Below are 115,343 nucleotides of genomic sequence, written 5' to 3' on the forward strand. Positions count from 1 at the left end.
CCGGATATGGCCGCGGCCGCCGCGCTGGGCCTCGGCCATATCCGGGATCAGAAGAGCGCCTGCTGCGAGAGCACCGAGAGACAACAGAAGCTTGTTCATCGTCATCCTCCCTTTCGCTGCCCGGCGCACAACACGGCGCTGGGCAGGCTGTCACGGGCTGGCTCATCGTGAACCTTTCGGAAGAACAGGCTTGATCGTTTGAGACAAGTGCTAGGCACTTTGTGACAGGACCACGGTGATCTCGAAACTTCCATTTTCGTCCCCGCCGGCTCCGATTATCGCGCCGCTCCCAGTCTTCCCGTGGACAGGCTTCTAGGCCGGTGTGAATGCCAGCTGGAGCTGGCGCGATAATGATGATTTCAACGGCTTCGTCGGTACGCTCAGGCCCGGTGGTGGAACGCTCGTCGATGTCTTCGCGCCGACAGGAGGCGATGACGATAGCGGCTTCTTTCGCGGGCTCTCGCCACGCATGAGCCTCCACCTTATCGGTCTTCGCGTGAGGCAATGACTCTGCTGTTTGACCAACAATGAACACAAATTGAGATTTACCGTAGATCATGAATCTCACGGGAGGAACGGCCCGGTTTCATTGACGTTCGCCGACTTGGGGCCTCTCGAAGTATCGGCGGTATGACGCTCCCAGAAGGCAAAAAGATCGGGCGATTTTGGTAAGACCTCCTCAGATCTCGTTGCCCCTTCCGGGCAAATCCTCGCTGTGTCGGGGGAAAAGTTGATGCCGCTGCGTAATCGCGTTCAAAACACCTCAATCACTCCTTTCATGGCTTGGGAGGGACGACGATGTCCGCCACAAGACGATTCATCCAGACACCCCCGGAGAAGGCAAACGAGCTCTTCGATAAGCTGCTCGCCACATCCGACAATGCCATCAAGACCCGTGAGCGCCTCCTCGCAGAGCTGAAGGAAGAGCTCACGCTGCTGGCCTCCTTGCAGGAAGAGCATCTGTTTCCGGTACTGCGCCGGCATGGAATGCAGGACCTCGTGCGCGAGGCCACCAACGACAACGATGCAACGGGTGCGCTCATGGTGGAGCTTGAACGCATGCCGAAGAACAGCAGCGTGTTCCTCGATCGCGTAAGAGAGCTGAGGCGCATATTCCAGCAACACATTCGCAACGACCGGAAGGAGCTGCTTCCTGCGGTACTCAAGGTGTTGAACGACGAGGAGGCCGAAGCGGTGGCCGAGAAAGTGGAGGAGGAGATGGCAACAATGGAAGAGAGCAAGAGGACCGAGGCCCGGCGCACACGCGAGCAGCCCGAGGTCAGTCAGCGGGTGGCAGAAGACGCGGCTGATACCCTGCGGGCCGGAATGGAGGGCTTCCAAGCCATGGCCCGCTCCATGCAGGAGGCGCTGGAGAACAGCTTCGGTGCCGCCTCCGAAATGACCCGCCGCTCGACCGGCCAGTTGACGCAGGGGTTCAGTGTCGCCGGAGGAGATACGCAAGGACTGACCGAACAGGCTTCGCAGAACCTTCGGGTTGCGGCCCAATCTGGGGCCTCTTTGGCCCGCGCTTTCCAGGACATCTCCCGCGAAGCGTTCGAGATGAGCCAAAGACGATGTCAGCGGAACCTTGAGGGCCTTAATGCTCTCGCCCGTTGCCGGTCGCTGCAAGATCTGGCCGGGGTCCAAAGCGGCCTGATCCGCGACAACCTGGAGCAGACAGTGGGGAACAGTCGGCGCCTCGCGGAACTCACCATCCAGATGGCCGACGAGGCCGCCCGGACCATCACGGTACAGGTCGAGAAGACCACCGTTCAGGCGGAGAAAACGGCCCAGCGGGTCAGCCGGGCGGCGTGACGGTTCCAGAAAATCGATTGTGTCCTGCCACGTCTCGCATCGATGAGCCCTTACTTTCCCGGCGAAGGCCCCGTCGATGGAGCTCGCTTGTGAATGCAAGGACCAAGGTATTGCCTGTGAAGGAGGAATCGATGGGCGTTGCAGGATGGGCGGTGGCCGCCGGGCTTGGGCAGGGGTTAGCTGCGGTCCCAGGCTCCATGGCGCAGGGACGGCTTGCGGTCTACCACGGAGCCTGGCTGGAGGTGAGGGTTCTCATGTCACCGCAGCCGGACGACTCCCTCCGGCGCTACTTCAACGAGCAGGACACAGGCACCGCGTACAAGCGGTGCCCGCGGTGACGCTGATGCCCAAAGGAACTGTGGAGGGCAATGATGACGGACTCAGCGGCCTCGTGGAAACGACAAGTCATCTCAATAGCGGCAGCGAACCTGCTGGGAATCACCCTGCCGGCGAATTCGGCTCTGGCCGAAACGCCCTCCCTTGGACAGGCGCAGGAGATCGGGTCCAAGTCTGCCGGCCCATCATACGAAGGGTCCGGGCCTGTCAAGGCGCCGGCCCGCAGGCCGATGCGGAAGCCCGATCCCTCGGGCAACTTCGTCTATGAGATCATCAATCAGATCCGGGCGAAGCAAAAAGGCGCGATGATCGTTCACCTCGACCGGATGGCTCTGGACGATCTGCGGCAGGACATCGTTGCCATCGCCGCCGCCATTCACGCGCAGCTTGGCCCATTGGATTTTGCGATTCCGATCCACGACATCGCCCGGGCGCTCGACATCAGCGATATCCACGTCGAAAAGGTAAATGGATTTGTCGGCGCGCTGATCACGCAGCCGGAGCGGAATTTCGGAACCATTCTGGTTCGTGCGCAGGACAGCCGGCGGCGTCAACGGTTCACCATCGCCCACGAGCTGGGTCACTTCCTGTTCTCCTGGCACCAACCGAGCGATCCGGGCGGGTTCACCTGCCGAAGCGAGGATCTGTGGCTCTCGGACGGGCGGGCCCACAATCGCCATCGTCGGCAGGAGGAGGAAGCCAACCTGTTTGCCATTGAGCTCTTGGCGCCGACCGAGCGGGTGAGACCATTCCTGCAAAGCCTTCCCGATCTTGAACACGTCGTTAGACTTTCCAACGATCTCGACATCAGCCGGCAGGCTGCCGTTCGACGCTATGTAAGCGCTACCCGAGACGGTTGGCATTTGTCGTCAGCCAGGATGGCGAATGCGATTACGTCGTGCGGGGTGGTGGGTTTCCGGCGCTCCGAGTTGCCAAAGGACGTACTCTGCCGCAGCTCCCCTCGCCTGCTCGCGCATCCGTATTGTCTGCCATCGAAAGCGCTGGTTTGGTCGACTGGATCACAAAGCCTGTCCCCGGCCAGCTAAACGTACAGTCTCTCTATCAACAGGACGGCTATGCCATCACTCTCCTGCACCTAGTGGGCGAAGAAGACGACAGCACGATCACAGAAGACGGCTAGGCTAAGAAGCGCATCAGGCCGGATCAATCACGGCCAGTTGAATCAGGTTCTGCCTCCCTGTAACGCGCTGCGTCGTCCCTGATAAGGTTCGACGAATTCCCTGTTCAGGGGAGCAGGGAATTCGCTGCTAAGTGGCTGCGATAACTCTGTGATTCTCAATGTCGCTCGCTCCAGGAAACTCGATCCGACTGAGAATTCGCTGAAATTCCCTGTAAACCGGCGATATCATTCGGAGGCAGGTTCGCGGAAGACTGCCTCCACCGCCACGACTTCCTCCGCCCCCGGCTACCGATCGTTGGACCCAGTCCGCGAATCCCCTTGCGCTTATCCGCGCCCTGTCAGCCGGTTCGCCGTCGAGCGAGCCAGGATGTTCGCGCCCAGCGGCCTTCGATCCGGTCCGCCATTTGGTCCATCCCGTGCAGGTGTGAACACGTAAAGCGAGCTGACCAGCATGGCTCGTCATGCCATGCCGTCCGTTCCCGCCCCGCAGATCAGGGCGCACACCTGTCCATAGGCGCCGGACACCACCTTTCCGCTTCTCAAGGCGGCAATCGAGGCTGCGCCGGAGAGATCGGCGGCGATCCCGAACTCGAACCAGAGCCACCGCGCCGCCTCCTGCATCTCCTCATCCGTGACGAGCACAATGTCGTCGATCGTATGCCTTACCGCTTCAAAGAGCGCCTCGTCAGTGCGGCGACAGGCCATGGTTGGGACACGTGTGTGGATGCGATCGAGAGTGACCACGTGACCCGCGTCGAGTGAGGCGCGCAACGTTGGTGATCCGACCGGTTCTATACCGATCACCTTCACGCTCGGGCGAACTGCCTTCACGGCGGCGGACAGGCCTGTGATGAGACCGCCGCCTCCAATCGCAACGAGAATTGCGTCCATGTCCGGCAGATCATCCAGGATTTCGAGTCCCAGCGTGCCCTGCCCCGAGACGACGACGGGATCGCTGAAGGGATGGACATAGGTCGCATCCGTGCGGGAGGCGAACGCGAGAGCGGCGTCGTTCGCTTCATCCCAGACCGATCCGACGATCTCGACGGTTGCATTCCAGCCCTTCAACTTTGCGACCTTGTCCGGCGCCACATTGGACGGCAGAAAGATCTGCGCCGGAATGCCCGCGACATGAGCGGATCGGGCAATCGCGAGACCGTGGTTCCCGCCGGATGCGGTGACGAGCCCGCGCGCCAGTTTCTCCGCCGGCAAGGTCTTGATTCGGTTCATGGCGCCACGCGCCTTGAACGATCCAGCGACCTGGAGGTGTTCCAGTTTGAGCGTCACGCGCCCGTCGATCCCACGCCCATCGCGCATCTGCCTTGCGGGAAGAATGGGGGTGCGGCGGACGAAGGGAGCAATGCGTGTGCGCGCTGCAAGGATATCGTCGAGGGTGATCATGCCAGAACTCCCCGGTAAGGCGCAGCTACGACGAGGCAGCAGTTTCCCGGTCGCACTCTCCCCGGCTGGCGTCGGCCATACAAGATGCCGTCCGCCGCGTAGTGAAGCAGGTCGGGTGGACGAGTGGGATCCCACGTGCAGTGAATCCGCCCGGCCGGCTGGCCTGCGCTGACCGTCGCGCCATTGGCGTGAAACGGTTCGAAAACCCCGTCGGCGGAGGCAAAGACATAGGCGGAGGTGCCCGGCAGTTCGAGAATCTGGCTGTCTCCGCGGAGGCTCGTCCCTTTGTGGTGCGCGAGTACACCCAAATGCGCGAGTACATTGCGAACGCCGCGCCGGCAGACGCCGAGCGCCTCAAGCGATACGGTGCCGCCGCCGCCCATCTCGCTCCCGACCGTCACCAGGCCGGACCGGCAGGCAGCGGCCGTGGCGGTGCGCGGCTCCCCGAAATTGCTGATCACCACGGTCATCGGGGCATCGAACGCTCGCACCGCCGCCACGTTTCTCCGATGAAGCTCTGGATCGTCGGTGGGCTCGATGATCGCGCTTGGGATGATGTCGAGCGATGAACCTCCCGAGTGAAGGTCGATGAACGCGTCCCCGATCGGGTAGATGTTGTCGCTGATATAGGCGGCGATCTGCTGCGTGATGGTCCCACGCGGATCGCCCGGAAAGGTGCGATTGAAATTCAGGCCGTCGACCGGCGATGTTCTCGTACCGGCGATGACCGCGTGGACGTTGTTGGCCGGCATGAGGATGAGACGACCCTGTACCTCCGCGGGATCGAGATCCCTGATCATGTCGCAGATCGTGATCGGCCCCTCATATTCGTCCCCATGATTGCCGCCCTCCAGTATCACCGTGGGTCCGTGGCCGTTCTTGATCACCGCGATGGGTACGCGCGTGACACCCCAGGCGTCGTCGTGAGGCGAATGCGGGATCATGACGAAGCCCACCTGCTTGCCGGCGCGGTCAGGGTCCACGGTAATAAAGGCGCTTGAGGGTCTCGGCGAGTGTGCGGCGCGCATGACGTTCCGGGGGTCGCGCAGACAGCGGGTATCCGTTGGGAGGCCCCGTCCGCTGGGATGAGGTGACCCGCCGAGCGGGAGAGAGCCCGGCGGTCGGATTATTAATTTCAGAGCGTCGGCAGCGGATCCATCGGCATGTCGAGATACTTGCGATGAAGCCGATCGAGCTCACCGTTCATTGAGTTGAACAGGATGAATCCGTCGAGCCAGCGTACGAGATTGTGCTGGTCCATCTGCACGCCCATGTGAGCCGGACTGCGCCGGATCGTGAACTTGCGCTCGAAGGCCTTGTTCGGATTTTGCTTTGCGAGAGCCTGGGCGACGATGCTGTTGGTGGCGATGAGATCGGCCTGGCCCGAAATATAAGCCGCGGCTGCCGTGGCATCGTCCTCCGTCCGCATGAGATTGGCCTTTGGATTGGCCGCACTGATGGCCATCTCCTGCGTCGTGCCCTTTGCGGCCGCAACCTTGAGCGAGCCAAGTTGCTCAGGGTTTGAAACCGGCGCGTCCTTTGCCCCGTAAACTGCCAAGAACGTGTTGGCGTAAGGAGCCGTAAACTGAATCTGCTTTGCCCGTTCGGGCGTCAGCCCCATCACCGAGATAACGATGTCGACTTTGTCAGTGAGAAGGAAGGGAATTCGATTGGCGCCCGTAATCTGCTGCAGCTCGAGCTTGACGCCAAGACCCTTGGCAACCATCTCGGCCATCTCGATGTCGAACCCGACAGGATTGCGATTGGCGTCCTGCGAGCCGAAGGGCGGTGCATCAAGCGGAACTCCGATACGGACCACGCCTTTCGAGATAATGTCCTGAAGCTTGTCCGCCTTGGCGTCGGCGGCGCCGAAAAATCCAATCGCGATAGCGGCGAGCGCCGCAAAGAACGAGCGCATAGGGTGTTCCTCCTGGTTACTCTCAGTGCAGGACTGCATTGAGGAAGGTTTCGAGCTCCGGTGTGCGTGGGCTTGCGAGCGTGGCCGCGGCCGCGCCTTCCTCCCAGATCCGGCCCTGGTGCATGAACACCACTCTGGAGCCGAAACGACGTGCGAAGCCGATCTCGTGCGTCACAAGGATCATGGTCATGCCCTTGTTCGCCATGGCTTCGAGTACCTTGATGACCTCGCCTGTGAGTTCCGGATCCAGCGCCGATGTCACCTCGTCAAAAAGCATCACCTGCGGATCCATCGCGAGCGACCGCGCGATGGCGACTCGCTGCTGCTGGCCTCCCGACAATTCATCGGGAAATGCGTCAATCTTGTCCTCCAACCCGACGCGCCGCAGCACGTCGAGTGCGACTTCGCGGGCCATTCCGGGATCTTTGCCCTTCACGACGCGTGGCGCGAGCGTGATGTTGCCGGCGACGGAGAGATGCGGAAACAGATTGAAGCTCTGAAATACGATTCCAACCTGCTGGCGCAGGTTGCGCAGGTTGGTCGCGGGATCGTTCACCCGCACCCCATCCACGGTGATGTCGCCGCCCTGGATCCGTTCGAGCCCGTTGATGCACCGCAGCATGGTGCTTTTGCCCGAACCTGATCGCCCGATTACGGCGATGATCTCGCCCTTTTGAACCGAGAGCGACACATCATCGAGCACGGTCAGGGCGCCGTAGCGTTTCGTCACATGGTTCAGTTCAACGAGCGCCATGCAGCTTCCGCTCGAGTGAGCGGCTCCATTGGGTAAGAGGAAAGCACATCAGGAAGTAGAGCGCGGCGACCGTGAGGTAGACCACGAAGGGGCGGAAGGTGGCGGCCGATGTCAGCTGACCCTCTCGCGTGAGTTCAACAAGGCCGATCGTCGCGGCGAGCGACGTGTTCTTGATGAGCTGAACGAGAAAACCGACCGTCGGCGGAATGGCGACGCGCACCGATTGCGGGACGATGACATACCGGAGCTGTTCAAAGAAGGAGAGCCCTAGCGACGCGCCGGCTTCCCATTGGGTCTTTGCGATCGACACCAGCGCCCCACGCCAGATCTCACCAAGAAACGCGCCGCCATAGGCCGAGAACGCGACAGCCGCCGCAAACCAGGGATTGACCGGAAAGCCGAGAATGGACAGCCCGAAATAAAGTCCGAACAACCACACCAGCAAGGGCGTTCCCTGCACCACCTGGATATAGCCAACGGCGAACCAGCGAAGCGGCCAGAACGGAACGACGCGGAACACCGCGATCGTTATGCCGACAAGGGACGCGCCCAGAAAAGCGACAACCGTCAGCATGATCGTCCAGCGTGCGGCCGCCAGAAGATAGAATATGTCGATCATGCCAAATGAGCGGATCATCGTCTTGCAAACGCTCGCTGATAAAGCAGGGCAAAAATCCCACGAAACAGGAAAGCCAAGGCGAGATACAGAACGCCGATGACGGTGTAGACCTCGAAATCCCGGAAGGTGCGCGACTGCACGATCGACGCCGCGTGAAAGAGATCGGGAACCGAAATCTGCGACACGATGCTGGTCGCCAGCATGAGCAGCACGAATTGGCTTGCCAGCGCCGGCACCATCGCCTTCAGTGCCGGGAACAGAACGACATAGCGGAAGACCTGGAAATTGGAGAGACCAAGGGAAGAACCCGCCTCAATCTGCACCCGGGGGACCGCTTCCAGCCCGGCGCGCACGATTTCCGTTGTATAAGCCCCGAGGTTGATGACGAGCGCGATGATCGCCGCCGTCATGCCATCCAGTCTGACACCAAGGCTTGGGAGCCCAAAGAAGATCAAGAACAGCTGTACGAGCAGAGGCGTGTTGCGGATGACGTCGACATAAATGACCACAATGCGCCGCAGGATGGGTGGTCCATAGACGCGCCCCGCAGCGAAACTGATGCCGATCAGCAGCCCGCCGAGCATGGCTGCGAAGGACAGTACCAGAGTAATAAGCACACCGTCGAGGAAAGCCTCCCAGGCCGCGAACACGTCACGGAACTGGAGGCCATATTTCACTGCACGGCCTCGGCGGGATGGCGGCCGAATTTCGGGAAAAAACTTATGCCGTCGTTCGGAAGTGCAAGCATCAAGCCACCTCGAGCGGAAGAAGAGGCTAGCGGGAGTTCTTATTTGATGTCAAGCTTCATATATGAAACGAAACCTCATGACTGATCGCGATGACGAATATGACGCCGCGAGCCGCGTGTCCTATTCCGCTCCGGCTCTCGAAAAGGGGCTCGATATTCTCGAACTTCTCGCTGAAGCCGGGGAACCGCTTTCGACGCGCGCCATCGCCGATCAACTCGGTCGGTCGAAGAGCGAGATATTTCGGATGGTTTTTGTGCTCCAGCAGCGTGGATATCTGGTGCGAGAACCGGAGACGGATCATCTGATGCTGTCCCGCCATCTTTTCGATCTCGGCATCCGGACCCCTCGCGGGCGGCAATTGACCTCAATCGTTGTTCCCCACATGGAACGGTTCAGCGACAGCACGGGACAAGGTGCCCACCTCGTGGTGATCAGCCGTGCCGAGACGGTGGTGGTTGCCACCACCGCCGGCCATCTCGATGCGAGCGTCACGATCAGACTCGGTTATGGCCGCCCCGCGCTCGAAGCCAATTCCGGAATGTTGATTCTCGCCTTTCAACCGGAGCACCGGCTGCGTGCGCTGATGCGGGAAGCGCCAGCGGACGTCCAGCGACTGCTCGACGCTCCACAGACCCGCCAGAGGCTGGTGGATTTGCGCGAGCGGGGCTACCAGATCGCCCAGAGCCGCGACATTGTCGGCGTCACCGACCTCGCGTTCCCCGTCGTGGGCCAGGCTGGGTATGCCTTGGCGTGCGTGCTCGCCCCCTGTCTGCAGCGTCACGATACGCAGATCGACGAAACGGCGGTCCTCTCAGCGCTTCGGAAGTGCTGCGAGGATGCAGGGGCGCAGATCTCCTCCGAATGAGGCGACCGCTCGCGCCGAAGCTGCGGCGGAATCGACAAGGCCCGTAACGCGGCAGACGATTCGCGGCTGGTTATCAGCGGTTCCCCCAATCGACGACGGTCAGATCGAGCGGCAACGCCTTTTCGAGCCGCAGCGGCGGCAAAGTCGGTGTCAAAGTCAGGGGCGTGCCGGTCTCCTCGGCGCGATCGAAATCTGCCGTACCTGCCTTGTCGACAGCGGTGATGGAGAACGCGTCGAACACGTAAGGCAGTCCGTTGGACAACAATCCGGATGGCCCATCCATTGCTTGAAGATGCAGATGCGGCGCCGAGCTGTTTCCCGTATTGCCGACTTCGCCGATCACGTCGCCGCGGCGAACGATGTCGCCGGAGCGCACTTTCAGGCTCCCCGGGCGCATGTGGGCGTAGAGGACAAAGCGGCCGTCGCCAACGTCGAGGACGGCGAAGTTGCCGTCTGCTTCCTCGATCGGAAGACCGGACGGCAAGGCGCCCGGCACCTGATCGTGAAGATCCGCCCGGGCGTCGACAATCGTACCGTCCGCAACGGCCAGAATGGGCTGGCCGTAGATGTGATAGCTGCGCACATCTTTCGCGTCGCCATCGAACAGGCGATGTTCACCGTCGATTTTCTCCCAGTCGATGGCGAAGCGCTGCGCGAGATGAAAGGTCCCGTTCAACGGCAAGAGCGCACGCACGTGACGAAACGAATCGCAGCATCCGTCCCCCGCCAGATAGCCATCCCCGCGCAACGGCGGTCCCAACACCAGGGGCGGTGAAGAAATCACCGGAGTTTCGGTGAATGACATCGACATATCCCCGTCGAAGCGCTGGAAAAAACCCGCTACCTCGTGCCGGAGAACCGTCGGGAGCGGCTGGTCCGGATCGAGCGTCACATGGAGAAAGGCGACTCCGAACTGAAAAGCACCAAGCTCCCTTGTCTCACTGCCGCGGCGCCCTCCGAGAGAGAGCCTTTCGCCGACGGCGTCGCTCTCCAGCACGGCCAGCGGCTTTGTCGAGCGATTGCCGAAGATCGAGATGCGTTTCACATCCGCCTTTTGATCGGTCACGTTGCTTAAATGGAGTTCGTACACAAGATGAGTTCGCCCGTCGGATCCCTTGACCGGCCGCGGCGCCGTCAGCACCTCGCCCACCAGAGGGGTCATTTTCGGCAGGGGCTCGGCACTCGCGGTCCCGACCGCCGACGAGATGATGCAAGCAGCGACGAAGACCGGCAATCCGGATGTCTTGAGAGTGCTCATCATGCATCCTCTTCCAATGGTTCGATCAATCACATCCAGCATTGAAGGCTCTCCATCATAGTGGCTTCTGGCTGACTTACGCCCACAAAAAAGGCGGCCAACTGGCCGCCCATTCGTCGGAATTGAAACCTCGTCTCAGAGGATGAAATAGGACTTGCTGATCGTGTGCAAGCTCTTCAGTTCGATCGAGAAATCGGAAACGCCATCTCCGTCCACGTCGCCGTATATGTAGGTTTTCCCGGCGACTTTCTCGTACCGGAGTTCGCCGGCCTTCTGGTGAAACTCGGATTGTTTGATGAACGAGAACGCCTGATTGCCTTTGCGAAGCAAGTTGGCGTCGATTGCCGACAGGTTGATCTTGTCGCCCTGCTTGCGTGAGAAATCCCCGATCGTGTCACGGTTCGCCGCATCGACAGTGCTGTGCCTGATCGAGGTGAAGCTGAACGTATCAGCCTCCGAGCCGCCCCTCAGATTGTCTGCCCCGGCACCGCCGGTGAGCTTGTCCCTGCCGGCATCGCCATAGAGGGTGTCGTTCCCGGCTCCGCCCAGCAACCCGTCGTCGCCGCCGCCGCCGCTCAGTTTGTCATTGCCGTTCTGACCGTGGAGCGTATCGTTACCAGCGCCCAGCCACCATGGAGCATCGTTGGCGCTGCCACCCGAAAGCGTATCGTTTCCATGGCCGCCATACAGTCTGTCATGGCCGTGGCCGCCATCAATCCAGTCGTTTTTTGCGGTGCCCATCAACCTGTCAGCGCCATCGGTTCCGAGCGCGCTCGACAACTGCTCCACCTTCACTGAATCGACGTCGAAGCGGTATTGCTTGTTCTGCCCCGCGCTGCCGACTGGAACAAGACTGGAGTCCCCGGTCGGCCAGTCGGACGGTGGCCCCCAGATGTTCAGGTGCATCGCCATCGCCTTGTCGGGAACAAGTTTCGTTTCGGTCCGAACCAGCTTTCCATCCACGAGCCACCGGACAGCATTTGGCAGCCACTCGATCCGGTAGGTGTGAAAATCTGTCAAAGAGCCGGTAACCGGGAAGGACTGGGGGTGCCCCTCCCACAATCCCTCGTCGTGATAGATATTCGTCTGTATCTTCGTGTTGGTATTGGACAAGGCCTCGAAGTCGATCTCATCGTGGTGTTCGGCCGGACCCGCAAAGGTGAAGAAACCGCCGATGATGCCACGCTGCTCCTCGACAAATCTCGCCTTTGCCTCAAAGGCGATTCCGCCATTGCTCAAACTGAACGTCTGTTTGGTGATCGCCTCCGACCCCAGAAAGGTCTTTCCCTTTGGGTCCGAGGGGTTGTAGGTGTCCAGCAGCAGGTGCAGCACTCCGTCCGACGCCGACGGGAGTACCTGGCGCTGCTGCGTGTTGCCGTAGAAGGATTTGTTGTTGTCCTGCGTCCAGTGATTGAAATCCCACTTGGTCGAATCGATCTTCCCGTTTGTCGAGAAATTGTCCGCGAAAAGCGTTTTCGTTGCTCCGGTCGGCGTCGACATCTCGTACTCCTGCCGTGTTACTGTTGAATTCAGCTCGAACGTTACGGCACGAGCATTGTCACCTTAGCAAATGCTAAAGGGAGAGGCGGATGTTATCTTTGGCCAAAATTGGCCGGATCTGGAAAAGCCTGGAACGGGTCGCAACTTGCGCGAGCTACCGGCGGTCACGTGCCAGCCCCTCCACCTCGGCTTCGTCCACGGACAGGTGATCGAACGCGAGGGTAACCTGGCCGAGCGCGTCGGCCCTGATTTCGATCAATCCCGATGGAGCAGGCTCTCGCAGGAAGGACAGCAATCGTTCAGCTGCGCGACGCCTGCGCTCATCGGCTTGATAGCCGAGATTTGCCAGCTCTCTATCGATCAGCATGGATGACGCATCCATGTATCCTTGGAGATGGCGTGGCTCGACCTCCGAGCGATGATCCCGCACAAAAGCGATCCGCCCCGCAACAATCCGCGCCTCGAAGTCGTACAAAGCGCCACCGCTCAACATGCCGCCGATGAGGTTCGCCGGGGGCGTCGGAGCCTGCAGCCCGAGAAAATAGAGCCTTCCGGTTGACGTGCAGATCATCGACGATTGCGCGAGTCGGCCGTCGCACAACATCTGACCGGTGCTCAGTATCGAGCGGCCGAAGAGGTTCTCCTGATAGCGAGTGAGGAGATTTCCGCTTTCATCATGTGTGATCCTTGCTCGGCCCAGAATGAGTCGATCCTGCTCGGCCCGCGACCAGGCCAGCGAAATGGCGAGATAGTTCCCGAGGAGCAAGCGATTGGTCTGCCAGGGGTTACTTTGCGAAGATGCCCCGCCGGGACCGACGGCAACCTGAAGTGAATTGGAACTTTGTTCGCGCAACTTGGCCAGGGCAGCCTCGGGAATCGAATGGAGCGCCCGAACAGCGGTGGCGAATTCATCGAATGTCGAGGCGGCAATGAAGGAGGCTGTCAGCCCGCCTCCCAGCACCGACGCCCAGTCGCTATAGACACTGGAGACGCGTGGTTCTGTCTTTCCACGCATCCATTTGTAACAGTTTTCAATGGTGAAGACGGTGCCAGGATTCACGTCTGCAAACCGACCGCATAACTCCTTGTGCGTTGCATTACCAAGTGCGAGCGACGTCAGCCGCAGTTTGTTGGCAAGGAGCGAGGAGGAAGATGGCTTCGCCATCCTCGTCACAGCGCGAGGTCCCGAAAGCTTTGGCCAGGAATTTTGTTCATTGCCACATTCTTCAGGTGTGCGATCGTACCTGTGGCAGGCGGTCGACCTGTTGACAAGTCAAACTGACCTTCACTCGCAAAATTCGGAGGAATTCATGCCTGAGCATGTGCTCAGACTTAGTATTGCAACTTTGTTCGAGTCGCCGCTTGCATTGAGAATGCGGCTCCGTCAGCCGTGGGCAGCGGCGATGCAAGCCTCAGGATCTTTTCAGGCATATTCGATGCGAGGATCGATGTAGGCGTAGAGCACATCCACAGTCATGTTTATGGCGACATAGATGACGAGGATAACGAGAATGCAGCCTTGGATGAGCGGATAGTCGCGTGTGCTGATCGCCGTAATCAGCAGCCGTCCAAGTCCCGGATAGGTGAAGACCGCCTCGGTGACCACCGTACCGCCGATGAAATTCGCCATCATGAGGCCGACGATCGTCACGAAAGGCAGGAGCGCGTTGCGCAGAACGTGCCGGCCGATGATGTCGCGCTCACGCAGGCCCTTCGATCGCGCGGTCCTCACATAATCGGCCTGCAATTCACCCACGAGCGAAGCCCTCAGGAAGCGCGCCAGGATCCCAGATACGTACACGCCCAGCGTTAGGGCAGGCAGCGCGATATTCCTCATCATTTGAATGGGGGATTCCCAAAACGGAACATAGCCCGATGCGGAGGGCAGCCATCGCAATTCCACCGCGAACAGCAGAATGAGCAGGATACCGAGCCAGAATGTCGGGACACCGAGGGCCAGAGCGCTCCATCCGCTGAGAGCCCGGTCAAGCCACGAATCGGGAAACAGCGCACTGGTGATCGCGATGGGTATGCCAAGGAGCAACGCGACCAGCGTCGACGCAATCGCGAGTTGGATCGTGGCAGGAAGACGCTGCGCGATGAGATCGAGCACAGGCTCGCGGCTGTGAATCGAGACACCGAGGTCTCCGACAAGAGCGTTCTTGAGCCAGGCTCCGTATTGCACCAGAACGGGACGGTCGAGGCCGAATTGCCTCGTGGCGGCGTCGATCTGTTCCTGCGTCGCATTCTCGCCGACGATCACGCCGATCGGGCCGCCGGGCACGGCATAGATCATCGCCCAGATGCCCAGCGAGGCGATCAGCAGGACCGGAAGAAGTTGCGTGATCCTGCGAAGAACATAGCCGATCATGGTTTCGCCCGTTCAACATTGAGCTCGACGAGCTCGTGGCGGTCTTCGAGCAGCCATGTCAACGACCGCCCCAGAGAGTCGAAGGACAGAATGGTGAGCGTGAGGACGAGACCGGGAAGCACTGCGTAATAGGGCGCCTCGTAAAGAAATGACTTCCCGGTTCGAAGCATCTCGCCCCAACTAGGCGTCGGCGGTGGAATGCCGACACCCAGGAACGCGAGTGCGGCTTCAAGGAGAATCGCCACAGACGCCAGCACCACGACCTGCACGAGAATCGGGCTCCAGGCATTCGGCAGAATGGTACGAAACATGTTGTAGGTGGAGGTTCCTCCAAACGCCTCGACGGCAGTGACGAAGTCCCGTTTTCGCAGCGCGAGCACCTGCGCGCGCGTTACGCGGGCAAAGCTCGGTATGCCGGTGACGCCGACCGCGATCAAGGCGGCGGTCTGGCTTCTGCCGAGCACCGCGATCATCGCCATGGCGAACAGAATTCCCGGAAGTGCCAGAAGCACATCGACAGCGCGCATGAGCACCGCGTCTCGCCAGCCCCCGAAGAAGCCTGCCACAAGCCCTATGGGTATCCCGACCATCGCGGCGATCCCAACTGCGCCGGCTGCCGTGAGCAGAGAGGTCCTTGCACCGTAGACGGCACGGGCCATGATATCGCGTCCGAGCTCGTCGGTGCCGAACCAATGCGCGGCGGATGGCTTTTCCAACGCGTTCACGAGGTCCTGCGAAAGAGGATCGAGCGAGAGCAGGTCCGCGAAGGCAGCAGCACCCGTGATTGCCGCAAGGAAGATCAAGCTGAACAGCGCACCCTTGCGCGTCAGGAGTCGACGCGTCATCGCGGATGCTCGCATCATTCTGTTCATGACGCCGCCTCCATCGGACGATATCCCGACGACCCACCTATCGTCGGGATATCGCCGCCTTCGGCGAGGGGGCCGGCGTGATGGCAAGCGGAACGCGTCGGCGAGCGAAGATATTGCTCGAAGGGCGGCATTTCCGTCGCGCAGCGTGCGCTCGCGCGAAAACACCGGGGGTGGAAATAGCAACCGGAAGGTGGCGAAGCCGGGTTGGGTATTTCCCCCTGCAGAACGATGCGCCGACGCTTGCGTTGAATTGCCGGATCTGGGACCGGTGCGGCCGACAAGAGGCTTTGCGTGTAGGGGTGCGTGGCCGCCTCGTAGAGACTGTCGCGCGTGCTCTCTTCGACGATCCGCCCGAGATACATCACGGCGACACGGTCCGAGATATGCCGTACGACCGACAGATTATGGGCGATGAAGAGGTAGGACAATCCAAGCTCGCGCTGGAGGTCCTGCAACAAATTGATGATCTGGGCCTGGATCGACACATCGAGTGCGGCGACCGGTTCGTCGAGGATGAGGAGCCGCGGCTGGAGCGCGAGCGCCCGCGCGATACCAATCCGTTGCTTCTGTCCGCCGGAGAACTCGCGCGGGTAGCGACCGAGCATCGTGCGGGACAACCCCACCATGTCGAACAGTTCGGCGATCCGCGAAGCGCCGCCCATCTCGTCGTAAATGCCATGGATTCGCAGCGGTTCGGCGACGATGTCGGCTACGGTCAAAACCGGATTCAACGACGAATAGGGATCTTGAAAGATGTACTGCATCTGGCGACGGGCCTTGCGTAATCCTGCCCGCCCGAGATCCCGGATCGATTGTCCGTTGAACAGGATGTTGCCACCCGTTGCCTTGATGAGGCCCATGACCGCTCGCCCGGTCGTCGTCTTGCCGCAGCCGGATTCGCCAACGAGACTCACCGTTTCGCCGGCATTGACCGTCAGACTGACCCCGTCGACCGCCCTCACCGACCCGACCGTCCGCCGCAACAACCCAGCCTTCACCGGAAAATGCACCTTGAGCTGATCGATGATCAGAAGCGGTTCCTTTGCGATCTCTGAGCGGCTGGATTCGCAGCGAGGTTGCGCCGCGATGCCGATCGCGTTCGTTTGCTCGGAAAAGTGGCAGGCGGAGAATTGCGTCTCGCCGACGCGATGCAACATCGGATCTTCCGTCCGGCACCGGGTGCGATCACGGCCGATGACACAGCGCGGATGAAACGCGCAGCCGCTGGGAAGCGCGCTGGGGTTAGGCGGCTGCCCGGGAATCGGATCAAGCCGCCGGTTGCCTGTATCGATTCGGGGAATACTCTGGAGCAGCGCCGCCGTGTAAGGGTGCCGCGGGCGCTTGAAGATCTCGCCCACGGGCCCCGTTTCGACGATCCGTCCGCCATACATCACGGCTACGCGGTGAGCGATCTCCGCAACGACACCGAGGTCATGCGTGATCAGGATCACGGCCGCCCCGGTCTCCGCCTGGCGCCTCGCCAGCACGGAGAGGACTTGTGCCTGCACCGTGACATCGAGCGCCGTCGTTGGTTCGTCTGCGAGAATGAGCTTGGGTCGCCCTGCCATCGCCATGGCGATGACCGCGCGCTGACGCATCCCGCCAGAGAATTGATGCGGATATTGCCCGGCCCGGCCGAGAGGGTCCGCGATGTCGACCTCGCGCAGCAATTCGACAGCACGCGCCGGCGCATCGGCTTTGCTGAGCCTGCCGTGAGCAACCTGACCTTCGGTGACCTGCCGCCCGACCGGCAAGACCGGGTTCAGGGTCGTCGTCGGATCCTGAAAGATGAATCCGACTTCCTGCCCTCGCATGTTGCGAAGGCTCTCCGCGTCGGCACCGATCACTTCGGTTCCGCCGAGAAGGATCGAACCCTCGACCTTTGCGGTCGCGGGCAGAAGGCCGGAGACCGCCAGAGCGGTGACGCTTTTGCCGGAACCGGATTCCCCAACGATGCAAAGCACCTCGTTGGGATAGACATCGAAATCGACGCCGCGCACGACCGGCACTCGGCGATCCTGGGACCCGAACGCGACCTCCAACCCGCGAACGGAGAGGACCGGCCCGATCATTGGCGGGCTCCATAGTGGCGGCGCTTGCGAGCCGCGCGCCTCAAGGCTTGAACCCGACCGTTCGCGCCACGAACAGGTTGTCGATATCGAGCGTGAAGCCACCGACGTTCTTTGCCGCCACGATGAGACCCACATCGTACGAATTCGTCGGGATGGCAAAAGCGGTTTCCACCAAAACACGGTTCAGGTTGTCGTATGCGCCTTTCACGTCTGCGCCCGGGCCGAATGTAGTGTTGACGCGTTCGATCGCGGCGACATACTCCGGATGAGGATGCGGCGTCCCGAGGATTGGATTGTTACTGGTCCGGTAAATACTGTTCGTCGCGACGCGGGTCGGGAATTTCTGCACGTTGCCTACGGCGCCGAATACCGCATCAAACCGACCTTTCAACAACGCGTCGATGAACTCGGCTCCCTGCTGAAGGTCGAGCTCAATCTTGACGCCGGCCTTTCCGAGCGAACCTTGCACGACTTGGCTGATCGCGACCGTCGATTCGTCGCTTCCATTCACCAGGAGCTTCCAATTGCTCATGTCGGCCGGGGATAGCCCGGATGCGGCGAGCAATTCCTTGCCCTTATCGATGTTGAACGCATATTTTTCATTATAGGCCGCGTCGAAAGCCGGGCTTGCCGGTGCCCACGGCAAAGCGACGACCTCGCCGAGACCCGCATACCCGACCTTCAGAATTCCTTTCCGATCCATCAGATAGTTGAAGGCCTGACGGAATTTCTCATTCCGGAAAGGACCGCGCGTTGAATTGATGCGGAAGACCTGAACCAGCGGTCCGGGCCCCTGGATGACCTGATAGCCCGAATCCTTCAGCCGCACCGCGCTGCGCGAGGTGCCCCCGTAGATGATGTCGGTGGCGCCCGATTCCAGGGCGGCCGTCGCGGCCGCGTCCTCGCTGAAGATCGTGAAGATGACCTCGTTGGCGATGGGCTCTTTCTCCCGCCAGTAATTCGGGTTGGCGACAAGCCGAATGCGCTGTCCGACGACGCGCTCGCCAAGCATATAGGCGCCCGTTCCGGCGGGCTTGGTTTCCACAGTGTCGATGCCCGCGGGGTCGATGACGCAAAGAAATTGCAGCAGGTCGGTGATCTGCCGTTCCGGAGCCGGCCCCGTGAAATTCAGCGTGATGGTCGAGTCGTCGACGACGTTCCAGTCTTTGATGAACGACATCGTCGCGTAGACGTTCTTGCCTTTCTGGGGATCGGCCGCTTTCTTCAGGGTCGCGGCGACCGCCTGCGCGTTGAACGGAGTCCCGCCGTGGAACTTCACATCCTTGCGAAGCGTCAGCGTCACGGATTTGTTGTCTGGCGCGATTTTCCACGCGGAGGCAAGGCTTGGGACAACCTTTCCGTCCGGGGCATATTCCACCAGGCTGTCGTACAGGTTCTTGATCAGCGGAAAATTCACCGTGGAGAATTGTTGCGGATCGAAGTTCGTCATGTCCGCCAAGATTGCGACTCTGAGCCGTCCTCCCTTGAGATCCGCAGCCTCGACGGTGCCGGCCATAGTACCGGCCGCAACAAAGGTCGCAGCTGCGAGAAGCAGCAGGCGCCTGGAGGGGCAAGGAAAACCGACTCTCATGTGACTTCACTCCTGCTCGCAAGGGTTAGGGCGTGTGGATCACGCTACATTTTGTCTCTCAGCTGGTGGGTTGGTTTTCGCATGGCGAATTGCTCGCCAATCGTCGATTGGATCAAGCGGATAGATCGGCCTTGGAATTCTTTTCCATGGCAGCGTGAAGATGTCCGACTGCCCAGGTCCGCGCGTGTCGACACGGATCACCTGCGAAGTTAGCGGCGCGAAATACTGGAAATTGGAGGCAGTCTTCAGAACCGCCATTTTATAGTCCGTCGGTTCCAACCCGAACGCCTGGTAAACCTGCGGAACGTTGCCCGCGATGCCGCGCAACTCACTGATCAGCATGGTCACGGGCCCGACTTCGAAAACCACGGCGCGACCCATATCGACATGATTCTGGTGATTGTATTCAAGCTCGACGACACCGCCGCCGATTTTTCGCACAAATCCCGTGACCTGAAGCGGGTCAAAAAACTCAGAGGCGGCGCTACCGCCGAGCGGCAACGTGACCTGGGCGCCCTCTCCGGCTTCGACCAGCATCGCGACGGCTTGCGGGGAAATCATGGGAATCAGAGCCTTGCCCTTAATTCCGAGACGCAGGATCGCCTCAAGGATCAGGTTGCTGTCGCCCGCAGCACCTCCAAAGACGGTGTCGCCGGTGTCGCTGAGAACCACGATTCCGGCTTCTGCTGCATCGGCCATCCGAACTGCCTCGTCGACCGGGACAGCATCCCTCACCTGGAAATCATCGCGGAGCGACCACGCCAGGTCGGCAAGTTCATCAGCCAGTTTCTCGGCGAGTTCCTGATCGTTGTCGGTGACGACAATGGTGGACCACCCGCCCTCCGCGACATCCAACCAAGGCTGCATGGGATAGTTTGACGCTTGCAGAACCCGTGGATCGCTTTCCATGCTGCGCGCCCGATCGAACCAGATCTTCATCGGTCCGCCCGACGTCAGGAACTGTTCCTGATGCGACAGAAGCGGAATCTTCCGCCAGGCTACCTTTGGCTTGGCGTTTCGAGTGAGGATCCGGATCAAGAGCTCGGTGCCGATCTTTCCCGTGTCGAAAGGATCGTGCGGCTGAGTGCGATGGCCGACGATAGCCGTGCTCATATCGATGATCTTTTGCGTGACATTGGCGTGATGATCGAGACCGAGCACAATGGGAATACGATCGCCGAGAATCGATCGGCAGAGTTCAACCTGAGCCCCCTCGACATCGTCGATGTCCTCCGCCGCGCAAGCGCCATGCAGCTGCAGCGCGAGACCGTCAATCGGACCCGCCGCCTTTAGACCCTGCCTGATCCGGTCTTCAAAAAATTCGTACGCCTCCTTGGTGATACGCCCCCCGGCGACCGCCAAACTGCGGATGATCGGAATCGTCTCGATGTCGAGGCCGGACTCCTCGACGGCCGCGAGATGCCCGCCAATCTGACCATATCCACGGAGCTTGGTGAGAATTTCCTCGCCTTCAAATATTCCGAACGCTTCGTAGTCTCTCAAGGTCGTGAGAACAGGATTGAAATCGTTCGTTTCCTGAGAGACATGGATGACGGCGATCCTCATGTCAGTTCTCCGACTTAGGCGTTGCGCAGAGTTCGTTGACGGAGTTCCGACGCATACGTGACCGTTTCATCCTTGCCCCCGAAGTAGAACCGATGAAATTACGCTGCAGGTCGAGACCAAGCTGTCTATGACCGACTTTAAGTCAGGCTAGTAACGGCAAAAATTCGTGTCAAGAATAGCCAGTTTCGCCTTGCGGAACAACGGGAACAATAGAGAGCGCTCATGAATGCGCCGGCTCGAGTGGCGCGAAGGCGCCACCCTCGAAGCGCGCGCCCAGTTGAATTGAAATTCTTCGAGCCGCGTTCTTCAGAGCTTCGACGGCATGCACGGTCACGTCGGGTTTCATGCGTCTCTCCGGCGCCGAAAGGCTCATGGCCGCGAGCGGGTACCCCGCGCTGTCAAAGAACGGGACGCCAATACACATCAGTCCGTCCTCGTTTTCTCCCATTTCAATCGCGTAGCCGCGCCGCCGTACATCATCCATCTGACGGCGGAATGCTTTCGCGCTGGTCAGCGTTTTGATGGTCATAGGCCTGAGCCAATCGCCCTGGAACAGATCCTCGCGACTGTCGGGGAGAAATGCCACGATGGCTTTCCCGAGGGACGTCGAATGAACCGGGTGCCGATCGCCGACGCGCGCATGGATCCGCATCGCACGGTTCGGCTCAACCATGTCGACGTAAACGATGTATCTGTCGGAAAGGACAGCCAGGTTCACCGTCTCGTTGAACGTCTCCATGAGTTCGACCATCTCAGGGTGTGCGAGATTGCGCAGCCGTTGGAGTTTTCTGTCGGCTTTTGCCAGCGCGCGAAAACCGACGCCGACCCCGTAGCGGTCGCGCTTCTGGTCGTGGTGGATAAAGGACGCCGCTGAAAGCGTCTGGAGATATCGAAACACGGTGGTCTTCGGTAACTTCAGCTCCGAAACAATCTCCGTCAGCGTAACCTCGTGACTTTGCCGAGCGACATGCTCGAGAACCTGCAGGGCTTTCATCACCGGCTGAACGATATAGTCGTCTCTGCGTTTGTTCATCGACGCTTCCCTCCCTATGATGTAGCCCGCAATTGCTCTTCCCCGTTCGCCTCAGAAAAACGTCTTCACCGCATCGACGACCCGGTAATCCTCATCGACGACCATGAGCAGGGACCATTTGTCGAACGTCGTGCACGGGTGTCCGATGCCGAAGCCCACCATATCGCCGACTTGAAGCAGGCTCTCACCGGGAGTGCCGAGATGGCAGTGCTGGTCGTTGAGCGCGACGACGACGTGGCCGCGCGGCATCGGTTCGGGACGGTCCATCATCCCACCCGGGCGATACCATCGTACCGGCACGGGAAGACCCGAATCGTAACTGACGTCGCGTTTGCCCATGGTGAGAATCGTGCGACCGCTCTCGGGCCGCGACTGGACATAGGCCCACACCTCCAAAGCAGGTTCGAGACCACCGGGCGGAAGCCGTAGCGTGGTATCGGCGACGATCCGGTGAAAGGCAGCCGCGTAACCCATCGCGTCGTGGGTCAGGTAGCAGCCGGAGCGAAGGACACGCAGCAGCGGTCGATCGAAGGAGACGGCCCCGAGCCGTTCGCCGACCCGGTCGAAAAACGCGGAGCCGCCGGCGCTCAGCACCATCGGGGCGCCCGGCGACAGCAGGCCTTCGTCGTTCGCGACGGCTGCAATGGCAGCGACTTCGTCGATCAGCCCGTCGGCTGAAGCGGCGTCCGGCAGCAAGCCTTCAAAACACTCAAACCCCGCGAGGACAAGACCGGGTGTGTCGGCAACGGAACGGGCGACAGCGAGGGCGTCCTTGCGGGTGCGCGCGCCGGTGCGGCCGCCTGTGAACCCGATCTCGACGAGCACGCGCACAGGGTTCTCCGCAGGCGGAGGATTGCGCCGCGCACCTTCGGCGAGAAGCGCTGTTCCCTGTTCCGTATCGGCGAGACAATAGAGCTCGCAGGCGCTGTCCTGCTGAAGCGCCCGAAAGCAAGCGTCCACCGATTGCGCGCCGATCGGCTGATTTGCCAGGATGATTCGTTGCACGCCGAAGCGCCGGCACACCTCGAGCTGCTGCACCGTTGCGACGGTGATGGCCCAGGCTCCGTCGGCGATCTGCCGCTGGAACAGTTGAGGTGCCATGGTCGTCTTGCCATGCGGCGCAACGACAAGCCCGTTCTCCGCCGCGAAAAGGCTCATCCACCGACTGTTGGCTTTCAGGACGTCGCGTTTGAGAATGGCGAGCGGAAGCGGCAGGTCGCCCGCCAGCATGTTCCAGCCCTGCGCGCCGATATCGCGAAGGCGGAGACCGGCGGTGCCGAACGGCAGTCCCTTGGTCGAAGGATCGACAACAGAATCCTCCAACTCCCTCAGGTTGAGGAGCGGCAGCAAAGGGTGCGCCTGTTCGATCAAAGCCATGGATTCGGATCCAGCGGCGCGAGAGGTCGACGCGCCTTCGTGTAAGAGATTTTGGTCGCGTCGGAGGGATATGGCCCGCCCGTATCGAGGTAGAATATGCTCGCGGCGATCGGCGCGAACGCCGCGTGAAAGTGATTCGAGGATTTCACCACGACGATCTTTTTTGTGCTCAGGTCGACATCCAGATCGGTGAACACCTGAGGGCTGAAAGTCTGGGCGCGGGTGGACGCGAGCACGACATCGAGATCGCCGATCGTCACTGCCGCTGCCGGTCCCAGCGATACCCAGCTCTGTTCGAAGGGCACGAGGAGATCCTGCGTCGTCGCACGAACACGCACATGGGCGTCGATCGGCCGACCCGAAGTCGCAGCCGCCTTGCCGCCGAACCGCAGCGAGATTTCCGCGCCGATACCCGCCGCACGGCAGAACGTGACCGCTACCGGGTCCCAGAGGGCGCCGATTGCGGCGGGGATTTCAGGGTGGCGAAGCAGCGCTTCCACCATCACGGTCGAGTCCCCCGCCACCCCACCGCCGGGATTGTCCCAGCGATCGGCGAGCACCACCGGCCCGCCGGCCACCGCGAGCGCTTCGGCGATTGCCTCATCGGGTTTGAAATGCCGGGGCACGGCTCCACCCAAGCCCCACCCGATGATCTCATGACCGAGTTGCGCCGCCAAAATTTCGGCCTTGGGAAGGTTGCCGTCAGCGATAACGAGGACCTTTGTCCCCACGTCGTAAACGTCTGCCGCCTGAAATCCATGCGCGATCGAAATGCTCAGGATACCTTCTCGGCCCTCCAGCGCCTTGATCCGATCGACGAAGCTTCGTCCAGGCTCGCGACTGGTCATGAAGCCGGAAATTGTCCGGCAATCGAAGACCGCGCTGATCGGCTTCACCTCGCCACGAGCGGCCCGGAGGCAAAGATCGACAAGATCCTCGGCCCGCTCCAGGAAGTCCGTATGCGGAAATTCCTTGAATGCGACAATCACATCGGCGGCTTCGACCATCTGGTCCGTGAGATGGCAGTGCATGTCGAGTTCGGCGCCGATGATCGCAGCGTTGCCTGCCAACGCGCGCGACCGCGCGAGCAGATCGCCTTCGCAATCGTCGTAGCTCCGGGCCACCATCGAGCCGTGGAGGCCGAAAAGCACCACGTCCACCGGCAGCGCCGCTTTGAGCTGATCGAGAATTTCGTCCCGGAGACTTTCGTAAGCCTCCCGCGAGACCAGCCCCGCGGGTTCAGCCCAGGTCGCCGTCCCTTCGATCAGCGTGAGTCCATCTGCCCGCGCGCGGCGACGCGCGGCGACGACGGGAGCCGAACAGAGCGTCGGCGTTTCCGGATGCGCGCCGGGCGGGCAATAAAAGGAGGATTCGAACGCGGATCGATCGACATAAAGAGGCGAAAAGGTGTTCGTCTCGGTCGCGAGGGAGGCCACGAAGATCCGCATTCACAACTCCCTCTTCCGGCATTTCCCGATGGGGGCCATCAAACTGACGTTCCATTATGTGGGACCGTCAGATGCCGGATGGGAAATGTAAGTTGACATGGGGGGCGGTTGTCAACTCTCGTTACTTTAGCGTTCTTGCTATTTGGGAGGAGCTACCCCTTGTGCGTCGACCCGCGAAGATGCTCTACTTGGTTTCACAGCGTGACCTATGTACATTCAACGATGTGGAACGAGGATCTGGTGCGGTCGGCCGGCAAGTCAGGTGCAATTGAATGTCGAAGGCTTCCCCCGCGGCGCTCACCCAGATGAAGAGCCGTTCGCCCGCTTCTCGCACGCGCAGCCAGGAGGCGGCTTCGGGCGCGATGATCACACCGCCCGCCGAGGCTCGCATCCAGTCCATCGGCCGCGCCAAGGCGCTCCTCGACGCGATGGCGAGCGGGGGCTGGGTTTCGTTGCGCGATCTCGCGCTCGAAACTGGCCTCGCCAAGACGACGGCCTTCAACCTGGTGAGTGCGCTGGTGGATGTGGGCTTGGCCGAGCGTGATGCAAAGGCGGGTGCCTATCGTCTGAGCCTGCAGCATCTCAGCTATGGCAAGGCGGTCGAGCGTCGGCTCGATATCGCGACGATTGCTCGCCCTCACCTCATCCGATTGTGCGCCCTGACGCGCGAGACGGTCAATCTTGCTCTTCCCGGCCCGATCGATTCCCTCATTGTTGAAAGCCTGGAGGGAAGCCAGACCCTGCGGGTGTCGTCGTATGCAGGCACGCGCGCATCCTATCATTCAACGGCCTGCGGGCGCGCGTTGCTCGCCTACCAGCCGGCTCGGTTTCGGCGCACGATCTACGATCTTGGACGTCTCTCGGCCTCGACCCATCGAACCATTACCGATCCGGAGATCCTCGAGTCGGTCCTTGAGGAGTGCCGCACGCTCGGTTGGACATCGGAATTCGAAGAGAACGAATTGGGGGGCGCCTGTGTGGCGGCTCCGATCTTCGGCCCGCGAGGCGAAGTCATCGCCGCGGTGAGCATTGCCGGCCCGGCTGCGCGCTTTACGAGGGAAACGATGGCCCGGCTCGGAAGCTTGCTTGTCAATCATCTGGCCGAAATCAGCGCCGAGATTTCCCAGACGCCGCCAACACACCTTCCACGCGCGATCGCATGATGTGACGTAGGCTGAACCCGTTGGCCGTCTTTAGCGAGACGCCTGATAGCAACTTTCGACAGGCGGCGCCATCAGGAATGGCTGGGTGTCAGATCAACTGGTCCTCGGGCACATTGAGGACGGCTGAAAGGCGCTCAAGCATGTCCTCCTCGATTTCCTTGTTGCCATCCTCGATCGCCTCGATCTCAGCCTTGGAAATGCCGCTCTTCCTAGCGAGGTCGTCGCGGGAGATGTTTCGCCAACGGCGATAAGCCATCAAGGCAGGCTCGCCGCCTTCGATCGCATAGGTGACCTCCATGGGCACTCGGAAGACGTCGGCCATCCTGGTCTCTCCAAAAACGACATTCTAGCACACGTTGCTGGGATCCTGCTTGCCACTGACCCATCGGGTCCTCCGTCTCCAGGGTCGTCTATGGTTTTCGTCGAAAGTGGCCCAGGTAGCCTGTCAACGAGGTCATGAAATTGCGCCTGACCGTAATGATCATCACACCGGCGAGGGCGATGATCGTTCCCAGCGCCATGCGCAAGTCGAATGGATCCTGGGTTATGAGGATTCCCAGCACCACGGTCAGCAGGGGACTGAGGATGATGAGCGGCGCGATGAGGTTGGCCGGATAGATCCGAATGAGGCCGTAATAGATCGTATGCGCCAGCATGGACACGATCAGCGCCGAGAACAGGACAGCCATCACGAACGGCCATCCCGCCGCCAGCGCGATCGGATACTGATTGGTTTCAAAGACCACCGTCAAAACCATCAAGGGGACCACCGATGCAGCGCCGACCCAGGCCTGGAATTGGAGCGGTCGCACGCCGTCGATTTGCTTCATCATGACGGCCGCCAGCGATCCGGCAAGTGCGGACGCCAAGACCAGAAGGAGCCCGCCCGACAGTGGGAACCCGTTTTGGGGATTCCACATGACGATAATCCCGCCAAGGAACGTCAACACCACGCCGGCGGCGCGTCTTGGGGAAACTGCCTCACCGAGAATCATGACCGATAAAAGAACGGTGAGCGGCAAGCTCAGTTGCCCAACGATTGCAGCGCTCGAGGGGGTGGCGGTTCTGATGCCAAGAAAAAACAACGCAAAGCCGCCGCCACCCATCAGAATTCCGACGCAGATGATGCGCCACAAGGGCCGAGGAGCGGGCAGCAACCATGGCAAGGCGACGAGCGCAACGAGACCGTACCGAACTGCAGCATAGAATAGCGGCGGCACCTCCATCCCCGAGACCACGATCTTGCTGACGATCGTGTGAGCGGCCCAGAGAAGGCACGTGAGGAGAAGCAGGCTAAAATCGCGCGGTGTCATACACTTGATTTAAGCTAAGCTGGAGGTGGCGAACAAACGCTATTGCTGCGTACCTGACCTGTGTGCGGGCGCCTAGGCCCCGCTGACCGGTTTTCAGACACTATCGCAGCAAACCCGGGTTGCGCCGGCAATCGCAAGCGCGTTGAATTGCTCTCGTGGCGACGGCCCCAACCGATCGCAGTGACTTTCTCGTTCGCAGCCCCATCAGGAAAGACCATCATGTCCAGCCGTTTGAGTGGTAAAATTTGTCTCGTCACCGCAGCCGGCCAAGGCATTGGCCGGGCCATCGCGGAGCAGTTTATCGCCGAGGGTGCGATCGTATGGGCGACGGACCTCGATTCGACCAAGCTATCGGACCTGGAAGGAGCCAAGACATGGCCGGTTGATGTCCGCTCGACTCCAGCGGTCAATGCGTTGGTCGAGGAGGTCGGAGGGATCGACGTCCTCGTCAATGCCGCTGGTTATGTGCATCACGGCACAGTTCTCGACTGCTCGGAAGACGATTGGGATTTCTCATTCGACGTGAACGTCAAATCCATGCATCGTCTCCTGCGCGCCTTCTTGCCGGGCATGCTGGAGCGCGGCGGCGGCTCAATCATCAACATCGCTTCCGGCGCATCCTCGGTGCGCGGGCTGCCGAACCGATATGCCTATGGTGCTAGCAAAGCCGCCGTGATCGGGTTGACCAAGGCTGTGGCAGCCGACTTCATCCGGCGCGGCATTCGCGCCAACGCGATCTGTCCAGGAACAATCGAATCTCCCTCGCTCGATGCAAGAATCGCCGCGCAGGCGCGGGCTTTGGGGAAATCGGAAGCGGAGGTTCGTCAAACCTTTATCGAACGTCAGCCCATCGGGCGGCTTGGCACCGCAGACGAAGTCGCGAAACTGGCGTTGTATCTTGCTTCCGATGAATCGGCTTACACGACGGGGGCTATCCATATCATCGATGGCGGGTTCTCTTTGTAAATCTGCCGCAAAGCGACCGTGCCTTCCGGGAGTGGTCCGCAAAACCCATCAGTTCCGAATAAGGAAAATGGCTTCGATTTCCACCGTCATGCGATTGGGCAACGAACCCATGCCGACGGCGGAGCGCGCGTGGCGACCCGCCTCGCCTAAGATCTCGACGAGGAGGTCGGAGCATCCATTGATGACCTTCGGATGATCGGAAAAATCCGGTTCCGCGTTGACCATGCCGAGCAGCTTCACGACCGCTTCGATCCGGCTGAGTTCGCCAAGGGCTGCCTTGGCGACAGCCAGAAGATTGAGGCCCGTCAGGCGCGCATCCGCATAACCTTCTTGCACTGTCGTGTCCCGCCCGAGGCGGCCCGGACGATAAGTCCCATCAGCCCGTTTCGGCCCCATGCCCGAAAGGTAGAGAAGATTGCCAGCCCACCGATAAGGCACGTAATTGGCGACGGGCGCCGCGGTATCCGGCAGCACGAGGCCGAGCGAGGCGAGTTTTTCTTCCGGCGTCATGCAATGCTCCTCAGATCTGGTGCCAGACGCGACCATCGATCACCACACCTCGCGCCGCGAGGCGTGTCTTTCCGGCAAGATGCTCGCCGGTAGAATCCACATAATCGAAGGTCCCGTCCTGAAGCTCCAGGATGGAGGCATCGCCGACGCTGCCGGGCTTGAATGTTCCAAGATCCGGGCGCTGCAGGGCTTTCGCCGCGTTGATGGTGGCCGATCTGATCACCTCGACGAGAGGCATCTCGAGGCAGAGGAATTTCGACAATGTGGTCAGCAGGTCGAACGCGGGCCCATCGATGCAGAGCGCATGTACGTCGCTGGAGATGCAATCGGGCATGAAACCATTCTCGAGCATGACCCGCGCAGTATTGAACGAGAAAGATCCCATGCCATGCCCGATATCGAACAGGACGCCTCGCTGACGCGCCTCGATCACGGCGGGGTGCACCTTGCCGTCCGCCGTCGCGGGCGTATTGGGAAACGGACGAAAGCAGTGCGTAAGAACATCTCCCGGACGAAGCCGTGCCAGCACCTCCGGCAGCGTCGGCGGGGGGTGGTCGATATGCACCATCATCGGCATGTCCACGCGCTCGGCGACCTGCCGGGCGATGTCGAGGGGAACGAGGCCGGAATTGCCCGATGCGTGGAAGCCGACGCGAACTTTGATGCCGGCCAACGTATCGCGGTTCGCTTCCGCCACTTCCACTGCGTCGATCGGCGCCATGAGACGAAGATCCCCGCTCTCGCCCACCATGACCCGTTTGGAGAAGCCATAGATTCCCGCAAATGAAACGTTCAGATACGCGACGATGCGTACAGGCGAGGGCTTGATCACGTGCTCGAAAAATCCCGGGTAATTGCCCGGACCAGCGCTGCCCGTGTCGACAAGGGTCGTGCATCCGCCCCTGGCGAGAACCAGCGGATCGACACCAAGCGAGGTCCCACCCCAATAGACGTGCGTGTGGAGATCGATCAGTCCGGGAGTGACGATCTTGCCTGCCACGTCGTGAACGGCTTGGGCGCCATTCGCGAGGCCATCGCCGGTTGCCACCACCTTCCCGTCGGAAAAGGCGACGTCCATCACCCGGTCGATCCCTTGAGACGGATCGATCACGCGCCCACCGGACAAGACGAGGTCAAAAGCCATAGTGAACAGATCCTTCCAATACAAGATTCAGCCGATTTGAAAACAAATTACATTTCCGGAGGCAGAGAACGTCATATCGAGGCTCACCCCGCCGTCACAAGGCGTAGAATGCCCGAAATATTGGGTCAAGTGATTGACAGTCGAATAGCGCGCTTAATAAACTTTCATCTCGGCCCACGTGAAGCACAAGGGAACGCACGTGTGGGCCTTGGCATGGATTGGGAGGATTGCATGAAGTTTCGCGTGAATCGGAGCGCCGTAACGCGGCGTGGACTAGGCTTGGCCGTAACGGGCATGGCGGCTGCGGCATTGTTCGCACCCGGATTCGCGTGGGCGCAAAATTCCACCAGCGCTAATCTGGCGATGGTCGGCGAGCCGCAATCGCTCGATCCGATGGCATCCACTGCTGATCTCGTCGGCCTCATCATGCAGCATGTTTACGAGCCGCTGTTCACCTTCGACGCCAAATGGGCGGTTCAGCCGATGCTCGCAGCGGAATTGCCGAAGATGTCCGCCGACGGCAAGACCTACACGATTGAAATCCGGAAGGGTGTGAAACTGCACAACGGCCGGGATCTCGACGCCGAGGACGTCGTCGCGTCGCTCAAGCGCTGGGTGGAAATGACGCCACGCGGTAAGGCGCTCGGCAAGAGCATCGCGTCGATCACCGCCAAGGGCCCGCTGACCGTCGAAATCGCGCTGTCGGACGTTCAGCCGGCGTTGCTCGCGCATCTCGCCCTGCCCTCTGGGTTCGCCGGCATCATGGCAAAGGAATCGGTCGCCAACCCGCTGGTCGATTTCATCGGGACCGGCCCCTATAAGTTCCGCGAGCGCAAGCCGGACCAGTATGTGGTGCTGATGAAGCACGATGCCTATAGCGCCCGCAGCGAAGCGCCGAGCGGTTATGCAGGAAAGCGCGAGGCCAAGATCGACGAGCTGCGTTTCATCCCCGTTCCCAACGCCAATACCCGTGTCGAGGGCGTCGTGGCCGGACAGTACCAGTTTGCAGACCAACTGCCTGTGGAAAGCAACAAGAAGGTTTCGACCGCGTCGGGCGTCGCGGCGGTTCTGACGATGCCTTACGGATTCCCGTATTTCCCCACCAACACCAAGCAGGGCCCAATGGCGGACGCCAAAATCCGCCAGGCGTTCCAGATGGCGTTGAACGATGAGGAGATCCTGCTCGCAGGATTCGGCGACCCGAAATTTTATTCGGTGGCTGGCGAACACTTCCCCAAGGGATCGCCGTTCTATTCGACCGCGGGCGTGGAGAAGTACAACAAGGGCGATGCCGCCGGTGCCAAGAAACTGCTGGCAGAGGCGAAATACGACGGTACGCCGATCCGCATCCTCAATTCCAAACAATATGACTTCCATAACCGCATGGCGCTCGTGATGGCCGAGCAGTTGAAGGCTGCGGGCTTCAAGGTGACGCTCGAGGTAGTCGACTGGGCGACTTTGATTCAGCGCCGTGGCGACCCGGCCTTGTGGGACGTCTACATCACCCATTCGGCCTTCCTGCCGGAGCCGATGCTGTCGCCGCCGCAACTCGGTGACGGCGCGCCCGGTTGGTGGAAGACACCTGCAAAGGATGCAGCACTCGCGGCCTTCAACAGCGAACCGGATCCTGCAAAACGCGGAGCCTTGTGGGGCAAGGTGCAGCAGGTCGTCTATGATGAGGTGCCCTACATCCGCGCCGGCAATTTTGCTTCGCTGAGCGGCGTGTCGGCAAAGATGAAGGGCTATACGCCGATGCCGTGGCCCGCCTTCTGGAACGTCGAGATATCGAAGTAAGCCGGGTTTTTCCCCACATGTCGCGTCAGGGACGGCTTGCCCGTCTCTGACGCTTTCACGGAACCGGAAGCAATGTGGCTTACACTCGGCCGACGAATCGGTGGCCTCCTGATCGTGATGTTCCTGGTTGCCGCCATGGTGTTCTTTTTGACGCGGCTGGCGCCAGGCGATCCGGCCGCGCTCATGCTGGGCGACCAGGCGACCGCCGAGGATATCGCGCACCTCCGCCAGGTCTACGGGCTCGACAAGCCAATCCTCGTGCAGTTCGTGCTTTGGCTCAAGGAAATCGCGACGGGCAATCTGGGCCAGTCGATTTTCCTGCAGCGCCCCGTCACCCAGGCCATCGCCGAACGCGCCGAGCCCACTTTCTTCCTCGCTCTCTTCTCCGTCTCCATCGCCGCGCTGGTCGGCATTCCGGCCGGAATCGTTTCGGCGGTGTGGCGGGGGCGTGTGGTGGATCAGATCGTCAGCGGACTTGCCATGCTGGCGGCCAATATTCCGAGTTTTTGGCTTGGGCTGATCTTCATCCAGTTCTTCGCCGTCCGGCTCGGTTGGTTTCCTGTCGCGGGTTATGGCGATCCGGGCGCCCCGTTCGTCGAAAGGATCGCCCATCTGGCACTGCCGGCGACCGTATTGGGAATCGTGAATTCGGCTTTGATCATCCGTTTCACCCGCGCCAGCATGCTCGACGTGCTCAGTGACGACTATATCCGCACCGCACGCTCGAAAGGCATATCGGAGATCCGTGTGGTCCTGCGCCATGCCTTCGGCAACGCACTCGTGCCGATCATCACGGTAGTGGGCCTCACGGCCGCCTTGCTGGTCGGTGGCGCCATCGTCACCGAGACGGTGTTCGGTCTGCCCGGCATCGGCAATCTGGTGGTATCTGCCGTACTTCGCCGGGATTACCCGGTCATCCAAGGTGCGCTGATCGTCGTTGCGGGAATCTATGTGCTGATCAATCTGCTCATCGACATCATCTATACCTTCGTCGATCCCCGCGTGCGGTACTGACGATGGAGCAATCTCCCATTCTGTTGTTCTTCCGCCGCATGTTCCGGCGCAAACTCGTGCTCGTCGCCTGCATCGTGCTTTTCGTGATCGTTCTCATGGCGCTGCTAGCCCCATGGGTCGCCCCTTACGAGCCCACGGCCATTCGCGTCATTCGCCGCCTGAAACCACCGAACGAACTCAACTGGCTCGGCACGGACGAGTTCGGTCGGGATATCCTCTCGCGGATCATCTACGGAGCCCGCGCCTCGCTCGGGATCGGGTTTGCGGTCGTGATGGTCTCCATGACGGTGGGCACGCTCTTCGGACTCCTGGCGGGATATTTTCGTCCACTCGACGGCGCCGTCATGCGCGTGGTCGACGCCCTGATGGCACTCCCGGACATCCTGCTGGCGATCTTTCTCGTGGCTGTACTCGGAGCATCCGCTTTCAACGTGGTGCTCGCGCTCTCCATCGTCTACACGCCGCGCGTCATACGCGTGGTTCGCGCATCGACCCTCGTCATCCGCGAACTCCCGTTCGTGGAGGCGGCTCGGGCGCTGGGTGTTTCAGCCCGCCGGATCCTCTCCGTACATATCCTTTTGAACGTCGCCTCGCCGGTTCTTGTGCAAGCGACCTTCATCTTCGCCTATGCGGTGTTGGCCGAAGCGGGCCTGTCGTTTCTCGGCGCAGGCGTTCCGCCTGAGCTGCCGACCTGGGGGACGATGATCGCCTCCGGCCAGCAATATGCCGACGACGCGTTCTGGGTCGTGCTCTTTCCCGGCCTCGCAATCGTTCTTGCGGCGCTCTCGCTGCAGATCGTCGGCGACGGTCTGCGCGACATGCTCGACCCGAAATTGCGGAAAGCACTGTGAGCATGATTTCGCCCCCCCTGCTCGCCATCGACGACCTTGAGGTTCGCTTTCGCACCGAAGAGGGCGAGAGCACACCCGTGCGCGGCGTCACTCTCTCGGTGGCTGCCGGAGAGACGGTCGCTCTGGTGGGGGAATCCGGCTCTGGAAAGTCGGTCACGAGCCTTGCCGTCATGGGCCTTCTGCCGCGCCCGGCCGGACGCGTGGCTCGGGGGCGAATCCTGTTCCGCCGACGCTCGGAACAGATTGTCGATCTCGCTGCCATGCCGTCATCCGAGATGCGAAAGCTGCGTGGTTCCGAGATCGCCATGATCTTCCAGGAGCCGATGACGAGCCTCAACCCGGTTCTGTCGATCGGGGAGCAGATCGCCGAATCTGTCAGGCAGCACATGGGTCTCGGCCGCGCGGGCGCGGTGAAGCGCGCCGTGGAGATGCTCGATCTCGTGGAAATTCCGGATGCGCGGCGACGGGTCGACGAGTACCCGCATCAGATGTCTGGCGGAATGCGGCAGCGGGTGATGATCGCCTTGGCGATGTCCTGCAATCCATCCCTGCTGATCGCCGATGAGCCCACCACGGCTCTCGATGTGACGATCCAAGCGCAAATCCTTGCCCTGATCGATCGGTTGCGCCGCGAGGTGGGCATGGGCGTTCTGTTCATCACGCACAATCTCGGCGTCGTCGCCGAAGTGGCCGACAGAGTGACCGTGATGTATGCCGGACAGGTGGTTGAAAGCAGCCCAGTCAAGGACCTTTTCCGGTCCCCCCGCCATCCTTACACGAGCGCGTTGTTGAATTGCCTGCCAGCCCGCGCAAAACGGGGAGCGGATGGTCGCCGGATGGTGCAATCCATTCCCGGCACCGTCGGAAATGTCGGTGAGGGATGCGCCTTCGCGCCCCGTTGCGCCCATTCAATCGAGATGTGCCGCACCAGCTCGGTCGCATTGGAGGCAGATGGGGAGCGCAGCGCTCGCTGTCTCAGGTGGCGGGAGATCCTCGCATGAGCGCAACTCCGCTTCTCTCCGTCGAGGGCCTCACAAAACATTTCGGCCGCGCACCGCATCTGCTCCGCGCGGTCGAGGATGTGAGTTTTCACGTTGCGCCTGGCGAAGTGCTGGGACTCGTGGGCGAATCAGGATCCGGCAAGAGCACGATCGGCCGCCTCGTCCTGCGGTTGATCGATCCCACCTCCGGCACGATCCGCTTTGACGGCGACGATATCTCCCGGGCGACCGAGCGACAGTTGAAGTCGCTGCGGCGCAAAGCACAAATGGTCTTTCAGGATCCTTACGCGAGCCTCAACCCCCGGCTACGCGTCCGCGACATCATTGGCGAGGCAATCGATGCCCATCGCCTCGCCAGCGGAGCGAGGCGGACCGAGCGGATTGGCGAATTGCTGGAAACCGTCGGTCTGCCCGCCGCCCACATGGTGCGCTTCCCGCACGAGTTCTCGGGTGGGCAGCGCCAGCGCATCGGCATCGCCCGCGCGCTCGCGGTGGAGCCAAAACTCATTGTCGCGGACGAGCCGGTTTCGGCGCTCGACGTTTCCGTGCAGGCGCAGGTGATCAATCTCCTGCAGGATCTGAGGCGACGTTTCGAACTCGCCATGCTGTTCATCTCGCACGACCTCGAGGTCGTGGAACTGATGTGCGATCGTATCGCCGTGCTTTATCTCGGCCGCATCGTTGAAATCGGTCGTGCGGAAGAGATCTCGACGCGTCCTCGCCATCCCTATACGCGGGCGTTGCTCGCCGCCTCGCCGAAGGCGGATCCGGATGCACCCAAGATCCGTCGGCTGCTTAAGGGCGACATTCCCTCGCCGCTGGCTCCCCCTTCCGGCTGTGTGTTCCGCACCCGGTGCCCCCATGCGACGGGCGAATGCGCCCAGGTCGTCCCAGCGCTGCGCGCGGCAGGCGACGACCATCGGTTTGCGTGCTTATACGATATCGCCGATGAGGGAAGGCCCGCCGCAGCATGAGCCAGATTGACCCGCCTCCCGCTTCATTGTCGGATTCGAACTCGGACATCCTGCGGGCGATCAGCGCTGGCCTGGGCATCATGTCATCGGGGCAGCGTCGGATTGCTGCGATGATCCTCAAGGATCCTCATTGGGCCATGCAATCCAACGTAAAGGAGCTCGCAGCCCGAGCCGGCGTCAGTGCACCCACCATCGTGCGCTTCGCAAGGACCGTCGGCTGCGAGGGATTGCGCGATCTGAAACTGAAGCTCGCTGCCGCCCTTGCGGTCGGCGCGCCCTATCTGCATCGCAGTGTGACCCCTGACGACACCCCGGCGGACGTGGCCCGCAACGTCGTTGGCAGCGTCACTGCCGTCCTGGCGGAATGGCAGCGCCAGCTTGCGCCGGCTGATATCGAACGCGCTGCGGAAGCGATGCACCACGCCCGCCGTGTGGATTGCTTCGGGACTGGTGCGACGTCGAATTTTCTCGCGCAAGACATGCAGGCGCGCCTGTTTCGGCTTGGCATCGTCACCAACGCATTCTCCGACGCGCATCTTCAACTCGTCGCGGCCGCCACACAGACAAGAGAGGATGTGCTTCTCGCCATCTCGTTTGTCGGCCGGATGCCGGCGCTCCTGGAGGCGGTTGCGGTCGCCAAGGAACGCGGCGCTACAATCATCGCATTGACCCGGACCCATACGCCTCTCGCAGCCCTTGCCGACATTGTTCTTGGCATCGACGTTCCCCGCGACGCGACCATGCGGGTGGGCACCGATGCCTACGTGGTCCAGCTCCTGATGATCGAAATCCTCATGGTGATCATCGGCCTCAAGCGCGGCCCGTCAACAATCAGCCGCCTCGGAGAGATCCATCAGATCCTGCAAACCCACGCCGTCGACAGTGATGACCCATCGCTGCTGCACTGGGGCTGGCGTCGGGTTCTCCGCGGCGAAGATGCCGACCCGGCATCAAAGGCCGATGGCTGAAGGCCGCTCGTCGGCAGCGGGATACCGAGGCACCGCCGCCGCTCCGGCACGGCGCCGACCATATGCAGAAAAGCTTCGGCCGGCCTTTTGCCTCCCTCCCTAGGCGCGGCCCCGCACACTACGACGGCGTTCTCGCGAGTGTTCAGACCGCCGCTTCCTGCAACACCGCGACCGACATAAATTGACAAGTCAGGACCCGGATGTGACAATAGATCGGTCTAAGCGCAGGAAAAGTTCCAGTACGCGTAAGAATGTACTCGGTTGGTTGCTGATAGATTGCTCGTGTGACAACAAGCAGTTCGGGAGCCACGGCCCATGGCAAGAGCGAAGTCGATCGTCGATACGGCAAGAGGCGCGGGCGAATCCGGCGGGCAGGTGACTGCGGCGCCGAACACGAGGCTCGCTGACCAAGCGACGCCAATTTCATTCCGGATTTCAAATGAGCTTACGGTCGACGGCTGCTTGAGAAGAGTCGCGAGGATTTGCTGCGGGTAGAGTGACAGAACTAACTTCATCACTGTTTCATACCGCAGAAGCTGAAGGCAAGGATGTGTCGGAATGGCCATAGCGCTTGCTCTCGTTTTGGTCGTGATAGGCTCCATCTTGTTCCACCTTTTCAGCCCGTGGTGGTGGACCCCGATCGCGTCCAATTGGCGCTACATCGACGACACGATCATCGTGACATTCTGGATCACCGGCGCGGTCTTTGCCGCCGTTGTTCTTTTCATGGCCTATTGTGTGTTTCGTTTCCGGCACCACCCGGGAAGGCGAGCCGCGTACGAGCCTGAAAACAAGAAACTCGAAACATGGCTCACCGTGATCACGACCATCGGTGTGGCAGCACTCCTGGCCCCGGGCCTTTTTGTATGGAACCAGTTCATCACCGTCCCCGAGGATGCGACGGACGTCGAGGTCGTTGGTCAACAATGGCAGTGGAGTTTCCGGCTCCCGGGAGCGGACCGACGTCTCGGCAAGTCGGATATTCGCGCGATCAGCGCCGACAATCCCCTAGGTCTCGTCACCGACGATCCAGCGGGGACGGACGACATCGTGATCCAAGGCGGCGAGTTGCATCTCCCGCTCGATAAACCGGTGAAGGTCCTGCTTCGCTCCACCGATGTCGTGCATGACTTTTTTGTACCCGAATTCCGGGCCAAAATGGATCTCGTGCCGGGTCAGATTTCGTATTTCTGGCTCGTTCCCACGAGGACCGGTACTTTCGAGATCCTCTGTGCAGAACTGTGTGGGATCGGGCACGCGCTCATGCGCGGCTCAGTCGTCGTCGAGAATGAGGCCGACCATCAAGCTTGGCTTCAAGAGCAGAGCCGGTTGAAGTTGGCGCGCCTACCGGCCGCGCAAGAGTGAGCGTGGCGCATAGAGTCTGGTGAACAGTCGGGGCCGGCTTGCGCCCCGGAAGGAGAATTGGCCGATGGTCGATGTTCCGCTCGATACCTTCGGAGGACTTCCCCCGCCCGAAGTTCCGGACGTGGATTTGTATCACCCGAAAAGCTGGGTGACCAAGTATGTGTTCAGCCAGGACGCAAAGGTCATCGCGATCCAATACTCCGCCACGGCGATGTCGATCGGGCTGCTTGCTCTGGTGCTGTCGTGGCTGATGCGGCTGCAGCTGGGGTTTCCGAGCATTTTCAGTTTCATCGATGCGACCGCTTATTACCAGTTCGTCACCATGCACGGCATGATGATGGTGGTCTACGTGTTGACGGCGCTGTTTCTCGGGGGGTTCGGCAACTACTTGATTCCGTTGATGGTGGGCGCGCGCGATATGGTGTTTCCCTACGCCAACATGCTGAGCTATTGGCTCTACCTTCTCGCAGTCGTGATCCTTCTCGCCAGTTTTTTCGTCCCGGGCGGCCCGACCGGCGCAGGCTGGACGTTGTATCCTCCGCAAGCCATCCTGTCGGGCACACCAGGACGAGATTGGGGGATCATGCTGATGCTGATCTCGCTGATCATCTTCATTATCGGCTTCACGATGGGTGGATTGAACTACGTGGTCACGGTTCTGCAGGCTCGTGCTCGCGGGATGACGTTGATGCGGATGCCCTTGACGGTGTGGGGAATTTTTACGGCAAGCTTCATGGCATTGCTGGCATTCCCGGCGCTTTTGGTCGGGGCCGTGATGATGTTGTTCGACAGGCTCCTCGGCACCAGCTTCTTCATGCCGTCGCTTGTCGAGATGGGCGAACATCTCAGTTATGGAGGCGGCAGCCCGATCCTGTTCCAGCATCTGTTCTGGTTCTTCGGCCACCCGGAGGTTTACATCGTCGCCCTCCCGGCCTTTGGGATCGTGTCCGACCTGATCAGCGTTCATGCTCGCAAGAACATCTTCGGCTACAGGATGATGGTGTGGGCGATCCTTGCGATCGGCGCGCTCAGTTTCGTGGTGTGGGCGCACCACATGTATGTCAGCGGCATGAATCCGTATTTCGGGTTTTTCTTCGCCACGAGCACGCTGATCATCGCCGTCCCGACCGCCATCAAGATCTACAACTGGGTGCTGACTCTCTGGCGCGGGAATATCCGGCTCACGCTTCCCATGCTGTTCGCGCTTGCCTTCATCGTCACCTTCATCAATGGCGGCCTGACCGGGCTATTCCTCGGAAACGTGGTCGTCGACGTTCCGCTATCGGACACCATGTTCGTGGTGGCTCATTTTCACATGGTGATGGGCGTTGCGCCCGTGCTGGCAATCTTCGGGGCGATCTACCATTGGTATCCCAAGGTGACCGGGCGGATGCTCGACGAGACGCTTGGCCGAATTCACTTCTGGATTACATTCCTCGGCGCGTACCTGATCTTTTTCCCGATGCATTATCTCGGTCTGATGGGTGTACCGCGGCGCTATCACGAGATGGGCGAAATGGCATTCGTTCCTCAAAGCGCGCAAACGCTCAACGCCTTCATCACCGTCATGGCGCTGATTGTCGGCACTGCCCAGATGGTGTTCTTCTTCAACGTCGTGTGGAGCTATTTCAAAGGGAAGCCCGCCGGACACAATCCCTGGGAGGCGGCGAGCCTCGAGTGGCAGACGCCCGAGACGCCGCCGCCGCACGGAAACTGGGGACGGGAGCTTCCCGTCGTCTACCGCTGGGCCTACGACTATAGCGTGCCGGGGGCCGCAAGTGATTTCGTGCCTCAGAACCAGCCCGTCGCTTCGCGCCCAGCCTCGGATGAGGACCGATGAGCAGCATCATCCTGTTCCTCGTCGTGATCGGCACGATCGGCGCCTGGTGGCTGTCGAAGCAGAGGCTGATGGCGAAACCCTGGTTGGAGGAAGGCATTCACGGCGGATTCCCCGGATTGGAGTCGTCTCCCGTCCCGGCATCGAAAATCGGATTAGGCATATTCCTCGCCGTTGTGGGCGCTTTGTTTGCCCTTCTCATCAGCGCCTACAGCATGCGCATGCAGATGTCGGACTGGCGGCCCGTGCCGAACCAGACAATGTTGTGGCCTGTCACCGGCCTGTTGGTCATGAGCGGCGCCGCGCTCGAATGGGCAAAGGTTGCAGCCCGAACACGCGACCTCGAAGCACTTAAGGCCGCTTTGGTTGCAGCTGGCCTTTTTGCTCTGGCGTTCCTAGCGGGTCAGCTTCTTGTGCTGCGTCGCCTGACAGAAGTCGGTCTCGTACTGACCAACAACCCCGCAAACTCCTTCTTCTTTCTGATCATTGGCCTCCACGGTCTTCATATCTTGGGCGGCCTCGTCGCGCTGGGAAGAACGATCTACAAGACCCACCGGACGCGAGATCCTGACCGTCTGCGCTTGAGCGTCTCGCTCTGCGCCACCTATTGGCACTTCCTGCTCGCAGTCTGGCTGGTGCTGTTTGCCCTGTTGACCGGTTGGGCCGAAGATTTCGTTGCCATTTGTCGCCAGCTACTCACTTAAAAGGTGCGGAGCATGTTGAACCGAACACGCGTGCAGTCAGGAGAACCGCCGAAGGCGCTCGTCGGTTGGCAAGGCGTTGCTGCCGATCTTTCGTCGGATCAACGCGCGTTCAAGAACGTCTCCTGGGGAAAGGCCATGATGTGGATCTTTCTCCTGAGCGACACGTTCATTTTCAGCTGTTTCCTCATTGCCTATATGACCGTTCGCATGTCCACGACGGTGCCGTGGCCCAATCCCAGCGAGGTGTTCGCGCTGACAATCGGAGGGGTGCATCTGCCGCTCATTCTGATTGCCATCATGACGTTCGTCCTGATCAGCAGCAGTGGGACGATGGCGATGGCGGTGAATTTTGGGTACCGGCGCGAACGCGTCAAAACCGCAGCGCTGTTGATGCTGACCGCAATCCTGGGCGCCGCATTCGTGGGGATGCAGGCATTCGAGTGGACAAAGTTGATTCATGAAGGGGTCCGGCCCTGGAGCAACCCCTGGGGCGCGCATCAATTTGGGTCTGCGTTCTTCATGATCACGGGGTTCCACGGGACGCACGTGACGTTCGGCGTGATCTTCCTTCTGATCACGGCGAGAAAAGTCTGGCGAGGAGAGTTCGATCGCGAGGCGCGTGGGTTTTTCACCACGCGGAAAGGCAACTATGAATCGGTCGAGATCATGGGTCTCTACTGGCATTTTGTCGACCTCGTGTGGGTCTTCATCTTTGCCTTCTTCTATCTCTGGTAGGGAGAGAAAAATGGCACAGACAGCGGCGCACGCCGACACACAACAACACCCGATCAAACTCTATCTCGTCGTGTGGGGATGGCTTTTCATCCTCAGCACCTGCTCCTACTTGGTCGACTATTTCAACCTAGAGGGGACCCTCCGATATAGTCTCATTCTTCTTTTCATGATGCTGAAAGCCGGGCTGATCGTCGCGGTCTTCATGCACTTGGCGTGGGAACGCCTCGCACTTTCCTACACAATTCTGGTGCCGGTCGGGGCGGTGTTGGTTTTCGTTGGCATCATGGCCTATGAGGCCGATTACACGTTCCTCACGCGCTTGGAATTTTTCGCCCCGGGACCGTAAGGCCCCCAGATGTCGCCTAAATGTCGGCATCTGGATGTAAATTGCGGTTACCATCTGAACTCCCGCACTCGACACTGGCTGAAGAACGCGGATATTTGATGCGTTGTGCAGGACTGATCTTGTCCGGCGCCAGCCGGCGTTAAGGTGGGGGCTTTGCAGTGTGGGAGAAGAGATCCGTGCGCCGGGCGCCTCTGGTTTGCCTGGTGGCGGCTGTCGTCGCGGTGTATTGTGCGTTCAGTTCGACGACAAACGCGCAGACAACGCCGTCTCCGCCTGACATTACCCGCATCCTGGAGCGCGGGAAACTGATCGTCGCCATGACGAACTTCGATGTGCCGCCGTTCTTCATGACCGACGCGAACGGTCGGTTCTACGGGTTGGATGTTAGTCTTTCGGAAGGAATCGCCCACGCCCTCGGTGTTCCGGTGGAATACAACCGAAAAGGGCAGAATTTCAATGAGGTGGTGGATATCGTGGCCCGTGGCGATGCGGACCTGGCGATTTCCAAGCTGAGTTTAACGATGGCGCGAGCGATGCGAGTAAGGTTCTCGGATCCCTATCTGGTCCTGCGGCACGGCCTCCTCATCAACCGTCTCGACCTCGCAAGACTGGCGAAGGGCAAAAAAGTCTCCGACGTCATCAGAGGTTTCGAAGGTTCTGTGGGTGTTCTCGCCAAGTCATCGTTCGCCGATTACGCTCCCGATGTTTTCCCGAATGCCAAAACGATATTGTTCAACGCCTGGGAGCCTGATCTGGTGAGCGCCGTCAGCGAAGGAGCCGTCTCGATTGCCTATCGCGACGAATTGGAAATCAAGAAGGTCATGCGCGGCAATCCGACTGCGGCCTTGAATCTCCAAACCGTGATCATCAACGACACGCGCGACGATATCGCAATCGCGGTGCCGTGGAACAGCGAGCAGTTGCGGACAATCATCAATCTCTATCTCGCACGGCTGAAGCCTCTGACCGTGGATGGGTTGCTCGACCGATACAACGAAATCTTCCCGGCAAAACAATGATGTCTGGGCCGAGTAAGGGGACGGAGAGGCGATGTCTCAAGTGATCACGGCTTCGTCTCCCGACAATCCAGGATCAGCCTGGCCCAGCAGACTCGGACGACTGCTGACCAGCTCATGGGTTATCTTCGCCAGCCTCCTGCTTGGCCTTTATCTCGGCATCTTCCACAAGGATCTTTCGCAGGCGATCGGTCCCTTCGGGCTGGTTTACCTGGCGCTGCTGAAGATGTGCCTCCTGCCGTTCCTGATCTCCGCCATTACCGTGAGCCTCAGCCGTTTGCTGCGGACTCATGCGGCGCGTTCGTCTCTCAAGCGGATTCTCATCGTTTTCATCACGGGCGTGCTGCTCTGCGGGTTTCTCGGCGTTGGGCTTGGCGCGTTGATCGGCCCTGGCCGCGATCTCGATGCGCAGGCGCGGGCGACCCTTGGCGCGATTGTGGACAAATCCCCCAATGCGGTCGATCTCGAGATTTCGCTGTCGCAGCCGCCGACGCCAATAGTGGACGAGCGTGGATTCGAAAAGATCGTGATGCAGGTTGTCCCGGACAACATCTTTCACGCGCTGGCAAACGGCAATAGCCTGAAGGTGCTGTTCTTCGCCATCATCTTCGGGGCCGCGGTCGGCTTCACCACACGGGACGTCAGCGACTCTTTCTCGACGACGATCGAGACGATCTATCATGCCTGCCAACGCGTGATTGCATGGGTGAACTACGTCCTTCCCTTTGCGCTCTGCGCCCTTGTCGCCAGCCAGATCGCCCTGGTGGGGATAGAGCCGATCGTCGCGATGATGCGGTTCATCGCAGCCTTCTCACTGGCGGCGTTGGTTGTACTATTGGGATCCAGCCTGGTGATCTGGTGGCGTGTCCGTCACCGCATGAGTTATCTGCAGAGCTTGATCGCCATGCGCGAGCCCGTGCTGATCGCCGCCGGAACCCGCAGCTCGATTGCCAGCATTCCCTCGGTCATCAAGTCGATGACGGAGAACCTGGGATTCGACCGGACAATGGTGGAGTTGGTAGCTCCGCTGAGTATCACCATTTGTCGTTATGGGCCGACACTCTATTTCGCCGTGGCGACCATCTTCGTGGCGGAGCTCTACGAGATCCACCTGGGTCTCGAGGCCTATCTCATCATTTTCATCGGCTCGCTGCTTGCGGGAATGGCTTCGGCAGGTACATCCGGCGTCCTCACAATCACCTTGCTGAGCATGGTTTTCGAGCCGCTCGGGCTTCCGCTGGAAGCCGCCCTCGTCCTATTCATCACCATCGACCCATTGGTGGACATCATCCGCACGGTTGCCATCGTGTATCCCAATTGCGCCGCAGTGGCGGTAGTCTGCTCTCCCGAGGAAGGATGGGGTGAGCGCGTCTCCGACGTTCCCATGGCCGCACCTAGATCCAGCCTTGAAGCTGCGCCTGCGGAATGACGTTCGGCCCAGTATCGACGAAGGCCGGCGCTGCGTTCGAATCGTCATTTCTACTCGCCGAGCTCCACGACGCCGCTCCAGTTCTGGCCGGGAGGATGTTGCACCAGATCGTGGCAGCGGGCCGCAAGTTTGGTCACGACCGGATCCGCGGGATATAGCTCGGCGGCGAGCGAGTAGGTCTTCAGCGCCTTTTCCCACTTGCGGTCCATGTAGAGGAAGAAGCCTTTTGCCGTCCGTGATGCGAGATCCCGTTGCTGTTCGGTGGGGGCAAGATCGGATGCATCGTCGCGCGATGCCATCAACTCATAGATGGTGATGCCTGTACGACGACCCTTTACCGCCACGTGATCGATTGGCCGCATGAGGAACCGATCGCCAGTTTCCCGAAACACTGCGTCGCTCACGCAAATCGCCGTTCCATAGACCTTGTTGATGCCTTCCAACCGTGACGCAATATTCACCCCGTCGCCGATCGCCGTATAGCTCATTCGCTCGGAGGAACCGATGTTGCCGACCACTACCGTGTCGGTGTGGATGCCGATACGAGCGTTCATGACCGGCAATCCCTCGGCCTCCGCAACGTCATTTGCCTCCGCCATCCGGGCCTGAATTTCGAGTGCAGAGCAGCAAGCGAAATAGGCGTGATCGGGTTGGGCCAAGGGCGCGCCCCAGAAAGCCATGGTGGCATCGCCGATGAACTTGTCGATGGTCCCGTTGTTGTCGATGACGATTCGGCTCACCAGGTCGAGATGCTGTGAGATCTGCAACATCAGGTCGCGCGCGGGCAGCCGTTCCGCCAACTGCGAGAAGCCGGCCAAATCGGTAAACATGATGCTTAGCCGCTGGGTTTGGCCGCCGAGTTCGAGAGAACGACCGCTCGCCAACAACTGCTGCACCAGTGTTCGTGGCACGAACCGGGAGAACGTCTGGACGGTTGCCTTCATCGCCTGCATGGCATCGACCAACTGGATGATCTCGGTGATGCGTGACGCGACACGAATGTCGCCCTCGAGCGCAAAGCGACGAATCTTCTTCGTTTCGTCGATTACCTGATGGATCGGCCTTGTGATGCGCAATGCCACCCAGTTGATCGCAAAGATCGACATGATGCTGACCAGCACGGAAATCAGAATGATATCTCGCGTGGTTTTCTTGAGCGAACCAACGAAATCGTTCACCGGAACGAGAATCGCGATGCTCCATTTCTTGTCGAATGTCTGAGGGAAGGACACGAATCTCGCGAGGTAATCCACGCCATCCCAATCATAGGTAAAATCCCTGCCCATGCCATTTCGCCTGTGGTTGAAGGCAGCGGTCACGAAGGGCAGGTTCAGGTCATTCACGGTTGGCAATGAGATGTCCGGCCCGTTGACTCGCACAGTCTCCGCATCGGGAAACGCGACGACCCGATCCTTTTCGTCGACGATGAAGGCGATGCCGGTCTTGCCGATCTGTTGGCCATGCAGGAAGGTCGACATGCTGTCGAGCGTGATATCAGCCGCCACCACACCGACGAGCTTGCCGTCCTTCCCATAGATCGGCTCGCTGATCGTGATGCCCGGCTCTCCGTTGCTGGCGAATGCATAGATGTCGGACAAATGCGGGCCGGCGCGCTCGGCCGCTCCACTATAAAAAGGCCGCTCGCGTGGGTCATAGGTGACGCTCGCAATACGATCGGCGGCTATGTCGGCCCCCCAACGTTCGATGAAGCGATAGTTATCGGTCGTTCCGTCCGGGGTTCGTTCGAGCACCCGCAGCGCAAATCGAGTCCCCGGGGGGATACGCCGCGTGTTGGGCCCGAGCGTCTTGGCGTCCGGTGCAACACGCACGACCTGAATGAAATTTCCGGTGGCTTCGAAGCCGATATATGCGCCGTAGGTCTGCGGGTACGATTCGAGCACTTTGAGCAAATGCCGCAGCATCGCGGGCTGGTCGAGCAGTTCAGGATGCATCTCGCCGATGATCGCCAGCTCGCCGACCGCTGCTCTCACGGGTTCGAGAAGGTAGGTCGTATTGGCAATCGTCGAGTTGCTGGCGGCATCGAGAAACGAATCTGCGAACTGCAACATCAGGCGCGCGTTGCGATTGTAAGTATACCAGGTCAGGACGCTGCAGATCAGCATCAGCAGAATAACGAAAGACGTCGCGATGCTGACGCGCAATGAGAGACCTTTGGCGCGCTTTGGCTCCTCGGCATGAGGGGTTTCTGTCGAAGAACTTCGTTCGTTTCTGAGCGATGAGCGCACGACGGTCCCCAAGTTGCCAAAAAGTTCGCGGGCGGTATTGCGCTCTATCACGAATTCCTTGATCCGCCCACTGGAGGCCGGGATCAGGACCTTGCCAGTTACAGGACAAGGTCAAAGGTGTATGCGGAACTCAGCCGTTTCCAGCATCCAGGATGTCTGCTACCAGCCGCTGACTAGCGAGCGCCTCGTCGCCAGACACCAGCGGTTGCCGGCCATCGCGGATGGCATCGAGGAAATCGACGAGCACCGCTCGGTGAGCATCGTGCGGGAAATCCATGATGCTCGCGCCACTTCCGGTCTTTCCTTCGGCTTCGACGACTTCCTCGCGGCCGCTCAGGAGCGACAGCCGCAATGTCCCACCGACCAGTGAGGCGAATCCCTTGGTGCCGATAATCTCGATCCGCTCCGGATAGCCCGGATAGGCTGCTGTCGTTGCCATCAGCGTACCTGTCGCACCATTGCCCAGTTCGAGAAGCGCGGTCACCAGATCCTCGGTTTCCATGCGATGCAAATCTGTCGTGCGGACATCCGCTTTGACGACCTTCGACACACCCACGAGGGATCTGAACAGATCGAGGGAGTGGATGGCCTGCGTCAGCAAGACCCCGCCGCCGTCGCGCATGATGGTGCCGCGTCCAGGCTCGTCATAATAGCTTTGCGGCCGCCACCACGGCACCGCAAGAAAGCCGGCCTGAACCTTGCCGAGCTCTCCCTCATCGAGCGCCTGTTTCAACCGCAAGCTGGCCGGCCGAAAGCGGTGTTGAAGCACGACGCCGAATCGCAATCCGGACGTGTTGGCGAGGTCCACCAGTCGTCCGGCGCGCTCAAGCGTCAGTTCGAGTGGTTTTTCAACCAACACATGTTTGCCGGCCGCTAGGCAGATTTGCGCGACTTCGAGATGACTGCTCGGCGGCGTCAGAACGATCACCGCATCGACTGCCGGATCGTGGATGGCCGCTTCCATGTCGGTCGTGGTCGGAAAAGCGAATTGCTCCGCATGGGCCATCACGCGTTCCGTCGAGCGGCTGACTGCCCAGCGCACGTCAACCCGGTCGGCGAGATCGACAAGGCTCCTGGAATGCGGCTGCGAGGCGGGACCGAGACCGACGACCGCCACACCAATCTTGCTCGTCATGGGTTCTCCGGCAGTTGGGGACGCTGGCCGCCCGACAAGATCACGGCCTGCGCCTGCGCCTTGAGGGCAAGCCGGCAAACGGTAAACACATGGTCTTGCGTCATGGCCGTTCCGGTCCGATCCCGGACGTCCGCCACGAATCTATGAAAGTAGACGAGGGGTTCGTCGCGCGCGTCGATGTGCCGGGTTCCGTTTCGGTCCACGACGAAGACATGGTCCGTCCCCGGCCGGCCCGCGAGATCAAGATATTTTCGAAGTTCGATGGTGCCTTCCGTACCGAGGATGACCAATCGTCCGTCACCCCAGGTCGACAGCCCGTCCGCCGTGAACCAATCGACGCGGATAAAGCCGCTCGCATGCGGGCTGCGCAGAAGGATGTCGCCGAAATCCTGAAAATCACGATGGTGGTCGTCACCAAAATGTCCAACGGACGAAGCGATAACCTCCGCGTCCCGCGAACCGGTGAAATGCAGGAACTGATCGATCTGGTGAGAGGCGATGTCGGTCAATATGCCGCCATACGCATCGTTGCTAAAGAACCAGGCCGGACGGAGGGCACGATTCAATCGGTGCGGCCCAAGACCAATAGTCTGGATGACGCGACCAATCGCGCCATCGGCAATGAGCTTCTCCGCCACGATCGTGGAAGGAACGACAAATCTTTCGGAAAAACAGATCGAGAAGATGCGGCCGGTGTCGCGAACAACCCGTTCGACGGCTTCAAGCTGGTCGAAGGAGATGACGCCTGGCTTGTCCACCATCACGTCCTTGCCATGTGTCATGGCGTCGATCGCAATGGCTGCCCGATCACGGGGGATCGCGGCGCAAAGGATAACATCGATGGTCGCATCCTCGACAAGCCGACGGCGATCAGCGATTTTGGGGATGCCCGGGAAGCGTTCCTCAAAGCCCGCAAGCACACGCTGGTCGCTGGTTGCAGGGTCGTAGCCGGCGCAGGTTGCGCCAGCCGCGATCAGACCTTCCGTCATATGGTAGATATGGCGGTGGTCGAGGCCTATGATGGCGAAGCGCAAGGGCTTACTTCACCGCGCTGCCGATTTCCTGATCCCAACGCCGAAACGCCGCGACCAGCTTTTCCGGCGTCAGCGGAACCACGGTCGGCAAAGTGGCGATGAGGTCGTCATAAACCGGGCGGCCATATTCCTTGATCACCGCCTGACTCTCCTCAGGTGCCATGGCGAGAGTCACGCCCTTTACGGCCGGGCCGGGATAGAAATAGCCTTTGTCATAGGTCGCCGCCTGTTGCTCCGGCTTCAGCATGTAGGACATGAGCGCCAGGATCGCGCCGATCTTCTCGTCCGATACGCCTTTCGGAATGCACATAAACTGCGTATCGGGAACCCAGTGCGTACCCTCCAGCGCGAACACGTTCGCTTCCTTCGGCACGATCCCGAGAGCGCGCGGGTTGATGTCCCAGCCGCACGTGGTGAGGATCATGTCGCGGGTACCCTCCCCGAGTTCCTTCATCGTCGCGCCCGTGCCGGCCGGATAGTAGTCGATCCCGGTTCCGAGCTCTTTCAGGTAACTCCAAGTCTTGTCCCAGCCGTTCACGGGATCCTTGGGGTCCTTATCGCCGAGAATATAGGGAATCCCCATCAGAAACGTCCAGCCAGGCCCGGAATTCACCGGACGCGCGTAGGTAAACCGTTTCGGATTGGCCTTTACCCATGCCAACAGATCCGCCGCGGTCTTGGGGACGCTCTTCACGCGGTCCGGTGCATATTCGAACAATGGTCCAGACGGCGAATAAACTACCGCGACGCCCTGGTCCTGACCGAAGTTCCTTTGCATCATGAGCGCCTGCTCATGATAGACGTCCTCGAGCTTCGGCAGACCAGCCGCATGCGCCTTCACGACGTCAATCCACAATCCCTGTTGGATTCCATCCGACAAGGCGCCGGGGCCGGTCAGCACGAGATCGATGTCGACCTTATCCGCCTGTTGCTGCGCCTTGAGTTTGGAAGGCAATTCCGGCGACGGGGCTCGCGAGAAGGTCACCCGCGATACGATCTTCGGATTCTCGCGAGCAAACCGCTCAATCGAGGTCTGAGTCAGTTGCAGGTTCCCTGCAACATCGATGATATTGAGAGCAACGGGATTGGCCGGAAGTTTGGCTTGCCCCAGAACACCCGTACTGTAGAGCGCAAGAGCTCCGGATGTCGTTCCCAAAAGTCCGCGTCGCGTAATATTGGTCGTCATGCATTCCTCCCATTGAAACATTCTTGCAGTGCGAGCCAGTAAAACCGGCATCACCAGCAGAGTTCTTTTCTGGTATGCTAGTCGGCTAGTGTGTGAGGTCAAAGCGTTTTGTTGGTTTCTTTCGGAGTCGAATCTGACGTTTTCTTCGGTCGTCGACCGACCACGTCGCGTCCGTTGTCGCTTCGGTGGCGAGGAAAGCATCGACTAATCGCGATCGCGTCGTGGACGGAGGACCCAAAAGCGCCATTCCCGGTTCGCTGGCGGCGCCGTCTACAGAGGCATCAGGACCGAAATCGTTTTAGGCTACCATCGAACCTGCCCGTCCGGCACTTCAAACGCCAAGCCTCGCCGACGGCTCGGCACGAGGAGGTTGGGATGGGATCAGCGGAGAGTTTGATCCTCTGCGGGCAGGTGTTAGCCATTGCACAGGCCAACGTCGCCTAGGCGCCTCCGCGGCTCCCGGAAGTGCTGCCATCCCGTTGACTGATCTTGCCGATGATCGCTTCCATATCCTGCACCAGCCCGTTGAGGTGCAGGAGCAGTTCGGCATCCGACATCTTGGGTCGGAATGTCATCACAGACGCAGGCTCAAGAGTCGTCTTGATGATTTTGATTTCATCAAGCGCTTTACGCCCAACTCCGGGCGTTCCCAACCAGTCATTGTCGCGGTAGGCCAACACCTCCGCGACGGTGGGAACGCGCCCCTCGAATTCCCGAAGCAATGCGTTGGCAACGCGCTTCGAACATCTGTCGATCGGAAAAGGCATGTCGGGAGAAACGAGATCCATCGCTGCACACTCACAAGGACTCTTTTCATGAGGCAGCGGACGGAAATTGTCGACGACGAGGAAGGCGTAATCCGCAAGGAGAGCGATCTCAAGATCGCTGGAATCACGGATCAAGAGCGAAGCGGCGCCTCGTCGGCCCGCTCCCGACTGCCTCAGGAAGTTTATCGCCAGCAGCGACTTCTGCGCGGTCGCTGCGCTGGAGCGGCCAGGCCGGTCGCGCGCTCCCGCGGCGCCGCCCTGGCAATCCGGTTCACGCCCGCGCCGCGATCGGCGCAGGCGTCGCAGAGGGGATTTCGACCTCGATTTCGAGTGTCGATACATCCCCGCCCCGATTCATCTTCACCTGGATATTATCGCGCTCGACGGTGACATGTCGCCGGACGAGCGCAACGATCTCCTCACGCAGGAGGGCGACGAGGTCGCTTTCGCCTCCCACCATTCCCCGTTCGTGCGCCAGGAGAATCTGCAGACGCTCGCGGGCGACAGGAGCCGAGCTCCGGCGGCTGAAGAAGCTGAGGAGATTCATGCGGCCCTCCGTCCGAAGATCTTGCCAAGCAAGCTCTTCCGGTCACTGGGAATGCTCATCTCGACCGTCTCACCTTTGAGCCGCCGTGCCGCATCGAAGTAGGCGCGGCCTGGCGCGCTATCCGGATTGTTCAGCGTCACGGGCGCGCCCACGTTGGAAGCCTTCAGAACCTCCTCGCTCTCGGGAATGATGCCCAGGAGCGGAATGGACAGGATCTCGAGAATGTCCTCGGTTTTCAACATCTCGCCGCGCTCGGCGCGGCCGGGGTCGTAGCGCGTGAGAAGAAGGTGTTTCTCCATCCGCTCCCCTCGCTCGGCTTTTTCGGTTTTGGAATCGAGAAGGCCGATGATGCGATCCGAGTCGCGAACCGATGACACCTCGGGGTTGGTGACGACGACGGCGAGGTCGGCGTGGCGCATCGCAAGCGTAGCACCCCGTTCAATCCCCGCAGGGCTGTCGCAAATCACCCAGTCGAACTTCTCGCGAAGGTCGGCGAGAACACGGGCAACGCCCTCATCCGTCAGTGCGTCTTTGTCGCGGGTTTGCGACGCTGGCAGGATGGAAAGATTCTCGAGACGCTTGTCGCGGATCAGCGCCTGCGCGAGCTTGGCATCTCCCTGCACCACGTTGATGAGATCGAACACCACCCTTCGTTCGGCGCCCATGACGAGATCGAGGTTGCGCAAGCCGACGTCGAAATCGACGACGACGACCTTGTCGCCGCTCCGCGCCAACGCTGCGCCGAGAGCGGCGGTCGAGGTCGTTTTGCCGACCCCGCCTTTGCCAGATGTCACGACCAAGACTTTGGCCATTGTGTCCTCTTTCTGTTTTATCAATCGAAAGTTTTCAGGATAATCGAGTCGCCATCCAGGTTGACCTGGACGGCAAGGCCCCGAAAAGCGGGACCAAGATCGTCGGCCGTTTTGTAGAGTCCATCGATGCTGATGAGTTCAGCTTCGAACTTACTGCAGAAGATCCGCGCGCGCGCGTCGCCGGTGCAGCCGGCAATCGCCCGTCCGCGCAACGTGCCATAGATGTGGATCGATCCCCCTGCGACGACCTCCGCTCCGGAAGCAACCGATCCGACGATCGTCACGTCGCCGTCAGCGTGAAGGATCGACTGACCGGAGCGCACGGACGTCTCGACGAGCAAAGTCTTTGCTGGCGCGGGTGGCGGCACCGGCGCGGTGGTGGCATTGGGTGCCTCAATGGCGCCGGCCGGACGTCCGCCATTCACACTCGGCGGCATCCCGAGATCGAGCATGGCGGGATCCGCGCCTTCGATGCCCATGACGCGGATGTCCCTCTCGTGGAGGGATCCCACCAATTTCTTCAGCTCCGCCTTTGAGAGCCTGATCGCCGACAGGTCCACGATGATGGCCCGTCCGCCAAAGAAGCCCGGTGAGCGCCGTGCAACTTCATCGAGGTCCGAGAACCACGCGTCGAGAGGATCCGTGGGCGCCAAAACGAGCGCCATGAAAGATCTTCCACGGAAGCGAAGGGAGGGGCGTGGGCGGACAGCGATGGTCACGAGCGATCAGATTCCTGTTGTGCTCTGATCTCGTCGCTTTATGGTTAACCGACAGTTAATATGAGCTGCATTCGGCAACGCTTTTTTGTGGGATACCGGCGCTCGAGCAGGAGCGATCTAGGATCATTCGGTTCACCGCTCGCTGCCGCCATTGGTGCGGAGAGCCCAACTTCCTTGATCGCGGGAAGCGCCCGGCCGGGGGTGCCTGATTCACTTGCAGAGTCTGGAGACATAGCGATGACATGGTCCATCGTGGCGCGAGACGAATTGAGCGGCCTTCTTGCCATCGCGGTTTCCACTTGCGCGTTCGCCGTTGGCGCCCGCGTGCCGTTCATCGAGACCGGCGTCGGCGCCATAGCCACGCAGGCCTTCGTCAACCCATTCTACGGCTACCGCGCCCTGGAATTCCTGAAAGCAGGAATCGCCCCCGAGGAGATCATCCGCAGGATCACAGAGGCGGACGATGGACGATCGCAGCGGCAGGTGCATCTGACGGACCGCACAGGTCGCTTTGCGGCCTATACCGGAGCCGAATGCGTGCCCTGGTGCGGACATCTGATCGGAGACACCTTCTCGGTCGCGGGCAACATGCTCGCGGGTGAGCAGGTGATCCAGGACACGGCGCAGGCCTTCGTCGCAACGGAGGGGCAGCCCATGGCGCGCCGCCTTCTCGCCGCCCTTCAAGCCGGCGAGGCGGCGGGAGGGGACAAGCGCGGCAGGCAGTCTGCGGCGCTCCTCATTCACGATACAGAAGACTACCCGCTGCTCGATATCCGCGTGGACGATCATACCGACCCGTTGACGGAACTGACGCGGCTCGAAGAGGTGAGCCGGGATCGGTTCCTCCACTACCGTAAATTCATGCCATCTCGGACAAACCCTTCGGGCGTCACCGATCGCGCCGAGATCGAGCGGCGGATTGCGGAATCCGTCGCCGCGGGAGACCCTTGAGAGTCCTGCGCAACCGCTGAACGCAACTCGTCTCGTTCACGTATTCCGGTCTGCGCGTCCCAGGATTGCAACTGGAATGATGCCAGCGGCAACGATCATCAGCGCGGCGATCGCGGCTTCCTCATACGTGCCGCGAGCCGCCTCACCATAGAGATGCGTCGCGAGGGTTTCGAAGTTCAGTGGTCGCAGGAGCAATGTGACCGGCAGTTCCTTCATGATATCGACAAACACCAGCAACGCTGCAGCCGCCACGGCCGGCCGGATCAGCGGGAGGTGAACGCGGGACAGGGTGGAGCCGGCGGATTTCCCGAGGGTCCGCGATGCATCATCCAGCGAGGCCGGAACACGCGTGAACCCCGCCTCGATTCCACCAACCGAGATTGCGAGGAAGCGTGCGGTGTAGGCGATGACGAGGCCGGTGCCTGATCCTAGAATCCAGAGGCGTGACGGCACGTCGAGAAACGTCTGGAAGACATCGTCGATGATGGCATCGACCCCGGTGATCAAGGGCAGAATGCCGATGGCCAGAACTGTACCGGGGATTGCGTAGCCAAGCGAAGCGAGGCGCACTGATGCTGTCGAGAGAAATTCGCCCCGCCCTAATCGCGCCGCGTAGGCGACAACAAGGCCCAACGCAATGACCGCGACTGTTGCGGCGAGAGATACCGTGACGGTGTTGACGACTTCCTGCACGATGGCGGGCGACACGCCGCTGAAGCGGACGCGCTTGACGCTCTCGACGACGAGATATGCGGCGGGCGCGACAAAACCGACGAGGATGGGGACAATGCAGACGACGAACGCGCCTGCGGCCGCCCCCCCTCTGAGCGGCACCCGCTTCAAGGGATGGGAACGCTTCGTCGAGGCCGCATACCGCCGATGCCGGCGAGCCCACCTCTCTGCGAGGACGAGAAGCACCACGACGAGAAGCATCACGAGGGCGATCTGCGCGGCACCTGGCAGGTCCGAGCGCGTGACCCAAGTGGTGTAGATGGAGACCGACAATGTCCGCACGCCGAGGAACTCCGACGCGCCGATATCGTTGAGCGCCTCCATCAGCGCGAGGCTCACGCCGACAGCGATGGCCGGATGTGCAAGAGGCAACCCGACACGAAAAAAAAGCGCTGCCTTGCGTGTGCCGAGCACCCGCGCAGCCTCGATGAGCCCAGCGGCCTGGGTCTGAAACATCGCCCGCGTTGTGAGATAGACGTACGGGTAGAGAACGAAGCCAAGTAGCAGAATACAGCCCGCCATCGAGCGCACGTCGGGCAGACGGAAGTCTCGTGGGCTGTCGATGCCAAGCGCCGTACGCAAGGCCGTCTGGACCGGACCTATGGGATGGAGAATGTCGAGATAGGCGTATGCGATGATATAAGTCGGCACCGACAAGGGCAGGAGCAAAGCCCACGACAGGACGCGGCGGCCTGGAAATTCGCAGGTGGTGACGAGCCAGGCAGTGCAGGTTCCAATAATGCTGACGAGCACACCCACGCCAAGCAGAAGGATCAACGTATCGTGCAAAGCGACCGGGAGGACATTCGCAGCCAAGTGGGTCCAGAGACCATCTGACCCGCGTGCCGCGAGGAACGCCAGAACAACCACAGGCGATGCCACAAAGCCGGCGATCGCGGCGGAGGCGACAAGCCACGGCCGGTTCTTAAATGAATGCCGCTTTGGTTTCACGAAGTACACAGATCGTCTACGATCCCACCAAAACAGTGAGGGGCAGTCTCAGACTACCCCTCACATCACGTCAGTTGTCGAAGCCAACTTTTTCCGCAAGGATGCTGGCTTCCTTGCGCTTCTTGGCGATCTCGACGAGGTTGATGCTATCGACCTTCAGCGGCCCCAATGCCGCAATGATCGGGTCGGAAGCGACGCCCGCCTTCACCGGGTACTCATAGTTCGCTTGAGCGTAGATCTTCTGGGCTTCGTCCGAAACGAGGTATTCAACGAAACTGATCGCCGCGGCCTTGTTCGGTGCATTGCGGGCGATGGCCGCGCCTGAGACGTTGACGTGCGTGCCGCCACCTTCGAAGGTCGGAAGCACCACCTTGATGGCGTCGCCCCATTTCTGCTGGTCAGGCCCGCCCTTCCCGCTGCGCATCAGGCCGACGTAATAGGAATTGCCGATCCCGATCTCGCAAATGCCGCCGAGAATGTCGCGTGCCACCTCGCGGTCGCCGCCGCCAGCCTTACGGGCAAGGTTGGTCTTGAGGCCCTTCAGCCATTCTTCGGTCTTCGGCGCGCCGTGATGAACCATGTAGGCGGCAAACAGCGCCGTGTTGTAAGGGTGCTGCCCCGAGCGGATGCAGACCTTGCCCTTCCACTTCGGATCGGAAAGGTTCTCATACGTGAACGTCGAGACGTCGAGATCCTTGGCGGCATAGAGAACGCGGGCGCGCAGAGACAACGAGAACCATTCGCCGCCGGCACCACGCAAGTTGGCCGGAATGGCGCTCTCAAGCGTCGCCGACTTGACCGGCTGTGTGAGCTTCTTGTCCACGAGGTCGATCAGGTTGCCAATATCGACCGTCATGAGAACGTCCGCCGGTGATTTGTCCCCTTCCGCTTCGACCCGCTCGGCAAGGCCGTCCTTGACGAAGATGGTGTTGACCTTGACGCCCTTGGCCTGAGTGAAAGCGTCGATCAGGGTCTTGATCAGGCCTGGCTCACGCGTCGTGTAGAGATTGATCTCCTGACCGAATGCGGCGCCCGAGGACAATCCAATGGTTCCGGCGAGGAGCGCAATTTGGACGCTGCGCCGCAAAGGGGTGGATGGCTTCATGGATCAATCTCCGTCGAATTTTTGAGCAGATCGCCGGCGCGTGTCGACCGGGGCAATGCGCTACTGCACCATTGCTTCAGTGTTCGCAATACCTTCGTCGCAAAAAACAGGAGGCAACAAGCAAGATGTTACTGCAATTAGAATGACTATAAACGGTGATTAGAATGATTATAAACTGTAGTTTTGCTGGCTTATACTTAGATACCACGGAGCAGCGAAAATTGCCGTCGGCGCCGCCGCTCGAGCGCCCGAGCGCTTCGCCGAGGCCATCACTCAGGCGAAACCTTCTGGTTTCATGGCAACCCGGCAGACGACTCGCGGTGAGCCTGATAACGTTTGCGAAGGGTTGAAGTTTGCTGCGGACGCTTCGCCGCATGGTGCAAGACGCCATGAGACGCGTGTTTCCACTTCGTGACCATCTCGACTTAATATCAGTCGATGGATCGCGAGAAACTCAAGGACCTGACAATGCCAAAGGAACCTCATAAGCAGCGTCCGCGCGAACGCACAAAGGAGGAACTCGATCGCGAGCTTGATCGTGAACTCGAGGATACGTTCCCTGCAAGCGACCCGCCAAAGGTAACCCGCGTCCCGCGCGAGGGTCAGATCATCGGAGACGAGAACGGCGGGGCGGAGTAAGGCCCGGCCGCTCTCGAGCAGCATTGTTTCCAAAGCCGTGACAGGAGGGACGCGACAGGCTAGGTCAGGGCGATTGCCGAGATTTGGAATCGGTTCCACCAACACCTACCTATAGGCCTTGCGGATACGATCTGATGAATTCGAAGCATCACAGCCACGCCATCGAGGAACTCAATGACACGCAGAAGCGCGTGCATCGAATCCTTACGGCTGCGCGCAATCCCCTCTCGGCCTATGACGTGCTGGACAAGATGAGAGCCAAAGGCGCTGTCACGCCCCCTACCGTCTACCGCTCGTTGGACAAACTGATCGAAAAGGGCCTGGCCCATCGCCTAGAGAGCCTGAACGCCTACGTGGCCTGTCAGCATCTGCACCCGCATCACCACGAGATGGCGGCCTTCGCCATTTGCGAAGCTTGCGGTGCCGTGACCGAATTTACCGACCCGCAGATCGGGGAACGCCTCGCCGTCTGGAGCGAAAGCAACGCCTTCGCGCCCAAAAAGATTACGGTCGAAGTTCGCGGCCTGTGCGAATCATGCGCTGCTTGAGCCTTCGGCCTTGCCGCCTCGCGACGCGTTCGAACCTCTGTTTTCTGTCTCCGCACGCTGAATCTGCCGAAAATGTCACCGACAGTTTTGCAATCTGCAATTTTGCAAGCATAAATTGCAACGATACCACATTGTGCCGCCGCCGCTTTCCCTATATAAACGGGTAGGATTTGTTATTACAGGAGCAATTTCATGAATGCCCGGGCCATAAGGAAAGACGAGGAGGAGACTCTCCTCCAGCGCGCCGACGACCTTTGCCGCGCCAATAATCTTCGGCTGACGCCGATCCGCGAGCGCGTCTATCGGGAGCTCGTTCAGACTGGCGGTCCGGTGGGTGCGTACGATCTTGTGGACCGGCTCAGCAGCGACAAGAAGCGCCTGGCGCCCGTCACCATCTATCGCGCTCTCGACTTCCTTCGAGATGCGGGGCTCGTGCACCGTCTTGCGACCCAGAACTCTTACATCGTGTCGCACGGCCAGCCCGAAGTGAACGCCATGAAGGTGATGTTCGTCTGCACCAAGACTGGCAAGACGGTCGAAGTTCACTCGGCCGAAGTTGCCGAGGCTGTGAAGACGGCTGCCGAGCAGGCTGGTTTCAAGTCACTGTCGGCTTTCATCGAGGTCGAAGGCGAAAGCGCACGCTAGGTCGTCCACGCGATCGCCGTCATGCAGATTAAAAAAGGCCGGGCAATGCCCGGCCTTTTCGTTATTCGGCGGCCCACGCCCGCGGCGGGGCGAAAGGCTCTTCCTCGACTTTTGCGACCGGCTTCGGCTGGCGCGCGATGTAGGTATAGAACATCGGCACCACAAAGAGGGTGAAGACTGTGCCGATGGACATGCCTGAAGCAATCACCAGACCCATGGAGAATCGCGCGGCCGCACCCGCACCGCTGGCATAAAGCAAGGGCGCAACGCCCAGCACCATGGCGGCCGTCGTCATGAGGATCGGGCGCAACCGGACACGCGCTGCCTCTTCGATGGCTTTGCGATTGCTCGCGCCGTGTTTCTCCTTGTAGTCGTTGGCGAACTCCACCATCAGAATGCCGTGCTTGGTAATCAGGCCCACAAGGGTGATCAGCCCGACCTCCGTGTAGATGTTGAGCGTCGCCAATCCGAGATTGAGGAAGATCATCGCGCCGAACATCGAGAGCGGCACCGACATCATGATGATGAAGGGATCGCGGAAGCTCTCGAATTGAGCGGCGAGCACCAGATAGATCACGATGATGGCAAGGCCGAACGCCAGCGCGATCGAACTTCCCTCCTGGACCTCAAGACGGGATTGCCCGGCATAGTCCTCATAGAAACCCTGCGGCATGACTTCCCGGCCGATCTGGCGCAGGGTCGCCAAGCCTTCGGACGTGGTGACGCCAGGCATCGGAAGAGCCGACAATGTTGCCGAGTTCAACTGGTTGAACTGCTCGATCGCCGCTGGAGCCGCGTCGGTTTCGATGCGCACCAACGCGGAAAGCGGCACCATTGAACCATCGGCGGCGCGCACGAAGAATTCCGTGAGACGTTCCGGATTCAGACGGTCGGTTTGCCGCACCTGGCTGACGACGTCATAGCTTCGATTATCGCGATCGAATTTCGAGATCGACGCACCACCCACCAAGGCACCGAGGGTCGTGCCGATCTCACTGACCGGAACACCGAGAGCCGCCGCACGGTCGCGATCGACGATGATGCGCGCACGCGGCGTCTCGTAAGTGACCGAGTTGGCGACGACGATGAACTTTCCGGACGCTGTCGCTTTCTGCTTGACCTGCTCGCCCACCTCGTAGGCTTGAGCGGGATCGCCGATCGTACGCAGGACATACTGGATCGGAAGACCGCCGCCGGCACCGGGAAGGGAGGGTGGCGAGAAGACAAACGCCTGCACGCCTGCGTTTTCATTCAAGAGATTTTGGATCTCCTGCTTCGTCTCCGCACCTTTTTTCGAACGCTCCGACCATTCCTTGAGCTTGAAGCCGACGAAGCCACTGCCGCCGCCGTCAATGCCGGCGATCAGGAACGTATCGTCGATCTCCGGAATCTTTTCGCCGGCGCGCGTGAAGCCTGCCGCAAACGCCTGGGTGTAATCGACGGTCGCGTATTGTGGGGTGTTGACGAGGCCCAGATAAGCGCCCTGATCTTCTTCGGGTGCCAACTCGGATGGCGTCTTCATGAAGAGGAACACGGTCGTGCCGAGGAGCGCTGCCACAATCAGGAGCGTGATCGGCCGATAGTCGAGCGAACCCGACAGGCGACGCGCATACCAGTTCTCCACTTTGGTGAACGTGCGATCGACGAAACCAGCGAAACCCGTCTGCCCGCCATGCCCGTGCGCCTTGAGCAATCTGGCCGACATCATCGGCGACAAGGTCACGGCGATGATGCCCGAGATCACCACCGCTCCGGCGAGGGTGAAGGCAAATTCGCGGAACAGCGTGCCGGTGAGGCCTTGGGTGAAACCGATGGGCGCGTAAACGGCCGCGAGCGTGATAGTCATCGACACGATGGGACCGAAGATCTCCTTCATGCCCACGATCGCTGCATCGATCGGTTGGAGTCCTTCCTCGATATGTCGATGGATATTTTCCAACACCACAATAGCGTCGTCGACCACAAGGCCGATGGCCAGAACCATCGCCAGCAAGGTCAGCAGGTTGATGGAATATCCAAGCGCAAAGAGCACGAAGCAGACACCCACCAGAGATAGCGGAATCGTCACGATGGGGATCAGCACCGAGCGGAACGAGCCTAGGAACAAGAGGATCACCACAATGACGATCAACGCTGCTTCGCCGATCGTCTTGAACACCTCCTCGATCGATGCGGAGATGAAGTTCGAGGCGTCGTAGACGATCTCCACCGTCATGCCTTTCGGCAGCGTCGGCCTGATTTCCTCGATCGCACGGGTGACTTCCGAGGCGACGCTCAGGGGATTGGCAGCGGGAGTCGGCGTGATGCCGATGAAGGTGCCCTCCTTGCCATTGAAGCTGACCTTCGTGTCCGTGCTTTTGGGACCCAGTTCCACATCGGCAACATCGCGCAGGCGCACGATCTGGTCGCCATTCGCGCGGATCGGCAGCGTTGCGAAGGTTTCCGGCGTCTGGAAGGTGGTCTGCATTTCGAGCGCGTAAGCGACGAATTCGTTCTTGGTTTTGCCCGGAGCCGCAAGGAAATTGCTGGCGCGAATGGCCGCGACCACATCGCTTGCGGTGACGCCGCGTGCGGCGAGACGCTGAGGATCGATCCACACGCGCATGGAGAATTCGCGGCCGCCGAGAATCTCGGCGCCGCCCACGCCCTCAAGCGTTGCGAAGCGAGGCTGGATCACGCGGGTGAGAAACTCCGACACCTGCTCCGAGTTCATCTCGGAGCTGGCGAAGGTCAGATACATCAACGCGAAGGTCTGACCCGTGCCTTTCATGATGACCGGATCTTCGGCGTCGGTCGGCAATTGCGCACGGACCTGCTGCACCTTGGCCGTCACCTCGGTGAGGGCGGCGTTCGGATCGGTGTTGAGGCGCATGCGGACCGATACAGTGCTGACACCAAGCCGGCTTTGCGACGTGACGTAGTCCACGCCCTCCGCGCTCGATACGGACTTGGCGATCGGCGTGCTGATGAAGCCCTGCATCAGATCCGCGCTGGCACCCACATAAGTCGTGGTGATCGTGATGGTGGTTTCTTCCACCTCTGGATACTGGCGAACCTGAAGGCTCATCAGCCCCTGCGCGCCGAGCAGAAGGATGAGCAGGCTCACCACCATCGACAGGACGGGGCGGCGGATGAAGAGTTCTGTAAAACTCATGGTGTGTGCCTACTGCCCGTTGGCAAGTTTGGTCGCGTCAAATTTCGTCACGTCGACGCTGTTGTTGATCTTGACCGTTGACCCGGCCTGAAGCTTGTTCTGTCCCGACGCGACCACGAGTTGGCCAGGCGTGATGCCGGACACCACCTCGATCGCGCCGCCGCGGCGGCGACCGGTCTTCACGAAGACCTGTTTGGTCGTCAACACCTTCTCGCCGGCCTTGTCCTCTTCGTCGATCGTGAAGACGTAATCGCCGTAGAGACTGGTCACGACCGCTGTCTGGGGAACTGTCACGATGTTCGGCTGAGGCGGCAACACTACCTCGACGTGAAGGAACTGGCCGGGAAGAATGGAGCCGTCCTTGTTGTCCTCGACGAGGGCCTGCACGGAAACGAGGCGCGTTTTCGGGTCCACGCGCGGGTCTTTGCCGATCACTTTCCCGCTGAAGGGCAGATTTGTCTCGCTGACGCCGACATGGACTTCCTGGCCGAGCTTGACATCTGCCGCAACCTGCTCGGGCACCGTGAAGTCGACCTTCATCGAATCGAGATCCTGAAAACTCGCGATCACCGTGCCGGGCTGCAGATACTGACCGACATCGATTCGCGGAATGCCGATGACGCCGGAGAAGGGCGCTTTCAGCGCCTTCTGCTCGATCGTTGCCTGCAGCCGCGCCAGGCGGGAGCGGGCCGCGGCAAGGAACGCGCTTGCCTGGTCGAAATTGGCCTCGGTGCCGTAGCCGCGCGACGAGAGCGTCTTGGCGCGCTCGAAGGCGCTCTCCGCCGTCTTCACGTTGGCCTGCACGTCCTGCAAATCGGCGCGCTCGACCGTGTCGTCGAGCTGGACCAGCACCGCACCCTTGGTGACATTCTGGTTGGCCTTGAACTGGATTTCCTTCACGATACCGGCCGTTTCGAAGGCCAGTTCCACGCCGTTCGCCGCCCGTGCGGTGCCGATGGCCCCGATCGCCGGGTTCCAAGTCTTCGCTTCGACCTTGGCGGACGACACGGCCTGCGCCGGCGGCTTCATATTCGCGAAGAAGTCCTTGATCATCCGCTCTTTGAAGAAGTTGAACCAGATCAGCCCGGCGCAAAGTCCAATCGCGAGGACGAACACGAGGGTAACTACGAGGCGCCGTTTCATTGTGGCTTATCCGTGTTCCGACGTCTGGTGCACCAGACGATTGAATGTTTTGGAGCGCTGCCTTACCTCAGGTTCCTCTTGACGCCAAGGCAGCGGCACCGTTTATATACCGTCTGGACGGTTCAGTGCAAGAGTGCACGAGAGGTGCGAATGTTCAATTGTATCCGCGGGCGCAAAAGCTCCCGGGAGAAGATTCTCGACGCTGCGGCGGAACTTGTCGGCTCCATCGGCGCCGGTCGACTGACGCTTGAGGCCGTGGCCGAGCGAGCCGGGCTCAGCAAAGGCGGCCTTCTCTACAATTTCCCCAGCAAGGATGCGTTGCTGCAGGGGATGATCCAGCGCCTCGTTGACGAAGTGTCTGCTGAGAAAGAGACCCTTCGGGGGCATACGCCTCCCGGACGGAACCTTGAGGCTCGCCTCTGTACTGCCGCGCTTCTCAAAATGCACGCCGGCAAGATGAAAGACATCGCCAACGGGATGCTTGCCGCCTCATCGGAAAATCCGGCGCTTCTTGAACCGGTTCGTCAGGTGATTCGAAAAACCCTGACGGAAATGAGGGAGACGTCAGACGATCTCGACGCGTGTCTTCTCGCCTGGCTGGCAGTCGAGGGCCTCAACAGCTTCGAGATGCACGATCTCAGCCCGTTTTCTGAAGAGGACCGCGACAGGATCGCGGCGTCTGTCACGAAGCTCCTCGAAAACGGGATCGCGGAATAGCCCTGCATCACCCCATCCATGACGGATCGTTCAAGATCTCGTCCGTGTGCTCCCCAAGGCGCGGCGACGGGCGTCTGGATGTCATCGGCTGACCATCCATGACGATGGGCGAGCGAACCGAGGGTATCGTCCCTGCCTTGGCGGCTGTTGAAGGCAGGTCGATCTTCATGCCTCGCGCGACAACCTGCGGATCGGCAAAGACATCGGCCACGGTGTTGATCGGCCCCGCGGGCACCCCTTGAGCCTCCAGCGCCGAGAGCAAAGCGTCGCGGGTGACCTTGACGGTTAGCGCAGTCAGAAGCGGAACCAGCTCCGGACGGTGGCTGACGCGCCCGACATTGGTTCGGAAGCGCTCATCCTGTGCTAATTCAGCCTGACCCAGCACAGCGACAAAGCGCGCGAACTGGCCGTCATTTCCTACGGCGACGATGACGTGTCCGTCCGCCACCGGGAAAACCTGGTAGGGCACGATGTTCGGATGGGCATTGCCCATCCGGCGCGGTGTTTTCCCGGAGGCCAGGTAGTTCAACGCCTGGTTTGCCAACACGCTGGTCTGGACGTCGAGCAGTGCCATGTCGAGATGTGCGCCCTGCCCCGATTCGTCGCGACGGCGCAGGGCTGCGAGCACCCCGACCACCGAGTACACGCCGGTAAAAATGTCCGCGAACGCCACGCCGATCTTCTGCGGCTCCCCATCAGGGTCGCCCGTCAGATCCATGACTCCACCCATGCCCTGGATCATGAAGTCGTAGCCCGCTCTCGCAGCGTAAGGCCCGTTCTGTCCGAAGCCGGTGATGGAGCAATAAATGAGACGCGGATTGACCGCCTTGAGGCTGTCGTAGTCGAGGCCATATTTCTTGAGGCCGCCGACTTTGAAATTCTCCACCACCACATCGGCGTGGCTGGCCAGGCCTCGAATGAGCGCCTGACCCTCGGGTGTCTCGAAGTCGACGGCGATGGAGCGCTTGCCGCGGTTGCAGGCGTGAAAATACGCGGCCGACAGGTCACCGCCATCGGCACCCTCGATGAACGGAGGGCCCCATCCACGTGTGTCGTCGCCGGCGCCGGGGCGCTCGACCTTGACTACATCCGCGCCGAGATCGGCCAAAAGCTGCCCGACCCAAGGCCCGGCGAGAATGCGCGCGAGTTCGAGGACCTTCAGGCCCGCAAGAGGCTGTTCCATTGATGTGCTCGTCTGGCTTAAAAGAACGCCTGCAGGCCCGTCTGCGCACGCCCGAGGATGAGGGCGTGCACATCGTGCGTGCCCTCATAGGTGTTCACGGTTTCAAGATTCTGCGCGTGACGCATGACGTGATATTCCTCCTGGATGCCGTTGCCGCCATGCATGTCGCGGGCGACCCTCGCGATCTCGAGCGCCTTGCCGCAATTGTTGCGCTTGACGAGGGAGATCATCTCAGGCGCGACCCGGCCCTCATCAAACAGACGTCCCACGCGCAAACTCGCATGCAAACCGAGAGTAATTTCGGTCATCATGTCGGCCAGCTTTTTCTGCACCAGCTGAGTCGCAGCGAGCGGACGGTTGAATTGTTTGCGATCGAGCGTGTATTGCCGGGCACGGTGCCAGCAATCCTCTGCTGCGCCCAACGAGCCCCATGAAATGCCGTAACGGGCACGGTTGAGGCAGCCGAATGGCCCTTTCAGCCCGGACACGTTCGGAAGCAGGGCCTCCTCCGGCACTTCGACGCCCTCCATGACGATCTCGCCGGTGATGGAGGCGCGAAGAGAGAGCTTGCCGCCGATCTTGGGAGCGGACAGGCCCTTCATTCCTTTTTCGAGCACGAAGCCGCGGATCTCGTTGTTGTGCGCGGCCGACTTGGCCCACACGACGAACACATCGGCGATGGGGGCGTTCGAGATCCAGGTCTTGTTTCCGGTCAGCCGATAGCCGCCGTCAATCTTCTCAGCGCGAGTTTGCATGCCGCCGGGATCGGAGCCTGCGTCGGGCTCCGTCAGGCCAAAGCATCCGACGAATTCCCCGGTGGCGAGCTTGGGCAGATATTTCTTCCGTTGTTCCTCGGTGCCGTAAGCGTAGATGGGATACATCACGAGGGACGATTGGACGCTCATCATCGAGCGATAGCCCGAATCGACGCGCTCGACCTCGCGGGCGACGAGGCCGTAGCTCACGTACGATGCGCCGGCGCAGCCGTAATCCTCAGGCAAGGTCAGCCCGAGAAGGCCGAGCTCGCCCATCTCGTTGAAGATGGATCGATCCGTCTTCTCGTCCCGGTAGGCCTCGATAATGCGAGGCTGGAGCTTCTCCTGGGCGTAGGCGCGGGCCGTATCGCGGATCATCCGCTCGTCGTCTGTCAGGAGATCCTCGATCAGAAGCGGGTCCTGCCACTCAAGCTTCGCGACTTCCTTGTGTGCAGCAGACATCATCATGATCCTTTTTCCTGACGGTTCCGAGGCCGCGGTCACCGTCGTGAGACATTGAAATTGGCCCGCAAAATGGCCCTGGACAGGGCTGGTGTAAATCGACATCTTCGAAGCAGGTTATTCGTAAATGGAATGAACGCGTGCTTCGTCGAGGTTTTCTCCCCAACGTTGGCAACCTCCTGGCCTTTGAGGCAACGGCACGTCACGGCTCCGTCTCAAGAGCCGCCGAAGAGCTCAACCTGACCCAAAGCGCCGTCTCTCGCCAGATCCAGCAACTGGAGGAGACGCTTGGCCTCTCCTTATTCCGCCGCACCCGGCAACGCGTGGTGCTGAGCGATGTAGGTCGCCTCTACGCGTCCCAGGTACGCCACACCCTCACAGAATTGTCGGATGCGACGCGTCAGGCAATCGCCTTGTCGGGGACGAGCGGCGTTCTCAATCTCGCCGTGCTGCCCACTTTTGGAACACGCTGGCTCATTCCGCGCATGCCGGAATTCTTCGCTCGACACCCCGATGTCACGGTCAATTTTGGCGTCAGGCTTGTGCCGTTCGATTTTGCAGCCGAACCTTTCGATGCCGCCATCCATTTCGGGCAGCCCCATTGGCCGGGCGCCGTGTGCGAATTGCTGATGAAGGAGGAATGCGTCCCCGTCTGCAGTCCCGCTTACCGGGACTGCGAGCGAATCAAGGAGCCGGCGGACCTCGGCCGCGCGACCCTCCTGCAGCAAAGCACCCGTTCGACGGGTTGGGCCGAGTGGTTCGCGAGCGCCGGTGTGGAGGCTGGCAACGCCCTGCGAGGTCCGCGTTTCGAACAATTCGCCATGGTGGCTCAGGGGGCCGTCGCAGGCCTCGGCGTGGCGCTGATTCCTCAATTCCTCATTGCGGAGGAGTTGGAATCGGGGCGGCTGGAGATCCTCTTTCCGCACAGCCTCATGAGCAGCGGCGCCTATTATCTGGTGTACCCGGACTCGAAGGCCGAGGCCCCTCTCGTGCGGTCATTCCGCGACTGGATCAGCGAGCGGACCGGTTCTCAAGGGTAGGAGCGCCGCCGCTTCAACAACGTCCAGCTCAACGTGACGGCGGTCAACCCGCAGCCCGCGATGGCTGCCACCATCGACATGGGCGTGCCGTCGAAGAACGCAATGACCAGGACGATGACGGTCGCGCCTGTACAAAGCTGCAATGTACCCATGAGCGCCGAGGCGGTTCCAGCGTTCGCGCCGTGGGCCTCCAGCGCCAGCACAGCGGTGGACGGAATCACCAAACCTAGGCAACCGAACGCCCCGAACAGCATCCCCCAGAGCACGAACCCATTGTCCACACCAGCGAGCGTCATGATGAGAAGCAGGGTCGTCAGAACGGCGAAAATGGTGATCGCCGTGCGCACTACCCGTTCGGCGCCAAAGCGACGCATCAGAAAACTGTTGAACTGGGCGCCGCCGATAAACGCGATGGCGTTGGTCGCGAAGACAAGGCTGTACGCGGAAGGGCTCAAGCCGAAATGCTCGATGAACACTACCGAAGATCCGGCGAGATAAGCAAAGAAACTCGCTTGGCCAAGACCGCCGACAAATACGAGCCCAAGAAACCGCCAATCTTTCAGCAGGCTGAAATAGGTACGAGCCACCTGCCCGACGCCACGTTGCCCCATGCTCGCTTGGCGCGCTTCCACTGTCCGCGTCTCGGGCAAAAGAAACGCCGCCACCGCGAGGCCGCCGAGGCCAATCAGCGCGAGCGCCCAGAAAATGACGCGCCAGCTGAAGAATTCCGTCAGAAGGCTCCCGGCGAGCGGCGCCAGAAGTGGCGAGATACTGAACACCAGCATCGTCGTTGCCATCAATCGCGCGGCTTCATGGCCGGTGTGCAGGTCGCGGATGATCGCGCGTGTGATCACCATGCTGGCGCACGCTCCGATACCCTGAACGAACCGCAGGACAACCAATGCCTCGGCGCTCGTGGCGAAACTGCAGCCGATGCCGCCGATGATGAAGAGTGTCAGACCGAAATAAATCGGCGGCTTGCGTCCGACACGATCCGAAATGGGCCCGTAGAGGATCTGGCACATGGCGACCGCGAGGAAGAAGCTCATCAGGCTCATCTGCACGGCGCCGATATCTGCGCCGAGGTCCCGCGCGATCGTCGGAAAAGCGGGCAGATACATATCGATCGCAAACGGCCCAATGGCCGAAAGGATCCCGAGAACAATAGCATTACGCAAAAAGACGGATTTCATGAGAGGCAACTCTATCGGCCGATCATCTCGACCGATCAAAATGCATGCGCAACCCGTGAGGCCGCGAAAGCGCCTACCGGCAACTGCAAGGGGAATATGAGGAGGGCTGCGAACGTGGTTTCGCAACCACATATCCTGTTTCTATGCCGCGAAGCACGCAGGTCAAGTCAAAGAATGTGATAGGCGTCGTGGAGAGAGCTTATGAGCGGCGACCGGCCGACTGCCGTTACAGCAGCGCGCTCTCCTTCCGACCCGATAAATGAAAGGCGGCGTAAACCGCAACCGCCGTCATGCTCAGGAGAATCGTCGAGAGCGCTGAGGCCGTGCCGTATTCACCATCCATGACTGAAAGGTAGATGCGGACCGGCATCGTGATCGTGCTGCCGACATACAGCACCAGCGACGACGAGAGCTCGTTCATGGCCGTCACGAAGCTCATGAGCGCACCCGCCATGATGCCGGGTAGGATCAACGGCACCGTCACCTTCATGAATGCCTTGCCGGGCGCATAGCCGAGGCTGACTGCTGCGTCCTCCAGGTTGGGGCCGACCTGTTTCAGAGCCGCAGCCACCGAACGCGCCGAATAAGGCAGACGGCGGATATAGACGACCAGGATGATTATGAGACCCGTGCCGGTGAGCGCGAGCGGCGGGTCGTTGAAGCGCGTGATGAAGGCAATGCCCATGACGATCCCCGGCACAATGTAGGGCACCATGAGAAGCGCATCGAGCGCGCCGGTGACTACGCCGGGCCGTCGCGAAATCAAGTAACCGACGAGGGTGCCGGTGATGACGATCGCAACAACCGCGACCGAGGAGAAAGTCAGGGTGTTCCAGATCGGCTCCGACACCGTGGCGATCACCTTTTCGTAGCTTTGCAGGCTCACACCCGGCTGGAACACCGGGCCGCTCGTGCGTCGAAACGAAAATATCACCACGATGAAAGCCGGCAATGCGCCGATCAGCACGATTCCGTAGGCGAGCAGGTGGAGACCGGCCGATCGGAGGCCCGTGACGTGCTGGCGTTCGGGCTTCTTGATCATATTGCTGTGATAGACATTGCGCCGCAAGACCCACCGCTGGGCGAAGACGACCGTCATCGACAGGAAGATCAGCACCATGCTGAGCGCCGAGGCCATTCCGGGATTGCCGCCCACCTCGCCGCCGAAGAGATTGAAGGCTTCCGTCGCGAGCACGTTGAAGTCGCGCCCAATGATGCGAGGCGTGCCGAAATCGGCAATCGACAACACGAAGGTGAGCAGCGCGCTCGCGGAGATTGCGGGCAGGATAAGCGGAAATGTGATCTTGAAGAGGCGTTTCGCCGGCGGCACGCCCAAGCTCTCGGCAGCTTCTTCGACCGAGCGGTTGATGGCAGCCAACGCTCCGGACGTGATCAGGAACACGTGCGGAAAAAATTTCAGGCTGAACACCATGATGACGCCGGCAACCCCGTAGATGGGCGGGATCGAGACGCCAATGCTGTCGAGCCCTTTGCGGACAACGCCGCTGGCGCCGAAGAGCACGATCCACGCATAGGCGCCGATAAAGGGCGGCGAGACGAGCGCGATGACGGCGAGCGTCTGGATCAATGCGCGGCCATAGATATGAAACCGCGTCGTCACGAATGCCAGCGCCACACCGAGCACGAGCGCACCCATCATGCCGCCGAAGCCTGCGATGAGGGTGTTGCCGATGGCACGTTGATAGACCCTCGTGGTGAAGATTTCCATGTAATGGACGAGGGATAGCGCACCGGTCTCGTTGTCGATCAGGCTGGCGCGCACGATGGATGAAAGCGGCCAGACCAGAAGGATCAGAAGGATGGTCCAGGCGCCGATGAGCACAAAGGTCCAGAGATCGAACCGGAAGCGTCTGCTCATCGCGCCGCCCCGGTCATCACCAGATCGCCGTTTCGGTCGAACAGGACGATTTTTGCCAGCGGCAGGCAGATATCGACCGGTTTTCCTTCCATGTCGATGAAATCTGAACTCGGATCGGCGACCTGCGCGACAATCTCTCCGGCCTCAGTCGTCAGCATGTAATGCGCTTCGCGGCCGAGGAAGGTCACCTTGCGGACTTCCGCTCTTAGATGGAGCACTTCTTCATCGAGAGGTCGGTTCGCAAGGATCACATTCTCGGGCCGGAAAGCTATCTCGATCGCGCGCTCCGCTTGTAAGCCGGCGAACGGGAAAGACTGGCTGCCAACCATCAGGCGGCCATTCTCAGCCCGTGCCGGTAGAAAATTCATGGTTCCGACAAAGCCCGCCGCGAATCGGCGCACCGGCTTGCGATAAATCTCGAACGGCGTGCCGATCTGCTCGACGTTCCCTTTATTCATGACGCAGATGCGGTCGGAGACCGCCAAAGCTTCTTCCTGGTCGTGAGTGACATAGATCGTTGTGATGCCAAGCCGGCGCTGGATGTCGCGGATGTCCTCACGTAACTCGATGCGGAGTTTGGCGTCGAGATTCGACAATGGCTCGTCCATGAGCAGCAAAGTCGGACGGATCGCCATCGCGCGGGCAAGACCGATGCGCTGCTGCTGACCGCCGGACATCTCAGCCGGGTAGCGCGCATGATAGCCTTCGAGGCGCACCATCTTGAGACTCTCGTCGACCCGCTGGTCCATCGCGGCCTTCGGAAGCGAGCGCGCCTTCAGACCGAAGGCAACATTCTCGGCCACCGTCAGGTGCGGAAAGATCGCATAATCCTGGAAGACCATCCCGATGTCGCGCTTGTGAGCAGGCTTGTTGTCAATCCGTTCGCCCTTGACGATGATTTCGCCGCGATCCTGATGCTGAAAGCCGGCAATGGTCCGCAGCAATGTCGTCTTGCCGCAACCACTGGGGCCCAAAAGCGTGAAGAACTCTCCCGAGGCAATATGGAGATCGATGCCCTCAAGGACACGAACATCCCTGTAACTCTTGGCCAGCCCCTGGATCTTCAAGTCCGCCACGCCCCGCTCCTGTTTTTGTCATTATGCTTTCTGCGGCCGCGACTTTACAAAACTTATGGCTTTCAGCAACATGCCGTAGCTTTGTTACTTAATCCAGGGAGGATGAAAAATGTTAAAAGCTGGCCTGACCGCAGGCGTATTGCTTGCCTCGATGAGCGTCGCCGCCATGGCGCAGGACAAGTCTGTCGTCGTCTACACCGCCCACAAAGCGTCCATCGTTGACGCCCTGGTCCCCAAATTTGAGAAGGAGACCGGCATCAAGGTCGATGTCGTCAAGGCTGGCTCAGGCGATATCATCAAGCGCGTCAAGGCTGAGTCGTCGGCGCCGAAAGCGGACGTCATCTGGAGCATCGGCGGCGAGCAGCTTGAGGATAACAAGGACCTCCTGGCCACTTACAAGCCGAAGGACGACGCGGCCCTCCTGCCCGCTTACAAGGTCAGCCCCGAATGGATTCCCTATACGGGCATTCTGCTGGTGATGGCCGTCAACAAGAAAGACTTGAAGCCCGCCGAGTATCCCAAGACCTGGGCCGAACTCGGCGACGCCAAATGGAAGGGCAAGATCTCTGCCGCCCGTGCCGATACCTCCGGCTCGTCCTTTCAGCAACTCGCCACCGTGCTGATCGCGCATGGCGACAAGGGCTGGGAGGTGAACAACAAAATTCTCGCCAACACCAACCTGTCCGACAGCTCGGGAGCGGTCCCCCGCTACGTGAACGACGGCGAGGCTCTTGTCGGCCTGACGCTTGAAGACAATGCGTTGGATTACGTGAAGGGTGGCGGCAACGTCGCTATCGTCTATCCGGCCGATGGTTCCTCCACCGTGGCGGACGGCGTCGCGCTTGTGAAGGGAGCGCCCCATGCGGACAACGCCAAGATCTTCATCGATTGGCTTCTCTCCAAGCCTGTCCAGGAGCAGCTGGTATCGGATATTGGCAGACGCTCTGTTCGCAATGACGTTACGGGCGCTGGTTTGAAGCCGCTCAGCGAGGTCAAGCTCGTCGAGTATGACATCAAGAAGGTCGCGCAGAACCGCGCCGACTGGATCGCCAAGTGGAAGGCCGCGCTGCAGAGCCGCTAAGCGACCTCCGGTCGAATCCCATGCTGATCGAGGCCTTTTCCGAGGCGAAGGATCCGTCCACGCCTCAATCGAACGAGGACCGTCTCGTGATCCTGCCGGGTCGCGCTTACGCAGTGATCGACGGCGTTACGGACCGCGGCGGAAGCCGATATGGCGGGGTCTCGTCGGGTCAGTATGCGGCCATGATCGTCCAGGGCGCGCTCGAGCATATGCTGAGCGCGCCCGACCATCCCGCAGACGGATTTGTCATCGTCAGACGACTGACGGCGGAAATGTCTCGCGCCTACGAGGCACACGGCACGTTCGAGAGGGCACAATCCGATCCCAACTCACGTCTCGCCGCTGCGCTCGCACTTGTGCTTGTCAAGGAGACGTCACTCGACATTATCCTGGTCGGCGACAGCGGCGTGCGCATCAATGGCACGAAGATCCTTCGGATGGAGAAGGACCTCGATCTCATTACCTCGGCGTTGCGTCGAGAGGCATGGCCGGTCATCGGCCAGCGGACTGGCGATCGCGCGTTACAAGAGCAAACCTCTCGCCGCATCACATGGCATGGCACCCGCCAACCTGTGGAAGATTTGGTTGGCGTGCTCGATGCGAGCGACATGGCGTTGATCGAGCAACGTGCCATTGATGCCAATCTCCGGGCACTTCCTCATATATCGCCGGGCGATATTCACAATCTGGTCACCGGCGGCATCGTGAATGCGCAGAGCGGCTACCAAAATGACGCCTCCACGCTTCTCGGCTATCCATGCCTTGACGGCTTCCCAGTACCGGAGAGCCTGATCCGCATTGAAAGCATCCCGCGCGGTGACGTTCGGACCATCGAGATTTTCTCGGACGGATACTTCAAACCCGGCGACAGCTTCGGGGCCGAGGCGTGGGAGAAGGCCTTTGCCGAAGTGGAGCGCGACGATCCGTCCAAAGTCGTGCTGTATCCTTCGCCGAAAGGATCGATTGGCTCGTTCTGGGCCGACGACAGAACGTATCTGGGCGTCAGGTTCTAACCGAGACGGCGCATGCGAGCAGGCGGAGCGGTCGCCAGTGACTCAGGTATGTCAACGCTGAACACGACCGGCGCCAATCCGGGCGATCAGATTTCGGCGCCGCAGAACTCGCGAGCCATAGTGGTGGAGCCTGCGGAGAGGCCACCATCGACGGGAAGGACGGCTCCGGTGATCATCCGGGCATCCGGACCGACCAGAAAGGCCGCCACTCCGGCGATGTCCTCGGGCACGCAGATGTCGCCCAACGGGTACCATTTCTTAAGGCGTTCGAAGATCTCGGGATTGGCTTCGACCCGCGCCTTCCAGGCCTGCGTCTTGACGCTTCCGGGCGCGATGGCGTTGGCGCGGATGCCATGCCGACCCAACTCGACGGCGAGAAAACGGGTGAGATGCTCCAGACCTGCCTTGGCGGCGCTATAAGCCGGGTAGCCGTAAATTCCCGAACCATTGGCGGATGAAATGTTCACGATGACTCCCTCGCGGCGCTCGATCATGCTCTCTTGAACCGCCCGGGTGCAACGCCACGCGCCGTTGAGATTGAGATCCACATCGGCAAGCCAGGCGGCCTCGTCTGTGGAAGCAAGCGTGGGACTGACGACCGCTCCGGCATTGTTGACCAGAACATCGATAGGGCCGAAGCGTGCCTGCACTTCGGCAATGGCCATCTGAACTGACGATAGGTCAGTCACGTCCGCCACGGCACTCACCAGGGCCTCGCCTGACCTGAGCTCCTCGGTCGCTTTTTGCAGCGCCGCCTCGTCGCGATCGAGCATGACGACACGGTTGCGGTCGGCCAGAAACCGGGCGCAGAGTGCACGGCCGATGTCACCAGCCGCGCCGGTCACCAAAATGGTCTTTGACATCCCGATCCCCACTCTTGTGCCCGGACTATGCCAAAAATGCAGGGCGATGAACATCCGGGCGGAGGCACCACCTCGCGCGACGCAAATGCGCGTTGTTTAACAACGTCATTGGTTCTAGTCTCCCGCATGCGCATACATTGGTGCCTGCATGTCGGACGTAAACCCTTTCCCCGCAACTGACGAGGCACGCCATGCGATCTGGGAAATGCTGGTCCGCCGCGACATCAACGCCTATGTGGCGCGCGACTGGGATGCGCATTTCAGGGATTTCGCACCCGATAACTTCTTCGGCATCGATGCAGGCTTTTCCGACAATCCCGACAGCTGGCGCGTCACCTACACGGATATCGGGCGCTATCGCGAGGCTTGGCTCAGCGGCGCCCGTGACCTGGAGGGCCGAATTCCCGATGCGGATTTGCGTCGAGCGATCTTTGCGCTCACTCACCTACGCGACATCGACATCATGGGGAATTTCGCCCTTGCGCGAAAAAAATTTGACGGCGCCATTCGGCTGAGTGACGGCGACAGCATCACCTTGCGTTGGCAAACGCAATATTTCTGCCGTCATGCGGCTGGCCGCTGGCGCATCGTCGGTTTCCTGGGCTACCTGCCGAACCCGATGGGAAGCGCGCGCCGGATGCCGGACCCGGTCGAACGCACGCCGGAAGCCATGCAAGCCCCTGGTTCCGGCCCCTGATTCCGGTGCACGAAATCACATCGGCAATATTGTTGCTGTTTTTTGCCAAACTCTGAAACAATCCGATGAACTCCAATCGTCGAGCTTTCTGGGTTCGATCGGTTGCCGGTGGTTGTGCTCTGCCCAATATAAGAGGCTTCCCAGGAAGGCGGCAGCGTAGACCTCGTTCCCGTCAAGACCGATAATTGAGTACGATGGCGAGCCTGCAGATCCTTCTGTTCGATGTACGCGGAACCCGTTGCGCCATCCGGCAAGGTGCCATCCGGGAAATCTTGCCGCTTCCGCGCCTGTGGCGGCCACCCTCACTGCCGCGTCCTCTCGCCGGCTTCTTCAACCTTGGTGGAAGTCCCATCGCGGTGGTCCGCCTGGATATCCTGTTCGGTTTGGACGAAAGCAAACCTACGGAAGACGACCTTTACTCGCACATGATGCTGGTGCAGCGGTCAGGGACCGAGCGGATGATGGCATTTCTCGTCGATCGGGTTGTTGACCTGACGCATGTGGATGACCGCCACCTTTCCCCGGTAGGCGAGGCCGGGGCTCACAATGGCTGCGTCGAGGCCGAAATTGATGTGGCGGGACAGCTTGTCCACCTCCTGTCTCTCGAAAAGATTCTTTTTGCCGAAGAACGACAGACGATCGCAGCTCTCGAGCGACAGGCGCAGGTGCGGTTGAGCGAGTGGGCGGTCGCGACTTGATGGCAGCCGAACTCGCCCCAGGCTTTGCGTTCGACCGGGCTTTTCCGAAGCTCAAGAGTCTCATTGTCGAGCGGACAGGCCATTTCTATTATGCCGACAAGGACGATCTACTCTGGGAGCGGATCGGAAAGCGGATCCGCGCGACAGGCAACCAGGATTGTTCCGCCTACCTTGAAAGATTAGACGACCCCTCCCTCGGCCCCGCGGAGTGGGCGCGTCTGGAAGCCGAGATCACGATCGGCGAGACGTTTTTCTTCCGCTATGTGGAGCAGTTCGCGGCGCTGCGCGATGTCATCCTGCCGGAACTGATCGAGCGCAAAGCAACTGAGAAACGCTTGCGGATTTGGAGCGCGGGCTGCTCGACGGGTGCTGAACCCTATTCGGTCGCAATTCTCGTGACCGAGCTTCTCGGGGAGGAGCTCAAGGACTGGCGCGTCAGCATTGTCGGCACCGACATCAACGAGAACTTTCTCGACGTCGCCCGCCGCGCACGCTTCGGGCGATGGGCTTTGCGGTCGCTGACACTTGAGCAGAAGGCGGATTACTTCCTCCCCGCAACTGAATACGACCAATGGCAGCTTCGGCCCGAATTCCGCTCGCTTGTCCGGTTCGAGCGCCACAATCTTCTGAGCCTGCTCGACCGGACATCTCCCCTTCAGTTCACCGAGTTCGACCTGATCCTCTGCCGGAATGTGCTGATCTATTTCCATCCCGATATCGTCAACCGCATTGTCGAGGCCTTGCGCGACACGCTCGTGGAGGCTGGATGGATGCTTCTCGGCCATGCTGAACCGAACCCCGGCTTCGCAACGATGATGCAGGCACTCAACCTACCGGGTACCACGGCCTACCGGCGTTTACCGGGCAGCCCCATATGGCAACCGGAAGGCGATGTGAAGCCGGCATGGGCAGACGTCTTAGCTCCTGTCCGGCCGCCGTCAGCGATCAAGCCGCAAAAGCCCACACCACCAAGATCGCGGCAGCCGGTACCCATCCCGCCTCCGCCGGCGACCGGCGGCGGCACGGAAACGCTCGTGACCGAGGTCCGGCGGCTCGCCGACGCGGGAGAGCTGGCAAGGGCCGATGCCGCGTGCAAGCTTGGCTTGCGCGAGCGCGCGGTCGATCCGGTCCTCCATTATTATCTCGGCCTCGTCGCACAAGCGATGAAACGTCCTTCGGAGGCCGAGAAGGCCTTCCGCGACAGCATCTATCTCGATAAGAACTTTGTCATGGCGCATTACCATCTTGGCCTGCACCTGATCGCCAACGGGCAATCTCGACGCGGACAGCGTTCGATCGCAAACGCCGCGCGTATCGCCGCCACCTTGCCGCCGGATTGTCCTCTCGCCGAGGCGGACGGGCTCACCGGCAAAGAATTCAGGTCGCTCACGCGGGCCCACCTGCCAGCCGGCCCGCGCAACCGTGGCAAGCCCTGACGATGGCGAAGTCTCTGAGGCGCAAATTACGAGAAATCACTCTGGAGGGCGCTTACTCGGTCGAGGAAAACGCCCGTTTGATCCTGGAGGAGCGGACGCGGCATCTGGCGGCAAGACGTCTGGTCAACGCAGCGCCCGAGGTCGCAGCGAGGCCGGTTCTCGTCTGTAGCACCGGCGGGGAGAGATACGGAATTGCGCTCGACGAAATCGCCGAAGTGCTACCGGTGCAAACCTGTGTTCCCGTCCCCGAAGGTCCGCCCGCCCTCGTGGGTTTTTTCGGCCGCAGAGGCCATCTCGTAAGCGTGATCGATCTTGGCGCCGCCCTCGGAACGTCCACTGCGTCGTCCGACGCCGTCTTCCACCATCTGGTCCTCCTTCGACGGGAACACCTCCGCGTCGCTTTGCGCGTAGAGCGCGCCCACAGCGTGACGCCCGCAATACCGTTGGCGGCAGAAGACGGCCAGACTTTTCGCAGCGAAGCCGTCATCGGCTACGCAGAAGCAGAATCCGGGGCTTCGGACAGAGGGCGCGTTCTGTCGCTCCTGGACGTCGAGCGCCTGATCCGCCCGTTCCTGCCCCCGTCCCCCGTTTCCGGAGTTTAAGGTGACAATCTCGATAGCGAATCGCATCCTCCTCGGCTTCGCGTTCATCGTTGCGTTGATGATCGGACTTGGCGCCTACACGATCAACCAGCTTGACGAGGTGACCCGGACAACTGAGACGATCGTCACACGGGACTTGGCACTGCAGCGTCAACTCGATGCGTTGGCGCGCAGCCAGAACGACATGCGCGGCGCGCGCGAGGAAGCGCTCACCCGCTCCCTCCTCCGTTCCCTCGGCCAGCAGCAGGCGTCGCCCGAGGAATTGATCGCCGATTGGGGGCGGCGGGCGGCCACAACCGAAACGGCGTTGGCGCAAGCCGTCACCACAACAAACAATTATCTGTCGGCGTCGGTGACGAGCCAACGGGCGGAGGCATGGCGCCGGACCGCCGAGATCCTGAATGCCGCGAGTGGACAATTGCGGCAGCTCCGCGTTGCCTCCGAGCGGCAGTTCAGCGCGATCGAGGCCAACGATCTTCCGACCATTTTGTCCACGGAAAACGCCCTGAGAGCCAGCCGCGAATCGTGGAACAAATCTCTCGAAGAGATCAACAAGGTGCTGAGCGAGGCCATCTCGATCGGGCAGCGCCGCGTCAACGACGTGTACGAGCGGAGCCGCACATCGATCATTCTCGCGCTTGCGGTGGTGGGACTTCTGAGCATCCTTATCACCTACATGCTGCGCGCTTCCATCGCCAAGCCGCTCGACGCCTTCATGGAATTTGTGGAACGTGTTGGCCGGGGTGATCTTTCAGGCCAGGCGGCATCCGCCGGAGTAGACGAGCTGGGGCGGCTGGGTGGTACCCTCAACGGCATGGTGGACGGGCTTCGGCAATTAGCGAAACAGAGTCGCGAGGCGACCGAAAACCTCAACGCCGCCGCGGCTGAAATCCGCGCTTCGACACAGGAGCAGGCAGCCAGCGTCGAAGAACAACTTGCCGCGGTCCAGGAAACTGCCGCGACCGTCGACGAAATCACACATTCAGGGACTCAGATCGGAAAACGCGCGCAGGAGGTCATCGCATCGGCGCAAGCGACGGCGCAGACCAGCATGGCGGGTCTTCAGGCGGTGGAAGAAACGGCGCGCGCGATGGATGCCATTCGCGAACAAGGCGAAGCGGTGGCCGAGAACATTGTCGCCCTCAGCGAAAAGACCCAGGCGGTCGGGGAAATCATCTCAACCGTCAACGATATCTCCGAGCGAACCCATCTTCTGGCGCTCAATGCAGCGATCGAAGCCGCGGCCGCCGGTGAGAATGGCCGCAGCTTTGCGGTCGTGGCTTCCGAGATGAAGGTGCTGGCCGATCAGGCGAAGGACGCAACGTCGCAGGTGCGCTCAATCCTCGGCGACATCCAGCGCGGTATCAATTCCTCCGTCATGTTGACCGAGGAAGCGGTCAAACGCGTGACGGCCGGCAAGGAGCGCACGGATACGACCCAGGCAACCATCACCGAAATCTCGAGCCGCGTTCAGGAAAGCGTGCAGACCTTCCAGCAGATTGTTGCATCCACCAATCAGCAGCAACTTGGCATCGAGCAGGTGACGGGTGCGCTTCAGAACATCCGGCAGGCAAGCCAGCAGACGGCGGCGGGAACACGCCAGCTTGAAACGGCGGCCGCCAATCTGTCGGGCCTGTCGCAGCAACTCCTCAGCCTCGTCGAGCGCTATCGCTTGTGAGCTGAGACGCGTTGGGAGCGCCGTTCATCGTGAAGGACATCCGCAAACAATTGCTCGCAGCGTTCGATGTTGAACATCGGGAGCACTTGCACGCAATTCGCGGCGCGCTTGATGCTGCGGAAACGGGTGACGTTGATCTGACAGACGTGTTTCGCCGGGCGCATTCGCTCAAAGGTGCAGCACGCGCGGTCGAACTCCCCGCTGTCGAGGAGATCGCCCATCAGTTGGAGGCGCTGTTCTCTCAACTGATCGACGACAAGCGGGACCTCGACCCGCGCACCATTGCGGCCGTCCGCCTGAGCCTCGACGCTATCGAGGATCTGACGGCCGAAATCGACGCCCCGTCGGGCTCAGCGTCGTCGGGACCCGCACTTCAGGCACTCAATGACTTGCTCGGGCAGCCGACGCCGCCCACATCGATTGCTCCATTGGAGAAACAAGGATCGCCGCCCCCGCCGAGACCGGAGCCTCCCGGCATGCCCGAACAAGGCGTCGGGTCCTACCTGCGCGTGGCGGCCGACCAGATGGAGCAATTGTCGAGTTCCATGCACCAGTTGCTGGCGGAAATTCAGGCGGACGATGCGATCTCCGAGGATCTGCAGCAGGTCGAACTCGACGTCCGTGGATTGCGACGAAGCTGGGACCTGCTGCAGCCGCAGATGAAAATTATGGGCGCGGGCTCGCAATTCGCGGATTCAGGATCGCGAAGCACCGGTGCTTTCACGTCTCGCCTCCGCGCGTTCGATCAGGATCTCAGAGGCCTGTTTCGTACACTTTCGACCCTCGCGCGGACCCGGAAAAAGTCTGCCTGGACGGTGGAACAGGCCGCCCGACGCGTCCGCGACGATATCGACCGGGTCTCCCTCGTCTCTGCCGAAACGGTATTCGGAAACTTCGGACCGATGGTCCGGGACATCGCCCGCGAGGAAGAACGTGATGTCCATGTCCGCACCATCGGCCTCGACATTCAGGTCGATCGGCAGGTCCTCCAGGCTCTGAAGGACCCGGTTATGCACCTGCTGCGGAATGCGGTCAGCCACGGCCTCGAGCCGATTGCCGAGCGGGCTGCGAAGGGAAAACCCGAACGCGGCGAGATCACGCTGGAGCTCGCCTCCCGCGGCGGACGACTTGCGGTGTCCGTCCGCGACGATGGTCGCGGACCCGACCTGTTGCGCATCGAGAATGTGGCTGTCGAACGCGGCTTATTGCCCAAACGTCCGGCTGGCGGACGCATGCCCAGGATGGACCAGCTTCTGTCCCTGGTTTTCACGCCCGGCTTTTCCACCGCCGCCGCGGTGGACCGCCTGTCCGGACGGGGCATGGGTCTCTCGGTCGTTGCCGAAGCCGCGCGCAAGCTGCATGGCTCCGTTCTGCTGCGGCCACGCTTTCCCTGGGGTACCGAGGCGCTGCTGAGCGTGCCGTTCGCAGCCGCCCGGCAGCCTCTGCTGCTCGCGGAGGCGGAGGGGCGGACCTTTGGGTTTCCCACTTACGGCATCGAACGCCTCCTTCGCCTGAGATCCGAATCACTGGAGAGCGTGGAGGGACGTCCTGCCGCACGGATCGAGATCGGGGGCCGCGACGTTGTTGTTCCGGTAGTCGCTCTGGCCGCTCTCACAGGATCGCCGAATGCGCAAATTCCCATCGAGAATAAGAATATTAAAGCCGTGCTGGTCAGTCATGGCGCCCGTTACTGCGCGTTTGCGGTGAACGCCTTCGATGATGTGCGGACGATGCTGGTCAGCGATATCGATGTTGTCGGGGTCAGCGAGATTGCGTCAGGAACCGTGATGCTCGAGGGTGAGCTTCCCGCGCTCGTGCTCAGCCCAGAGCGACTGGTCGAGCATTGGATCCGTCACGAGAGCTACCTCGCGGCGAGCGGGCTTGGGCTTGCCGAATGGTCCGACGACGCGCAGAAGCACACGACGACGATCTTGGTCGTGGACGATTCAATCACCACACGAACGCTCGAAAAAAGCATTCTGGAAGCCCAAGGCTACCGCGTCCTGCTGAGCGTTGACGGAATCGATGCACTCAATGTCCTCCGCGCCGGAGAGACGATCGTCGATGTTGTGATTGCGGATGTGGAAATGCCGCGAATGGACGGATTTGGACTTCTCCAGGCTGTCAAAGCCGACGCGCGCTTGGCCACGACCCCCGTGATCCTGATGACGTCGCGCGCTGCTCCCGGCGATATTCGCCGCGGGCTGGATCTCGGTGCGAGCGCTTACATCACCAAGCAAAACTTCGACCAGCGCGAATTGCTGGCGACGATCGGGCAACTCCTATGAAAGCCGCGCTGCACTCCCCTGTGCGCGTGATGATCGTGGAGGATTCGCTCGTCATCCGCCAGCTCCTCGCGCATATCATCACCCGCGACCCTCGTCTAATCTTGGCCGCCGCCGTCAGCTCTGCCGAGGAGGCCTTGCGGGAAATCCCCCGTATCCAGCCCGATGTCATCTCGATGGATATTCGCCTTCCGGGCATGGACGGCCTTGAAGCCACACGCCGGATTATGTCGGAGCACCCGACGCCGATTGTCGTGATTGCGGGCAGCATCGAAGATGCTGCTTTGAAAATCTCCATGAACGCGCTCCGCGCCGGCGCGCTTACGGTCGTCGAGAAGCCGGTCGGCGTGACGAACGCCGGGTACGATGGTATCGCCGATACGATCTGCACCCAGCTTTACATCATGAGCCAGGTGCCGGTTGTCAGACAGCGCTCATTCGCCTGGCGTCCACCGGCTCAACGCACGACGTCGGCTTGGCACGATGATTCGACCGGATCGCAAGCCCCGAGCCTCCTCGGCATCGCCGCCTCGACCGGTGGTCCACCCGCGCTTGCGAAGGTACTGAGCGGCTTGCCGGCCGATTTTCCCATCCCGATCCTGCTCGTGCAGCATATCGGCGCGCCCTTCATGGAGGGCTTTGCATCGTGGCTGGACGGGATCATGCCGCTCAATGTCGGCGTCGCGCGCGATCAGGAAACGCCTGTCGCCGGACGGGTTTATGTCGCCCCGGGAGATCGCCACCTTCTGTTGTCGCCATCAGGCACGCTGCGGATCAGCGCGACTGCTCCGCTCGCCGGTCAGAGACCGTCGGCGACGCTGCTGTTTCGATCGATGGCTGATGCGCTCGGGTCCAAGGGACTTGGCGTCATCCTGACCGGCATGGGAGAGGACGGCGCCCCGGGGCTGGTGGAGATGCGTCAGGCCGGCGCCTACACCATCGCCGAGGACGAGAGTACGGCAGTTGTCTATGGCATGCCCGCAGCTGCACTCCGCATGGGCGGCGTGCGTGCCAGTCTGCCGCTCGATCTGATCGCCCCGCGCATTGCCCGGCTCGTGAAGGATGCTCGCCAATGAGCGCAGGAACCGGCACGCAAGGTGCACGCATTCTTCTGGTCGAGGATTCCGAGACGCAGGCGTTGCAGCTTCGCCATGTGCTGGAAAGCAACGGACTTCATGTCACCTGGCGCTCGACTGCCGAAGCGGCGCTCGACAGCCTGAACGAGAAGCTTCCGGATCTCGTCATCGCGGATTTTCATTTGCCCGGCATGAACGGGGACGAGTTGTCGCGGCAGATGCGGCTGAACGTCCGCACACGCGCGATCCCCGTGATCATGCTCACGGAGGCCCGTGAGCGTGGAGTCGAACGGCAGGGGCTCGAAAGCGGCGCCGACGCATATGTGTCCAAATCCGCCGAGCAGGCCCTCATCATTCTGCGAATCCGGGCGCTGTTGCGACGACGCGCGGCGCCCGCGGCGACAGTCGAGGAACACCGGAATGCACCGAGTTTCAGTGCTTTCCGGCGAGCCCGTCTCCTTGTCGTTGACAGCGATAACGCGCAGAGAACCTATCTTGAGGAGATTCTGGCGCGGGAAGGGTATTCGGTGACATGCGTCGCAAGCCCCGACGAGGCGCTGGACCTCGTCAGCGTACAGGGAGCGAATCTGGACTGCGTCCTGGTGAACATTCTGAGTCCCGCCTCCGACGGCGTGGAGCTTTGTCGCCGGCTCAACGTCTATCGCGGCGTCGCCCCCGTGCCCGGCACCGAGGTTGCCACCTATTACATCGTGGGACTCGGCAACGAAGACAGCGGTGATATTCTGGCTCGCGCCTTCGCAGCCGGGGCCGACGATATCGTGCCGGCTGCCGCAGATGCTGATGTGATGCGCGTCCGCATCCGTGCGCTCGTGCGCCGAAAGCTTCTGCAGGACGAGAACTGGCGCATCGAGACTGAACTTCAGGAGCGGGATCTGGCATTGGAACGCGCTCGCACCGAAGCCGCCGCGGCCGAAGCCCGTGCTGCTCTCGCCGGTGCGCTCGAGAAAGCCAACCATGAGCTCGAAGAAAGCAATCAGCGCCTGAAGGACACGCAGGCGAAACTCGTTCAGGCGGCCAAGATGGCATCTCTCGGCGAACTGGTCGCGGGCATCGCACACGAGATCAATAATCCGCTTGCTTTCATTCTTGCGCATCAGGGCACGGTTGAGCGGCTTCTGGCCGACGTGGCCAAGAAGCTGCCCGGAAGCGCCGCTATCGAGAAGCCTGTCGCTAAATCCAGGGAGCGTGTTGCGGCGATGAAGCTCGGCCTCGGTCGGATTCAGGAACTTGTCCTGAACCTTAGGCGGTTTTCTCGTTTGGACGAGGGCGACTTCCAGACGGTGAATGTGCGCGAATCGATTGACACGGTGCTGGCGCTGCTCGGCCACCGGCTCGGTGCGCGCATCGATGTGCGGCGACGTTTCGACGCCGTACCGGACCTATATTGTTCGCCGGCGCTTCTGAATCAGGTGGTGATGAATATTATCGGCAATGCGGCTGACGCGATTTCCGGCTCCGGTGCCATCGACATTGAAACCTGGAGCGACGACACAACCTATACGATCAGAATCAGCGATACGGGGCCTGGCATCCCGCCGGATCTGCGTGAAAGGATTTTCGAACCGTTTTTCACCACGAAACCGGTCGGCGCCGGAACTGGACTCGGACTGGCCATAGCCTATAGCGTTGTCCAAGCTCACAAGGGAACAATCACGGTGGATTCGGGCCCGTCAGGTGGCACAAGCTTCACCATTACAATCCCGAGGCAAACCCACCAATGACCTCGATGATTCCGGAAAACCAGAGACAGGGCACGATCCTCGTCGTCGATGACGAACCGGATATCTTGATTGCCATCAAGGACCTCTTCGAGGACGAGTATCGCGTCGTTTCGACAACCTCGCCGCTGGAGGCTCTCGATATTCTCGCGAGCGAGCCGGACATTGCCGTGATCCTCTCGGATCAGCGGATGCCTGAGATGTCGGGAGACGAGTTTCTGGCCCAGGCGCGCGAACACAGCGACGCTGAAGCCATTCTCCTGACCGGCTACGCCGATCTCAAGGCGGTCATCGGAGCGGTCAACAAGGGCCGCATCATGGCCTATATGCCCAAGCCATGGGATCCGTCGCTGCTGGCCGTCATGGTGCGGTCTGCCTATGAGCGTCGTGTCCTGGCGCGCGAGTTCGATATGGAGCGCGCTCTGCTGCGCGGCTTGATGGAAAGCACGACGGACCAGATCTCTTTTAAGGATCTCGACGGGCGATTTATGCGGCTGAATGCCAGCAAGGCCAAAAGTTTCGATGTCTCACCCACATTGTGCCTTGGCCGCCGAGAAAGTGAATTCGTCACCCCCGAGCGCGCTGCGTCGATTCTCGAGGCAGAACGAGCGGCCATTGCGGCTCGCGCACCGGCCGAACGGCTCGAAGAACGCACCACGGCCGACGGCGCGACCCAATGGTATCTCGTTCATCGCATTCCCATTCTGGACGAGACCGGCACTGTGGCGACGATCGCCACCATCGAGCGCGACGTCACCGAACGCAAGTTGATGGAATTGCGTCTGCGCCAAGCAGACAAGATGCAGGCTCTCGGGACTCTTGCGGGCGGCATCGCGCATGATTTCAACAATCTGCTGATGGCGGTGCTCGGCAGTCTCGACCTCGCCTCTCGCCGCGCGCCTGACGATCCGCGCCTCAATCGGCTTCTTCAGAACGCCACCTATGCGGCCGAGCGCGGCGCATCGCTCACTCAACGGCTCCTGAGCTTCAGCCGGCAGCGCGACTTGAGCTTGCGCGCCGTCGACGTGAACGAAGTCATCCATGACATGAACGATCTTTTGATGCGTACGCTCGGAGGCGTCGTGCGCATCGAGAAAAATCTGTCGCATGCTTTGTGGCCGGCCATGGTTGACCCCGATCAACTCGAACTCGCTATCCTGAATCTTTGCATCAACGCCCGGGACGCCATGGCTGAAGGCGGACAGATCCTCCTGTCGACCCGCAACGCGAGCGTTGCCGAGGGCGAAATCGCGGATCTCCCTGGCGGCGATTACGTCGTGATCGCGGTGAGAGACGAAGGCGCAGGCATCCCGCCCGACATTCTCAGCCGTGTGATCGAACCTTTCTTTACCACCAAGGAGGTCGGCAAGGGCACCGGACTGGGACTGCCGATGGTCTACGGTCTGGCACAACAATCCGGCGGAACGGTCACGATCGAGAGCAACGTGGGCAGGGGTACGGTCGTGGAATTGTACCTTGCACGCACGATGACGAACGACGCCGCCGCAGAACGCGAGGAACGGGCTGTCTCGCCGAGCGCCCCCAAGATTCGCATTCTCCTCGTCGACGACGATGCCGAAGTACGAGCCGTCACATCCGCGTATCTCGTTGAAATGGGCCACCGCGTGATCGAGGCGCCTGATGGGGCCTCGGCGATTGATATCCTGCGTACGGATCGGCAAATCGACCTGTTGGTGGCGGACTTCGCGATGCCCGGGATGACCGGGTTCGACCTCGCGGTCAAAGCGCGGGAGCACCGGGAGGGGATCGGCATCCTGCTCGTCACCGGATATGCGGATCCCGGCAAGATGGCGCAGGGCTTCCCGCTCCTGCACAAACCCTTCGGACGGGAGGATCTTGCCGCAAAGGTTAATGAGGTGGCGGTGACGGGGCTTTCTTCGCCGGAGGCTTAGGCGGGCCGGTCAAGTGGCAAAGCGCCGCGACGGTGCGGCCTCAGTTGCCGTTGGGGAACCTTGGGTCTCAGACCAAGGACGAAAAATAGCCATATGGCCCAGCTAGTTACGATGGCCCCACTCGCGATCACGTGATGGGGCGGTGGACCGAAGGGCTGCGCGTCGTAACCATGAAATGCTATAGTTTTTCCTGTTTTGGTCCGTCCCCCATGGGGACAGATTGACAAGAACGAACCTTCGCACCTTAACTCTGTCGCAGAACGGCCATAATCCAGAGCCGTCTCAGAGGACTGTCAGAATGAAGAAATCAGCTCTTCTTGCTGCTGTTTGCGTCCCGGCCTTTTTGGCCGCGGCACCGCTCGCAGCCAAAACCCTTGTCTATTGCTCAGAGGGCAGCCCGGAGAACTTCTACCCCGGCGTCAACACCACCGGCACCTCATTTGATGCCAGCGAACAGATCTACAACCGCATCGTCGAGTTCGAGCGCGGCGGTACCAAGGTCGTCCCGAGCCTCGCCGAGCGCTGGGAGGTGTCGCCCGACGGCACCGTCTACACCTTCTATCTTCGCAAGAACGCCAAGTGGCATTCGAACAAGAACTTCACACCCACGCGCGCGGCGAATGCCGATGACGTGATGTTCATGGTCGAGCGGCAGTGGAAGGAAGACAACCCGTACTTCAAGGTCACGAGCCCCAACCACTCGTATTTCAGCGACATGGGCATGCCCAAGCTGCTGAAATCGGTCGAGAAAGTGGATGACTACACGGTCCGTTTCACGCTCAACCAGCCGGAAGCACCGTTCCTCGCCAACCTGGCGATGATGTTTGCCAGCGTGCAGTCCAAGGAATACGCCGACGCGATGCTGAAGGCCGGCACGCCTGAGAAGATCGACCAGGAGCCGATCGGAACAGGTCCCTTCTCGCTCGTGCAATATCAGAAAGACGCCATCATCCGCTACAAGGCGTTCCCTGATTACTGGGGCGGCAAGGCCAAGATCGACGATCTCGTCTTCTCGATCACGCCCGACGCATCGGTTCGCTGGGCGAAGCTCCAGAAGGGCGAATGCCATGTGATGCCGTATCCGAACCCGGCCGATCTCGAAGCCATGAAGAAGGACACGAACGTCCAGATTCTGGAGCAGCCCGGCCTGAATATCGGCTATCTTGCCTATCAGACCACGAAGAAGCCCTTCGACGACGTCCGCGTCCGCAAGGCCTTCAACATGGCGATGAACAAGAAGGCGATCGTCGACGCCGTGTTCCTCGGCAGCGGCATCCCCGCCAAGAACCCGATCCCGCCGTCGATGTGGTCCTATAACGACGCCGTGAAGGAAGATGCGTACAACCCGGAAGCCGCCAAGAAACTGCTTGCGGAAGCGGGCTATCCCAATGGTCTTGAAACCGACCTTTGGGCGATGCCGGTTCAGCGTCCCTACAACCCGAATGCCCGCCGTATCGCCGAACTGATGCAGGCCGACCTCGCCAAGATCGGCGTGAAGGCCGAGATCAAGAGCTTCGAGTGGGGCGAGTATCGCAAGCGCGCTCAGGCGGGCGAGCATCAGATGGCTCAGCTCGGCTGGACGGGTGACAACGGTGATCCGGACAACTTCCTGCACACCCTGCTCGGCTGCGCCTCGGCTCAGTCGGCGTCGGGCTCGAACATTGCGAAGTTCTGCTACAAGCCGTTCGACGATCTGGTTCTGAAAGCCAAGGTCACGACCGACATTGCGGAGCGCACGAAGCTCTATGAGCAGGCTCAGGTGATCTTCAAGGAACAGGCTCCGTGGTTCACCGTGGCTCACGCGGTGCAGCTCAAGCCGGTTCGCAAGGAAGTCGTCGACTTCAAGCTTTCTCCTTTTGGTCGCCACACCTTTTACGGCGTGGATATCAAGGGTAAGTAAGCCTTCGTTCGCAACCTTCGGCGGAGCGGCTGATTCCACGCCGCTCCGCCTTTTTTAGTTCAAAAGATGCTCCGATTCATCCTGACACGCGTCAGCCTCGTCATCCCGACATTCCTCGGGATCACAATGCTGGCCTTTTTCCTCATCCGACTGGTTCCGGGCGACCCCATCGAGACCCTGGCCGGCGAGCGCGGGATCGACCCCCAGCGCCTGGAGCAGCTGCGCATCGAGTTCGGTTTCGACAAGCCGATCATCGTCCAGTACGGCATCTATCTGGCCCGTGTGCTGCAAGGCGATCTCGGCAAGTCGATGATCACGCAAGAATCGGTCCTGACGGAATTCACGGCGCTGTTTCCCGCCACCATCGAGCTCGCTTTCTGCGCCATCATCTTCGCCCTCGCCCTCGGGCTGCCGGCCGGAATGCTGGCGGCGATCAAGCGAAACTCGATCTTCGATCACGGCGTGATGGGCGTTTCCCTCGCGGGCTATTCGATGCCGATCTTCTGGTGGGGCCTGATCCTCATTTTGCTCTTCTCGGTGCAGTTTGACCTCACTCCGGTATCCGGCCGCATCGACGTCCTCTACTATATCGAGCCGACAACCGGCTTCCTGCTGATCGACACGCTATTGTCCGACGAGGAAGGCGCGTTCTGGTCGGCCGTCCGCCACCTGATCTTGCCGACCATCGTGCTTGGCACCGTACCGCTCGCGGTCATTGCCAGGATGACACGGTCCGCCATGCTCGAGGTGCTGGGGGAGGACTACATCCGCACCGCGAAGGCAAAGGGATTGTCGCAGTTCCGGATCATCGCCCTTCACGCACTTCGCAACGCGCTCATCCCGGTCGTCACCGTCATCGGCTTGCAGGTCGGCGTATTGTTCACCGGCGCAATCCTGACCGAGACGATCTTCTCGTGGCCAGGCGTGGGCAAATGGCTTATCGACGCCATCTTCCGGCGCGATTATCCCGTCTTGCAGGGAGGAGCGCTTCTTCTCGGCGTCGTCGTGATGGCTGTGAACCTCCTCGTCGATCTCACTTACGGCCTCATCAATCCGCGCATCAGGCATAACCGATGACCGCAGAAACTCTCGACACTCCGGCCGTTGCGGTTCCAACGGCCACGCCGCCGCATCCGCTTCGCGAATTCTGGGGTTATTTCAGCGCCAACCATGGCGCCGTCGCCGGCCTGATGGTCATTGTCGGGGTGGTGCTGGTGGCGATTTTTGCCGACGTCATTGCGCCGCATTCGCCGTATCTCACGGATACGACCGTCGCCCTGAAACCGCCATTCTGGCAGACGGGCGGAACCCTCACCTATCCGCTCGGAACCGACCCGATCGGGCGCGATATTCTCTCGCGCCTCATCTACGGCTCGCGCCTCTCGCTGATGATCGGCATCGCCGTGGTGTCGATCTCGATCATTATCGGCACTGTCCTTGGACTCGTGGCGGGCTTCGTTCGTGGGATCGTCGAAATCTTCATCATGCGGCTGATGGATATCATCCTGACCTTGCCGAGCCTTTTGCTCGCCATCGTCATCGTGGCCGTCCTTGGTCCCGGATTGATGAATTCGATGCTCGCCGTCGCGCTCGTCATCCTGCCGCATTATGTGCGCCTGGCACGCGCCGCGGTGATCACCGAGACCTCGAAGGATTATGTGACAGCTGCCCGTGTGAGCGGCGCTGGTCCGATCCGCCTGATGTTCAAGGAGGTGCTGCCCAACTGCACCGCTCCATTGATCGTCCAGGCCTCGCTCGGCATTTCAACCGCGATCCTCGACGCTGCCGCCCTAGGCTTCCTCGGCCTCGGCGCGCAGCCGCCATCGCCCGAATGGGGCACCATGCTGGCAGATGCGCGCGAGTTCGTGCTGCGGGCCTGGTGGGTGGTGACCTTCCCCGGTCTCGCCATTCTCATAACGGTGCTGGCCTTCAACCTCCTGGGCGACGGTTTGCGCGACGCCCTCGATCCCAAATTGAAGCGCTGATCATGGCTCTGCTTGAAATCGAAAATCTGTCCGTCGAATTTCCCACCCAGGGCGGCATCATGCGCGCCGTCGACGGCGTCAGCCTGACGCTTGAAAAGGGCGAAGTTCTCGGCGTCGTGGGGGAATCAGGCTCGGGCAAGAGCGTGACGATGCTCGCGCTGATGGGTCTTGTGCCTTTTCCCGGAAGAGTGACCGCCGACAAGCTGTCGTTCAACGGGCGCGATCTTCTGACCATTTCCGACAAGGAGCGCCGCAAGCTCACGGGCAAGGACGTGGCGATGATCTTCCAGGAGCCGACCACGAGCCTCAATCCCTGCTTCACGATCGGCTTCCAGCTCACCGAAACGTTGCGGTTGCACGAGGGAATGGATCGCAAGACGGCACGACGGCGCGCCATTGAATTGCTCGAGCAGGTCGGCATCCCATCTCCGGAAGGCCGCCTGTCGTCGTTTCCACATCAAATGTCCGGCGGCATGAACCAGCGCGTGATGATCGCCATGGCGATTGCCTGCAATCCCAAACTGCTGATTGCGGACGAGCCGACGACGGCCCTCGACGTGACCATTCAGGCACAGATTCTCGACCTGCTGGTGACGCTGCAAAAAGAACGCAACATGGCGCTCGTCATGATCACGCATGACATGGGCGTCATTGCCGAAACAGCCAAGCGCATCATGGTGATGTATGCCGGACAGGTGATGGAGGAACGGGCGGCAGACGACCTTTTCCGTTCGCCGCAGCACCCCTATACGGCGGCCTTGTTGGCAGCCTTGCCGGAACATAGCCACGATGGCCGGCTCGCAACGATTCCGGGCGTCGTTCCAGGTCTCTATGATCGCCCGCGCGGTTGTCTCTTCAGCCCACGGTGCGCGTATGCGACCGAGCATTCGCGCGAGGTCCGGCCGGAGCTGCGCTCATGGGCAGGAGGGCAAATCCGCTGCCATTATCCGCTCGGCGATCCGACACGGGAGGCGCGGCTGAACGCAGATCGTCCCGTCCCCGCCAAGGAGATTGCGTCGTGAGCACTCCGGTCATCGAAGCCAAGAACCTCAAACGCGTCTACGAAGTTCGGCGTGGGCTATTCAAGGAGCCGGGGCGGCTGCAGGCGGTCGGCGGCGTGTCGTTCACCCTGCAGCCGGGAAAGACCCTCGCCGTGGTGGGCGAATCCGGCTGCGGCAAGTCGACCCTCGCGCGCATGGCGACGCTGATCGAGAAGCCCACGGAGGGTGCCCTCAATCTCGACGGCATCGATGCCGTAAACCCGCCGCACGGCAAGGCGAAGGACCTGCGCCGCACGGTTCAGCTGGTTTTCCAGAATCCCTACGGCTCGCTCAACCCGCGCAAGAAAGTGGGCGCGATTCTGGAAGAGCCGCTGGCGATCAACACCAAGCTGTCGGGCGCCGAGCGCACGGAACGGGCCCGCGCCATGATGACCAAGGTCGGTCTGCGGCCGGAGCACTATAATCGCTACCCGCACATGTTCTCCGGCGGACAGCGCCAGCGCATCGCCATCGCGCGCGCACTGATGCTGTCACCCAAGCTCGTGGTGGCGGATGAGCCGGTCTCCGCGCTTGACGTCTCGATCCAGGCACAAGTCCTGAATTTGCTGGCGGATTTGCAGAGCGAACTCGGCCTTGCGTATCTGTTCATCTCCCACGACCTCAGCGTCGTGAGGCACATCGCCGACGACGTGCTCGTCATGTATCTCGGGCACACGGTCGAGCAGGGGCCGAAGGAGCGGATCTACGCACGTCCGCTGCATCCCTACACGCAGGCGCTTCTCTCCTCGACGCCGAGCGCATCCGGCGAGAGGCGAAAGCGGATTGTCCTGAAAGGCGAACTGCCCTCACCGCTCAATCCACCGACCGGATGCGTTTTCTCGACCCGTTGTCCGTATGTGACTGACCGCTGTCGCGTCGAGCGGCCGCCACTGCGCATGGTCGATGGTCGGCAAGTCGCCTGCCATTACGCTGAGGACTTTCTCGCAAATCCGCCGATCTGACGCACGCGAACTTCCGGTGACGCCAGTCTCCGGAACAATCTTTTAGGCCGGCAGACGCATGCGCTTCGCGGCACCCGCGCGCTGCTCCGGCACGAGCGTCACGACGCTGGCTTCGGCCGACGCTGCGTGCTCCTCGCCGGTCGCGATCTGCAGGCTGCGGACAACGCCCTCGCGCAACGACGCCACATAGTGATCGGCGCCAATCGCCGCGCGGATGCTTTCGTCACGGAACACCACGTGATCGGGCGGCCATGTCCCGACCATGATCTTCGCATCGGGCGCATGCTTGCGCAGGCGTCGCACGAGATAGCGCAGATGCGCAGGCGTGCCGGCAATCTCCACGTAACACAGGACAATCATCTCGACGCCCGTCACATCCAGGTTTGCGATAGTCGAGCGTCCAGCGGCGCCGTGCGGGACAATCCGCGCGCCGAGACCATGCTTTGAGAGAAGCTGCGCGAACATATCGGCGGCGGCGTCATCGAGAGGGTCACGGCCCGCAAGGCACATGACGGCCCCTTCGCTCCTCCATTCCTGCGGCACGCGATCCTCAAGCGGGGAGATGTCGGGCAGGGCCGGATCGCGAATGAGCGGCTTCTCGCTTTCCGGAGGAGCGACGGGATCGTCTTCGGTGTCGGTCGCGTCCGGCTCTTCGTCATCGTGACTGCCGAGATCCTGAACGAGCGAGCGTGCCACATCCTTGACCTGTTCGATCTGCACGCTCGTCATAACCCCCCGCTTGGCGTCCTTCGCGGCCAATTGAACGGCGCGCAACGCGACCTCGTCGTAATACGACGTGAGGGAGCGCTCCTTCAGCAGCAGCTCGGCCGATTCGAGCGCCTCGTCGGGATCGCCGGCAAGCATGCGTTGATAGAGATTTTCGGCAGGAGTCAGTGCGGGCCGGTCACCGAGCAGAACGTCGAGAAATTCGAGCCTATCCACGTGTCGACCAAGGACCACGAGGCAAAGCGTCAGCGGCGTCGCAATCAGAAGCCCGACGGGTCCCCAGAGCCAAGTCCAGAAGATCGCCGAAATCACGACCGCGAAAGGCGACAGACCTGTGCTCTTGCCATAGACCAGAGGCTCGATCACGTGCCCCATGAGCGGCTCGGTGATGAGAAACAGCGCCGCCGTCATCAGCACCATCGACCAACCTGGATCAACGGCCGCGGCGAGCACGATCGGAAACGCCGCCGCCACGAACGAACCGATATACGGAACGAACCGCATCACGGCCGCAAAGACACCCCACAGAGCCGGACTGGGCACGCCGATTGCCCAGAGACCGATCCCTATCATGACGCCGAATGCCGCATTGAGACCGAGCTGGAAAAGAAAATAGCGGCTCAGGCGGCGGGCGGCATCGTCCATCGCGCCGGTGGTGCGGTGAAGATCGCTCGATCCGAACAGCCGTATCATCCGGTCGCGGAGATCCTCCCGCTGAAGCAGGATGAAGATCAGCACCACGAAGACGATCCCGGTCGTCGTCAGCGGCTTCAGCAACGGCACGGCGATGCTCTGGGCGATCTGGAGCGGAGTCGCCTCGCGCTCGTGAACTTCCACCGGCAGAGGGTTAGGCTCCGGTGGTGCCGGCTCCGCTGCCGAGCTGGCGTTTTCCGGCTCCTTCGGGGGTGCCTGCTCCACCGCCTTGTTGAACTCTTTCAGCATCGCTGGCAGACGGCCGATCGTCCCCGCGCGGATGGACCCGACCTTTTCCTTGATGGTCGCCTGATAGCGCGGCAGGTCGGTTGCGAGCCCCGCAACCTGAAAGCCGATGATACCGCCAAGGGCTACGATAATTCCCAAAGCGACGAGAACCGCGATGACCACGGAGGGCACCCGTCCGAGATGCCACCGACGCATCCAGTCCACGAACGGCGCCAGCACGAATGCGAGCAGAATGGCGAGAACGACCGGCAGGAATACGTCCTGGCCGATATAGAGCGCGGCCAGGACCACGATCCCGACGATCAGCGTCATGAGGCCCGAAATCCCCGGAACGCCCGGTGGCTGGATTTCTGTCTCCCCTGGAGATGGCGTGGGCGGCGCTCGCATGGGCGGGTCTCTGTCAATCTGCGAGGGGATCTCGCCTGCTCACATCAACTCCAATCGAAACCGATCGATCCTTGGCGGAACACATTGCCGGGGTGGCTTTTGGCCAGTGCCCCTTCCGGTGCGAGGGTGGGGCGGATATGAGTCTTCGTCCCGCCGGCCAACAGCGAGCCCTGCCATGACTTCGACCCTCTCGTCCCAACTTGAGCGCAATCCTCTCCTTGCCGAGTGGACGGACCCCCAGGGCATTCCGCCATTCGAGACAATCGCCCCAGAGGATTACCGCCCGGCCTTCGACACGGCTTTGGAGCGGCAGAAAGCCGAGATTGCCGCCCTCATAGAGCAGCCCGCCTCGCCCACCTTCGCCAATACCATCGAGGGACTTGAACGGAGCGGCGCCGCGCTCAAGCGCGTTGGAGGCGTGTTCTTCAATCTCGCCGGCTCGCACACGAATGACGCGATGCAGGCCGTCGAGCGCGAGATGGCGCCAGTGCTGGCCAAGCATCGCAATGCCATCTTCATGAACGACGCCCTGTTTCGCCGGGTCGACGAATTATATGCCGCACGGCAGGATCTGGGCCTGAACGCCGAGCAATCGCGCGTTCTCGACCGCTATCACACCATCTTCGTCCGCGCCGGCGCGAGGCTGGATTCCAGTGGGAAAAAACGGCTCGCCGCGATCACCGAACGTCTCGCGAGCCTTGGCACGCAGTTTTCCCAGAACGTGCTGGCGGACGAAAAATCCTACCGCCTCGTTCTGGATGGCGAACCCGACCTTACGGGATTGCCGCCGTTCCTGCGCGAATCCGCCGCCCGGGCTGCCGCCGACGCGGGCATGCCTGGCAAATACGTGATCACCCTGTCGCGTTCGAGCATCGAGCCGTTCCTTCAATTCTCGCAGAGGCGCGATCTGCGCGAACAGGCCTTTAAAGCCTGGACCGCCCGAGGGGATTCAGGGGGCGCGACCGACAACAAGGCCATCATTGCCGAGATGATCGCGCTTCGGGCCGAACGGGCGAGGCTTCTCGGCTACGGCACATTTGCCGATTTCAAGCTCGCCGACACCATGGCGAAAACGCCCGATGCGGTCTTGGCGCTCCTCAATGAAGTTTGGGCGCCCGCCCGAGCCCGCGCCATGGTCGAGCGCGACGATCTTCAGCGTTACGCTGAGCGCAAGGGTGAGGCCATCACCATCGAACCCTGGGACTGGCGCTACTACGCCGAGCACGTGCGGCTGGAGCGCCATGATCTCGACGAGTCTGTCATCAAGACCTACTTCCAGCTCGACCGGATCATCGACGCGGCCTTCGAGACGGCGGGCCGTCTGTTCGGGCTCCGCTTCGAAGAACTGAAAGACTTCCCGCGCTATCATCCCGACATTCGCGCGTGGCGCGTGATGGATGCGGGCGGCGCCGTGGTGGGAACGTTCATCGGCGACTATTTTGCCCGCAGCTCGAAGCGAAGCGGCGCGTGGATGAGCGCCTTCCGCTCACAGGAGAAACTCGCGGGCGACATCCGTCCGATCATCGTCAACGTGATGAACTTCGCCAAAGGTGGAGAGGGCGAGCCCGCGCTGCTGAGTTTCGACGACGCGCGCACCTTGTTCCACGAGTTCGGCCACGCCCTGCATGGATTGCTGTCGAACGTAACTTACCCCTTGCTCGCCGGAACGAGCGTCTCGACGGACTTTGTGGAGTTGCCGTCGCAGCTCTTCGAGCACTGGCTCTCGCAGCCCGATATCCTGCGCCGTTACGCGACCCATTACCGGACCGGCGAACCCATCCCCGAGCCGCTTCTCCAGCGTTTGATGGCCGCGCGCAATTTCAACCAGGGATTCGCGACGGTCGAGTATCTCTCGTCGGCTCTGGTCGACATCGCGTTGCATCAGCGCAAGGATCCGACCTCTCTTGATGTGGCGGCTTTCGAGAAAGATGCTCTCGCGTCCATCGGCATGCCTCGCGAGATCGTCATGCGCCACCGCACGCCGCATTTCACGCATGTGTTTTCCGGCGACGGCTATTCGTCCGGCTATTACAGCTATCTCTGGTCGGAGGTGCTCGACGCGGACGCCTTTACGGCGTTCGAGGAAACCGGGGACGCTTTCGACCCGGCGACTGCCAGCAAACTGAAGCAGTTTATCTATTCGGCCGGAAACCTGCGCGATCCCGCCGAGGCTTACACCGCCTTCCGCGGCAAGCTTCCGACGCCCGATGCGCTGTTGGCAAAACGTGGGTTGCTGGCGCCGGTCACGGAATAGATCAGGCGAGGGTTACGACACGCTCGGCGTTGACGTCAGGCGCATCGTCGACCGGCAGCTCTCGGGGTTTGTCCGACGAGGGGGAAACCTTGGCGCGACGGGACGACTTCTGCCGGAGCACGGCCCGTAAAAAGGCCGCACCCTTCGGGTCTCGTTCAAGCGCCTTGGCATCCAGTACCGGCATCCGACCGCTTCCTCGACTCAGCCGTAACAGCGAAGGTTAACGTCCGTCCTGCGTCGCCGTTCCCTCAAGCAGGGCCGAATCGGTATTCGCTGGCCTGACAGGACGTTCGCCCTGGCTCGAGAATAGTGTGGGGAAAGTGGGCCTTATTGGGGCCGTCGGGAAAACGCTGGGGCTCGAGGCACAGTCCCGCATGGGGGCCGTAGCGCGCGCCACCCAATCCCGCCACTGGAATGTGAATCATATGTCCGTCATAGAATTGGAGACCCGGCTCCGTCGTCCAGAGCGCCATCGCAATGCCGCTCCTCATCGAGGCCAGCGTCGCCGCATGAGACAAAGCGCCCGAACCGCGAAGCACATAATTGATGTCGTAGGAGGTCCGTCCCTGAAGCAGCTGGGCGGCACCGATCGGCCGTTGCGCCCTGAAATCGTAAGCCGTGTCCGCAATGCTTTTGATCGCACCGGTTGGAATGAGATCGGAGTGGGTCGGCGTCACGAAATCTGCCGCGATCATCAGTTGATGCCACCCGATGTCGGTGCTGCCGTCGAGGTTGAAATAGGCATGGTTGGTGAGATTGACCGGCGTCTTCTTGTCGGCGACCGCCACCAGCTCCACGCGCAATGTGGCGGGCGCCAGGAGCGCATAGGTGCAGGTGGCAACGAGCCTTCCCGGATAGCCCATGTCGCCATCCGCCGACACCAATGCCAGGGTGACGCTCGACGGCTGCAAATCGATGATCGTCCACGGACGTGTGCCGAAGCCTCGCGACCCGCCATGGAGCTGGTTTCGTCCCTCGTTGGCGTCGAGACGATAGGTTTCGCCATCGAGCGTGAAGCGCGCACGGCCGATGCGATTGGCGTACCGACCCACGACCGCCCCGAAATAGGGTGAGTACCTGACATAATCCTCGATCGTGTCGAGGCCGAGCAGCACATGCCGCGGACCATCCACGGACGGCACCACGAGGTCGCGAATGACGGCCCCCCAGGTGAGGACCCGCATCTCCATTCCGTCTGAATTGGCGAGCGTAACCTCTGAGATATCCACCCCGTCAAGGGAACCGAAGGGTGCAAGCATCCTCGCCTATCCCTCGAAGATGTTGGACCGTAACCCGCGAATGCCGCTCTCCATGGTGTAAAGCTGGCCCGCCATGGGATCAATGTGGGGATCACGGCCGATGGCGGCGCTGGTGATGTACAGGGTCGTCAAATTCGGTCCGCCGAAGGCGCATTTTGTGACCTGTGCGGTGTGCATCGGAACGATTCGCTCGACGGTTCCGTCCGGCGTCAGACGGGTCACGCGCGACCCGCCCCAATGACACACCCATATGTGGCCTTCCGCGTCGACACAGATTCCGTCCGGATAGCCGGACGCGTCGTCGAATCGCTTGAAGAGGCGGGCTTCGCCCGGGCTGTGTTCGCCGAGCGTATGGGCGTGGATCGTGCGGTTGCGCGTGTCGATCGTGTAGATTGTCTGGCCATCCGGGCTGAAAGCCGGACCGTTGGTGACGACGATGCCGTCGCGGAAGCGCAGAAGGTCCTTGCCGTCCCAGCGCCAGAAGGCGCCGGTCGGGTCCGCCTCATCGTCATCCATGGTGCCGAAATACAGGTGGCCATCCGGCCCCACATGCCCGTCATTGATGCGGTTGTTCGGACGGTCGGGCTCCGGTGACACGAGCGGCTGGATTTCACCGCCCCAGAGATTGAACCGCACGAGACCCGATTTGAACCCGGCAATCACGATATCCGGATCTGGGGTCAGGGCGACAAATCCGACGCGCTCGGGGACTTCGACGCGGGAATGTTTGTCGGTTGCCGGATGATAGCGCCAGATCGCCGGGTTCTTGATGTCGACCCACAGGAGCGTGTCGTTGCGATGGTCCCACAGGGGACCCTCGCCGACCACGCAGCAGCTTGCGACCGCAACGCGTGGGGTCTCCATATCGACCACTGGATTCGCCATGCCTGTTCCCCTTGACGCTCGTGCTTGCGGGTAACGCCGCGATGTCTCGCCTTGTTCAGCCTCTTTGCGGCGCCTGCGCGATCCGCGCCGCAAGGTGGACGAGGCTGAGATCCGACCCGGCCGGCCCAAGGAGGGACAGGCCCAGCGGCGCGCCTTCGCGCGACGCCAGCGGAATCGAAACCTGCGGCAGGCCCGACAGAACGGACAGGCACTGAAGGTTCAGCGCCTTGTTGCGGTAGTCGTTGAGAGCCTCATCGCTGTCGGTCAGAAGCGGAGCGATATCCGGCATGCTTGGGAGGATCAGCACGCCATCGTTGCCAAGGAGGGCGGCGAGCCGCTCCCGAAAGCGGCTGCGGATGGTCTGGGATTCCATCACCTGTTGGTCGGTGACGTTGCGTGAAAACTCGAACCTGTCCGCCACACCAGGGCCCATCGGCGGCTTGAGGCGTTCGATCATCGGTCCGTCGACCGTCCAGGCCTCACGCCCCTGGATGTAGCGCATGGTCCAGTAAAGCACTGTAAACCCTTCGGTCGCCACGTCCGTCTCGTCCGCTTTGCCGAGGATCGCTTCGATCTGCCGGACAGCCGGCGCGAGGCTGTCGCGGACCGGCCGGTCGAGTAACGCGAAGGCGTCGCTGGCACGAAGAAGCCTTGGCTTCTCCGGCAGGGCATTGCCGTCGGCGCCCAGCAGCACCTTTCCGACCTGCGTGAAGGTCTCGCCATCGCGCGCGAAGTAGCCACAGGTGTCGAAGGACGGCGCGAGATCGTGACAATCCTCGAGGCTCACTCCCCCATGCGTCGGGCGAAGGCCGAAGAGGCCGCAATGGCTTGCCGGCGCGCGAACCGAACCGCCCGTATCCGTGCCGAGCGCGAAGTCGCAGAGATTGTTGGAGACCGCGGAAGCGGAGCCGCACGAGGACCCCCCGGGGATGCGATCCGGCGCGGCGCCGTTCACGGGCGTGCCGAAATGGGCGTTCTTGCCGCTCATGGAGAACGCCAGTTCGTCGGTGATGGTCTTGCCGACGAACCGGGCGCCGGCATCGAGAAGCCGTTGAACGGTGGGTGCGGTGCCGGTCTTGATCCCCGACATGGCGAGAATCTGCGGTGACCCAGCGCTGGTCGGATATCCCGCCACGTCGAAGAGATCCTTCGCGGCGAAGGTGAGCCCGGCAAGCGGCCCTGACGGCGCGTTCGGAACGCTGACCGGAGGATAGGGCATGAACGCGTGGGCGGGATCATTGTCGAGCAGCATGAGGGCATCACCGTGGAACTGGGTAAGGGCGCTGGCCGCCCGGGGAAACGTCGAGAGGGCTAGGTGCACCATTGTGGTCGGGATTCTTCCCCAGGCAAGGTAAAGAAGTGCGCTGTCGCGAGAATTCGCCCATGCCGATCATTCAGGCTTTCTTCCCGGCTCGATTGGCCCTACACCCTCGCATGTCCTGCAAACGCAAGGGATGCGAGATGGCAAAGACGTCGATGACCGGTTGGCTGGCTTTAGGGGTGGCGCTCGCGCTCGGAGCATCGGCCGCACAGGCGCAGACGGCCCCGATCAAGATCGGAGAGCTGAACTCGTATGCCAAGCAGGCGGCCTTCACGGTTCCCTATCGTGACGGATGGCGTCTGGCCGTCGAGGAAATCAACGCCAAGGGGGGTGTTCTGGGGCGCCCGATCGAAGTGATCTCGCGCGATGACGGCGGAACCACAGGCGACGCCACACGGGTCGCCGATGAGCTGGTCACCCGCGAGGGCGTGTCCCTGCTCTTCGGCTCCTTCCTGTCGAATGTCGGCGTCGCCATGGCGGATTACGCCAACCAGAAGAAGATCGTCTACATCGCCGCCGAACCCCTTACCGACGCCATCACGATGGCGCAGGGCAACCGCTACACCTTCCGCATCCGCCCCAACAACTTCATGCAGGTCGGCATGCTGGTCGAGCAGGCGAAGGCCTCCGGCGCGAAGCGTTGGGCCATCGTCGCCCCCAATTACGAATATGGCCAGTCGGCCGCCGCGGTGTTCAAGCGCCTCATCAAGGAGAGCGTGCCCGGCGCCGAGATCGTTGCCGAGCAATATCCGGCGCTCGGCAAGATCGAGGCGGGAGCGACGGTCTCGGCGCTTGAACAGGCCAAGCCGGACGGCATCTTCAACGTCACCTTCGGACCCGATCTCACCCAGTTTGTCCGCGAGGGGAACACACGCGGGCTGTTCGAGGGCAAGACGGTCCTGTCGCTCCTGACCGGCGAGCCCGAATGGCTCCTGCCGCTGAAGGACGAGGTTCCGGAAGGCTGGATTGTGACCGGCTATCCCTGGGACGAGATCACCGAGCCGAAGCACAAGGCGTTCGTTGATGCGTATCGGGCCAAATACAACGATACGCCTCGGCTCGGCTCGCTGCTGGGCTACATGGTCCTGTACATGATCCGCGACACGATCGAGCGCGCGGGTTCCACCGATACGGATGCGATCATCAAGGCTCTCGAGGACGCCAAATTCGACACCGTCGCAGGTACGGTCACGATGCGCGGTATCGATAATCAATCCAGCATGGGCGCGTGGGTTGGAAAGCTCGTCCTGAAGGGAAAATCCGGCGGCATGTCTGACTGGAAATACAATGACGGGACTTCCTACATGCCGTCCGAGGCCGAAGTGAAGGCCGCCCGGAAGGACTGACCTATTGAAAGCTGCGGTCCGTTTTTCCCTGATCCGCGGGTAGAGGCGAAATGGATCTCTCCTTCGTCGCGATCCAGGCCTTGAACGGGTTGGCCAGCGCGTCCTCGCTGTTTATCACCGCATGCGGTCTGACGCTTGTGTTCGGCGTCACGCGAATCGTGAACTTCGCCCACGGGTCGCTCTACATGGTGGGAGCGTTCACCGCCGCGACGTTGGTGCCGTGGATGCTCGAACTCTGGTTCGGCCCAGTATCGTTCTGGCTCGGCATCGTGATCTCAGCGCTGATCGTCGGCCTGCTCGGCGTCGTCATCGAGGTGCTGCTGCTCCGACGCATCTACGGCGCGCCGGAGCTGTTCCAGCTTCTGGCGACTTTCGGAATCGTGCTGGTCCTGCAGGATCTCGTCGTCCAGATCTTCGGTCCGCAGGACATCCTGGGACCGCGGGCGCCCGGTTTGCGGGCGCCGGTGGAGATCCTCGGGCGGCGGTTTCCATCCTACGAACTGGTGCTCATCGCGGCCGGCCCTGCCGTCCTTGCGGCGGTGTGGTTTGTCTTGCGCAAGACCCGCTTTGGCACTTTGATTCGAGCTGCGACGCAGGATCGCGAGATGGTCGCGGCGCTTGGCGTCAATCAGGCTCTGCTGTTTACCGGGACGCTCTTTCTTGGCGCGTTCCTGGCGGGACTTGGCGGCGCCTTGCAGATCCCCCGCGTCGCCGCCAATACGGGGATGGACCTGTCGATCATCGCCGAATGCTTCGTCGTCACGGTCGTCGGCGGCATGGGCAGCGTGCCGGGAGCGTTTCTGGCAGCCCTGATCATCGGCCAGTTGCAGGCCTTCGGCATTCTCATCTTTCCCAAGAGCACGCTCGTCGTCGTGTTCCTGCTCATGGCGGTGGTGCTCGCCATCCGTCCTTACGGCTTCTTCGGGCGGCCTGAAATTCTCGGGGGCACCCATGCGGTAGGCATCGCCAGCCGCAAGCCGATGGCTCGCGGCACACTTCTCGCAACGATCGGCATCGTGCTGCTGGCTTGTCTTCCCTTGATCGGCGATCCCTACCTGCTCAAGGTCGCAACGGAGATTCTCGTCTTCGCGTTGTTTGCCTTCAGTCTTCAGCTCCTGATCGGCGTGGGCGGTCTCGTCAGTTTCGGTCACGCCGCCTTCTTCGGCCTTGGCGCCTATGGGTCAGCGCTCACCGTTAAATGGCTTGGCGCGCCGATGGAGGCTGCCTTTCCGGCCGGCCTGCTGCTCGCAGCACTGGGTGCCGCTCTCATCGGCGCCTTCGTGGTGCGTCTGTCGGGCATCTACCTCGCCATGATGACGTTGGCGGCCGCGCAAATCCTTTATGCGATCGCGTTTCAGTGGGTCGAGGTGACGGGCGGCGACAACGGCATCGTCGGCGTCTGGCCGTCGAACTGGGTTGCTGGCCGCAGCGCGTATTATCTCCTCACCCTGGCGCTCACGGTCATCACCGTCCTGTTCCTGAAGAAGATCATCGAATCGCCGTTCGGCTATGCCTTGCGGGCTGCGCGGGATTCCGAACCACGCGCCGAGGCCATCGGCATCGCCGTTCGCCAGCAGCGCTGGCTGGCGTTCATTCTGGCGGGCGCGGGCGCCGGGATCGCGGGCAGTCTCTACGCGTTTTCCAGAGGCTCGGTGGACCCGAGCCTTCTCGGCATTCCGACCTCCGTCGACGCGCTGACGATGCTGTTGCTGGGAGGCATCCAGACCATTGCCGGGCCGCTCGCCGGGTCCGCCGTGCTGCATATCCTGCGCGACCAGATCATGCCGTTGACGTCGCTGTGGCGGCTATTTCTCGGATTGAGCATCATCGGCATGGTGCTGGTTTTCCCCCGCGGTCTCGTCGGCACCATTCGGCAATGGGGCGAGGATCGGGCATGAGTCTTCTCGCGGTCGAACGCCTGAACAAAGCCTTCGGCGGCGTGGTGGCGGCACATGACGTAAGCTTTGCGGTCGAGCGGGGCGAGATGCTGGCCCTGATCGGCCCCAACGGCGCCGGCAAATCGACCGTCTTCAACATGATCGGGGGTCAGCTGCCGCCGGATCGGGGAGCCGTCCTGCTTGAAGACAAGGCGATCACGCTTGCGTCGCCGCAGGAGCGTTTCCGCCAGGGGATCGGCCGCACCTTCCAGATCGCACAGGCGTTTCACTCCATGACCGTCTGCGAAAACGTCCAGATGGCGTTGATCAGCCACCACCGCGAGAGCCGGGCGATCTGGACCGAGGCACGGCAGCACCATCGGCGAGACGCCTTGGACTTGCTGAGCCAGGTCGGAATGGCGGAGGCGGCGGATCGGTCCTGCTCGGTGCTTGCCTACGGCGACGTGAAGCGGGTCGAGCTCGCCATTGCGCTTGCGGGCGAGCCAAAGCTGCTCCTGATGGATGAGCCGACGGCCGGAATGGCGTTCCGGGAGCGGGCGGCGTTGATGGATCTCACCCACTCGATCGCCCGGACGCGCCGCATCGGCATTCTGTTCACCGAGCACGACATGGACGTGGTGTTTGGGCACGCATCCCGAATTCTGGTTCTCCTGCGCGGCGAGATCATCGCGGCGGGGAGCCCCGCGGAGATCCGCGAAAACGCTCAGGTGCGGCAAGCCTATCTCGGCAATGCGCCGGCTTTGACGGGCGCCCCATGACGCCGCTTCTCGACATCCAGGGTCTCTCCGCCAGCTATGGCCGAGCGCAGGTCCTGTTCGATATCTCGCTTCAACTCCATCCCGGCGAGGTGGTCGCCCTGATCGGCCGGAACGGGGCTGGCAAGACGACCACACTCAAGGCTATCCTGGGGCTGGTCATTGCCCGTGCGGAACGCCTCGCCTTCAAGGGTCAGTCGATCGCCGGACTCCCCACCTACCGCATCGCCCGTCTCGGCCTCGGCTACGTGGCCGAAGACCGGCGCATCTTCACCGACCTGACGGTGGAGGAGAATCTCGAGGTTGGTCGCCAGGCGCAACGGGCCGGGCGCTCGCCGTGGAGTCGGGAGCGGTTGTTCGGCCTGTTTCCCAACCTGGCCGAGATGCGCGGACGGCGCGGCAGCCAGATGTCCGGCGGGGAGCAGCAGATGCTTGCCATTGCCAGAACCCTGATGGGCAATCCGGATGCCATCCTGCTGGACGAACCCTCGGAGGGCATCGCGCCGGTCATCGTCCAGGCCATGGCAGAGGTCATCCGCGCCATGAAGGCCGAGGGGGTGGCGGTTCTCCTATCGGAGCAGAACTGGGCTTTTGCAGCTGCCATCGGCGACCGCGCCTGCGTGATCGAGCGCGGCACCATTCGATTCGCCGGGCCGATGGCGGATTTTCTCGCCGACGAGGCGCTGCGGGCGGAGACGCTGGGGGTCTGATCCCCGCGCCAAACCATTGACGGATCAGCCCGAAAGCCCGATATCAGCCCGTTCGCGGCCCTGTGCCACTCTCCAGAACCTTGTTAAGCTTGAGGAATTCCCGTTTCATGGGCGTCATCCATGTGACCGACCGCACAGGAAAGCGTCACACTCTCGAATGCATCGAGGGGTGGCGCGTGATGGAGATCATCCGGGATTGGGGCCTGCCGATCGAGGGGCTCTGCGGGGGCGCCTGCGAATGCGCCACCTGTCACGTTTTCGTCAATGAGGACTGGCTCGGCCGGCTCTATCCTGCGACCGACGAGGAAGAGGACCAGCTCGACACCGTCGTGACCCGACCCACTTCGCGCCTGTCCTGCCAGATCATCTGGACGCCCGAACTCGACGGGCTCGAACTCACGCTTGCGCCCGCGAGCGGCTGATCGCCAAGCCTGACGCATTGCCAAAAACGAGAGACCGTGCTTTTCGAGTGGCTCTCGAAGGAGCCAGTTCATGACCGACAATATTGAAACCGACGTCGTCGTCATCGGCGCGGGGCCCGTGGGCCTGTTCGCCGTGTTCGAACTCGGCCTCCTCGACATAAAATGCCACCTCATCGACATCCTGCCGAAGGTCGGCGGGCAATGCGCCGAGCTCTATCCCGAAAAGCCCATCTACGACATTCCGGGCTTTCCCATGGTGACCGGTCAGGGCCTCGTGGACAATCTGCTGGCGCAGATCGAACCCTTCCATCCGACTTTCCACCTCAACGAGATGGTCGAGAGCGTCGAGCCGATCGGGACGGCCGAGGCACCGCTCTTCCGGGTCAAGACGGCTGAGAATGGCACCACCTTCATCTGCAAGGCGCTGGTCATTGCGGCAGGCGGCGGTTCGTTCCAGCCCAAGAAGCCACCGATCGAGAACATCGAGGCCTATGAGGGCACCGGCGTGTTCTATGCCGTGCGGCACATGCAGATGTTCCGCAACAAACGCGTGCTGATCGTCGGCGGCGGCGATTCGGCGCTGGATTGGACCGTCAATCTGCAACCCCTCGCCAAGCGCCTCACGCTGCTCCACCGGCGCGACGCCTTCCGTGCCGCACCTCACACGGTGGAGAAGATGCGTAATCTCGTTGCCTCCGGCGACATGGACCTTCATCTCGGGCAGGTCACGCATCTCAAGGGCAAATCGCCGGTACTCGAAGGCGTCTCGATCAAGAAGGACGACGGTTCGATCGTCGATGTCGCGTGCGACGTGTTGCTGCCGTTCTTTGGGCTGACCATGAAGCTCGGGCCGATCGCCGATTGGGGCCTCAACCTGCATGAGAACCTGATTCCCGTCGACACGGAGAAGTTCGAGACCAGCGTCCCGGGTATTTTCGCCATCGGCGACATCAACACCTATCCGGGCAAGCTCAAGCTGATCCTCTCGGGCTTTCACGAGGGCGCGCTGGCGGCGCAGAAGGTGCACCGCTACGTCTACCCGGACAAGAAACTGCTGTTTCAATACACGACGTCGTCGACCAGCCTGCAGAAGAAGCTCGGCGTGGCGGCGTAAGGACGCCAAACGCGGCTTCCTCTTGCGAAGCTCGTGGGTTCCTGAAACTGTTTCAACCATGACGCAATCACCTGTCTCCACCGACCTCGCTTTGGGCCGCCGCGCGATGGCGCTGTTGGATCAACTGGCGCAGTACAGCGACGAGCCTTCGTGCCTGACGCGGCTCTATCTGTCGAAGGCCCACCGCAGAGCCGCGGAGGCAACGCTCGGCTTCATGCAGAATGCGGGGCTCGACAGCCACATCGATCCGCTCGGTTCGGTTGTCGGACGTCTCGATGGCGCCAATCCGGACGCGCCGGCGCTCTTGATCGGTTCGCATATCGACACTGTCGTCGATGCGGGGCGCTATGACGGCACGCTTGGCGTCGTTCTCGGAATCGTCACGATAGAAGCCCTGCGTCAACAGGGCGTCGTGCCAGCCTGTCCGATCGAAATCGTCGCTTTCGGCGATGAGGAAAACGCGCGTTTTCCGACCAATCTTTCCACCTCCGCCGCGCTCTCGGGTCGCTACGATCCCGCGTGGCTCGACGGAATAGACCAGGACGGCATCACCTTGCGCGACGCTCTTGCGGCGTTCGGCGGCGATCCCTCGCGGATCGGGACGATTGCCCGTGATCGGGCGCGCTACCGGGGATATCTCGAAGTTCATATCGAGCAGGGACCGCAGCTCGAGGCGGCAGGTTTTGCCGTCGGGATCGTCTCCGCCATCAGCGGGATTTCCCGGGCCCGCGCGGCGGTGACCGGCGAGGCCGGCCACGCCGGAACCGTGCCGATGCCGATGCGGCGCGATGCGCTGGCGGCGGCCGCCGAGATGATCGTTGCGGTCGAACGCACCGGCGCGATCCGGCTCGACACCGTTGCGACCGTCGGCGCGACTCAGGTTCGACCCGGCGCTATCAATGTCATCCCCGCACGCGTCGACTTCACCCTCGATGCCCGGTCCCCCGACGACGTCGTACGCCACGCCATGGTGCGGGATATCATGACCGAGTGCGAGGCGATCGCACAGAAGCGCGGCGTCGGCCTCGCGATCGAGCCGTTCATGGATTCTCCGGCGACACCCATGGACTCCGCCCTGATCGCGGTTTTCGAACACACACTGCGATCCCTCGGGATTTCGCCGATGTCCGTCGCGTCCGGTGCGGGGCACGATGCCGTTGCAATGGCGGGCTTGTGCCCGTCGGCGATGCTTTTCGTGCGGTGCAAAGGCGGGATCAGTCACAACCCGGCCGAATCGATCACCGTCGAGGATGCCGACATCGCCGCGCGTGTCCTGATTGAATCGGTCAAGAAGCTCGTGACATGAGCCATGAGTTGGCGCTGGTCGAGGAACCGGGCGACGAGATCCGCGCCGTCATTCTCGACGGTTTGCGTGACTTCAACTCCGCGGAAATCGCACCTGGGCACCAGATCCAGACACTTGCAGTCGCGATTCGCGGCCGCGTCGATGGCTCGATCATCGGCGGGTTGTGGGGTCGCACCGGAATGGGTTGGTTGACGATCGAATTGATTTTCGTTCCCGAACGATTGCGCGGCCAACGGATTGCCAGTCGCCTGATCACCATCGCCGAGGAAGAGGCCGTGCGACGCGGCTGTCATTCGGCCTGGCTCGACACGATGAACGCCAACGCGCTCGCGCTCTATGAACGCCTTGGATTCGTGCGGTTCGGTGAATTGCGGGATTTCCCGATCGGCAATTCTCGCGTCTTCCTGCACAAGAGACTGATGGGCAGCTAGCTTCCGTCAGCGCGCCCGCTATTCCACTCATCGCTGAGAATGGCCCAGCGCTCGTGATCGCGCCATTCGCCGCCGATCCGGAGGTATCGTGGCGAATAGCCTTCGCGCCGGAACCCAAGGCTTTCGACGAGTCTCACCGATCGGCTGTTGGCCGGCTGTATATTCGCCTCGATGCGGTGCAGGTCCATTTGTGTAAAAGCGTGGGTCAGGACAAGCCCGACAGCCTCGCGCATGAGCCCGCGGCCGTTGAGACCGGATACGCCATAATACCCCAGATAGGCGCTCTGAAATAATCCCCGAACAATGTCGTTGAGGTTGACCACGCCGGCGATCTGACCGGTTGTCCATTCGCGGACGACAAATCCTACCGACCTCTCGCCGTCGCACCGCGCCAGATAGGTCAGGAAGCCGGTCTCGTCGCGAAAGGGTTGTACCCAAGGCTCGTGCAACGATAAGCTTGCCAGATTCGCAGCAATCAACTCAGCGCGGTCGTCGGCGCACACCTTGGTGATCGTAACGCGAGTCCGCATGGCGGTGCTCTTTCTCGTACGGGAACCTTGGCAAAAAACGGCGGTTATCGTCCGTCACATATCATAACTACCGAAGGATTGGATTATGCGCGCCGTCATCTTGCCTGCATTCGCATTTGCTCTCGCAATCGGGTTTTTCTCAAGCCCGGAGGCTCAAGCGCGATTCAATCCTGGCCAGCTGGAAGCGCCGTCCCTGATCGAGGATGTGGCTTGCGTGACGCGCCGGGTCCGAACGATTCAACCGAACGGCCGCGTTGTCTATCGCACCGTTCGCCGTTGCGGCGTGAACGCCGGGCCGCGTTGCCGTTGGGTGCGGGAGCGCGTTCGTCTCCCCAATGGCCGGGTTGTAGTAAGGGACGTCCAGCGTTGCCGGCGCCGTTGGTAGCCGGCACAGACAGGCGTCGGTAAACCGGCCCGTCGTGGCTCATTCAAGCGTGCCGATCGCGCCCTCCACGGAAGCGATGATCGCGCCCGACCGGACCAGGTCGAGCGCCTGGGCCATCTCCGCGGCGTACCAGCGGTCGCCGTCCAGAGCGGGCGGAATGGCAACCCTGATCGCGTCCATGGCGGCCCGCGACCCCTTGCCCAGCGGATGATCCTTCGCGACCGGCTCGACAAGGGTCAGGGCCTGCGCTGCCATCAGCAATTCGACTGCGACGATCTGTTCCACATTCTCCACGATGGTGCGCGCCTTGCGTCCGCACCAGGTCGAATTCGACACATGGTCTTCGGCGTTCGATTTGCCGGGGACCGAATCGACCGAACCCGGCATCGAAAGCCCGCGATTCTCCATCACCAGCGCCGACATCGAACATTGCACGGTGGCATAGCCGGTGTTCAGTCCGCGCTTCCCGGCCAGCAGGTTGCGCGGCAGGCCATACGACATGGTCGGATCGATGAGGCGCGCCAGACGGCGCTCCGAGATCGAACCGAGATCCGTCATGGCAATTGCCAGAACATCCATCGCCTGGGCCACGTACTGCCCGTGAAAATGCCCGCCTGAGATCGATTCATACCCGCTCTTGCCATCATCGAAGATAAGCGGATTGTCGGTGGCCGAATTGATTTCGGTGCCGATGATGCGCTCGACGTATTCGAGGGCTTCAACGGCCGGGCCGTGAACTTGCGGCGTGCACCGCAGCGAATAGACATCCTGCACGCGTGGTGCCGCGGATGCGCCGGGCTGGCGTGCCTCGTCGGGGAAGACCACGTCGCGCGCTGCTTGCGAGCAGCGCCTGCTCCCCTCGAGGATCCGCAACAGGTTGCGTGCGACCCGGAGCTGCCCCGGATGCGGGCGCGCCTTCTGCAGCCTCGGATCGAACGCGGCCAGTTCGCCGCGCATGGCTTCGAGCGAGAGACACATGGCGACGTCGGCATGTTTCATGAGGCGCCGCGCATCGGACGCCGCGAGTGCGCCAAGTGCCAGAGAGGTGGTCGAGCCGTTGATGAGCGCCGACGCATCCTTCGCCCCGAGGACGAAATCGGGATCGAACCCCGCCTTTGCGATGGCCTCACGGGCCGGCATTCGGCGGCCCTTATAGATCATCTCCGCTTCCGCGAAGCCGCACACGGCCCCCGCCATATGCGCGAGCGGTGCGAGATCGCCCGACGCGCCCACCGAGCCCTTCTGCGGGATGACCGGGTGAAGACCCGCATTCAGGAAAGCGATCAGCCGCTCGACCAGTTCGACGGAGGGGCCGGAATAGTTCGACGCGAAGGCGTTGGCGCGCAGCAGCATCATGGCGCGCGTCACATCCTCGCTGAACGGCTCGCCGATGCCGGTGGCATGGGCGTAGACGGTCTTCTGCTGATAGGCCGCCATATCGGCGATCAGGACCCGTTGATCCTTGAATAATCCGACGCCGGTATTGAACGCGTACATCAGCGGCGCGTCGTCATGCATCCAGTTCTGGTCGATATAGGCGCGGGTGGCGGCGATCCGCTCCCGTGCCTGCGGGTCGAGGACCGCTTTCTCGAATCGCCCATCGGGATTGGGCCGCGCTACGCGCACCACGTCCTGGACCTTGAGTTTCGCCCCGTCGACCTTGACCGTCATCGCCAATCCCTCACACCAAGAGGAGGGATAAAGGGGCTGAGGGCCGGAGGCAACCACGAGGCGGCCGTTGCAGGTTTCCGCGCCAATCTCTCCAAGTCATTCCGGGGCGCGAAGTCGCAACCCTCACCCCGCGGGCCACGAAGCGGCGTCTCGTACGACGAGGCGTCTCCAGAGAGCACTGGAGGCTCCCTCGAGACGCGGCTGCGCCGCTCCTCAGGATGAGGTGGGAGGAGAACGAGCAGCCCTCAGAACAGCTACGCGACCCCCAACCGTTTCGTTGTTTGAGGATCGAAGAGGTGCACGTTGTCGGCGTCGATCGACAGCGTGAGATCGCGCGTATCGGACGGCAATTGGCCGGTCGAGGCCTGGACGACGAATTCGGCGCCCGCGACCTTGCCGTGGAAGAGCTGGGTTGCGCCGAGTTCCTCGACGAAATCCACGTCCAGCGTCAGCGTGCTGGTCCCGGTCGTCCCCGCCTGAACGTCCTCTGGGCGAAGCCCGACTTCGATTGCCGAGCCGGGCGTCAGCCCCTCGCGCATATCGGTCACCTTGATCATTTGACCACCGACCGACACCAGTCCCGGCCCTTCGACCCGCCCGGGCAGGATGTTCATCGGCGGTGAACCGATGAAGGTCGCGACGAAGCGCGTCTCAGGACGGCGATACACCTCCGAGGGCGTGCCGACCTGTTCGATCTGGCCGCCGCTCATGACCACGAGCTTGTCGGACAGCGTCATCGCTTCCACCTGGTCGTGGGTCACGTAAATCGACGTGACGCCGAGCGCGCGTTGAAGGCGCTTGATCTCCACGCGCATCTGCACGCGAAGCTTCGCGTCAAGATTCGACAACGGCTCGTCGAACAGGAAGACCTGCGGCTTGCGCACAATGGCGCGACCCATGGCGACGCGCTGGCGCTGACCGCCCGAAAGCTGACGCGGCTTACGCGTGAGATAGGGTTCGATGGCCAGGATGCGGGCCGCTTCGTTCACGCGTTTCTCGATCTCGGCCTTCGGCGTCTTCCGGTTCTTCAGGCCATAGGCCATGTTGTCGTAGACGCTCATATGCGGATAGAGCGCGTAGTTCTGAAACACCATGGCGATATCGCGCTCGGCGGGTTCGATCTCGTTGACCACGCGGTCGCTGATCTTGACCTCGCCCCCCGAAATGGTCTCCAGCCCGGCGATCATCCGCAGCAGCGTGGACTTGCCGCAGCCCGAGGGCCCGACCAGGACGCAAAACGAGCCGTCCTCGATGCCGAGCGACACCCCCTTCACGGCTTCTACATTGCCCGCATAAACCTTCCGCACCGTATCGAGCGTCACGCCTGCCATTGTCTTGTCCCCTTGACGTCAGCTCGTGCACGAAGGGCACGAGGCGAGATGGATTGCATCATTGTTGTTGGCGCTCCCCCCACGAGGGAGCGGGAGACGCGCAAAACCGCGCGTCACTTCTCGGTTTCGACGAGGCCCTTCACGAAGAGCCTCTGCATGAAGATGACGACCATGACCGGCGGCACCATGGCGAGCACGGCGGTCGTCATGGCAATCTGCCACTCGGTCAACGCGTCCTGCGTGGTGATCATTTTCTTGATGCCGATGACGATGGTCTGCATCGAGCTTTGCGTCGTGATCAGGAGCGGCCAGAGATACTGGTTCCACCCATAGATGAACTGAATGACGAAGAGCGCCGCGATCGTCGTGATCGACAGCGGCAGCAGCGTGTCCTTGAAGAAACGGAACGGCCCCGCCCCGTCGATCTTGGAGGCTTCAAGCAACTCGTCCGGCACCGTCATGAAAAACTGCCGGAACAGCAACGTGCCGGTGGCCGACGCGATCAGCGGCAGGATCAATCCCGAATAGGTGTCGAGCAATCCGAGATCGGCGACAATCTTGTAGGTCGGATAGATGCGCACCTCGACCGGCAGCATGAGGGTGATGAAGATCACCCAGAAGGCAGTCCTGCGGAACGGGAAGCTGAAATAGACGACCGCGAAGGCGGACAGGATCGAGATGATGATTTTGCCGATCGCGATGCCCATCGCCATGATGAACGAGTTCATCATCATCATGCCGACCGGCTCGCGCGCGAGGCGTCCGCCCGTAAACAGCGCGCGCTCGTAGTTGATCCCTGCCTGGTCGCCCGGCACCAGCGGCATGTTGCCGTTGGCGATCGTTCCCGCGTCGAAGGTCGACGCGATGATCGCCAGATATACCGGGAACGCCACAATGGCGACACCCATTCCGAGAACCAGGTAGGCGACGAGGTTCCGATAGCGCCTGTTCTCGACCATCAGTATTGCACCTTACGCTCGACGAATCTGAATTGAACAGCGGTGAGCGCGATCACGATGATCATCAGGATCACCGATTGCGCCGCCGACCCGCCGAGGTCGCCGCCGAGGCGACCATCCGCATAAACCTTGTAGACAAGCGTCGTCGTCCGACCCGCGGGGCCGCCGCCCGTCACCGCATCGATGATGCCGAAGGTATCGAAGAACACGTAGACGATGTTGACGACGATGAGGAAGAAGGTCGTGGGCGAAAGCAGCGGGAAGATGATCGTCCAGAAGCGGCGGATCGGACCCGAGCCATCGATGGCCGCCGCCTCGATCACGCTCTTGGGGATCGCCTGCAGGCCGGCGAGGAAGAACAGGAAATTGTAGCTGATCTGCTTCCAGGTTGCGGAGAGGATCAGCAGCAGCATCGCGTGGTTGGCATTCAGCATCGGGTTCCAATCGACCCCGGCGCCTTTGATCGGCCGCGCCAGAGTGCCCAGGGTCGGGTGGAACATGAAGATCCACAGGACGCCCGCAATGGCGGGAGCGACCGCGTAGGGCCAGATCAGCAGCGTCTTGATGGCATGCCCCGCCTTCAGGTTCTTGTCGGCCTGAGACGCGAGCAGAAGCGCGCAGGACAGCGACAGGATCGCGACCGCACTGGAGAAGACGGCTGTCGTCACCATGGCGCGGTAATATTCGGGCTGCTGGAACAGAAGGCGATAATTCTCGAAGCCGACGAATTCGGACGACAGGCCGAACGCGTCCTCGAGCAGGAAGGATTGCCACACCGCCTGCGAAGCGGGCCAGTAAAAGAAGATAAGCGTGATCGCAAGCTGCGGAAAAATCAAAAGATAAGGCAGCAGCTTGTTCGAGAAGAGGGCTCGTTTTTCCATCGCGTCGGGGCACCTGAATGTGGCGGCCAACGGGAACGAGGTCCCGATCCGCAGGCTCTTTCATAAGATCATCCCGGGTGGCTTGGACCACCCGGGATGACATGTCGCTCGAACGAGAGGCGGTTACTTCGTGACCGTGCGCTCGAACTGGCGCAGGATCGTGTTGCTGCGTGCAACGGCGGAATCGAGCGCGTCCTTAGCGGGCTTCTGGCCTGCAAGAGCGGCTTCGATTTCCTCCGACACCACGTCGCGGATCTGGACCATGTTGCCGAAGCGCAGACCGCGGGAATTCTCGGTCGGCTCCTTGTTGGTCAGCTCGAGCAATGGGGTCTGCAGCACCGGGTTCTTCTCGTAGAAGCCCGAAGCCTTGGTCTTCTCGTAGGCGGCCTTGGTGATCGGCAGGTAGCCCGATTCCTGGTGCAGCTTTGCCTGACGATCGGTGTCCGACAGGAACGCGAAGAACTTGGCAACGCCCTTGTATTCGTCAGGCTTTTTGCCGCCCATCACCCACAGCGACGCGCCGCCGATGATCGAGTTCTGCGGTGCGCCCTTGACGTCCGGGTAGTAGGGCATCGGCACCGATGTGAAGTCGAATTTCGCATTGGCCTTCACGTTGCCGTAGAAGCCCGACGAGGTCAGGAAGATCGCGCATTCGCCGGAGGTGAAGCGGCCTTCCGAGCGGCTGTCGCGGCCCGAATAGTCGTAGGTCTTGTCCTTCTGGAGATCGACCAGCGTCTGCAGGTGCTTCACATGCAGCGGCGAGTTGAACTTCATTTCGGTGTCGAAACCGTCAAGACCGTTCGCCTTGGTGGCCATCGGCACGTTGTGCCAGGCCGAGAACTGCTCGATCAGCGCCCAGGGAGCCCAGGCATTGCTGAAGCCGCAGGTGTTCTGGCCCGAAGCTTTCAGCTTCTTGCCGGCCTCGAAGACCTCCGGCCAGGTTTTCGGGATCTCGGTGATGCCAGCCTTCTTCAGCGCATCCTTGTTGATCCACATCACCATGGACGAGGAGTTGAAAGGGAACGACAGCATCTCGCCCTTGGCGGTCGAGTAATAGCCGGTGATCGCCGGGAGATAAGCCTTCGGGTCGAATTTCTCGCCCGCTTCCTTCATCATCTCGCCGACCGGCTTGATGGCGCCCTTGGCGCCCATCATGGTGGCGGTGCCGACTTCGAAGACCTGCAGGATGTGCGGGGCGTTACCGGCGCGGAATGCGGCGATGCCGGCATTCATGTTGTCAGCGTACTGGCCCTTGTAGCTGGTGACGACCTTGTAGTCTTTCTGGGAGGCATTGAATTCCTCGGCCAACCGGTTGACGACGTCGTTGTTGGCGCCCGTCATCGCGTGCCACCATTGAATTTCCGTCTGAGCAAATGCCGATGTGCTCGTCGCGAGGCCCAGGGCCAAGGCGGCGAGGAAGGACTTATTCATCATAACTGGTCTCTCCCTTGTCATCCCGTCGAGGATGTTCTTGTCGTTCATCATCCTCGCAAGAAGCCCGGATGACGTTTCAATGACGGAATAATGACAATCATAGCCGGCTCCAAAATGGAAGCCCTTTCCTCCCACAGACTTAACGCCCGAAGACGGAATCGCCTCTGCGCGCTTTGTCCTGTGGAAACATTGTTCAGATGACGTTGCGTTCGAGCAGCGGACGGTTCGCCAGCACCCGCTCGTAGCCGAGATCCGAGAGATCAAGCGTGCGGTATCGGCCGTGCACGATCAACTCCGACAGGCCGCGCCCGATGGCCGGCGCCTGCTGCAATCCGTGGCCGGAAAAACCGTTGCAGAGGTAGAAGTTGGTCAACCGCCCCGCCCGACCGATGATCGCATTGTGGTCAAGCAGCGACATGTCGTACGGGCCGGCCCAGGCCCGGCCCGGCTTGATCGCCTCGAAGGCCGGCACCCGATGGGCGAGAGACGGCCAGATGAATTCCTCGAAGAACGAAAAGTCGATCTCCTGGCTCGCCGCATCGAAATCGTGCCAGTCCGGGTCTCCATCCGCGTCCGGAGATGCGCCGCAGATGAACCCTTCGCCCTCCGGCCGCACATAGGCGCCCGAGGTATCGATCAGGAGCGGGCAATTCTCCACCTTGTCGCGGCAGGTAAAGGTGAACACGTATCGGCGCTTGGCCTGAACCGGAATCGGAAGATCGGCCAAGGCTGCGATCTCCCGTCCGCCGGACCCGGCGCAATTGACGAGCGCGCCGCAGGCGATTCGTGTGCCGTCCTTGAGGCGGACGGCCAGGACGGTGTCGCCCTCCCGTTCGATCTCCGCGACCTCTCCCTTGACGTATTCCGCACCGAGCGACCGCGCCTTCCGGCGGAACGCCTGGAGCAGGCCCCAGCCATCGAACCAGCCCTCTCCCGAGCGGCCCCAGGTTCCGGCCTCGAGATCCTCGGTGTTCAACCACGGGAACCGGGCTT

Annotated in this window: 101 protein-coding genes (1 of these 101 running past the window's edge); 50 read left to right on the plus strand and 51 right to left on the minus strand. The window is 61.3% G+C overall.

What is annotated here, in order from left to right; genetic code table 11:
- Positions 1–798 precede the first annotated feature (798 nt).
- The 3 genes from FEZ63_RS24945 to FEZ63_RS03985 all read left to right on the plus strand — a co-directional run bounded on the left by FEZ63_RS24945 (position 799) and on the right by FEZ63_RS03985 (position 3,197).
- The gene (locus tag FEZ63_RS24945) at positions 799–1,815 is read left to right on the plus strand and encodes a phasin family protein (protein ID WP_162419662.1); all 1,017 of its coding nucleotides are present in this window, start codon (positions 799–801) and stop codon (positions 1,813–1,815) included.
- A gap of 131 nt (positions 1,816–1,946) precedes the next feature.
- Entirely contained in the window at positions 1,947–2,153 is a 207-nt protein-coding gene (locus FEZ63_RS03980) for a hypothetical protein (protein WP_150942346.1), read from the plus strand.
- A gap of 30 nt (positions 2,154–2,183) precedes the next feature.
- Positions 2,184–3,197: an ImmA/IrrE family metallo-endopeptidase gene (locus FEZ63_RS03985; protein WP_150942347.1), complete on the plus strand. Its 1,014-nt coding sequence runs from the start codon at positions 2,184–2,186 to the stop codon at positions 3,195–3,197.
- A 554-nt stretch (positions 3,198–3,751) separates the two neighbouring features.
- Here FEZ63_RS03985 and FEZ63_RS03990 read toward each other — a convergent pair.
- From FEZ63_RS03990 to FEZ63_RS04015, 6 genes are all read right to left on the minus strand, one after another.
- The gene (locus tag FEZ63_RS03990) at positions 3,752–4,693 is read right to left on the minus strand and encodes a threonine ammonia-lyase (RefSeq protein ID WP_150942348.1); all 942 of its coding nucleotides are present in this window, start codon (positions 4,691–4,693) and stop codon (positions 3,752–3,754) included.
- Positions 4,690–5,721, minus strand: a complete 1,032-nt coding sequence (locus FEZ63_RS03995; RefSeq protein ID WP_150942349.1) for a succinylglutamate desuccinylase/aspartoacylase family protein — start codon at positions 5,719–5,721, stop codon at positions 4,690–4,692. Before FEZ63_RS03995 ends, FEZ63_RS03990 begins: the two co-directional genes overlap by 4 nt.
- 107 nt (positions 5,722–5,828) lie before the next feature.
- On the minus strand, positions 5,829–6,611 hold the full coding sequence (locus FEZ63_RS04000) for a transporter substrate-binding domain-containing protein (protein ID WP_162419663.1): 783 nt from the start codon (positions 6,609–6,611) through the stop codon (positions 5,829–5,831).
- A gap of 22 nt (positions 6,612–6,633) precedes the next feature.
- Complete coding sequence (locus FEZ63_RS04005) at positions 6,634–7,365, minus strand: amino acid ABC transporter ATP-binding protein (protein ID WP_150942351.1); 732 nt, start codon at positions 7,363–7,365, stop codon at positions 6,634–6,636.
- Entirely contained in the window at positions 7,352–8,002 is a 651-nt protein-coding gene (locus FEZ63_RS04010) for an amino acid ABC transporter permease (protein ID WP_150942352.1), read from the minus strand. Before FEZ63_RS04010 ends, FEZ63_RS04005 begins: the two co-directional genes overlap by 14 nt.
- The gene (locus FEZ63_RS04015; protein WP_150942353.1) at positions 7,999–8,661 is read right to left on the minus strand and encodes an amino acid ABC transporter permease; all 663 of its coding nucleotides are present in this window, start codon (positions 8,659–8,661) and stop codon (positions 7,999–8,001) included. The genes FEZ63_RS04010 and FEZ63_RS04015 overlap by 4 nt, the downstream gene beginning before the upstream one ends.
- A gap of 148 nt (positions 8,662–8,809) precedes the next feature.
- On the opposite strand from FEZ63_RS04015, the gene FEZ63_RS04020 reads away from it, so the two are divergent.
- The gene (locus tag FEZ63_RS04020) at positions 8,810–9,598 is read left to right on the plus strand and encodes an IclR family transcriptional regulator (protein WP_162419664.1); all 789 of its coding nucleotides are present in this window, start codon (positions 8,810–8,812) and stop codon (positions 9,596–9,598) included.
- Positions 9,599–9,671: 73 nt separating this feature from the next.
- Here FEZ63_RS04020 and FEZ63_RS04025 read toward each other — a convergent pair whose 3' ends face one another.
- The 11 genes from FEZ63_RS04025 to FEZ63_RS04075 all read right to left on the minus strand — a co-directional run bounded on the left by FEZ63_RS04025 (position 9,672) and on the right by FEZ63_RS04075 (position 24,686).
- Positions 9,672–10,859, minus strand: a complete 1,188-nt coding sequence (locus FEZ63_RS04025; RefSeq protein WP_150942355.1) for a M23 family metallopeptidase — start codon at positions 10,857–10,859, stop codon at positions 9,672–9,674.
- 132 nt (positions 10,860–10,991) lie between these two features.
- Entirely contained in the window at positions 10,992–12,356 is a 1,365-nt protein-coding gene (locus tag FEZ63_RS04030) for a family 16 glycosylhydrolase (protein WP_150942356.1), read from the minus strand.
- Between the two features lie 154 nt (positions 12,357–12,510).
- Positions 12,511–13,371 carry a hypothetical protein gene (locus FEZ63_RS04035; RefSeq protein WP_150942357.1) on the minus strand — a complete coding sequence of 287 codons (861 nt, stop codon included), beginning with the start codon at positions 13,369–13,371 and terminating at the stop codon, positions 12,511–12,513.
- A 408-nt stretch (positions 13,372–13,779) separates the two neighbouring features.
- Positions 13,780–14,727, minus strand: a complete 948-nt coding sequence (locus tag FEZ63_RS04040; RefSeq protein WP_150942358.1) for an ABC transporter permease — start codon at positions 14,725–14,727, stop codon at positions 13,780–13,782.
- Positions 14,724–15,572 (minus strand): ABC transporter permease, encoded by an 849-nt coding sequence (locus tag FEZ63_RS04045; protein WP_244622628.1) that lies wholly within the window; start codon positions 15,570–15,572, stop codon positions 14,724–14,726. Before FEZ63_RS04045 ends, FEZ63_RS04040 begins: the two co-directional genes overlap by 4 nt.
- 23 nt (positions 15,573–15,595) lie before the next feature.
- Positions 15,596–17,671: an ABC transporter ATP-binding protein gene (locus FEZ63_RS04050; RefSeq protein WP_150942360.1), complete on the minus strand. Its 2,076-nt coding sequence runs from the start codon at positions 17,669–17,671 to the stop codon at positions 15,596–15,598.
- 40 nt (positions 17,672–17,711) lie between these two features.
- Positions 17,712–19,262 (minus strand): ABC transporter substrate-binding protein, encoded by a 1,551-nt coding sequence (locus FEZ63_RS04055; protein ID WP_244622629.1) that lies wholly within the window; start codon positions 19,260–19,262, stop codon positions 17,712–17,714.
- Positions 19,263–19,301: 39 nt separating this feature from the next.
- Positions 19,302–20,828: a M81 family metallopeptidase gene (locus tag FEZ63_RS04060; RefSeq protein WP_150942361.1), complete on the minus strand. Its 1,527-nt coding sequence runs from the start codon at positions 20,826–20,828 to the stop codon at positions 19,302–19,304.
- 220 nt (positions 20,829–21,048) lie between these two features.
- On the minus strand, positions 21,049–21,861 hold the full coding sequence (locus FEZ63_RS04065) for an IclR family transcriptional regulator (protein WP_150942362.1): 813 nt from the start codon (positions 21,859–21,861) through the stop codon (positions 21,049–21,051).
- 51 nt (positions 21,862–21,912) lie between these two features.
- Entirely contained in the window at positions 21,913–23,238 is a 1,326-nt protein-coding gene (locus tag FEZ63_RS04070; protein WP_150942363.1) for an alanine racemase, read from the minus strand.
- Positions 23,229–24,686, minus strand: coding sequence for a M81 family metallopeptidase (locus FEZ63_RS04075; RefSeq protein WP_150942364.1), 1,458 nt, complete (start codon positions 24,684–24,686; stop codon positions 23,229–23,231). The genes FEZ63_RS04070 and FEZ63_RS04075 overlap by 10 nt, the downstream gene beginning before the upstream one ends.
- 272 nt (positions 24,687–24,958) lie before the next feature.
- Here FEZ63_RS04075 and FEZ63_RS04080 point away from each other — a divergent pair, with 272 nt between their 5' ends.
- Entirely contained in the window at positions 24,959–25,849 is an 891-nt protein-coding gene (locus FEZ63_RS04080; RefSeq protein WP_244622630.1) for an IclR family transcriptional regulator, read from the plus strand.
- A gap of 88 nt (positions 25,850–25,937) precedes the next feature.
- Here FEZ63_RS04080 and FEZ63_RS04085 read toward each other — a convergent pair whose 3' ends face one another.
- Together FEZ63_RS04085 and FEZ63_RS04090 are read right to left on the minus strand one after the other, a co-directional pair.
- Positions 25,938–26,171, minus strand: coding sequence for a helix-turn-helix domain-containing protein (locus tag FEZ63_RS04085; RefSeq protein WP_150942365.1), 234 nt, complete (start codon positions 26,169–26,171; stop codon positions 25,938–25,940).
- Positions 26,172–26,259: 88 nt separating this feature from the next.
- Positions 26,260–27,162, minus strand: coding sequence for a DMT family transporter (locus tag FEZ63_RS04090; protein ID WP_150942366.1), 903 nt, complete (start codon positions 27,160–27,162; stop codon positions 26,260–26,262).
- 219 nt (positions 27,163–27,381) lie between these two features.
- On the opposite strand from FEZ63_RS04090, the gene FEZ63_RS04095 reads away from it, so the two are divergent.
- Positions 27,382–28,128 (plus strand): SDR family oxidoreductase, encoded by a 747-nt coding sequence (locus FEZ63_RS04095; protein WP_150942367.1) that lies wholly within the window; start codon positions 27,382–27,384, stop codon positions 28,126–28,128.
- 48 nt (positions 28,129–28,176) lie between these two features.
- Here FEZ63_RS04095 and FEZ63_RS04100 read toward each other — a convergent pair whose 3' ends face one another.
- Together FEZ63_RS04100 and FEZ63_RS04105 are read right to left on the minus strand one after the other, a co-directional pair.
- Entirely contained in the window at positions 28,177–28,638 is a 462-nt protein-coding gene (locus FEZ63_RS04100; RefSeq protein ID WP_150942368.1) for a RidA family protein, read from the minus strand.
- Between the two features lie 10 nt (positions 28,639–28,648).
- Complete coding sequence (locus tag FEZ63_RS04105; RefSeq protein WP_150942369.1) at positions 28,649–29,782, minus strand: amidohydrolase/deacetylase family metallohydrolase; 1,134 nt, start codon at positions 29,780–29,782, stop codon at positions 28,649–28,651.
- A gap of 231 nt (positions 29,783–30,013) precedes the next feature.
- On the opposite strand from FEZ63_RS04105, the gene FEZ63_RS04110 reads away from it, so the two are divergent.
- The 13 genes from FEZ63_RS04110 (at position 30,014) to FEZ63_RS04170 (ending at position 43,816) form a co-directional block, all read left to right on the plus strand.
- Positions 30,014–31,576: an ABC transporter substrate-binding protein gene (locus tag FEZ63_RS04110; protein ID WP_244622631.1), complete on the plus strand. Its 1,563-nt coding sequence runs from the start codon at positions 30,014–30,016 to the stop codon at positions 31,574–31,576.
- A 72-nt stretch (positions 31,577–31,648) separates the two neighbouring features.
- Positions 31,649–32,590 (plus strand): ABC transporter permease, encoded by a 942-nt coding sequence (locus tag FEZ63_RS04115; RefSeq protein WP_150942370.1) that lies wholly within the window; start codon positions 31,649–31,651, stop codon positions 32,588–32,590.
- Positions 32,591–32,592: 2 nt separating this feature from the next.
- Positions 32,593–33,441 carry an ABC transporter permease gene (locus FEZ63_RS04120; RefSeq protein ID WP_150942371.1) on the plus strand — a complete coding sequence of 283 codons (849 nt, stop codon included), beginning with the start codon at positions 32,593–32,595 and terminating at the stop codon, positions 33,439–33,441.
- 2 nt (positions 33,442–33,443) lie between these two features.
- Positions 33,444–34,442: an ABC transporter ATP-binding protein gene (locus FEZ63_RS04125; RefSeq protein ID WP_150942372.1), complete on the plus strand. Its 999-nt coding sequence runs from the start codon at positions 33,444–33,446 to the stop codon at positions 34,440–34,442.
- On the plus strand, positions 34,439–35,416 hold the full coding sequence (locus FEZ63_RS04130) for an ABC transporter ATP-binding protein (RefSeq protein ID WP_150942373.1): 978 nt from the start codon (positions 34,439–34,441) through the stop codon (positions 35,414–35,416). The genes FEZ63_RS04125 and FEZ63_RS04130 overlap by 4 nt, the downstream gene beginning before the upstream one ends.
- Positions 35,413–36,384 (plus strand): MurR/RpiR family transcriptional regulator, encoded by a 972-nt coding sequence (locus tag FEZ63_RS04135; RefSeq protein ID WP_150942374.1) that lies wholly within the window; start codon positions 35,413–35,415, stop codon positions 36,382–36,384. The genes FEZ63_RS04130 and FEZ63_RS04135 overlap by 4 nt, the downstream gene beginning before the upstream one ends.
- Positions 36,385–36,942: 558 nt before the next feature.
- Positions 36,943–37,749 (plus strand): cytochrome c oxidase subunit II, encoded by an 807-nt coding sequence (locus FEZ63_RS04140; RefSeq protein ID WP_150942375.1) that lies wholly within the window; start codon positions 36,943–36,945, stop codon positions 37,747–37,749.
- Between the two features lie 64 nt (positions 37,750–37,813).
- Positions 37,814–39,589, plus strand: coding sequence for a cytochrome c oxidase subunit I (gene ctaD / locus FEZ63_RS04145; RefSeq protein WP_150942376.1), 1,776 nt, complete (start codon positions 37,814–37,816; stop codon positions 39,587–39,589).
- Positions 39,586–40,290, plus strand: coding sequence for a cytochrome c oxidase subunit 3 (locus tag FEZ63_RS04150; RefSeq protein WP_150942377.1), 705 nt, complete (start codon positions 39,586–39,588; stop codon positions 40,288–40,290). Before ctaD ends, FEZ63_RS04150 begins: the two co-directional genes overlap by 4 nt.
- A 12-nt stretch (positions 40,291–40,302) precedes the next feature.
- Positions 40,303–41,025: a heme-copper oxidase subunit III family protein gene (locus FEZ63_RS04155; protein WP_150942378.1), complete on the plus strand. Its 723-nt coding sequence runs from the start codon at positions 40,303–40,305 to the stop codon at positions 41,023–41,025.
- Between the two features lie 10 nt (positions 41,026–41,035).
- Positions 41,036–41,371, plus strand: a complete 336-nt coding sequence (locus FEZ63_RS04160; RefSeq protein ID WP_150942379.1) for a cytochrome C oxidase subunit IV family protein — start codon at positions 41,036–41,038, stop codon at positions 41,369–41,371.
- Between the two features lie 176 nt (positions 41,372–41,547).
- Positions 41,548–42,390 (plus strand): transporter substrate-binding domain-containing protein, encoded by an 843-nt coding sequence (locus FEZ63_RS04165; protein WP_150942380.1) that lies wholly within the window; start codon positions 41,548–41,550, stop codon positions 42,388–42,390.
- Between the two features lie 31 nt (positions 42,391–42,421).
- A complete protein-coding gene (locus FEZ63_RS04170) occupies positions 42,422–43,816 on the plus strand; it encodes a dicarboxylate/amino acid:cation symporter (RefSeq protein WP_150942381.1) in 1,395 nt (464 codons plus the stop codon).
- A gap of 50 nt (positions 43,817–43,866) precedes the next feature.
- Here FEZ63_RS04170 and FEZ63_RS04175 read toward each other — a convergent pair whose 3' ends face one another.
- The 8 genes from FEZ63_RS04175 to minC all read right to left on the minus strand — a co-directional run bounded on the left by FEZ63_RS04175 (position 43,867) and on the right by minC (position 52,208).
- Complete coding sequence (locus FEZ63_RS04175; protein WP_150942382.1) at positions 43,867–45,978, minus strand: cache domain-containing protein; 2,112 nt, start codon at positions 45,976–45,978, stop codon at positions 43,867–43,869.
- Between the two features lie 214 nt (positions 45,979–46,192).
- Positions 46,193–47,197: a Gfo/Idh/MocA family protein gene (locus FEZ63_RS04180; RefSeq protein WP_150942383.1), complete on the minus strand. Its 1,005-nt coding sequence runs from the start codon at positions 47,195–47,197 to the stop codon at positions 46,193–46,195.
- Positions 47,194–48,186, minus strand: a complete 993-nt coding sequence (locus FEZ63_RS04185; RefSeq protein WP_150942449.1) for a Gfo/Idh/MocA family protein — start codon at positions 48,184–48,186, stop codon at positions 47,194–47,196. The genes FEZ63_RS04180 and FEZ63_RS04185 overlap by 4 nt, the downstream gene beginning before the upstream one ends.
- Before the next feature lie 49 nt (positions 48,187–48,235).
- Complete coding sequence (locus FEZ63_RS04190) at positions 48,236–49,417, minus strand: ABC transporter substrate-binding protein (RefSeq protein WP_150942384.1); 1,182 nt, start codon at positions 49,415–49,417, stop codon at positions 48,236–48,238.
- Positions 49,418–49,857: 440 nt separating this feature from the next.
- The gene (locus FEZ63_RS04195; RefSeq protein ID WP_150942385.1) at positions 49,858–50,205 is read right to left on the minus strand and encodes a DNA-directed RNA polymerase subunit alpha C-terminal domain-containing protein; all 348 of its coding nucleotides are present in this window, start codon (positions 50,203–50,205) and stop codon (positions 49,858–49,860) included.
- Between the two features lie 250 nt (positions 50,206–50,455).
- The gene (gene minE, locus FEZ63_RS04200; protein ID WP_150942386.1) at positions 50,456–50,731 is read right to left on the minus strand and encodes a cell division topological specificity factor MinE; all 276 of its coding nucleotides are present in this window, start codon (positions 50,729–50,731) and stop codon (positions 50,456–50,458) included.
- Positions 50,728–51,543 (minus strand): septum site-determining protein MinD, encoded by an 816-nt coding sequence (gene minD / locus FEZ63_RS04205; protein WP_150942387.1) that lies wholly within the window; start codon positions 51,541–51,543, stop codon positions 50,728–50,730. Before minD ends, minE begins: the two co-directional genes overlap by 4 nt.
- A gap of 20 nt (positions 51,544–51,563) precedes the next feature.
- Complete coding sequence (gene minC / locus FEZ63_RS04210) at positions 51,564–52,208, minus strand: septum site-determining protein MinC (RefSeq protein ID WP_150942388.1); 645 nt, start codon at positions 52,206–52,208, stop codon at positions 51,564–51,566.
- Positions 52,209–52,499: 291 nt separating this feature from the next.
- Between minC and FEZ63_RS04215 the strand changes: the two genes are divergently transcribed.
- On the plus strand, positions 52,500–53,213 hold the full coding sequence (locus tag FEZ63_RS04215; protein WP_150942389.1) for a DUF1028 domain-containing protein: 714 nt from the start codon (positions 52,500–52,502) through the stop codon (positions 53,211–53,213).
- A 36-nt stretch (positions 53,214–53,249) separates the two neighbouring features.
- Here the strand turns inward: FEZ63_RS04215 and FEZ63_RS04220 are convergent, their stop codons facing one another.
- Together FEZ63_RS04220 and FEZ63_RS04225 are read right to left on the minus strand one after the other, a co-directional pair.
- Positions 53,250–54,896, minus strand: a complete 1,647-nt coding sequence (locus FEZ63_RS04220) for an ABC transporter permease (protein WP_420846258.1) — start codon at positions 54,894–54,896, stop codon at positions 53,250–53,252.
- A 70-nt stretch (positions 54,897–54,966) separates the two neighbouring features.
- Entirely contained in the window at positions 54,967–55,983 is a 1,017-nt protein-coding gene (locus FEZ63_RS04225) for a Fe(3+) ABC transporter substrate-binding protein (RefSeq protein WP_162419665.1), read from the minus strand.
- Between the two features lie 486 nt (positions 55,984–56,469).
- On the opposite strand from FEZ63_RS04225, the gene FEZ63_RS25100 reads away from it, so the two are divergent.
- The 3 genes from FEZ63_RS25100 (at position 56,470) to FEZ63_RS04235 (ending at position 57,833) form a co-directional block, all read left to right on the plus strand.
- A complete protein-coding gene (locus FEZ63_RS25100; RefSeq protein WP_201274077.1) occupies positions 56,470–56,640 on the plus strand; it encodes a hypothetical protein in 171 nt (56 codons plus the stop codon).
- 134 nt (positions 56,641–56,774) lie between these two features.
- The gene (locus tag FEZ63_RS04230) at positions 56,775–57,188 is read left to right on the plus strand and encodes a Fur family transcriptional regulator (protein WP_150942392.1); all 414 of its coding nucleotides are present in this window, start codon (positions 56,775–56,777) and stop codon (positions 57,186–57,188) included.
- A gap of 192 nt (positions 57,189–57,380) precedes the next feature.
- Complete coding sequence (locus FEZ63_RS04235; protein WP_150942393.1) at positions 57,381–57,833, plus strand: Fur family transcriptional regulator; 453 nt, start codon at positions 57,381–57,383, stop codon at positions 57,831–57,833.
- A gap of 61 nt (positions 57,834–57,894) precedes the next feature.
- Here the strand turns inward: FEZ63_RS04235 and FEZ63_RS04240 are convergent, their stop codons facing one another.
- Positions 57,895–60,987 carry an efflux RND transporter permease subunit gene (locus FEZ63_RS04240; RefSeq protein WP_150942394.1) on the minus strand — a complete coding sequence of 1,031 codons (3,093 nt, stop codon included), beginning with the start codon at positions 60,985–60,987 and terminating at the stop codon, positions 57,895–57,897.
- Between the two features lie 9 nt (positions 60,988–60,996).
- Positions 60,997–62,130 carry an efflux RND transporter periplasmic adaptor subunit gene (locus FEZ63_RS04245; protein ID WP_150942395.1) on the minus strand — a complete coding sequence of 378 codons (1,134 nt, stop codon included), beginning with the start codon at positions 62,128–62,130 and terminating at the stop codon, positions 60,997–60,999.
- A gap of 150 nt (positions 62,131–62,280) precedes the next feature.
- On the opposite strand from FEZ63_RS04245, the gene FEZ63_RS04250 reads away from it, so the two are divergent.
- Positions 62,281–62,847 carry a TetR/AcrR family transcriptional regulator gene (locus FEZ63_RS04250; protein ID WP_201274078.1) on the plus strand — a complete coding sequence of 189 codons (567 nt, stop codon included), beginning with the start codon at positions 62,281–62,283 and terminating at the stop codon, positions 62,845–62,847.
- A gap of 7 nt (positions 62,848–62,854) precedes the next feature.
- Here FEZ63_RS04250 and FEZ63_RS04255 read toward each other — a convergent pair whose 3' ends face one another.
- Together FEZ63_RS04255 and FEZ63_RS04260 are read right to left on the minus strand one after the other, a co-directional pair.
- Positions 62,855–64,030, minus strand: coding sequence for a CaiB/BaiF CoA transferase family protein (locus FEZ63_RS04255; RefSeq protein WP_150942397.1), 1,176 nt, complete (start codon positions 64,028–64,030; stop codon positions 62,855–62,857).
- Positions 64,031–64,047: 17 nt separating this feature from the next.
- A complete protein-coding gene (locus FEZ63_RS04260) occupies positions 64,048–65,253 on the minus strand; it encodes an acyl-CoA dehydrogenase (RefSeq protein WP_150942398.1) in 1,206 nt (401 codons plus the stop codon).
- A 134-nt stretch (positions 65,254–65,387) separates the two neighbouring features.
- On the opposite strand from FEZ63_RS04260, the gene FEZ63_RS04265 reads away from it, so the two are divergent.
- On the plus strand, positions 65,388–66,287 hold the full coding sequence (locus FEZ63_RS04265) for a LysR family transcriptional regulator (protein ID WP_150942399.1): 900 nt from the start codon (positions 65,388–65,390) through the stop codon (positions 66,285–66,287).
- On the opposite strand, the gene FEZ63_RS04270 is transcribed toward FEZ63_RS04265, so the two are convergent.
- From FEZ63_RS04270 to FEZ63_RS04280, 3 genes are all read right to left on the minus strand, one after another.
- Positions 66,278–67,480 carry a multidrug effflux MFS transporter gene (locus FEZ63_RS04270; RefSeq protein ID WP_150942400.1) on the minus strand — a complete coding sequence of 401 codons (1,203 nt, stop codon included), beginning with the start codon at positions 67,478–67,480 and terminating at the stop codon, positions 66,278–66,280. The genes FEZ63_RS04265 and FEZ63_RS04270 overlap by 10 nt on opposite strands.
- A 226-nt stretch (positions 67,481–67,706) precedes the next feature.
- On the minus strand, positions 67,707–69,359 hold the full coding sequence (locus tag FEZ63_RS04275) for an ABC transporter permease (protein WP_150942401.1): 1,653 nt from the start codon (positions 69,357–69,359) through the stop codon (positions 67,707–67,709).
- Positions 69,356–70,435 (minus strand): ABC transporter ATP-binding protein, encoded by a 1,080-nt coding sequence (locus FEZ63_RS04280; RefSeq protein ID WP_150942402.1) that lies wholly within the window; start codon positions 70,433–70,435, stop codon positions 69,356–69,358. Before FEZ63_RS04280 ends, FEZ63_RS04275 begins: the two co-directional genes overlap by 4 nt.
- Before the next feature lie 109 nt (positions 70,436–70,544).
- Here FEZ63_RS04280 and FEZ63_RS04285 point away from each other — a divergent pair, with 109 nt between their 5' ends.
- The gene (locus FEZ63_RS04285) at positions 70,545–71,516 is read left to right on the plus strand and encodes an extracellular solute-binding protein (protein ID WP_150942403.1); all 972 of its coding nucleotides are present in this window, start codon (positions 70,545–70,547) and stop codon (positions 71,514–71,516) included.
- A 20-nt stretch (positions 71,517–71,536) separates the two neighbouring features.
- A complete protein-coding gene (locus FEZ63_RS04290) occupies positions 71,537–72,529 on the plus strand; it encodes a protein phosphatase 2C domain-containing protein (RefSeq protein ID WP_150942404.1) in 993 nt (330 codons plus the stop codon).
- An 86-nt stretch (positions 72,530–72,615) separates the two neighbouring features.
- Here the strand turns inward: FEZ63_RS04290 and FEZ63_RS04295 are convergent, their stop codons facing one another.
- On the minus strand, positions 72,616–73,392 hold the full coding sequence (locus FEZ63_RS04295) for an SDR family oxidoreductase (RefSeq protein ID WP_150942405.1): 777 nt from the start codon (positions 73,390–73,392) through the stop codon (positions 72,616–72,618).
- 148 nt (positions 73,393–73,540) lie between these two features.
- On the opposite strand from FEZ63_RS04295, the gene FEZ63_RS04300 reads away from it, so the two are divergent.
- The 14 genes from FEZ63_RS04300 to FEZ63_RS04365 all read left to right on the plus strand — a co-directional run bounded on the left by FEZ63_RS04300 (position 73,541) and on the right by FEZ63_RS04365 (position 91,403).
- A complete protein-coding gene (locus tag FEZ63_RS04300; RefSeq protein WP_244622632.1) occupies positions 73,541–74,089 on the plus strand; it encodes a hypothetical protein in 549 nt (182 codons plus the stop codon).
- 194 nt (positions 74,090–74,283) lie between these two features.
- The gene (locus FEZ63_RS04305) at positions 74,284–74,787 is read left to right on the plus strand and encodes a chemotaxis protein CheW (protein ID WP_150942450.1); all 504 of its coding nucleotides are present in this window, start codon (positions 74,284–74,286) and stop codon (positions 74,785–74,787) included.
- Positions 74,787–76,223, plus strand: coding sequence for a CheR family methyltransferase (locus FEZ63_RS04310; protein WP_150942406.1), 1,437 nt, complete (start codon positions 74,787–74,789; stop codon positions 76,221–76,223). The genes FEZ63_RS04305 and FEZ63_RS04310 overlap by 1 nt, the downstream gene beginning before the upstream one ends.
- A 2-nt stretch (positions 76,224–76,225) precedes the next feature.
- Positions 76,226–76,825, plus strand: a complete 600-nt coding sequence (locus FEZ63_RS04315) for a chemotaxis protein CheW (protein WP_150942407.1) — start codon at positions 76,226–76,228, stop codon at positions 76,823–76,825.
- Between the two features lies 1 nt (position 76,826).
- A complete protein-coding gene (locus FEZ63_RS04320; RefSeq protein ID WP_201274079.1) occupies positions 76,827–78,503 on the plus strand; it encodes a methyl-accepting chemotaxis protein in 1,677 nt (558 codons plus the stop codon).
- Between the two features lie 11 nt (positions 78,504–78,514).
- Positions 78,515–80,791, plus strand: a complete 2,277-nt coding sequence (locus tag FEZ63_RS04325) for a hybrid sensor histidine kinase/response regulator (protein ID WP_244622633.1) — start codon at positions 78,515–78,517, stop codon at positions 80,789–80,791.
- Positions 80,788–81,864 (plus strand): chemotaxis-specific protein-glutamate methyltransferase CheB, encoded by a 1,077-nt coding sequence (cheB, locus tag FEZ63_RS04330; protein ID WP_244622634.1) that lies wholly within the window; start codon positions 80,788–80,790, stop codon positions 81,862–81,864. Before FEZ63_RS04325 ends, cheB begins: the two co-directional genes overlap by 4 nt.
- Positions 81,861–83,606 (plus strand): response regulator, encoded by a 1,746-nt coding sequence (locus tag FEZ63_RS04335; protein ID WP_150942408.1) that lies wholly within the window; start codon positions 81,861–81,863, stop codon positions 83,604–83,606. The genes cheB and FEZ63_RS04335 overlap by 4 nt, the downstream gene beginning before the upstream one ends.
- A complete protein-coding gene (locus FEZ63_RS04340; protein WP_244622635.1) occupies positions 83,603–85,516 on the plus strand; it encodes a response regulator in 1,914 nt (637 codons plus the stop codon). Before FEZ63_RS04335 ends, FEZ63_RS04340 begins: the two co-directional genes overlap by 4 nt.
- 298 nt (positions 85,517–85,814) lie before the next feature.
- Positions 85,815–87,416, plus strand: a complete 1,602-nt coding sequence (locus tag FEZ63_RS04345; protein ID WP_150942409.1) for an ABC transporter substrate-binding protein — start codon at positions 85,815–85,817, stop codon at positions 87,414–87,416.
- Between the two features lie 66 nt (positions 87,417–87,482).
- Complete coding sequence (locus FEZ63_RS04350; protein WP_150942410.1) at positions 87,483–88,493, plus strand: ABC transporter permease subunit; 1,011 nt, start codon at positions 87,483–87,485, stop codon at positions 88,491–88,493.
- Complete coding sequence (locus FEZ63_RS04355; RefSeq protein WP_150942411.1) at positions 88,490–89,401, plus strand: ABC transporter permease subunit; 912 nt, start codon at positions 88,490–88,492, stop codon at positions 89,399–89,401. Before FEZ63_RS04350 ends, FEZ63_RS04355 begins: the two co-directional genes overlap by 4 nt.
- A 2-nt stretch (positions 89,402–89,403) precedes the next feature.
- Complete coding sequence (locus tag FEZ63_RS04360; protein ID WP_150942412.1) at positions 89,404–90,423, plus strand: ABC transporter ATP-binding protein; 1,020 nt, start codon at positions 89,404–89,406, stop codon at positions 90,421–90,423.
- Positions 90,420–91,403 carry a peptide ABC transporter ATP-binding protein gene (locus tag FEZ63_RS04365; RefSeq protein ID WP_150942413.1) on the plus strand — a complete coding sequence of 328 codons (984 nt, stop codon included), beginning with the start codon at positions 90,420–90,422 and terminating at the stop codon, positions 91,401–91,403. Before FEZ63_RS04360 ends, FEZ63_RS04365 begins: the two co-directional genes overlap by 4 nt.
- Before the next feature lie 42 nt (positions 91,404–91,445).
- On the opposite strand, the gene FEZ63_RS04370 is transcribed toward FEZ63_RS04365, so the two are convergent.
- Entirely contained in the window at positions 91,446–93,458 is a 2,013-nt protein-coding gene (locus tag FEZ63_RS04370) for an AI-2E family transporter (RefSeq protein ID WP_150942414.1), read from the minus strand.
- Between the two features lie 175 nt (positions 93,459–93,633).
- On the opposite strand from FEZ63_RS04370, the gene FEZ63_RS04375 reads away from it, so the two are divergent.
- Positions 93,634–95,712, plus strand: a complete 2,079-nt coding sequence (locus tag FEZ63_RS04375; protein WP_150942415.1) for a M3 family metallopeptidase — start codon at positions 93,634–93,636, stop codon at positions 95,710–95,712.
- A gap of 1 nt (position 95,713) precedes the next feature.
- Here the strand turns inward: FEZ63_RS04375 and FEZ63_RS04380 are convergent, their stop codons facing one another.
- The 4 genes from FEZ63_RS04380 to FEZ63_RS04395 form a co-directional block, all read right to left on the minus strand.
- On the minus strand, positions 95,714–95,896 hold the full coding sequence (locus FEZ63_RS04380) for a hypothetical protein (protein WP_150942416.1): 183 nt from the start codon (positions 95,894–95,896) through the stop codon (positions 95,714–95,716).
- A 64-nt stretch (positions 95,897–95,960) separates the two neighbouring features.
- Complete coding sequence (locus FEZ63_RS04385; protein ID WP_150942417.1) at positions 95,961–96,971, minus strand: aldose epimerase family protein; 1,011 nt, start codon at positions 96,969–96,971, stop codon at positions 95,961–95,963.
- 6 nt (positions 96,972–96,977) lie between these two features.
- On the minus strand, positions 96,978–97,856 hold the full coding sequence (locus tag FEZ63_RS04390; protein WP_150942418.1) for an SMP-30/gluconolactonase/LRE family protein: 879 nt from the start codon (positions 97,854–97,856) through the stop codon (positions 96,978–96,980).
- A gap of 55 nt (positions 97,857–97,911) precedes the next feature.
- Positions 97,912–99,180, minus strand: a complete 1,269-nt coding sequence (locus tag FEZ63_RS04395) for an amidase (RefSeq protein ID WP_244622636.1) — start codon at positions 99,178–99,180, stop codon at positions 97,912–97,914.
- 137 nt (positions 99,181–99,317) lie between these two features.
- On the opposite strand from FEZ63_RS04395, the gene FEZ63_RS04400 reads away from it, so the two are divergent.
- The 8 genes from FEZ63_RS04400 to FEZ63_RS04435 all read left to right on the plus strand — a co-directional run bounded on the left by FEZ63_RS04400 (position 99,318) and on the right by FEZ63_RS04435 (position 107,159).
- Positions 99,318–100,523, plus strand: coding sequence for an ABC transporter substrate-binding protein (locus tag FEZ63_RS04400; protein WP_150942419.1), 1,206 nt, complete (start codon positions 99,318–99,320; stop codon positions 100,521–100,523).
- 50 nt (positions 100,524–100,573) lie between these two features.
- Positions 100,574–102,421 carry an ABC transporter permease gene (locus FEZ63_RS04405; RefSeq protein ID WP_150942420.1) on the plus strand — a complete coding sequence of 616 codons (1,848 nt, stop codon included), beginning with the start codon at positions 100,574–100,576 and terminating at the stop codon, positions 102,419–102,421.
- Positions 102,418–103,179, plus strand: a complete 762-nt coding sequence (locus FEZ63_RS04410; RefSeq protein ID WP_150942421.1) for an ABC transporter ATP-binding protein — start codon at positions 102,418–102,420, stop codon at positions 103,177–103,179. Before FEZ63_RS04405 ends, FEZ63_RS04410 begins: the two co-directional genes overlap by 4 nt.
- The gene (locus FEZ63_RS04415) at positions 103,176–103,886 is read left to right on the plus strand and encodes an ABC transporter ATP-binding protein (protein ID WP_150942422.1); all 711 of its coding nucleotides are present in this window, start codon (positions 103,176–103,178) and stop codon (positions 103,884–103,886) included. The genes FEZ63_RS04410 and FEZ63_RS04415 overlap by 4 nt, the downstream gene beginning before the upstream one ends.
- A 107-nt stretch (positions 103,887–103,993) precedes the next feature.
- Positions 103,994–104,308 (plus strand): 2Fe-2S iron-sulfur cluster-binding protein, encoded by a 315-nt coding sequence (locus tag FEZ63_RS04420; RefSeq protein WP_150942423.1) that lies wholly within the window; start codon positions 103,994–103,996, stop codon positions 104,306–104,308.
- Between the two features lie 70 nt (positions 104,309–104,378).
- On the plus strand, positions 104,379–105,422 hold the full coding sequence (locus tag FEZ63_RS04425; RefSeq protein WP_150942424.1) for an NAD(P)/FAD-dependent oxidoreductase: 1,044 nt from the start codon (positions 104,379–104,381) through the stop codon (positions 105,420–105,422).
- Between the two features lie 58 nt (positions 105,423–105,480).
- Positions 105,481–106,728 carry an allantoate amidohydrolase gene (locus FEZ63_RS04430; protein WP_150942425.1) on the plus strand — a complete coding sequence of 416 codons (1,248 nt, stop codon included), beginning with the start codon at positions 105,481–105,483 and terminating at the stop codon, positions 106,726–106,728.
- On the plus strand, positions 106,725–107,159 hold the full coding sequence (locus FEZ63_RS04435; RefSeq protein ID WP_150942426.1) for a GNAT family N-acetyltransferase: 435 nt from the start codon (positions 106,725–106,727) through the stop codon (positions 107,157–107,159). The genes FEZ63_RS04430 and FEZ63_RS04435 overlap by 4 nt, the downstream gene beginning before the upstream one ends.
- Here FEZ63_RS04435 and FEZ63_RS04440 read toward each other — a convergent pair.
- From FEZ63_RS04440 to FEZ63_RS04470, 7 genes are all read right to left on the minus strand, one after another.
- Positions 107,156–107,689 carry a GNAT family N-acetyltransferase gene (locus FEZ63_RS04440; protein ID WP_150942427.1) on the minus strand — a complete coding sequence of 178 codons (534 nt, stop codon included), beginning with the start codon at positions 107,687–107,689 and terminating at the stop codon, positions 107,156–107,158. The two genes, FEZ63_RS04435 and FEZ63_RS04440, sit on opposite strands and share 4 nt — an antisense overlap.
- A gap of 424 nt (positions 107,690–108,113) precedes the next feature.
- On the minus strand, positions 108,114–109,745 hold the full coding sequence (locus FEZ63_RS04445; RefSeq protein ID WP_150942428.1) for an HAL/PAL/TAL family ammonia-lyase: 1,632 nt from the start codon (positions 109,743–109,745) through the stop codon (positions 108,114–108,116).
- Positions 109,746–109,999: 254 nt separating this feature from the next.
- On the minus strand, positions 110,000–111,076 hold the full coding sequence (locus FEZ63_RS04450) for a sn-glycerol-3-phosphate import ATP-binding protein UgpC (protein WP_150942429.1): 1,077 nt from the start codon (positions 111,074–111,076) through the stop codon (positions 110,000–110,002).
- 113 nt (positions 111,077–111,189) lie between these two features.
- On the minus strand, positions 111,190–112,035 hold the full coding sequence (gene ugpE / locus FEZ63_RS04455; RefSeq protein ID WP_150942430.1) for a sn-glycerol-3-phosphate ABC transporter permease UgpE: 846 nt from the start codon (positions 112,033–112,035) through the stop codon (positions 111,190–111,192).
- The gene (gene ugpA / locus FEZ63_RS04460) at positions 112,035–112,916 is read right to left on the minus strand and encodes a sn-glycerol-3-phosphate ABC transporter permease UgpA (protein WP_150942431.1); all 882 of its coding nucleotides are present in this window, start codon (positions 112,914–112,916) and stop codon (positions 112,035–112,037) included. The genes ugpE and ugpA overlap by 1 nt, the downstream gene beginning before the upstream one ends.
- 123 nt (positions 112,917–113,039) lie before the next feature.
- Positions 113,040–114,350 (minus strand): sn-glycerol-3-phosphate ABC transporter substrate-binding protein UgpB, encoded by a 1,311-nt coding sequence (ugpB, locus tag FEZ63_RS04465; protein WP_150942432.1) that lies wholly within the window; start codon positions 114,348–114,350, stop codon positions 113,040–113,042.
- A 193-nt stretch (positions 114,351–114,543) separates the two neighbouring features.
- Positions 114,544–115,343 carry the 3' portion of an NAD(P)/FAD-dependent oxidoreductase gene (locus FEZ63_RS04470; RefSeq protein WP_150942433.1) on the minus strand. 406 nt of this gene lie beyond the right edge of the window, so 800 of the gene's 1,206 nt are visible here — the last part of the coding sequence; the start codon falls outside the window, past its right edge; the stop codon is at positions 114,544–114,546.

The sequence above is a fragment of the Microvirga brassicacearum genome (assembly GCF_008757455.1).
Taxonomy (GTDB): Bacteria; Pseudomonadota; Alphaproteobacteria; order Rhizobiales; family Beijerinckiaceae; genus Microvirga; species Microvirga brassicacearum.

What these genes read in the sequence shown, in the direction of transcription:
- FEZ63_RS04170 (WP_150942381.1), top strand. Translation starts at nt 42,422, where the DNA reads ATGTCTCAAGTGATCACGGCTTCGTCTCCCGACAATCCAGGATCAGCC.
- FEZ63_RS04045 (WP_244622628.1), bottom strand. Translation starts at nt 15,572, where the DNA reads ATGACGCGTCGACTCCTGACGCGCAAGGGTGCGCTGTTCAGCTTGATC.
- FEZ63_RS04405 (WP_150942420.1), top strand. Translation starts at nt 100,574, where the DNA reads ATGGATCTCTCCTTCGTCGCGATCCAGGCCTTGAACGGGTTGGCCAGC.
- FEZ63_RS04415 (WP_150942422.1), top strand. Translation starts at nt 103,176, where the DNA reads ATGACGCCGCTTCTCGACATCCAGGGTCTCTCCGCCAGCTATGGCCGA.
- FEZ63_RS04235 (WP_150942393.1), top strand. Translation starts at nt 57,381, where the DNA reads ATGAATGCCCGGGCCATAAGGAAAGACGAGGAGGAGACTCTCCTCCAG.
- FEZ63_RS04255 (WP_150942397.1), bottom strand. Translation starts at nt 64,030, where the DNA reads ATGGAACAGCCTCTTGCGGGCCTGAAGGTCCTCGAACTCGCGCGCATT.
- FEZ63_RS04090 (WP_150942366.1), bottom strand. Translation starts at nt 27,162, where the DNA reads ATGACACCGCGCGATTTTAGCCTGCTTCTCCTCACGTGCCTTCTCTGG.
- FEZ63_RS04025 (WP_150942355.1), bottom strand. Translation starts at nt 10,859, where the DNA reads ATGATGAGCACTCTCAAGACATCCGGATTGCCGGTCTTCGTCGCTGCT.
- FEZ63_RS04020 (WP_162419664.1), top strand. Translation starts at nt 8,810, where the DNA reads ATGACTGATCGCGATGACGAATATGACGCCGCGAGCCGCGTGTCCTAT.
- FEZ63_RS04275 (WP_150942401.1), bottom strand. Translation starts at nt 69,359, where the DNA reads ATGAGCAGACGCTTCCGGTTCGATCTCTGGACCTTTGTGCTCATCGGC.
- FEZ63_RS03995 (WP_150942349.1), bottom strand. Translation starts at nt 5,721, where the DNA reads ATGCGCGCCGCACACTCGCCGAGACCCTCAAGCGCCTTTATTACCGTG.
- FEZ63_RS04420 (WP_150942423.1), top strand. Translation starts at nt 103,994, where the DNA reads ATGGGCGTCATCCATGTGACCGACCGCACAGGAAAGCGTCACACTCTC.
- FEZ63_RS04010 (WP_150942352.1), bottom strand. Translation starts at nt 8,002, where the DNA reads ATGATCCGCTCATTTGGCATGATCGACATATTCTATCTTCTGGCGGCC.
- FEZ63_RS04370 (WP_150942414.1), bottom strand. Translation starts at nt 93,458, where the DNA reads ATGCGAGCGCCGCCCACGCCATCTCCAGGGGAGACAGAAATCCAGCCA.
- FEZ63_RS04125 (WP_150942372.1), top strand. Translation starts at nt 33,444, where the DNA reads ATGATTTCGCCCCCCCTGCTCGCCATCGACGACCTTGAGGTTCGCTTT.
- ugpB (WP_150942432.1), bottom strand. Translation starts at nt 114,350, where the DNA reads ATGATGAATAAGTCCTTCCTCGCCGCCTTGGCCCTGGGCCTCGCGACG.
- FEZ63_RS04315 (WP_150942407.1), top strand. Translation starts at nt 76,226, where the DNA reads ATGGCGAAGTCTCTGAGGCGCAAATTACGAGAAATCACTCTGGAGGGC.
- FEZ63_RS04130 (WP_150942373.1), top strand. Translation starts at nt 34,439, where the DNA reads ATGAGCGCAACTCCGCTTCTCTCCGTCGAGGGCCTCACAAAACATTTC.
- FEZ63_RS04360 (WP_150942412.1), top strand. Translation starts at nt 89,404, where the DNA reads ATGGCTCTGCTTGAAATCGAAAATCTGTCCGTCGAATTTCCCACCCAG.
- FEZ63_RS04245 (WP_150942395.1), bottom strand. Translation starts at nt 62,130, where the DNA reads ATGAAACGGCGCCTCGTAGTTACCCTCGTGTTCGTCCTCGCGATTGGA.
- FEZ63_RS04450 (WP_150942429.1), bottom strand. Translation starts at nt 111,076, where the DNA reads ATGGCAGGCGTGACGCTCGATACGGTGCGGAAGGTTTATGCGGGCAAT.
- FEZ63_RS03985 (WP_150942347.1), top strand. Translation starts at nt 2,184, where the DNA reads ATGATGACGGACTCAGCGGCCTCGTGGAAACGACAAGTCATCTCAATA.
- FEZ63_RS04055 (WP_244622629.1), bottom strand. Translation starts at nt 19,262, where the DNA reads ATGAGAGTCGGTTTTCCTTGCCCCTCCAGGCGCCTGCTGCTTCTCGCA.
- FEZ63_RS04190 (WP_150942384.1), bottom strand. Translation starts at nt 49,417, where the DNA reads ATGACGACCAATATTACGCGACGCGGACTTTTGGGAACGACATCCGGA.
- FEZ63_RS04135 (WP_150942374.1), top strand. Translation starts at nt 35,413, where the DNA reads ATGAGCCAGATTGACCCGCCTCCCGCTTCATTGTCGGATTCGAACTCG.
- minD (WP_150942387.1), bottom strand. Translation starts at nt 51,543, where the DNA reads ATGGCCAAAGTCTTGGTCGTGACATCTGGCAAAGGCGGGGTCGGCAAA.
- FEZ63_RS04095 (WP_150942367.1), top strand. Translation starts at nt 27,382, where the DNA reads ATGTCCAGCCGTTTGAGTGGTAAAATTTGTCTCGTCACCGCAGCCGGC.
- FEZ63_RS04065 (WP_150942362.1), bottom strand. Translation starts at nt 21,861, where the DNA reads ATGAACAAACGCAGAGACGACTATATCGTTCAGCCGGTGATGAAAGCC.
- ctaD (WP_150942376.1), top strand. Translation starts at nt 37,814, where the DNA reads ATGGTCGATGTTCCGCTCGATACCTTCGGAGGACTTCCCCCGCCCGAA.
- FEZ63_RS04430 (WP_150942425.1), top strand. Translation starts at nt 105,481, where the DNA reads ATGACGCAATCACCTGTCTCCACCGACCTCGCTTTGGGCCGCCGCGCG.
- FEZ63_RS04270 (WP_150942400.1), bottom strand. Translation starts at nt 67,480, where the DNA reads ATGAAATCCGTCTTTTTGCGTAATGCTATTGTTCTCGGGATCCTTTCG.
- FEZ63_RS04160 (WP_150942379.1), top strand. Translation starts at nt 41,036, where the DNA reads ATGGCACAGACAGCGGCGCACGCCGACACACAACAACACCCGATCAAA.
- FEZ63_RS04375 (WP_150942415.1), top strand. Translation starts at nt 93,634, where the DNA reads ATGACTTCGACCCTCTCGTCCCAACTTGAGCGCAATCCTCTCCTTGCC.
- FEZ63_RS04110 (WP_244622631.1), top strand. Translation starts at nt 30,014, where the DNA reads ATGAAGTTTCGCGTGAATCGGAGCGCCGTAACGCGGCGTGGACTAGGC.
- FEZ63_RS25100 (WP_201274077.1), top strand. Translation starts at nt 56,470, where the DNA reads ATGCCAAAGGAACCTCATAAGCAGCGTCCGCGCGAACGCACAAAGGAG.
- FEZ63_RS04195 (WP_150942385.1), bottom strand. Translation starts at nt 50,205, where the DNA reads ATGGATCTCGTTTCTCCCGACATGCCTTTTCCGATCGACAGATGTTCG.
- FEZ63_RS04390 (WP_150942418.1), bottom strand. Translation starts at nt 97,856, where the DNA reads ATGGCGAATCCAGTGGTCGATATGGAGACCCCACGCGTTGCGGTCGCA.
- FEZ63_RS04215 (WP_150942389.1), top strand. Translation starts at nt 52,500, where the DNA reads ATGACATGGTCCATCGTGGCGCGAGACGAATTGAGCGGCCTTCTTGCC.
- FEZ63_RS04310 (WP_150942406.1), top strand. Translation starts at nt 74,787, where the DNA reads ATGGCAGCCGAACTCGCCCCAGGCTTTGCGTTCGACCGGGCTTTTCCG.
- FEZ63_RS04400 (WP_150942419.1), top strand. Translation starts at nt 99,318, where the DNA reads ATGGCAAAGACGTCGATGACCGGTTGGCTGGCTTTAGGGGTGGCGCTC.
- FEZ63_RS04000 (WP_162419663.1), bottom strand. Translation starts at nt 6,611, where the DNA reads ATGCGCTCGTTCTTTGCGGCGCTCGCCGCTATCGCGATTGGATTTTTC.
- FEZ63_RS04395 (WP_244622636.1), bottom strand. Translation starts at nt 99,180, where the DNA reads ATGGTGCACCTAGCCCTCTCGACGTTTCCCCGGGCGGCCAGCGCCCTT.
- FEZ63_RS04140 (WP_150942375.1), top strand. Translation starts at nt 36,943, where the DNA reads ATGGCCATAGCGCTTGCTCTCGTTTTGGTCGTGATAGGCTCCATCTTG.
- FEZ63_RS04385 (WP_150942417.1), bottom strand. Translation starts at nt 96,971, where the DNA reads ATGCTTGCACCCTTCGGTTCCCTTGACGGGGTGGATATCTCAGAGGTT.
- FEZ63_RS04105 (WP_150942369.1), bottom strand. Translation starts at nt 29,782, where the DNA reads ATGGCTTTTGACCTCGTCTTGTCCGGTGGGCGCGTGATCGATCCGTCT.
- FEZ63_RS04085 (WP_150942365.1), bottom strand. Translation starts at nt 26,171, where the DNA reads ATGGCCGACGTCTTCCGAGTGCCCATGGAGGTCACCTATGCGATCGAA.
- FEZ63_RS04300 (WP_244622632.1), top strand. Translation starts at nt 73,541, where the DNA reads ATGTCGGACGTAAACCCTTTCCCCGCAACTGACGAGGCACGCCATGCG.
- FEZ63_RS04075 (WP_150942364.1), bottom strand. Translation starts at nt 24,686, where the DNA reads ATGCGGATCTTCGTGGCCTCCCTCGCGACCGAGACGAACACCTTTTCG.
- FEZ63_RS04305 (WP_150942450.1), top strand. Translation starts at nt 74,284, where the DNA reads ATGGCGAGCCTGCAGATCCTTCTGTTCGATGTACGCGGAACCCGTTGC.
- FEZ63_RS04435 (WP_150942426.1), top strand. Translation starts at nt 106,725, where the DNA reads ATGAGCCATGAGTTGGCGCTGGTCGAGGAACCGGGCGACGAGATCCGC.
- FEZ63_RS04290 (WP_150942404.1), top strand. Translation starts at nt 71,537, where the DNA reads ATGCTGATCGAGGCCTTTTCCGAGGCGAAGGATCCGTCCACGCCTCAA.
- FEZ63_RS04295 (WP_150942405.1), bottom strand. Translation starts at nt 73,392, where the DNA reads ATGTCAAAGACCATTTTGGTGACCGGCGCGGCTGGTGACATCGGCCGT.
- FEZ63_RS04070 (WP_150942363.1), bottom strand. Translation starts at nt 23,238, where the DNA reads ATGGCTTTGATCGAACAGGCGCACCCTTTGCTGCCGCTCCTCAACCTG.
- minC (WP_150942388.1), bottom strand. Translation starts at nt 52,208, where the DNA reads ATGGCGCTCGTTTTGGCGCCCACGGATCCTCTCGACGCGTGGTTCTCG.
- FEZ63_RS04445 (WP_150942428.1), bottom strand. Translation starts at nt 109,745, where the DNA reads ATGACGGTCAAGGTCGACGGGGCGAAACTCAAGGTCCAGGACGTGGTG.
- FEZ63_RS04340 (WP_244622635.1), top strand. Translation starts at nt 83,603, where the DNA reads ATGACCTCGATGATTCCGGAAAACCAGAGACAGGGCACGATCCTCGTC.
- FEZ63_RS04185 (WP_150942449.1), bottom strand. Translation starts at nt 48,186, where the DNA reads ATGACGGAAGGTCTGATCGCGGCTGGCGCAACCTGCGCCGGCTACGAC.
- FEZ63_RS04120 (WP_150942371.1), top strand. Translation starts at nt 32,593, where the DNA reads ATGGAGCAATCTCCCATTCTGTTGTTCTTCCGCCGCATGTTCCGGCGC.
- FEZ63_RS04285 (WP_150942403.1), top strand. Translation starts at nt 70,545, where the DNA reads ATGTTAAAAGCTGGCCTGACCGCAGGCGTATTGCTTGCCTCGATGAGC.
- FEZ63_RS04180 (WP_150942383.1), bottom strand. Translation starts at nt 47,197, where the DNA reads ATGACGAGCAAGATTGGTGTGGCGGTCGTCGGTCTCGGTCCCGCCTCG.
- FEZ63_RS04335 (WP_150942408.1), top strand. Translation starts at nt 81,861, where the DNA reads ATGAGCGCAGGAACCGGCACGCAAGGTGCACGCATTCTTCTGGTCGAG.
- FEZ63_RS04060 (WP_150942361.1), bottom strand. Translation starts at nt 20,828, where the DNA reads ATGAGGATCGCCGTCATCCATGTCTCTCAGGAAACGAACGATTTCAAT.
- FEZ63_RS04250 (WP_201274078.1), top strand. Translation starts at nt 62,281, where the DNA reads ATGTTCAATTGTATCCGCGGGCGCAAAAGCTCCCGGGAGAAGATTCTC.
- FEZ63_RS04380 (WP_150942416.1), bottom strand. Translation starts at nt 95,896, where the DNA reads ATGCCGGTACTGGATGCCAAGGCGCTTGAACGAGACCCGAAGGGTGCG.
- FEZ63_RS04035 (WP_150942357.1), bottom strand. Translation starts at nt 13,371, where the DNA reads ATGCGTGGAAAGACAGAACCACGCGTCTCCAGTGTCTATAGCGACTGG.
- FEZ63_RS24945 (WP_162419662.1), top strand. Translation starts at nt 799, where the DNA reads ATGTCCGCCACAAGACGATTCATCCAGACACCCCCGGAGAAGGCAAAC.
- FEZ63_RS04150 (WP_150942377.1), top strand. Translation starts at nt 39,586, where the DNA reads ATGAGCAGCATCATCCTGTTCCTCGTCGTGATCGGCACGATCGGCGCC.
- ugpE (WP_150942430.1), bottom strand. Translation starts at nt 112,035, where the DNA reads ATGGTCGAGAACAGGCGCTATCGGAACCTCGTCGCCTACCTGGTTCTC.
- FEZ63_RS04440 (WP_150942427.1), bottom strand. Translation starts at nt 107,689, where the DNA reads ATGCGGACTCGCGTTACGATCACCAAGGTGTGCGCCGACGACCGCGCT.
- FEZ63_RS04100 (WP_150942368.1), bottom strand. Translation starts at nt 28,638, where the DNA reads ATGACGCCGGAAGAAAAACTCGCCTCGCTCGGCCTCGTGCTGCCGGAT.
- FEZ63_RS04050 (WP_150942360.1), bottom strand. Translation starts at nt 17,671, where the DNA reads ATGATCGGGCCGGTCCTCTCCGTTCGCGGGTTGGAGGTCGCGTTCGGG.
- FEZ63_RS04355 (WP_150942411.1), top strand. Translation starts at nt 88,490, where the DNA reads ATGACCGCAGAAACTCTCGACACTCCGGCCGTTGCGGTTCCAACGGCC.
- FEZ63_RS04350 (WP_150942410.1), top strand. Translation starts at nt 87,483, where the DNA reads ATGCTCCGATTCATCCTGACACGCGTCAGCCTCGTCATCCCGACATTC.
- FEZ63_RS04040 (WP_150942358.1), bottom strand. Translation starts at nt 14,727, where the DNA reads ATGATCGGCTATGTTCTTCGCAGGATCACGCAACTTCTTCCGGTCCTG.
- FEZ63_RS04080 (WP_244622630.1), top strand. Translation starts at nt 24,959, where the DNA reads ATGTCGAAGGCTTCCCCCGCGGCGCTCACCCAGATGAAGAGCCGTTCG.
- FEZ63_RS04345 (WP_150942409.1), top strand. Translation starts at nt 85,815, where the DNA reads ATGAAGAAATCAGCTCTTCTTGCTGCTGTTTGCGTCCCGGCCTTTTTG.
- ugpA (WP_150942431.1), bottom strand. Translation starts at nt 112,916, where the DNA reads ATGGAAAAACGAGCCCTCTTCTCGAACAAGCTGCTGCCTTATCTTTTG.
- FEZ63_RS04260 (WP_150942398.1), bottom strand. Translation starts at nt 65,253, where the DNA reads ATGATGATGTCTGCTGCACACAAGGAAGTCGCGAAGCTTGAGTGGCAG.
- FEZ63_RS04030 (WP_150942356.1), bottom strand. Translation starts at nt 12,356, where the DNA reads ATGTCGACGCCGACCGGAGCAACGAAAACGCTTTTCGCGGACAATTTC.
- FEZ63_RS03980 (WP_150942346.1), top strand. Translation starts at nt 1,947, where the DNA reads ATGGGCGTTGCAGGATGGGCGGTGGCCGCCGGGCTTGGGCAGGGGTTA.
- FEZ63_RS04410 (WP_150942421.1), top strand. Translation starts at nt 102,418, where the DNA reads ATGAGTCTTCTCGCGGTCGAACGCCTGAACAAAGCCTTCGGCGGCGTG.
- cheB (WP_244622634.1), top strand. Translation starts at nt 80,788, where the DNA reads ATGAAAGCCGCGCTGCACTCCCCTGTGCGCGTGATGATCGTGGAGGAT.
- FEZ63_RS04005 (WP_150942351.1), bottom strand. Translation starts at nt 7,365, where the DNA reads ATGGCGCTCGTTGAACTGAACCATGTGACGAAACGCTACGGCGCCCTG.
- FEZ63_RS03990 (WP_150942348.1), bottom strand. Translation starts at nt 4,693, where the DNA reads ATGATCACCCTCGACGATATCCTTGCAGCGCGCACACGCATTGCTCCC.
- FEZ63_RS04230 (WP_150942392.1), top strand. Translation starts at nt 56,775, where the DNA reads ATGAATTCGAAGCATCACAGCCACGCCATCGAGGAACTCAATGACACG.
- FEZ63_RS04155 (WP_150942378.1), top strand. Translation starts at nt 40,303, where the DNA reads ATGTTGAACCGAACACGCGTGCAGTCAGGAGAACCGCCGAAGGCGCTC.
- FEZ63_RS04115 (WP_150942370.1), top strand. Translation starts at nt 31,649, where the DNA reads ATGTGGCTTACACTCGGCCGACGAATCGGTGGCCTCCTGATCGTGATG.
- FEZ63_RS04240 (WP_150942394.1), bottom strand. Translation starts at nt 60,987, where the DNA reads ATGAGTTTTACAGAACTCTTCATCCGCCGCCCCGTCCTGTCGATGGTG.
- minE (WP_150942386.1), bottom strand. Translation starts at nt 50,731, where the DNA reads ATGAATCTCCTCAGCTTCTTCAGCCGCCGGAGCTCGGCTCCTGTCGCC.
- FEZ63_RS04425 (WP_150942424.1), top strand. Translation starts at nt 104,379, where the DNA reads ATGACCGACAATATTGAAACCGACGTCGTCGTCATCGGCGCGGGGCCC.